A 113382-nucleotide genomic window follows, 5' to 3' on the forward strand; every position below is an offset into this window, starting at 1 on the left:
TCGATTTGCCCGCCCCGTTCGGCCCCATCACTGCCACGGTTTCGCCGGGGCCGACAGTCAGGGCCACATCGAATCCCCGCTCCGCCACGGCTGCCTCGAAGGTGAACGTCACGCGGCGTTCCCGCCCGGCGCCGGAGCCGTCGTCGTGTGCTGCATGGAAGCCCGCCGTGCAGAAGCCCACAGGGCACCTCCGCCGGGCCGCCGGTACGCAAGTGCCACCACGGCAACCGCCACGGCCACCAGCACCAGGGAAAGTGCGACGGCGGCATCCGGGTCCGTTTCACGCTGCAGGTAGATCTCCAGCGGCAGGGTCCGGGTCACCCCCTGAAGGCTGCCCGCGAAGGTCAGGGTGGCGCCGAACTCGCCCAGGCTGCGGGCAAAGGAGAGCACGGCCCCCGAGGCCAGCCCTGGCAGAACCAGCGGCAGCGTCACCCGGCGGAACACCCGCCCGGGAGAGGCGCCGAGGGTGGCCGCCACGGCTTCGTACCGTTCGCCGCCGGTCCGCAGGGCCCCTTCCAGGCTCACCACCAGAAACGGCAGGGCCACGAAAGTCTGTGCCAGGACAACTGCCGTGGTGGAGAAGGCAATCTGGAGGCCGAGGACCTCCAGGGTCCGGCCCAGGAGGCCCTGCCGGCCGAACGTGTAAAGGAGTGCGATGCCGCCCACCACCGGCGGCAGCACAAGTGGGAGCAGCACCAGCGAGCGCAGCAGGCCCTGCAGCGGAAACCTGCCCCGGGCAAGGACCAGCGCCAGCGGCACACCGAGCACGACGCACAGGACAGTGCTGGCAACGGAAGTCCGCAAACTCAGTCCCAAGGCCGACACAGCGGATTCGGAGGTGACCAACGGAAGGAAGTTGGCCCAGTTGACCCTCGCGACCATGGCGAACAACGGCAGGACCACCACCAGGGCGGCAAGGACCGCGACGGCGTAGATCCAGCGCGGAACGCCGCTGTAAGCCTGGCGGCTCACTCCGCCCCGCTCACTGTTGACCACTGCCGAAGCCGGCGGCCGCCAGCACCTGCTGGCCTTCGGGGCTGGACAGCAGTTCGAGGAAAGCGCGCGCGTCTTTGCTGTTCCGGCTGCCGGACAACACGGCGGCGGGGTAGCTGTTGACGGCGCCGGCGGCTTCCGGGAAGGGAACCTCCTCCACCTTGCCCGCCGCGGACTGGACGTCGGTCACGTAGACCAAACCGGCGTCGGCTTCCCCGGAGATAACTTTGCCGAGCACGTCCGTCACGGAGTTTTCCTCGCTGACCGGGTTAAGTTCCGTTCCGGTTTGTTGTTCGATAGCGGCCACGGCGGTCCCGCAAGGCACCTGCTGCGCACACTGGACCAGCCGTATGCCAGATTTAGCGAGGTCGGCGAAGGAGCGGATGCCGGCCGGATTTCCCGGAGGGACTGCGATGGCGAGCGTATTGGTGGCGAAGACCTGGGGTTCGCCGTCCACCAGTCCGGCCTCCTGCAGTTTTCCCATGTTCCTGGTGTCCGCGGAGGCGAAGACGTCCGTGGGTGCGCCTTGGTTGATCTGGGTGGCAAGGTCCGCTGATCCGGCGAAACTCAGGGTGACGGTGGTGCCGGGGTGCCGGGCTTCGAAGGTTCTTGCCAATTCCGTAAAGCTGGCCTTGAGGGAGGCTGCGGCGAACACGGTCAGTGACCGGCCGCCGTTGCCCGCGGCCTGGCCGCTGCCACTGCAGGCTGCCAGCGTGGCCGTCATAAGGACCGCCAGCAGCAGAGCCATCGGCTTTTGGTTCTTCTTCACAGCGCCTTGCCCAACGGCGTTTCGATGATGACGGTGGTGGCTTTGACCACCGCGGTGGCCACGGATCCCGGTTCCAGCCCAAGCTCCCGGACGGCCTCACTGCTCATCAGCGACACCACCCGGAACGGCCCGCACTGCAGCTCCACCTGGGCCATGACCTTGTCCGCCACAATGCCGGTGACCAGCCCTACGAAGCGGTTTCGCGCCGAACTGCCGCTGCGGAGTGGATCGTCCGGGAGCTGCACCAGCTTCTGGGCGTGCCGGGCGAGCTCAAGGCCGTCCACGGCGAGCCGGCCGCCGCCGTCCCTCACGGGGGTGAGGGATCCGTTGTCCATCCAGCGGCGCACCGTATCGTCACTGACACCCAGGAACCGGGCTGCTTCAGCAACGCGAATTATGGTCATTCCGCCAGTGTACGGCGCATTTGCGGTAGTCACAGCAAAACGGCGACGCATCTTCGGAACCGTGGCCTCAGTAGCTGCCACCCCGCACCCGTGGACAGCTCTCCTACTAGACTTCCTCCATGGCCATCTACATTGACCCGCCGCTCTGGCCTGCCCACGGGACGCACTTCTCACACCTGGTGTCGGACTCGTCGCTGGCGGAACTGCATCAGTTCGCCACCGCGGCCGGGATTCCGGAGCGCGCCTTCGACGGCGACCACTACGACGTCGCGGAGCGCCGCTTCGATGACCTGGTGGCGGCCGGGGCCATCCCGGTGGAGGCCAGGGTCCTGGTCCGCAAGCTGATCGCCAGCGGCCTGCGGATCCCTGCCCGGCAGCGGAACAAGTCGCTCAAGGTTCCGCTGTTCAACCGGTGGGACGCCATCATGCCCGGCCACGACGCGCTCTTCCTCGACCTCCTGGACCGGTGGAGCGAGCCGCACCGCCGGTACCACGGCTGCACCCACCTGCTCTCGGTCCTGGAGGCCCTCGATCTGCTGACGGATCCGGCTGACCCTCCCCGCAGCGTTTTGCTGGCCGCATGGTTCCACGACGCCGTCTACCGGGGCGTGGCAGGCCAGGACGAGGAAGAGTCAGCCCGCCTCGCGGAGGACCGGCTGCAGGCTGCCGGACTGCCCGAAGCGGAGGTGGCTGAGGTGGCCCGGCTGGTACGGCTGACGTCGGACCACCGCCCCGGGCCGGGGGACGACGACGGCGCCCTCCTCTGCGACGCTGACCTTTCGGTTCTCGGTGGCGAACCTGACGAGTACGCGCGGTATGTGGCGGACGTCCGCCAGGACTATGCCCACATCGGCGACGCCGACTTCGCTGCCGGGCGGACCGCCGTCGTGCGCCATCTGCTGGAACTTGACCCGCTGTTCCACAGCGGCCGGGCGCGTGAGCTGTGGCTGGACGCGGCACACCGGAACCTGAAAGGCGAACTCGCGTGAACGCACCCGGCTCAAGCCCCCGCCACACACTGACAGCGAGTGCGGCCCACCGCCAACTGCCCTACACGGTGCGGCTGGAATGGGGGCCCGACGGCGCCAGGACCGTCACGTCCGGGGCGGACCTCGCGGTGGTGGTGGACGTCCTGTCCTTCAGCACCTGCGTCACCGTCGCCCTGGACCGGGGTGCCGTGGTTTTTCCATTCCCCTGGAAGGACACCAGCGCAGAGGACTTCGCCGCCCACCACGGTGCCGAACTGGCCGGTCCCCGCGACGGCGGCGGGCTCAGCCTCTCCCCTGCCAGCATGCGGGCTGCGGCGTCGCTTGAGCGGGTGGTCCTGCCGTCCCCGAACGGTTCCGCACTCTGCCATGAGCTGGCAGGCGAGGTCCCGCTCGTAGCCGCCGTGTCCCTGCGCAATGCGGCCGCAACGGCGGACTGGGCGTGGGCCAACCTCGCGGAGGATGCGGTGATTGCAGTGATCGCCGCGGGTGAGCGCTGGCCGGACGGCACCCTCCGCCCGGCCGTGGAGGACCAGATAGGGGCAGGCGCGTTCATTGCCGGCCTGGTGGCCGCAGGCAAGGGCGGCTACGAGCCAGAAGACGGCAGGCACGGTTATTCGCCGGACGCCGTGGCGGCCATGGCGGTCTTCGAGGCTGCGGAACCGAGGCTCCGCGAGATGCTGCACGGTTGTTCCAGCGGCCGCGAACTGGCCGGCGCGGGCTACTCGGACGACGTCGATATCGCCGCGGAACTGGACGACAGCAGCGCTGTGGCCATCCTGGCGGACGGGGCATTCAGCCCACGCTGAAGGTTCGTCCCGCCGACAGATCGTGCGTTTGCCGCTTCAGTGCCTGGCAGCTGACCCTTTACCGGCGTCGTCAACGAATGCAAGACTGCTCGGATGACCCTGCGCATCCAGTCCCTCTGCATCGATTCGACCGATCCGAAAGTGCCTGCGGACTTCTGGGAGAAGGCGCTGGGGTGGCGCCGGACCTACGAGGCGGACGACGAGATTGTGCTCGAGCCGCCGGCCGGCAGCCCCGGGCACGGGGTGTCCCCGGACCTGCTGTTCCTCAAGGTGCCCGAGCGCAAGGAGGTCAAGAACAGGCTTCACCTGGACCTGCGGCCCGCGGACCGGGATGCCGAGGTTGCAAGGCTTGAAGGTCTTGGCGCCACACGCGTTTCTGTCGGCCAGGGCACGGACGTCACCTGGGTGGTGCTGGCGGATCCGGACGGCAACGAGTTCTGCGTCCTGCGGGCACTTCGGCCGGAAGAACAGGCCAGCTGACCGGCAGTTTCCCGCCCGGGCTTCCCGGCCGCTGCATTGTCCCGCGGAACGAAAAAGCCTGCTTACCTGTAGGCGGTGATGAAAGGCGTGTTGGTGGGCACGATCTGCTTGCCCAAGGGCATCAGGGATACCGGGATGAGCTTCAGGTTGGCGATGGCCAGCGGGATGCCGATGATGGTAACCGCCATGGCAAAGGCAGTCACCACGTGGCCGATGGCGATCCAAATGCCCGCCACCAGCAGCCAGATCACGTTGCCCAGCAGCGAAAACACCCCCGTGCCGCCGGGCTTGTCCACCACCGTCCGGCCGAACGGCCACAGGGTGTACTCCGCAATCCTGAACGAGGCGATGCCCCACGGGATGGTGACAATCAGCAGGCAGCAGATAACGCCGGCCACGAAATAGCCCAGCGCAAGCCAGAATCCCCCGAAAACCAGCCAGATGATGTTGAGCAGTGTCTTCATTCATCCATTGTGCCCCGGGGGTCTGACCAAAAGGATGGGGGCTTTCCCTGACCCGCCCCTGAATCGGCTGCTAAACCGGGGAAGCAGTGCTCTTTGCCGCCTGCACGAAGGCGCGCACCTTGGCCAGGTCCTTGACGCCCCGGGATGCCTCTACGCCGGAAGAGACGTCCACGCCCCAGGCATGGGCGGCCGTGGATGCGCCGCTCACATTGTCCGGGGAAAGCCCGCCGGCCAACAGCCAGTGGCGGCCCTGAAGCGCGGGCAGCGCGGCCACGGAGACGTAGTCCCACGCCTCGCCCGAGCCGGGCACCGCGGCGTCGATCAGCAGAAGGTCCTCGCCCCAGTCTTCGAATTCGTCCGGCGAGGCACCCATGGTGACTGCCCTGATCAGGTTCATGCCGGCGTCGTGCACTGTTGTTACGTCCTGGCGCGAGCGCGGGCCGTGCAGCTGGATCCATTCCAAGCCGGCAGCGCGGGCGATAGCCACGGCGTCGGCCACCGGTTCGTGGCGGAAAACGCCGATGGGCGAGACTCCCGCAGGTACCTCCGCCAGCAACGAGGACACCTGGGACGGCGAGACGACGCGGGGACTGGCGGTGAGAACGAAACCAACCGCATCCGCGCCGGCGTTTACCGCCTCACGGACGGATTCGGGCGTACTGAGACCACACACTTTAACAAACATTCCCGGCTCCTTGAGGCTGCTCTTGTGTTATCCCCCCGGAGGAGACTAGCAGGAAGGCTGGGGCCTGGAGGTAAGCGGGCCAATTAGGCTGGACAGATGGAGATCATCCGCTTTGCAGACCTCAAGCCCCAACCCTGGCGCAACGGCGGCGGGGTGACACGCCAAGTCGCCAGCCATCCCAATACCGCTTCGACGCAGGACGGATCCTGGGATTGGCGCGTCAGCATCGCGGACGTCAGCAAGGCCGGAGACTACTCCCCGTTCCCCGGCATGGAACGGGTGCTGACCGTGATCGACGGCGAACTCCTGCTGCTCACCGTGGACGGCGCCGAACATCCACTCGAGAAGTACCGGGCGTTCCGCTTCGCCGGCGGGGCCACCACGCACGCCTCCCTGCCCACCGGCGACATCCGGAACCTCAACGTCATTACGCGGACCGGAAGCTTCAAAGGCTTCACGTCCATCATCGAACTCTCAAAGAAGCGTGCGAAGCCCCTCTTTGACGGGCAGTTGGGGATCCTGCTGCAGGGGCAGGCCACAGCCGCCACCGGGACAAACGACCCCGAAACCCTGGCGCGGTACGACGCAGTGGTGGGCTCCGACGTCGACACCCCCGACATCCTGGGCCGCGGCTTCCTGGCGGTCGTCTCGATCGACCCGGTTGGGGATGGGCCCGGCGCGGGCCAGGAGAGCCTCACCTTTGGATAGCGGAGGCTTTCCACACTGGTGACTCCCGGCGGCCGTCCCTAGACTCGGGCTATGACCACTTCATCCTTCAATGCACTCCTGTCCACCCAGATCGGCAACGAATTCACGGCATCGCAGCAGTACATTGCGGTGGCCACCTGGTTCGCCAACCAGGACCTCCCCCAGCTGGCGCGCTACTTCTACCGCCAGTCTGTGGAGGAACGGAACCACGCCATGATGATGGTGCAGTACATGCTGGACCGGGACATCCCCTTCACCATCCCCGGCGTTCCGGCGGTCCGCAACGACTTCACTTCCGTGACCGAGCCGCTGGCCCTTGCGCTGCAGCAGGAAAAAGAAGTCACCCGCAACATCGAGGACCTGTTCCGGGCTGCCCGCGGCGAGAATGACGCGCTGGGCGAGCAGTTCATGCTCTGGTTCCTGAAGGAGCAGGTGGAGGAAGTCGCGTCCATGACCACGCTCCTGAACATCGCCGAACGTGCGGACAACCTGTTCGACATCGAAAACTTCATCGCCCGGGAAACCATCGGCGACAGCGGCCGCGACGCATCGGCCCCCGAAGCTGCCGGCGGCACCCTCTAGCCTCTACCTGGCCCAACTGGGTAGCGCTAAGTGCCGTTTTGATGGGTCATAACGAAACTTAGCGCTGCCTACTTTGGGTGGTGAGGTTCCGCACCATCGGTGGCCGTCCGGCGTCGAGCGTTGCTACGCTGGAAGTCAAGGCTCCGCGGCGGGGCCTCCGGACGACGGTTCAGTACCCGGCACGCGACAAGACTGGCCAAAGGATCTGTCATGCCGTGGTTAATCCTCATTCTTTCCGGCGCCCTTGAAGCCGTGTGGGCGGCAGCTTTGCACCGCGCCTTCCAGGCGTCCGGCCGGCGCCGCATCGCCCCCACATTGCTGTTCCTGGGCTCGGTGGCTGCCAGCACCGGCGGCCTGGCAATCGCCATGCAGTCCATCCCCACCGGCACCGCCTATGCGGTTTGGGTGGGAGTGGGCGTAGTGCTGACCTCTGCGTACGCCATCGTCACCAAGGTGGAACGCGCGACGGCGGCACGCCTCCTCCTGCTGTCCGGCATCGCCGTGTGCGTGGTGGGCCTGAAGGTGGTGGCGTGATGCTGCGGCGTTCGATTCCCTGGCTGGTACTGCTGGCTTCGGCCGTCCTCGAAGCGGTCTGGGCCACAGCCCTTGGCTTGTCCGACGGCTTCGCCGAGCCGATGCCCACCCTGGTTTTCGCGGTCACCGCGGCCCTCAGCATGCTGGGTCTGGGTGTGGCCATCCGCAGCATCCCCCTGGGCACTGCCTATGCCGTATGGGTGGGAATCGGTGCAGCCCTGACAGTAGGCTGGGCGATGGCCAGCGGCGCGGAACCCTTCAGCGTGCTCAAGGTGCTGTTCATCGCCGGGATCGTCGGCTGTGCGGCCGGGCTTAAGGCGCTGCCCGGCGGCGCCGACTCCCCCGAGCCTGAACCTGCAGCCCCGTCCGCCTCCACCATCCGCTGAGCTGTCCTTCCCGCTGAGTTTCCCGCCGCTGATCTCCTGCCGCCGCGCGGTCTAGGCTTTTGCCATGGACTCCCCCGAGATCACTGAGGCCGTCGCTGCACTGCGCGTCACACTGTACGGCGGCCGACGGACACTGCTCGGCATCGCGGGCGCACCGGGCTCCGGAAAGTCCACCTTCGCTGCATGGCTGCAGCAACAGTTCGGTCCCGGGCAGGCGGTGGTGGTGCCCATGGACGGCTTCCACCTGGGCAACGCCATCATCGACGGCACACCCCTGCGGCAGCGCAAGGGAGCCATCGACACGTTCGACGCCGGCGGTTACCTGTCGCTGCTGCGCCGCCTGGTGCGCCGGGATGAGCCAGTGGTTTACGCCCCCGAGTTCCGGCGCACCCTGGATGAACCCGTGGCAGCCTCCATCAGAATCCCCGCGGAGGTGCCGCTGGTAATCACCGAGGGCAACTACCTGCTGATGGAGCAGGAGCCCTGGAAGGACATCAGGGCGCAGCTGGACGAGGTCTGGTTTGTGGATACACCCCACGCGCTGCGCATGAGCCGCCTGGTGGAAAGGCACGTTGCGTACGGGATGGAACCGGCCGCGGCGAAAGCCTGGGCAACCGGTCCGGACGAGGCCAACGCTGTGCTGATCCACGCGACGCGGCCCGCGGCAGACCGGATTATCCCCTGGCATTAGGACTGGCGGAAAACAGCACCCCGGGGACGGGGTTGTTGGCTTCGATAACTTCAAGGATGGGAGCACTTTCATGACCGCACCAACGGTCCGGCTCGGCGACGGCCTCAATGTCAGCCCGCTCGGCTTCGGCGGAATGGCGCTCACACCGGTCTATGGGGAGGTTGATCCGGTTGATGCGCTCCAGACGCTGCATCACGCCGTCGACTCCGGTGTCAGCTTTATTGACACCGCGGATATCTACGGCGGAGGCAGCAACGAGGAACTGATCGCCCGGCTGCTGAAGGAGCGGCGGGACGAGGTCCAGCTGGCCAGCAAGTTCGGGCTGGTGGGCTCCCCGGCGGGCGGGTACACGGACATCCGGGGCGACGCCGCGAACGTCCGCCAGTCCGTGGACCGCAGCCTGCAGCGGCTGGGCACGGACGTGATCGACCTCTACTACATGCACCGCCGTGACCTCCGCGTTCCGATTGTGGAAACCGTGGAGGCCATGGCAGAGCTTGTGCAGCAGGGCAAGGTCAAGCACCTGGGGCTCTCGGAAGTGACGGCGCAGGAGCTGGAAGAAGCCAGCGCCGTCCACCCCATTGCAGCGGTCCAGAGTGAATGGTCCATCTGGAGCCGCGACGTGGAACGCAACGTTGTTCCTGCCGCGGCAGCCTTGGGAGTGGGTTTTGTGCCGTACTCGCCGCTGGGCCGGGGATTCCTCACCGGCACCGTTGACGCCGCGAGCCTGGGGGACAATGACTTCCGACGCCGGATTCCCCGCTTCGCCCCGGACGCCGCCAGCGCCAACAAGGCAGTGGTAGCCACGGTCCGGTCCGTGGCGGACGAGCTTGATGCGACGCCCGCCCAGGTGGCCCTGGCCTGGCTGCTCGCCCAGGGCAAGCGGCTTGGACTGCCGGTCGTCCCCATCCCCGGAACCCGCAAAAGGCACCGGATCGACGAAAACCTGGGCGCCCTGGTCCTGGAACTGACCCCGGCGCAACTGGAGGCACTCGGCGAAGCATCGGACGCCGTCGTCGGTTCCCGCTCCGCTGATCCCAACTGGGTGTCCCAAGGCCGCGAGTAACGAGGGCTGGGAACAGGCGTCCCTAGACTGAAGCCTATGGACTCACTTCTTTACGACCTGCAGGCCCTGACCATCCGCCGGATTTCTGTCAGCGAGATGGACAACAACGTGTATCTGCTGACCGCCAAAGCCAGCGGCGAGCAGGTACTGATCGATGCTGCGGACGACCCCTCGGCCATCCAGCAGCTGCTGCGGGATTCCGCGGCGGACACGTCCGCCGAACCCCGTCTCGCCCTGATTGCCACCACCCACCAGCACTGGGACCACGTCCGGGCGTTGAAGGAGCTCGCTGAGGTAAGCGGCGCGGCCACTGCTGCGGGAACAGACGACGCCGACGCGTTGCCTGTCGCCGTGGACCGGCACCTCGAGCATGGGGACACGGTGGCGGTGGACGGCTTTGAGCTGACGGCGGTCCACCTGCGTGGCCACACCCCGGGATCCACCGCGTTTGTGTATGCAGCCCCTGAGGGATTCACGCACATCTTCTCCGGCGACTCGCTGTTCCCCGGCGGCGTAGGCAACACCCAGAAGGATCCGGAGCGGTTCAACCAGCTGATCACCGATGTCAGCGAGCGGTTGTTTGATGCCTACCCGGACTCCGCCGTCGTACATCCGGGCCATGGCAAGCCCACCACCCTGGGTGCTGAGCGCCCCCACCTGGAGGAGTGGCGCACCCGCGGCTGGTGAGCGTTCAGGCCGCGCTGCGCTTGGTGGTTCGCGCTGCGCAAAATCCCGGGCGTTATGGATATACCCGTAGCGCCCGGGATTTTGTGTATCGCCAGCTAATCTGCGTGGCGAAAACGCGTGACCCTAGCGGCCGCGGCGCTCGTTGGAAGCCGGAGCGGAAGCGCGCCGGGGACCGCTGCGGGCGGGACGGCCGGAACCGCCGCCATTGCCTGCGGAGTAGGATCCGCCCGAGGTTCCACCGGTGTTGGAGGACCAGACAGCCTTGTTGCCGCCGGTGGCGGCACCTGCACCTGCGGAGCGTGAACCGCCACCGGTCCGTGCACCTGCACCGGCTGCGGCACGCTGGCCTGTTGCCGGGCGACCGCTGCGCTGGCCGCCCGTAGTTGCGGGACGGCCGGTGCCGCCACGCGGAGCGTCACTGCGGGTGATACGGGAGTCGCCCCGGCCCTCTGCTGCGCGTCCGTCCGAACCGCGGCCGGCCGATGAACGGCCACCTGCCGCGGGGACGTCGTTGCGGTGGGTCGATGCAGTGCCGCGGCCACGTGCGTTGCGGCGGGCAGCCGCTGCGGCCACGGCGCGATCCTCGTTCTGCTCGCTGACACGGTCGAATGCTGCCCGGGCTTCGGTGCGGCCTTCGAAAGCTGCTGCCCGGCGCTCGGCACGCGGAACATCGGTACGCGTGGGCTCCGCGGAAACCCGGCCGCGTCCACCGCGGCCGCCGCGTCCACCGGCGGTGGGTGCAGCCTGCCGGCGGGCGCGCTTACGCTCGGCGTTGGCACCGGTGGAGGTGCCGCCGCCCTGCTGCGCAGCTTTCTTGGCCAGCAATGCAGCGCGGGTGCGCGGATCGATCTTCTCGGCCATTGCGCCCACGAGCTCGGCAACGATGGGCGAGCTGGCGGTAACGCGCTCGAAGTTGACCTCGACGCCTGCAGCCTTCATCAGCTTCTTGACGTCGGTCTGCTGCTCCGGGAGGGTCAGCGTGACTACGGTGCCGTCAGAACCTGCACGGGCGGTCCGGCCTGAACGGTGCAGGTATGCCTTGTGCTCGGTGGGCGGGTCAACGTGGATGACCAGTTCGACGTCGTCCACGTGCACGCCGCGGGCCGCGACGTCGGTGGCCACCAGGACGCGCACGTCGCCGGAGGAGAACTCGGCGAGGTTGCGGTCGCGGGCGTTCTGCGACAGGTTGCCGTGCAGGTCGACGGCGGGGATCCCGGCGTCGGTGAGGGTCTTGGCCAGCTTGCGGGCGTGGTGCTTGGTCCGCATGAAGAGGACACGGCGGCCGGCACCGGAAGCGAGTTCCACGATCAGCTGCTTCTTGACGGTCTGGTCATTCACCACCAGGACGTGGTGCTCCATGGTGGTGACCGCTGCCTGCGGATCGTCCACGGAGTGGGTCAGCGGGTTGGACAGGTAGCGCTGGACGATCTTGTCCACGCCGTTGTCCAGGGTGGCGGAGAAGAGCAGGCGCTGGCCCTGGCTGGGGGTCATGTCCATGAGCTTCTTCACCACGGGCAGGAAGCCGAGGTCGGCCATGTGGTCGGCCTCGTCCAGGACGGTGATTTCCACGGCCTCGAGGGTGAGGATGCGCTGGCGGATCAGGTCCTCCAGGCGGCCGGGGCAGGCGATGACGATGTCGACGCCGGCACGCAGGGCCTTTTCCTGGCGTGCCTGGGAGATGCCGCCGTAGATCACGGTGGTGTTCAGGCCGGCAGCCTTGGCCAGCGGCTCAATGGTGGCGTTGATCTGGGTGGCCAGCTCGCGGGTGGGTGCAAGGACCAGTCCCATGGGGCGGCCTGGCTTGCGGAAGTGCTTGGCTTCCCGCTCAGCGAGTCGTGCTACAAGCGGGATGGCGAAGGCAATGGTCTTGCCGGAGCCGGTGCGGCCGCGGCCCAGGACGTCGCGTCCTGCCAGCGTGTCAGGGAGGGTCTTCACCTGGATAGGGAACGGCTCGGTGATTCCCTGTGCGGTGAGGGTTTCGGCAAGGGCTTTGGGCGTGCCGAGGGCAGCAAAAGTAGTCAAAGTCAAAGGTCTTTCAGGCGGTATCCGTGCGGATATCGGCCCCCGACGCCGGTTGGCCAAGGGGGTTCGCCGAAGAAAATTCAGGTGATCAACCAGCCTGCTGCCGCTTATACAAAGCGGCGGCCGGGACCAAATGGAACGCGTTCATCGACGCAGGATGTGCCTCTCACATGAAAAAAGCCCTGCCCCCTAAATGAAGGGGTACATGGGCATCACTGCACATCAAGTTCCACCAGTCTACCATCCCGCGCCCACTTCCCTTTCCAACCCCGATCCTCCCCTCCCCAACTGGGGCGTTGCCATCACCGGCGGCGGGGGGCAAGGTTGAGGCATGGCTGAACACGTGTCCCACCAGCATGAAGCGCACCCGCTCGAATCCCGCCAGGCAACGCACGACGCCGGTCCCGGCCTTTCCGGGGACGCTGACCCCGTGGGCGGTCAGGGGATCAGGGACGCCGCTTCCCTTTGGGACGAGCGGTACCGCAGCAAATCCCAGGTCTGGAGCGGCAAGCCCAACCCCCAGCTGGTCCGGGAAGCCGGAGGCCTGCGGCCGGGACATGCGCTGGACCTGGGTTGCGGCGAAGGGGCTGACGCCATCTGGCTTGCCCAGCACGGCTGGACTGTCACCGCCGTCGACGTTTCCGCCGTCGCACTTGACCGTGCACACGGGCACGAGAAAGCGGCACTGGCGCGGGAGAGCGTGCACGCAGCCGAGGGCGCAATCGCCAGCCGGATCCACTGGCAGCAGGCCGACCTCGAGCAATGGCAGCCCGACGAGTCGTACGACCTGGTCACCTCGCAGTTCCTGCACTCCCAGGAGCTTGACTGGCAAAAGCCTCTGAAAACGGCCGCGGCGGCGGTCAAACCAGGCGGAACCTTGCTGGTGGTGGGTCACCATCCGGAGCGGCTTCCGCCCTGGGGCGGAGGCCACACAACGCACGGGATGTTCTACACCGGGGAGCAATTGGTTCAGGAGCTGGGGCTCAACGGCGCCGAATGGCAGCTGGAAGTGCAGACCAGCAGGGAGCGGCCGGTGACCGGGCCGGAGGGCGAGCATGCCACCATCGCGGATGTGGTGGTCCGCGCCAGCCGGCTCACATAATTTCAGGCGCCCCGCTCCGACTTGGTGGTGACCCGCGGTGCGACTGCGACGCCGGCCACGGCGACCACGGCGGCAAGTGCGAAGACGCCCGCGAAGGATTCCGCCGTCGTCGAGAATGCAGCGAACACAATGCCGGTGGTGGCCAGCGCCAGTGCCCCGCCCAATGAGTCGGAAATGGACATGGCGGCGCTGTTGAAGCCCTCGTTTTCCTTGGTGGACAGCGCCAGGGTCATCACGCTCAGCCGCGGGTAGAGCAGGCCCATGCCGCCGCCGGCGAAGATCCACCCGGCGATTGCGACGGCGGCGGGCCAGTGCAGCGCTGTAGTGGCCAGGGCGAGGACCACTGCGCCAAGGACCATCAAGGAGCCGATGCGGACGGCGCGGCGATGGGTCAAGCGAGCACCGAGCCGGCCCTGGACTGCCGACGCGCCTGCCCAGGCCAGCGCGCCGCCGGTGAGGGTGAGGCCGGCAAAGGTGGGCGAAAAGCCGTACTGCTCGATCAGCAGGTACGGCAGGTAGACCTCGGCGCCGAAGAAGGCGGCAGAGGCGAGCCCGCGGACCAGGATCACGCTGGGCAGGCCGCGCCGGGCGGCCAGCGTGCCCCGCGGCACCAGCGGCCGCACGGCCACCAGGGCAATCACGACGGCGGCCACCCCCAGGAGTGCCGGCGCGGCGGTGAACCCGGGGAGACGGACCTCCCGCGCGAGGTTGAGTCCCAGCACCGCGAGCGCTGCCAGGGTGGCCCAGGCAAGCCGGTCGAGCGCCCATGGAGTTGGTGGCTGCGCGCCGAATGCTTCTTTGGCGCCTTGTTCCTGGGCGCTCTGGTTTCTTGCCGGCGGCATGCCCCGCAGTACCGGCACGATCATCACCAGCGCAGGAATCACCAGGCCCACCACGCCGAGGAATACCCAGTGCCAGCTGAACACCTGCGCCACAATGCCGGCGGCAAACGGCCCCACCAGGGACGGGATCACCCAGGCGGCAGAGAATGCAGCGAAGATCCTGGGGTGCAGCAGCGCTGGATATATCCGGGCCACGAGTACGTACAGCGCCACTGTGAGGGCGCCGCCACCCAATCCCTGCACCAGCCTGCCCGCCACCAGCAGGGGCATGCTCCCCGCAGTGCCCGCGATGAGCAGGCCCACTACAAACAAGGCCACGGATGCGTACAGCGGCACGGTAGGGCCACGGCGGTCGGACCAGTTTCCGGCGGCCACCATGCCGATCACTCCGGTGGCCAGCGGGCCCGCAAAAGCCAGGGCATAAAAGCTGGCACCGTCCAGCTCGCGGCTAACCACCGGCATGATGGTGGTCACCGCGAGGGATTCGAACGCGGCCAGGAACACGAGCGCGCAGGCACCGATGGTCACCCACAGGTACGGCCGCTGCAGGATACCGGAGTGGGGGTTGGTGGCTGAAAGGGTTGTCTCGCGCACGCTTCTGGCCCGATCGGTTGTTATTGAACGTGCTCCACAGCATAGTGGCCACCTGTGCAGGCTTTCCGGCTCGCGTCACCGCCGCGGGGCCGCCGTCCTGTTGTTCCAGCCCGGAAACTAAGGGCAAGGACCTGACGCACGAGCTGGTGTAGCAAAGCAGGTAGCAGCAGGCGCCGTTATGAGCGGAGATAACGACACCTGCTGCTACTTACGTGGGGTCCCCGACGAAACGGTTCCGCCCGGCCCGGTAGCCGAACGCCGCCGCGAGCAGGCCCACGGCGAGGAAGAGGACACCGGCGGCTGTAAATGATCCGGTTGCCTGGTGAAGTTGGCCCACCATGAGCGTTCCCGTTGATCCGAGCCCGTAGCCGACTCCCTGCATCATTCCCGAAAGGTGCGCCGCCGTATGCCCGTCCCGGGTGCGCAGCATGATCATGGTCAATGCCACCGCGGTGAGGCTTCCCTGGCCCAGCCCCAGGAGTCCTGCCCACACCCAAATCAGCTCGAGCGGACCGAAGACGCTGAGTGCGAAGCCGCCGCCGGTCATCAGCGCCACCACCGTGTTGATGGCCCGCTGATCGCGGAATCTCGCAGCCAGCGCGGGCGCGAAGAGCGAACCGAGCATCTGCAGCACGATGCACGCGGACACGATCAGCCCCGCCGTGGCGCCGTCCACACCTCGTTCCCGCAGGATGGGCGCCAGCCAAGCGAATACGCTGAAGGACATCATCGCCTGCAGCACCATAAAGATCGTGACCTGCCATGCGACCGCCGAACGCCAGACGTTCACGCCTTCACTCACCGCCTGGTACCGGACGGGGTGCTGCCGTGCCGCCACCGGCACGAACAGGACAAGCACGACGGCGGCAGGCAGCGCCCAGAACCACAGCGCCAGAGTCCACTCCCCCGTCGCCGCGTAGACGGGGTAGGTGAAGCCGGCTCCCAGGGCGGCCGAGGCACAGATAGCGGTGGTGTACAGCCCGCCCATCAGGCCAAGCCGGTGCGGGAAGTCGCGTTTGACCAGCCCGGGCAGGAGCACGTTGCACAGGGCGATGGCGGAACCGCAGGCAGCTGTGCCGGCCAGCAGAGCGGGCAGGTGTGCTGGTCCCGGTGAACCCGCAACTGCGAGCCATGGGAGCTCAGCCGGCCGGAGGAGGAGTCCCGCAGTGAGAACCGCCATCGCACCGAGGAGGACGCGTTCGGCGCCGAAGCGGCGGGCCAGGACCGGGGCCAGGGGCGCAAAGACGCCCAACAGCGTTACCGGGACAGTGGTCAGCACTACGACCGCCCACCCTGGAAGTGCGGCCTGCGAGGTAACCTCGGGAAGCACCGCTGAGAAACTGGAGAAGACGGTGCGCAGGTTGAGGCCGATCAGGACAAGGCACAGGCCGAGGTAAACCAGGCCCCTCCGGCTTCCCACCCGGGTTGGTTCCGGCGCCGGCACCTCATCGATTTCGGCGTCCACCAGGTTGTCGGGCTGGGCCGGGTTTCCTTGCTGGAGCGTCGCTGAGCGCTCTCGGGGCCGCTGCTTCTTCGCCGCAGCATTCGTCGCTTCCGTCACCTGCCCATTCTTGCAGGAGTTGTTTTCGCCCCAGTTATCCACATGGGGCAGTACACCCTTCTGCTGTCACTGCTGCCTCCCTAGGTTGGAACAGAGGCTGTATTTGGAACAGCGGCCGGGGAGGAAAGGAGAGGGATGGAGTATCTGCCATCGAATGAGCACCCGCCCGAACATGGGACGCCACAGCAGGAGCCACCTGAGAAGACGGCACCTCAAGAACCCCACACAGCCGACACCCGCAAAGCAGTCACCAGCCTGGTACTGGCAGTTCTTTCCCTGGCCAGCATGATCGTCACTGCTCCCTTGACGGCATTTGCCATGCTCGCCACTTATCCATCCGAGGGCCCCTCTCCCATGCCGTGGGTGGCACCTTTGGTGTTCTTCAGCCTGCCCCTCATGTTCGCTTTGCCCTCCCTGGCGCTGGCAATCTCCGTCATCAAAAACTCCCCGGATACCTCGCCGGGCCGGTCGTCCGCCGCGTTCGCTTTATGCATCGCCGGCCTGGTCTTTGCCCTGGCGTTGGGACCTGCACTGGATCTATTGGGGAACCTATGATTCAGGCTGTCCGGCCGCCGGTATTCTGGAAGGGATGAGCGAATCCCCAGAATCCCCCCAGCCGCAGCATGTCCCCAGGCCGGTTACTCCCGGCACGCAAGCTTCCTACGGCACCTACGGCGGCCGGCCCGTCAGCTTCGTCCGCCGCGGAACCCGCCTGCAGGGACGCCGGCAGGCGGCCTGGGAACTGCACGCGGAGCGGTGGGCTGTGAATGTTCCCCGGCACGTCGCCAACACGTCGGTCCACCCGGACTACACCTTCGATGCGGAGGCGGAATTCGGCCGCAACGCACCCCTCATCGTGGAGATCGGCTCCGGCCTGGGTGACGCCATCTGCCATGCCGCGGAGCAAAATCCGGACACCGATTTTCTGGCAGTGGAGGTCTACACTCCCGGACTCGCGAACACCATCATCAAAATCAACAGCCGCGGGCTAAGCAATGTCCGCGTGGTGGAGGCCAACGCGCCGGAGGTGCTGGCCAGCATGCTGCCAGCGGGTTCCGTCAGTGAACTGTGGGTTTTCTTTCCCGACCCGTGGCACAAGTCCCGGCACCACAAGCGGCGCCTCATCCAACCAGAGTTCGCAGACCTTGCCGCGCGTGCGCTCAAAAAAGGCGGCCTGTGGCGGATTGCCACGGACTGGTCCAACTACGCCGTTCACGTTCGCGACGTACTGGCGGATTCGAAGGACTTTGAAAACCTGCACACCGGCGAGCGCCGCGGACCCGAAAGCCCGCTGACCCAGGTGTGGCAGTCCGGCGTGGAATCGGTGGTGGGCGGAGCCCCGGTCCGTGAAGGCCGCGCTCCCGTCAGCACCGAACACACCGGGCCCAACGAGGGCGTGGACGAAACCGGCGGCTGGGCGCCGCGGTTCGAGGGCCGCATCCGGACCAGCTTTGAGGGCAAGGCCCACGAGGCCGGGCGGCTTATTTTCGATCTCTGCTACCGCCGCCGGTAATTCCAGCGGCTCTGTATTTGGCGCTATTTTCAGCGCTGCGGGCCCCGCCCGCCAGCCCCGCCATCACCGTCAGGCCACGCTGATGGATGCCACGATCTCCTTGAGCATGCCGAGCCTGGGCTCTACGTCGGGATTAACGTAGGGCCAGATGACAACAACGCCGATGAACCGGCCGCTCTCCCACACCCCAACGGTGGCTGCCACCTTTGCCGACCCCTCGGCGTCGTTATAGCCCACCAGCACGGCATAGGCTGCTTTGCCGGGCAGGTTCAGCTCACCTTCGGTGAGGAGGGTGCCCGCCCTCTCCTCACGGTAGAAACTGGACATAAGGTGCGCCCAGCCATTGGCTTGGGGCGCACCCAGGATAGAGCTGTCGTCTTTGATGACGGTGACCAGGACATCGCCCAGCAATCCGTACTGTTCAGTGTTGGGCCCGGCCGTGGAGCCTTCCAGGACTTGAGTGTGCTCGGGAAAGTCGGCGGTGAATCCCAACGGGGATTCGATGTGGACTGACATGCTTGCTCCTTTCAGCAGGTGTTCCGTAGCTCGGCTGGACGCGGGGCTGCGTAGTGGCCCCCCCTGTTACAACTGCTCAAGCCTGGTGTCGTTGGGGACCTTGTAGTACGTGGAAACGTTGGTGCTGGCCCGGCTCGCGGTCCTGGCCTCCACCTCGCCCAGTTTGACGTCAAGCCCGGCCTCGTTCGACCCGGTCACCACACTGTTGACCTGGACAGTGGCAGAACCGGCCTCGTACAGTCTGGCGGCATCGCGCGCTGCGCCGTAGTCATTCCCGAGCGCAACGTTCCACAGGTAGCTGTCGATCACGGGCTTATTCTCAGGAGAGTAGCCCACGTCGATCTTCACGGTCCCCTGGGTCCCCACGGAGACTGAGGATTCGAGCTTGGCTGCCTTCACGTCAGTGCCCGCGGTGGCTCCCTGCGCCACCGTTCCGCCCAAGGACACCGACACGGACTCGATGTTGCTGTCCTTGTCCATGTTCACCTGGACTCCGCCCACGCCGGAAGCTTCGAAAACGCGGCCGTCCAGGTTGAGCCTGCCTAGGGCGGAGACCTCTCCGCTGGCTGTTGAGGTGCCGTCGGTCAGGTTCCGCTCGTACGCCAGGTCAAGCGTTGCGGAGCCTGACACAACTCCGGCTTCCCCCTCGGCCTCCAGCGAAATGGTTCCCTTGGCCTTGTCCGTCTGCCCGGTGGAACCGTTGTCGCCTGCGGCGTCATTGATGGTGTCCAGGATATAGCCGGGTGGATTACCGGCGACATCCTTGATCTCTCCAATGGTGTCCGGCGGGAGGTCGCGGTACATCTGCTCGCGGGCCGCCATGGCTTCTTCCACGCTGCCGAAGGTGTACTCCCGGGACACTTGCCCGTTCAGAGTGACGCCGGCGGTTCCAGTGGTGTCATTGACGCCCAGCCCCATGTTTCCGTACACCTTCATGGTGGCGGAGCCATCGGCATCTGCCACCACCTTGGTGCCCACCTCGGCGCCGCCATGCACCCAGGCCACCCGCGCTTCGATCGATGCCTTGCCGGTCTCGGAGTAGACGGGGATGTCCGCCCGGGCGAGGTCCTGGAGATGCTCCTTGGCCTGCTCCTGCGCGGACCTGGGGATGCCGCCGTCCATGCCCATGAGGTCCTCGGCGAACGGGCCGTCGTCGCCTTCACCCTCGGTGAGGTATGTCCGGTCCGCTGCTGACAGGCTGTCCCACCACTTGGCCTGTTCCTCCGGGCTGGCGTCAAGCATTTTTTCCAGGCCGGTTTCCAGCTCACTGCGGTGTTCGGCAGCGGCTGCAGCGGCAGCCGCCTGTTCCGTCAGCCAGTCTTCAGCATGGTCCGCCAACGACTCGATCGCGTCCCAGCCCCCGGTGCCGCCGGCACCACCGCGGCCACCGCCGCCACCGCCGCCCGATGAGGATGTCGCCTTCTCCTGCTCCTGCGCGTGCTGCAACAGGATTTTCGAGTTCTCACGCAGGCTGGAGACGACCTTCTCCAGCCCGGGGCGGTGCCTTCCGCTCCACTCATGCCGGAAATGTTCGCCGTCCATGCCCGTCCATGGAGCCGCCTGAATCTGGCTGTGCAGCGAACTGGCCCGGTTGCACAACAAGGATGCAGCCTGGTCAGCGGCCTTCGCCAGGGCCCGCAACTGGCTGACGTCAGCGCCGTAAAAAGTCATGGTTCGTCCCCCGGAGAAGTCCGCAATGCGTGTTCAGCTGACCATAGAGTTCCACAGCGGTGCAGGCAGGGCGATGGGGATGCCTCCCCATCCAGCAGCAGGACACCTCCTACTCCGCAGGCCGCACCTTCCGCGCGCAATCCACATAGTCCTGCTGGATCACTGGTACCGGGCATCCCGGCGTGGCACTATTGCCCTTGTGCGGGGCCGAAACTCAGCCCACCGGCGCTTGCTTAAAGGGAACAGCCATCAAAAGAGAATTGAGACAGGCCGCTGACGCGGCGGAGAACGTCACCAACTCCCGCACCCTGGAGGTGGTGGCGAGAGCGGGGTTTGCGGCGAGCGGCATCCTGCATCTATTGGTGGGCGTCATCGCCATCCGCCTGGCCATGGGCGGTACTGGCAACGCTGATTTCAGCGGTGCAGTGGCCGAGCTGGCCAGCCAGCCGGCCGGGCCTTTCCTGTTGTGGGCCAGCTTCGCGGCCTGCACCGCCCTTGCGCTGTGGCAGACGAGTGATGCCATCTTCGACTACAACCAGCTGCCCGGCAAGAAAAAGGCCGGGAAGAAGGCCAAGGCAGGGGCACAGGCACTGGTGTTCGCAGGGCTTGCCCTCACGCTGATGTCCTTCGCGCGGGGAACCGGTTCTGGCGGGGACAACCAGCAGGCGGCCAGCGACCTCACCGCTTCCGTCATGAAGGCTCCGGGTGGCGTGGCGCTGCTGGTCCTGCTGGGCGTCGGCATTGCCGTTACCGGGGTGATCTACGGCATCCGCGGCCTGCGGAAATCCTTCGAAAAACATCTGGTGATGCCCGGATCCTCCACCCCAAGGACAGCCGTCACCGTGCTGGGCGTGACAGGGTACGTGGCCAAGGGAATTGTCCTGCTGCTCACCGGGCTGCTGATCGCCATAGCCGCCCTGCAGGCGCATCCTGAGGAGTCCACCGGGCTCGACGGCGGGCTTCGGGCGCTCCGCGACCAGCCGTTCGGGGTGTACCTCCTGGCAGCGGTCGGCGCCGGACTGATCTGCTACGGCGCCTTCATGATCGTCCGCGCACGCCTCGCCAAAATGACACAATGAACCGGCCGCTCCGCGGCAGATAGACAGCTGTCATGGTCGCCAGTTATTTGGACCCGGGTCGGCTGACCGGGTCGGCTAGGCGCGGAGCTAAGGCACGGTGATGACCGCGACGGCCTGCTGCCTGCCGTCGCGCAGCTCCACGCTCGAAATGCTGGTCAGCTGGATGGGTGTGGCTCCGGTGACCTTGACCCGGCCGCTCGGCGTGGCCGTCCATGCACAAGCACGGTCCTCGCCGCCGGCGCGGTCCCGAACCCACAGCGACAATGTCCCGTCGGAGGGGAGGCTGCTGCCGTTCACGGCCAGCTCGGTACCCCAGGTCTTCCGGGCCAGGTCAATACTGAACTGCAGGCCACCTCCGGACTGCACCGAATAAGTGGCGTCCGGCTGCTCGGGCCGGTTCAGGAGCGGACCCACAGCCAGTCCCACGGCGAGGCAGGCTGCGGCGACCGCCCCTGCCAGGGCCGTCCAGCGCCGTCGTGCCTTACGACGGCGGCGCGCCAGTACGGAGAGCAGGTGCACGGGGGCCCCTGCTGCAGGGGCGGGCGGCGCACCGGATCCCGCCGGGACGACGGTGAGCGCCACGGCGTCCGGCACCGGAAGGGCGTCCAGCAACGCAGGCACTTTCTCGAGGCGGGCAAGCTCATCCCGGCATCTCGCGCAACCCTGCAGGTGTGATTCAAAGCCCTTCAAGTCCTCGGCGTCCAGCCCGCCCAAAAGGTAGGCGCCCAGCAACTGGTGCCGCTCAGAAGCATTCACCGTTCCACCCCCATCTCGTCCAGGATGGTCCGCAGCGCCCGCACAGCGTAATAGGCACGGGACTTCACAGTTCCGCTCGGGACGTTCAGCTGCACCGCCGCCTCGTTCACGGTGAAGCGGCGGTAGTGCAGGGCCACCAGCACGTCCCGGTGTTCGGAGCTGAGGCGGAGCAGCGCTTCCTCGATCAGCACCCTGTTCAGCAGCTCATCCACACGTTCCACCGCCTCCGCGGAATGGGCGAGGCCGTCATCCAGCGTCTCGGCCGGGCGGCGCTGCGCCCGGCGGTAGTTGTCGATCATGATGTTCCTGGCCGTTCGGAATAGATAGCTGCGGAGACTTCCGGTAACCTCCGGCGCATGCTGCCATACCCGGAGCACGGTTTCCTGGACCACGTCCTCGGCCAGTTGGGGGTCCCGGGAGGCGCTGAGCACAAAGCGGCGGAGGGCCGGGCCGTGTTCACGGTAAATGGACTCCACAACGTCCTCGTCAAGCGGCATTTCAGGACCTCCCGTCCCGGCCTGCAGCACGGCTGGCCGCCATGCTGCTTCCGGCTGGTACGACGCCCCCAGCCGGAATTTGGTTCATTTGAACCATTCTTCACCCGGCGGCGTCGTACTCGTTAGCGTCCGGTTATCCCAAGCCGGGCCCAACCAAGGAGCAACCCATGGAAAAGCATCTGGTAGCAGGCCTCGCCGTCCTCGCCCTGTCAGCGGCCCTGGCTGGGTGCGCCGGCGGCTCTGAAACGGCTCCTGCCGCCAGCAGTCCGGCTGTCACGGCAGGCTCACCTCCCGCCTCGGCAACCGCCCCCGCCGCCTCAGTTTCCCCGCCCTCCGCAACGTCCTCTTCAACGGCGAGCGCCGGAGTGGACCTCATGACCGCTTCCTCCAGCGTTGGGGACATCGTGGTAGACGGCAAGGGCATGAGTGTTTACTACTACACGAAGGATGTAAAGGATTCCGGCACCAGCACCTGCACGGGGGGATGCCTGACCGCGTGGCCGCCGCTCCTGACCACGTCGGACGAGCCTAAGGTCGAGGGGGTAACCGGGACCGTGGGCACCATCACGACGCCGGAGGATGCAAAGCAGGTGACCCTGAACGGCCTGCCGCTGTACTACTTCGCCAAGGACACCAAGGCCGGTGACATCCTCGGCCAGGGCGTCAACGATGTCTGGTACCTCGCGGATCCTGCCGGCGAGATGATCAAGACAGCTGCTAAATAACGGCCCTACGGGGACGGGGAGCCGGGTGCCGGCACCGTCACGGGAGCGGAACTGCCGGCAGCGTCGCCGGCAAGGGAACCTGTGATGGAACCGGCACCTCGGGTGATCCACCCAGCCCATCGGCGATGGGCCCGGGAACAGCCCCGGGCAGGGTCTTTGAAGCGGGGACTTCCCCGGGCTTACCCGGGGAAGTTGGCTGGCGTGCGGCGGACCCTTCCGCGGCCGAGCGGTCCGACGGCGGAACTGCCGCCGGCTGCGTGGCCGCGGCGGGGTCCGACGGGATTGACGTGGGGTCCCCGGGTGAAGTGTCGGCGGGCGCGGTACCGGCGGGGGCGGGTACTTCCGTGGGCATAGGCGCCGCGGGTTGTTTGGCCTGATCGTCCGCAGGTGCGCCGCCGGAACCGGTGATAAAGGAAGTGACAGCCTGGTTGAGCTGGGTGAACGACTTCCGGATGGCCTCATCTGATGCTGCAGCAACTGCGCCGCCTGCACTCAGGGAAACCGCCACGGACAACGCCGTAAGGGTGATCCGGCGCTTGGCCCTGCGGCGGGCTGCCAGTTCGTCAGCCGGATCTGCTGCAGGCGGTGCGACGGCGGGGGCGGCCGCAGGCTCGACGGTGGGGGCTGCAGGTGTCTCAGCAGCAGTCCAGGCAGCAGGCTCGACGGCGGTCTGCGGGGCGGATGCAGCAACGGCACCTTCAGTTGCTGCGGCATCAGCAGTCACCGAACCCTTGGCTCCAGCCATCAGGGCAAGCAGTTCCGCTGTTGGTTCCGGTGCGACCGAGCCCAGGGCCTTGAGTTCCAGAAGGACGGGGCGGAGCTGGGTGTCGCCGTCCAGGTCCGCCTCCAACAGCAGCTGGTCAACGGACCCGTCGCGGCGGGATCCTGCGGTGTCACTCATTGTTTGCCTGGTTTCTTTTGAGCGTCTGTGCCTTGAGGTTTTGGAGGGCCCTGCGCTGGAGTTGCTTGACGGCCCCTTCGCTTTTGCCCATGATGCCGGCCACCTGTTCTATGGACAGGTCGGCCACCACACGCAGGGCCAGTACTTCCTGGTGTTCGTCGCTGAGCCCGTCCAACAGGGCGGCAGCCGCGCCGCTCAGCTCCACCGCGCAGTGTTCTGCGGAGGGGGTGCTCCGGCTGTCCTCCTGCGGGTCGTAAGGAGTCAGCTGGGGCCTGCGTTCCAGCCGCCGGTAGTGGTCAACCATCCGTGCGTGGGCGATGGAGAACAGCAATGACTTGGCTCCCTGCAAGCCGCCGGTGAGGCTGCCGATCTTCGGGAAAAACGCCAGGAACACGTCCTGGGTTACCGCTTCGGGATCGTCCACGCCCCGTGCCTTGAGGTAACCCAGGACGGGACCAGCGAAGGACCGGTAGGCGACGCCGAACAGCGCAGCCGGGTCGGTTCCGGCTGCGTCGTCGAATATGTCGATCTCTTCTTGGGCCAAAGTGTCTGGCACCGGCGGCTCCTCCATCCCGGAACAAGGCAATGCCCATCCCGGTTTTACGGCGCGGTCTGCGGGTCCTGCGCTTACTTCCCCCCGCTGCCTTTCGGCAGGTGTTTCCGGGCTGCATTCCCGTGCCGGCCTCCCCGCGGGCCGGCGATACTCCTGAAGGGTGATGTGTCCCCGGAGTTCAGGACTGATCTACTGCGGGAAACGGACCCTCTGCCGTTTCCCGCAGTACACACTAGCTAACGCCGCCTAGCGGACCGAAACCGACGGGGCATCCACAGCTGCGCTGCCGCCGTCGACGGAAGCAGCAGGAACCTCGGGAACCGCAGGTACGGCCGGAACTGCCGGCTCGCCGTCGACACCCGGAACAGCGGGGACGGCCGGAACAGCAGGAACAGCGGGAACCTCGGGACGTTCGACGTCAACAGCGGCAGAGCCGGTGGCCGCGGCGCTCGCCTCTGCGGCAGCCTCGGCCTGGGTTGCGACGTCGCCGCAGAAGCTTTCGATGTTCGTTTCACCCTGTGCTGCGATGGCCAGCGACGAGAAACCTTCGGAGGAAGCATTCAGGCCACCGTTGGCGTAAGCGGTGCACAGGCCGAGGGCTGCGGCGCCGGCTGCATCAACGGCCGTGCCGGCAGCAGCGGAGGCAGAGGCCTGGGCAGCGACGTTGCCCTCAGAGATCGCGGCCGTTCCTGCGGCTTCTGCTCCAGCGTCGGCGGAGGCGTTGTTGCTGGCATTAGCAACGGTGTCAGCGATTGCCTGCGAGTCAGCGGCTGCTTCTCCAACGAGCTCCGGAGCCGGTGCGCCGAAGAGATCGTGGGCGGTCTGCTGTGCTTCGACAGGGAGGACACCGGAAACAGCTGCGGCGCCGGTCCCGCCGACGGCGATGGTGCCGGCTGCCAGTACTCCGGCGGCGATTTTGCTGGTGGCGAGGACAGTGAACAACGACATATGACACTCCAAAAAACCTAGACAACACGTTTGATTCAGGTCCGTCGGGCGGACCCATCACCTCCTACATCGCGGGGGACGCCGGAAAGGTTACGGGTGCCGGAATCTTTTTTTGGCACCGCTACGATCGATGCATGCCTGCCATCCCGGAGTCCCTGAAGAAGCCCAGCACCTGGCAATCGATGGTGGATAACAACAAGGCCCTCCTTGTAAGGAAGACCGGCGAAGACACGGCGTACTGGGTTGGAAAGGCGCGGGCCGCCGGTATCCAGAACGACGGCGAGCTCCGCACCTGGATGCGCGACGGCTTCGGCGTGACGGGGTACGCCCAGTACGCCGTGTCCTGGGAGATGTTTGGTTACCCGGAATTTATGCTGCGGGACGCCGACGAGCTGCTCGACGGGCAGTACGCCAACCACCCGCACTTGAGGCCCCTCGCGGATGCCCTCCTGGCATGGGCCTCCGCTACCGAGGGCGTGGAAATCCAGATGCGGAAGGGCTACGTGTCCCTCCACAGCCCGCGGCGGAAATTCGCCCAGGTCACCCGGGCCACCAACACCGCAGTGGACGTGACACTCAGGCTCGACGCCGCTGTGCCGGATTCCCCTGTGGAGGGCAGGATCGACCCGGTCAAAATCCGCGCCGGCGATCCGTTCACCCGCCGGGTCCGGCTCACTTCAGCGGACCAGGTGGACGACGAACTGCTGGAGGTCCTTTCGCTGGCCTTGAAACAGAACAGCTGACGGGGGGCGCCTTTGCGGGCGCCCCCCGTCAGCTGTCTTAGGCCTCGGCCATCTCGGCGTCGGCTTCCTCGAACTCCACCGCAGCGACGATTTCCTGCGTTTCCGGGTTGATCATAAACGCCTCGTCCTCTTCCTCGACCATCAGGAAATCACCGTGGTCAGTGGAGAAGTGCCAGGCCAGGGTCTTCTCGCCATCGTGCAGGTAGTTGGGGTCGCCCATGGTGATCTTGAGCAATTCATAATCCGCGATGCTGCAGAGTTCGCGGATGATGATTTCGAAGTCGGGGGCATCCTCAAGGGCCTCGGCGTCGGCCTGCGCCTGGCGCTCCGGCAAATCCGGAATCTGGGCCACGAGCCCCTCGATGTACGCCCCGATTTCCTCATCGTCCAGCACCAGCAGTTCGGGCCGGCCGCGCAGCCAGGCGGCGTTGAGTGCGGTGATGTTCTCCGTCTCCAGCAGCTCCTCGAACTCTCCGTCGAGCTCCTCCATCCGGAGGACGCCGTCGGGCGTTTCCTGGGAGTCATCCAGGCCGCCGTCGAGGTAATGCTCTTCATCTTCTTCAGACAGGTCATCGAATGCCTCGATAGACCGGTTGAAGAGGTCCAGGTGCGTAGTGGCTCCCATTCCGGCCATGCCTTCGCGGATCAGCGTGTCTGTTTCGGCCCTGTCGACGGCGGTGAACACGTACTGCGCAAAGCCGCCCTCCAGTGCCTGCGTGAGGTAGAAATCCACGTAGTAGCTGCGGACGGCGACGGGCGACATCTCGTCGGTGCGGAGTAAGGCAGTGTGCATGGCATCCACGACGCTGACGTTGGCCTCCACGACGTCCTCGTCGCTGGATTCGATGCTGCTGCTGGTCAAAACGACAGGCTGGTGGCTGGTGATCATGGCAATCCTCACTGCTGTAAGCGGGTGGTGCTCGAACCCTTTTCACGCTACGTGGGGCGGATGCACCCGGCGTCAAGGGGGAAGTGAACGTCCGGCGAAGTTTGTGGAACCGCGCCCTGGACGTACGCCTTTTGCCACGAATGGGCCGCGTCAAAATTCCCGTCAGCAATCTATTGACCCGCTGCCGGCGCCGTGAAACGATAATGAGCAGTTGTGATACCGGTATCAAGACGTATCAACAGCAACTACCACAAAAGACGAAAGGACAGCCCGTGCTCGGCTTCAAAGAAGAGGAATTCCTCGCCCAGACCCGCAGCGCACTTGCGCTGCAGGGGCAAATCGAACAGTTCGTGGACTCCATCCAGGAGCGGGGTTTTGACAACCTCTTCCTCATCGGCGCGGGTGGCACATACGCCGCCATGCTGCCCTACGAACACTTCATCCGCTCACGGTCCACCCTTCCCGTACGCGCAGCAATCGGGAAGGAGTTGATGCTGACCGGCGACCCGGCGTTCGGGCCCGGATCCATCGCCGTTTTTGCTTCTGTCTCCGGAACAACGGAGGACATCATCGAGGCGATCGAATTCGCCAAAGCCAAAGGCGCCTACACCGTTGGCTTTACCGGCTTCGGGGACAGTCCTTTTGCCAAATCCCTGGATGCCGCCCTGATTACCGAACCGAAAACCTGGCCGTTCGACATCCCCCTGCTACTCCTGTCCACCCGGCTTTTGGCGGCTCGGGGAGAGTTTGAGGGGTACGAAGAGTTTGCCACTGAGCTCCAGACCGTTCCGGAAGTCCTCCTTGAGGTGGCACGCCAGGCAGAACCCGTGGCGGAAGCGTTTGCAGAACGAAACAAGGAGGCGGACTACCACTTCCTCGTCGGCGCGGGCAACCTCTGGGGCTTCACCTATTTGTACTCAATGTGCATCCTCGAGGAGATGCAGTGGTTGCGCACCACGCGCGTCCACGGCGCCGAGTTTTTCCACGGCTCCCTCGAACTCATCGAGGAGGACACCAGCCTGGTGCTTTTCCTGGGTGAAGACGAAAGCCGCCCGCTGATGGAACGGGTGGTCAAGTTCGCAGAAAACTACAACAAGAACACCACGATCCTGGACACCAAGGACTACGAGCTGGCGGGCATCAGCGCACGGTTCCGGGGCCTTTTGGCACCTTTGGTTCTGGACACGGTAGTGGACAGGATCAGCAAGCACCTGGAACGGGTCCGCAACCACTCGCTGGACCTGCGCCGGTACTACCGGGTCGTCGAATACTGACAGACTCCGATGGCCGCGCCCCGGCATGGGGCGCGGCAGCTTCACCCGGCCACAGGCCGGGACACCGCCGTCAGGACAGGATGAGCATGAAAGTAATAGGGTTCGGGGACAACATCGTGGACCGCTTCCTGGACCGGGGAGTGATGTACCCGGGTGGAAACTGCGTGAACTTTGCGGTTCTGGCACGCCGCCTGGGCCTGGAGTCCGCCTACATGGGTGTCTTCGGTTCCGATCCGCTGGGCGACTTTGTCCGTTCCGCCATAGAAGCGGAAGGAGTGGATGTCAGCGAGTGCCAGACCCGCCAAGGCCCCAACGGGGTCACCGAAATCAAGGTTATCGACGGCGACCGGGTCTTCCTGGGCTGGAATGAGGGCGGTGTCACCATCAGCCAACCCTTCATGCTTGGGCCTGAACACCAGAGCTACCTGGCCACAGCAGCCCTTGTCCATTCGAGCGTCTACTCCGCCTCCGAAAATCAGCTCCCGTCAGTGCGCGCGGCCGGCCCCTTGGTCAGCTTTGACTATTCGTGGGAACCGGAGCGCAGGACTGACAGCTACCTGCAGCTCACCGCTCCCTTTGTGGACTTGGCGCTGCTGTCGCTGGGGGACGCACCATTGGCAGCCGTTGAACATGAGCTTGCGCGCGTGAAGGAGGCGGGCGCTTCGCTCGCGGTTGCCACCAGGGGGGCCGCCGGTGCGGTACTGTACGACGGCGAGCGGTTCCATCCGCAAGGAGCGGCGCCCACGGAAGCGCAAAGGTTCGCCGATACCATGGGCTGCGGGGACGCGTTCGTCACTGGACTGGTCGTGAGCCTCTTGCGGTCGGGCTGGGCCCGGGACTCCCCGCCAACTGCAGATTCGCTGCGCCCCGCCCTTGCTTTTGCCGCGGAATCGGCAGCGGAACAGTGCTACGTTGAAGCTGCATTCGGGTACGGCCGCCCCGTCGCCGCAGCAACTAGGATCTGAACCAGAGCTTGTCCTCATCGGAACCGCGCCAGGGCGGTTCCAAGACCAGAAGGGAACCGGATGTCGCCGGATCATCAGCACGGGGGCGCTCCGACCATTTCGGAAGTTGCCGCTGCCGCTGGGGTCGGCAGGGCCACCGTCGCCCGAACCCTGGGCAACTATGGGTCCGTCAGCGATGCCACGCGGGCAAAGGTCCTGTTGGCCGCCGAACGGTTGGGCTATCAGGCCAATACGCTGGCGCGAAGCATGAGCACCGGCATCACCAAAACGCTGGGAATTGTTCTCGCGGACGTGGCGAATCCCTTCTTTTCGGGGGTGCTCAGGGGCATCTCGGAAACGGCAAAACAGGCCGGTTACGATGCCATCACCCTGAGCACCGACGAGAAGCTGGACCTGGAGCGGGACGCCATCAGGGTCCTGCTGGCCAAACAAGTTGATGGCCTTGTGGTCGCTTCGGCGGCGGGAAGGAACGACGACGTCTCGCACCTGTCCACAGCGATGGAACGCGGGATACCGGTGGTCCTTATTGACCGCCTGGTGAACGGCCTGGACACCGACTCGGTGGTCATCGACAACCGGGAAGCCGCCCGTTCCGCCGTCGCGTCCTTAATTGCAAACGGCCACCAGCGGATTGCCTTCGCCTGGGGCCCGGTGACCCTCAGCCCCGCAACAGACCTGCAGCAGATGCACAGCATCCTTGACGAGGCACTCTGGAGTGACGGGGAACGCCTTCGCGGTTACCTGGATGCCCTGGAAGAGGCCGGAATACCTTTCGATACCGCTTTGGTAACCCACGTCTTGAAAAATGAACGACAGGCAACCAGGGCCATCGGAGGGATGCTCGCCCTGGCGGATCCGCCCACTGCCATCTTCACGACGGAAACCGAGGCAACGGTGGGCGCCCTCCATGCACTACGGACGCACAACCGCCGGATCCTCAAGGACGTGTCTCTGATCGGCTTCGATGACAGCCCTTGGGCCGCGGTCATGGAACCACCCCTGACCATGATCCAGCAGCCTATGCGCGAACTTGGCGCCGCGGCAGCACAACAGCTCCTCGCTCGGATCGAGGGCGATTCCTCCGCCCCGAGGAAGCACGTCCTGCCCTCCACACTCATGGCACGCTCCTCCGACGGCCCTGCGCCTTCACGTGCAGCCGACTAGACCTCCGGCAACTATTTCTTCCTGAAACCCTTCCCCCCAGGGCCACAATCGTGATTCACTGTGGTACCGGTATCACAATACCCAAAACGCACACCTGGCGCAGGTGCCATCCAATGGAGGGCAGCACTCTTCGTCCTGTGGACCTCGGCTATTCAGCCATCCGAGCGAAAGTAGAAAACGATGCGGAAAAGCACGCACATATTGACAGCCCTGCTGGCGGGAACAGCCCTCGCCCTGACCGGCTGCGCCGGCGGAAGCGAGCCTGTTGCCCAGTTGGATCTGCAGAAAGAACCCGAATATTCCGGGACCCTCAGTATCCTCACCAAATTCGGAGGCGATCCCCTGGAGCCATACTTCGAGGACCTGGCCGAGGAGTACACAAAACTCCACCCTGATGTCTCCTTCGAACTCATCCAGGAGACTGATCAGAGCATCAAGGACAAAACCAAGACCCTCACAGCGTCCCAGGCCCTGCCGGACATCTACTTCACCTGGGCGGGGAACTGGGCAAACAACTTCATCGACGGCGGCCTTGCAGCGGACCTGACACCGGTTATCGCCCCCGGCACTGATTGGGGAAGCACCTTCGGCGAGTCGTCACTCAAAGCCTTTGAACGAGACGGCAAGTTCTTTGCGGTTCCCTTGTACAACAACGGAAAATTCATGGGCTACAACCAAAAGGTTTTCAAGGAGCTGGGCCTTAACCCGCCGTCCACCTTCGAGGAACTGATTTCCTCCTGCTCGGTGCTCAAGGACGCCGGCTACGAGCCTATTGCCTTTGGCAACAAGGACGGCTGGCCGGGCCTGCACTACCTGCAGCAGTTGTTCGCCTATGAGGTGCCTGCCGACGAACTGGAAGCGGACTTCGACCCCAAGACGGCGAAGCTCGAGAACCAGGGCTACCTCCGGGCCATGGAGCAGTTCACCGAGCTGATTAACGAATGCACCGGCAGCGGAAAAGACTCAAACGGCGTCCTCTACACCACGGCACAGCAGGCACTGGCCACGGGTACCGCCGGCATGTACTACCAGGAGGTCCTCGAATTCGACACAACGGCGTCGGAGGGATCCCAGCTCAAGAACGACGGCCTGGGCATCTTCAAGCTGCCTGCCTCAGCGGGGGCGAAAGGCGACACCAAGGCAATCGAGGGTTCTCCGGAGGGATACCTGATCAACCCCAAGTCCGAGAACGCGGCGCTGGCAGTCGACTTCATGAAGTTCGCCACGAGCAAGGAGAATGCCACAAAGCTTTCGTCACCGCCCTATGGCCAGCCCAGTGCGGTCAAGGGCGTGGTCTCGGAACAGAACTCCACCGGACCTGTCGTTGAAGGCATCAAGCAGGTGAATGACGCCTCCGAAGCCATCATCTGGCTTGACTCAGTTACCGTCCCGGATGTGGCCGATGCCTGGCTGGCAGGCGGCGAGGCCCTTGTTGCCGGAACCCAATCCCCGCAACAAGTCCTTGACGGTGTGCGTTCCGCTTCGAGCGCAGCCAAGTAGCAGATCTGCCATGACAGTTTCGAACGCGATCCGGAGGCCCGCGCCTTCGGCCTCCGGATCCGACGCCAAGGGTCTCCCCAAAGGCCGGCCAGCGGACAGGAGCAGGGCCAGCCGGTGGCGCAATATGGTGTGGGTCCTGCCCGCGGTTTTGCTGCTTTGTGTCTTCTGCTACCTGCCCCTCGTGCAGAATTTGGGCTTCAGCCTCCTGAAGTGGGACATCTACAGCGGACGGCAGACCTTCATTGGTGCCGATAACTACCTCAAGATGTTCAATGACCCGATCTTCTGGAAGTCACTCCTCAACAACACCCTTTATGCCGGAATTTCAATCGTCTTCCAGGTGTTCGGAGCGCTGGTTCTGGCAGCCCTCGTGGAAGGGCTGCCCAGTCCGCGCTGGCGTGGTGCCCTGCGGGCGATCTACTTCGTTCCCTCGGCAATATCCCTTACGGTGGCCGGGCTCCTGTTCTATTTCATCTATGAGCCGCGGATGGGCATCCTGAACGCAGCGCTGGAAACCCTGGGGCTGGGAAACTTCGCACAAGCCTGGCTGGGCCAGGAAAACACGGCAATCTTTGGCATCATCGCCATGAGCCAGTGGCAGGGCTTCGGCTACTGCACCCTGCTCTTCGCAGTGGCGCTGCAACGTATTCCCTCCGAACTTTTCGAAGCGGCGTCAATCGACGGCGTTGGTCCCGTCCGCAGGTTCTTCTCCATTTCCCTGCCCCTTGTCCGCGAGATGAGCAGCCTGATGATGATCGTTACAGTCTCGGGGGCGTTCCAGGTTTTCAACGAGGTGATGGTCATGACAACAGGCGGCCCCAACAATTCCAGCCAGGTCCTTGGCACCTGGCTCTACCGCAGCGGTTTTGTCCGCAACGATTTTGGTTATGCCGCGGCCATTGCCACGGCTGTTTTCGTGATCACGCTGGTCCTCGCGGTACTCCAGCTCCGGCTGGCCAAGCGCAGGAGGGTGGAATGGTGACCCGAACTTCAGTACTGATGCTCTTGGCACGGGTTTTTGTCCAGGCCTTCCTGGTGGCCTTGGCCATCGTTGTGATCTACCCCCTGCTGTGGATGCTGCTGAACGGAGTGAAGTCGAATTCGGAACTGTTCGCCAATCCGTTCGCGCTTCCGGAAACGTGGCGGTGGGAAAACTACGCGACCGCCTGGAACCGCGGTGTTGGCGACTACCTCACCACGAGCGTCCTCGTCACCGTCGCGTCCACCGCCGCCACCGTGCTGATCAGTGCCTGGGCAGCCTACGGTCTGACCAGGGTCAAGATTCCGTTCAACCGGACCATCCTGATTCTGATCCTGGCCGGCTTGATGCTGGCGCCGACCGTGGCCCTGATTCCCCTCGTGAAGATGTTCCAGGCGCTGGGTCTCTACAACAGCTTCTGGGCGCTGTTGATTCTTTACACCGCCTTCCGCGTTCCCTTCACCACCTTCCTGATCCGTGCCTACATGCTGGATTTGCCCCACGAGGTAGACGAGGCAGCAGCAGTGGACGGTGCCTCCAAGGCGCGGGCCTTCTGGCAGGTCATCCTGCCGATGTGCCGGCCAATCATCATCTCCACGATCCTGCTGAACGTTCTCTTCACCTGGAACGAATACCTTTTCGCCATGATCTTCACGAGCGGCGGCACGCTGCAGACGCTGCCGGTGGGACTTACCAACCTCATGGCCAAACATGGCACGGACTACCCCGTGGTCTTCGCAGGAATGGCCATCGCCGCCGTTCCGGTGATTGTGCTCTTCTTTGCGGGTCAGCGGTATTTCATCCGCGGCCTTGCTGACGGTGTGGGGAAGTAGCAATGGGCCACTTGGACGTGGACCAGATTTGCGGTTCCAATTTTGCCTACCAGCACCACACTCTTGAGCGCTGCCTTAACGACATGGTGGAACTGGGGCGCCGGAAGGTGGAGTTGTGGGGCATAGCGCCCCACCTGCACATCCCGGACGCAGACAAGCACCAAGTCAGGAATGTCCTGAAGCTGCTCCGTGAGCGTGAACTTTCTGTGGCATGCATAACGCCTGAGCAGGTTGCCTACCCCGTAAACATCGCATCGGCTGCGGACGGGTTGCGGGAGAGCAGTCTGCAGCTCTTCCTCCGCGCAGCTGAAATCAGCAGTGACCTGGAGTCCCCCCTGTTGTTCCTTACCTCCGGCCGCGGCTACGAGGATGAACCGTTGGAGCCAGCGTGGGAACGGAGCGTCCTCGCCCTGCAGGCAATCACTGAACGGGCCTCAAAACTGGGCGTTTCCTGCGTCCTGGAGCCGCTGCAGCGGGTGGAGTCGAACCTGGTCACCGACGTGTCGTCGCTGAAGCGCATGCTGGACGACGTCGGACACCGTGACCTCGGTGTTGTCATCGACACCGTTGCATTGGCAGTGGCAGGAGATACGATCAGCGATTACGGCAGGTCCTTTGGCGGGAAGGTGCGCCACGTACACCTGATAGACGGCTCCCCTGCCGGTCACCTGGCGTGGGGAGACGGCAATCTGGACCTGACAGCAATCCTGCGGGAATTAGGGCAGTTGGAGTACAAGGAATCATTCACCTTCGAACTTTTCGGCGACGGCTCGTACTCCCTCGATCCCCGGGCCGCCTTCCAGAAGTGCCTTAACGCATGGGGGGACAGCATTTCTCAGCCTTTGGACTTTTCCGCCAGTTGAACGCAATGCCACCGCTTCCAGGCTCATCGCAGGCAACCCGAGGCTCAAGCCGGCGTCATGGAAGATCGGCTACAAACCCATTCCGGGCGACGGCGAACCTGTCTTCGGTGAACTCGAAAAAGTCCCCGGCTGCTTTGTCGCCTTCACCCACTCGGGGACAACGCTCGGGCTGATCGCCGGCGAGCTCCTGGCCGGAGAAATCCTCACCGGATCCCGGCACCCGATGCTGGAGACTTTCCGGCCGGAGCGGTTCTCCTAGCATCCCGCAACCGCCACCTGCGTGAAGTTCGTGAAGAACTGGCCGTGGCGTGCTGCTGTTCCCTACCGCGGCGCGCCACGGCCTTTGCTGTTCCACTCTGTTGTTTGTCCGGCCATGACTTCCGCCCGCAAAGAAACGGCGGCACGCCCTCCCCCGCGGGCGAACTAAGATGGATCAGATAACCAACCACCGGCCCCGGCCCCGCCGTGGCCTGCTGAAAGTAGCGCGCACCATGCCATCCCAACCGGACGAGAGTGCGGCACTGGCAATACAGACCCCCGCCATCAACGACCGTTCCCTGGCGGCCGGGCTGGCTTATGCCATGGGAAGCCGCGTCTCGGGAATTTCGTTCGACGCCGCCACCGGACTCATGCTGGGCAAGGTCCGCGGCGGCGCGGACCTTCCGTATTCGACCACCGCCAAGCTGGTCCGCAAGGGTGGTGGCTGGAGCTGCACCGTAGGGGTGTGCAGCTGCCCGGTGCGGAAGGACTGCAAGCACGTGGCGGCGCTGCTCTTCGCGGCGGAGGACAACCCGGCCACCCGCGTGCAGCTCCTCTCACCGGCCACCGCCACTCAGGTCTCGCGCGAACCGTCCACCGCCGTTTCTGATTGGGAACGGGCCCTCAGCCCGCTGATCTCCCAGCCCGGCATTGCACCATCGACCAACGGCGTCCCCCTGGCGCTCCAGTTCGAGATTGAAGAGCCCGCCCCGCACTTCTCCTACACAGGCCGGCGGGACCCGCTGCGCAGTGTCCGCCAGCTCAAGGCCCGCCCGGTGATCATGGGCACGAAGGGCAAATGGATCCGCGGGGACGTCTCCTGGAACACTCTGAGCTACCTGAACTTCCGCCGTGAGTGCAACGAGTCGCACGTCGAGTGGATGCAGGAGTTCCTGGCAGCACACTCCGCCTCGGCCGCCCGGATGCAGAACTCATCAGGCCTCTGGCTGGGCCTGAACACCTACTCCGGGAAGAACCTCTGGAGCCTGCTGGCGGACGCCAAAAAGATCGGCCTGGCACTGGTCCACTCGCGCGGCACCGAACCGGTCCGGCTCGCGGATTCCCCCGCCGCCGTCGGCCTCAACCTCAGCCGTTACGGCTCGCCGCTTCCTGAACCTGCGGCTGCTGGGGACCCAGGCGGCACGGCGGCCACAGCCTCAGCGTCCGACGGCGGGCTGGAGCTTGCGCCCACCGTCACCGTCGAGGGGATTGAGGTTGATCCGGCCTCGGTTGGGACTATTGGCCGCCCGGCACATGGAATTTTTATCACGTCCGACGGCGGCGCCTTGCCGGGGGTGGGCGAGGCGCAGGCAGGCGACGCAGTCATTACGCTTGCGCCGCTGGAAGGCGGCCTGAGCGAGGAGCTGCTGGCATTTGTTACTGCCGGCAGCAACCTCCACATCCCTGCCAAGGACGAGTCGCGCTTCCTCACCGGCTTCTACCCCAAACTGAAGCAAACCGCCCGCGTTACTGCCCGCGACGAGTCTGTTGAGCTCCCCACCCTGGCCCTCCCCACGCTCTCGCTGCTGGCGAACTACGGTGCCGATCACAGGGTGCGGCTGCACTGGGAATGGCACTACAAAACGGGAAACCTGGTCACGGCCCAACCGCTGTGGCGGCACCCCGGCGACCACGGCTACCGTGATGACACCGCCGAGGCCCGCATCCTTGAAGGGATCGGCCAGCCGTGGGACGTGGTGCCCGCACTGGGTGAATCCGCCACCGGCGGCTGGGGCACTCCCCGGCTCGCGGCGTCCGTGGAGCTGAAGGGCCTGGACACGCTGGCGTTCACCGAGGAAGTACTGCCGCGCCTGCGCCAGGCTCCCGACGTCGACGTCGACACCGTGGGCGACATCGCCGACTACCGCGAGGCCGAGGAAGCGCCGGTGGTTTCCATCTCCACCAAAGCCACGGAGCAGCGGGACTGGTTCGACCTCGGCATCCAGATTTCCCTCGAGGGCCAGCCCGTTTCCTTCGCCGCGGTGTTCTCCGCGCTTGCTGCGGGCCAGACCAGGATGCTGCTGCCCAGCGGCGCTTACTTCTCGCTGGACCTCCCCGAACTGCACCAGTTGCGGGCGCTGATCGAGGAGGCCCGCTCCCTGCAGGACAATAAGGACGCGCCGCTGCAGATCAGCCGCTTCCAGGCCGGCCTGTGGGATGAGCTGGCCCAGCTGGGAATCGTGGACGAGCAGGCAGCGGCATGGCGCTCTGCGGTTGGCGGTCTGCTCGAGGGCGGCGTGGACGGCCTGCCGCTGCCCGCCACCCTGAACGCGGAGCTGCGCCCCTACCAGCTGGAGGGTTTCAACTGGCTCACCTTCCTGTACCGGCACAGCCTGGGCGGCATCCTCGCCGATGACATGGGCCTCGGCAAGACGGTGCAGGCACTCGCTTTGATGTGCGCGGCGAAGGAACTGGCACTTTCGGGTGCTGCAGGGTCGGCGTCAGTGCCGCCGTCGGGTGCAGCTTCAGCGGAGGGGTCCGGTGCTGCACCTCCCGCGACCGGTGTTACAGGTTCCGCGTCCGACGTCGGCGCTCCCTTTTTGGTGGTGGCACCCACCAGCGTCGTGGGCAACTGGGCCCTGGAAGCAGCGCGCTTCGCGCCCGGTTTGAAGATTCAGGCCATCAGCGAGACCTTCGCGAAGAGTGGGCAGGACGCGGCTGCGGCGCTGGCCCGTGCCGACATCGTGATCACCTCCTACGCCCTGTTCCGCATCGACTACGATGCGTACGCCTCACGCGAATGGTCCGGCCTGGTGCTGGACGAGGCCCAGTTCGTGAAGAACCACCAGTCCAAGGCGTACCAGTGCGCCCGCAAACTGCCGGCGGCCTTCAAGCTGGCCATCACGGGCACACCGCTGGAAAACAACCTCATGGAGTTCTGGGCGCTTACCTCCATCGTGGCGCCGGGGCTGTTCTCCAGTCCCAAGCGTTTCGCCGAGTACTACCAGAAGCCTGTGGAGAAGAACGGGGACAAGGGGCAGCTGGACAAGCTCCGCCGTCGGGTCCGTCCGCTGATGATGCGCCGCACCAAGGACCAGGTGATCAAGGACCTGCCGCCGAAGCAGGAGCAGATCCTGGAAGTGGTGCTGAACCCGCGCCACCAGAAGGTGTACCAGACGCACCTGCAGCGCGAACGGCAGAAGATCCTGGGGCTGATCGAGGACGTCAATAAGAACCGTTTCACCATCTTCCAGTCGCTGACCCTGCTGCGGCAGCTCAGCCTGGACGCCTCGCTCGTGGACCCGGCGCTGTCGTCGGTCCGGTCCAGCAAGCTGGACGTGCTGTTCGAGCAGCTTGAGGACCTGGTAGCGGAAGGTCACCGGGCCCTGATCTTCAGCCAGTTCACTGGCTTCCTCGGCAAGGTCCGGGAGCGGCTGGACGAGGAGAAGATCGAGTACTGCTACCTCGACGGCGGCACCCGCAACCGTGCCGACGTGGTCAGTGAGTTCAAAAACGGCAGTGCACCCGTATTCCTGATCTCGCTGAAGGCCGGCGGCTTTGGGCTGAACCTCACGGAGGCCGATTACGTGTTCCTGCTGGATCCCTGGTGGAACCCGGCATCTGAAGCGCAGGCGGTGGACCGAACCCACCGCATTGGACAGGAGCGGAACGTCATGGTCTATCGGCTTGTCGCCAAGGACACGATCGAAGAGAAGGTCATGGCGCTGAAGGCCCGCAAGTCACAGCTGTTCGCCGATGTGATGGAAGGCGACGCACTGGCGGGCGGCTCCATCACCGCCGAGGACCTGGCAGGGCTGTTCCAGGAGTAGGTCGGGACAGGGCACTTTCCGGTTTCGACGCACCAACGCAGTTTCGAGGCGCATATTCCCGGGCGCGGCCCGCATACGAGTAGCGCCCGGGAATATGCGCAGCGCAGAAGCCTTTGCGCATCGTCAATCCGCATATGCTGGTATCCACGACAAAACTACAACGTTGGAGAGACCGTGTCCCAGCAGCAGGCCCCCACGCCACCGGCCCATCCTCCCTTGCGCGCGGACGCCTTCAGCGCCCCCTACCGCGACCCGGTCTGGGACGGCCCCACCGACCCGGTCCTGGTTCCGGACCCCCTCACCGGCGAGTGGGTACTCTTCTATACCCAGCGCCGTGCCAAGGCGCCGGGCTTGACCGGCGTTGAGTGGGTGCACGGCACAGCGATCGGTGTCGCGAGGTCCTCCGACGGTGGAGTGAGCTGGAGTTACCAAGGCACTGTGGACGGACTGGTGCCCCCTGGAACGGACCTGCCGGCAACTCTGTGGGCTCCCGACGTCGTAAGAATCGGCGACCAGTGGATCATGTACCTGACGGTCCTGGGCGGGACGCGGACGGACTGGACCGGTAACGCATCCATCGTCCAACTCAGCAGCCGGGACCTGGTCACGTGGGAGTACCTCGGTGCCATCGACCTGGATTCGCCACGGGTCATCGACGCCGCCGTCGCACCGTGTGGGGACGGCCGCTACCGGCTTTGGTACAAGGACGAGGCCCGCGGCTCCAATACCTACAGCGCGGTGAGCGACACACCCCAGGACCCGTCGTCATGGATACGGGAAGGACTCACCATTCCCGGCCGTCCCCACGAAGGGCCCAAGGTCTTCCGGCTCGAGGGTACGTTCTGGATGATCGTTGACGAATGGCGGGGCCAGGCCGTCTACCGCTCGGACGATGCCGCCGGCAACTGGGTCCGGCAGGAACACCTGGGCGGGCTCATCCTGAGGCAACCGGAACAAGTGGACGGAAGGCCCGTCGCCGGACGCCACGCGGATGTGGTTCCCCTCGCAGCCCAGGAGAACGAAGCCCGGGAAGACGTCAAGGAACGTGCCCTGCTGGTCTACTTCACCCACCCGCACTGGGGCGGCGAAGACATCGGAACCATGGCACCCGACCCGAAAACCCATCTCAGCCACGTCAGGGCAGCGGTACTCGAAGTCCGCGACGGCAACCTGGTCTGCACCGAACAATAAACATTGAACAGGCGCGACAAAGGGCCAAACCTTGGAACTATAAGCCAGCTGCTGCTGGCACCGGTCCAAAGCTTGGCCCTCTGCCTGACTCGCGCTCCGGGCGCCTCTACCCGGACTTCTTTAGTACCCGCTAAGACCGCTGCGGCGAACCAAGGTCCACCGGATCTTCATCCGTGAGGTAGGCCAGTTCGGAGTGGGCGGCGAGGTCGATGCCCCGCATTTCGTCCTCCGGCTTGATGCGCAGGCCAACGGTCTTGTCCAGGATCTTCGCCAGGATCCAGGTGATGCCGAATGAGTAGGCCAGCACCGTGACGGTTGCGAGCGACTGGACACCCAGGAGTTCGACGCCGCCGCCATAGAACAAACCGTTGACGGCGTTGGGTGCAGCGTCGGTAGCGAACAGGCCGATCAGCAAGGTGCCGAGGATGCCGCCCACCAGGTGGACGCCTACGACGTCGAGGGAGTCGTCATAGCCCAGGCGGAACTTCAGCTCGATAGCCAGGGAGCAGACGGCGCCGGCGATGGCACCGATGGCCACCGCCCCAAGGGGACTGACAGCACCACAAGCGGGCGTGATGGCCACCAGTGCCGAGATCAGGCCCGACGCCGCGCCCATGCTGGAAGCTGCGCCGCGGCGCAGCCGCTCAACGAGCGCCCAAGCCAGGAGGCCAGCCGAAGCAGCCACGGCGGTGTTCAGGAAAACCACCGACGCCGACTGGCCGGCCGAAAGCGCGGAGCCGGCGTTGAAGCCGAACCAGCCCACCCACAGCAGCCCGGCGCCGATGAGCACCAGTGGCCGGCTGTGCGGCTTGGCATGCTCCACCTTCGGCCAGCCCGAGCTCTTGCCGAGGACCAGCGCGAGGGCCAGGGCGGCGGCACCGGCATTCATGTGAACCGCGGTACCGCCGGCGAAGTCGATTGCCTTGATGCCGCTTGCAATCCAGCCGCCGGTAACGCTGCCGTCGGGCGAGGAGAAAGCGAACACCCAGTGCGCGATGGGGAAGTAGACAATGGTGGCCCAGATGCCCGCGAACAGCATCCAGGCGCCGAACTTCATGCGTCCGGCCGCTGCTCCCGCAACCAGGGCTGTGGTGACGCAGGCGAAGAACAGCTGGAATGCGGCGAAGAGCACCACCGGGATGGAGGCGCCCTCATCGGCAGGGAGCAGCTGGCCCATGCCCGGGAACTCCGTGACGTCCCCGATAAGTCCCAGGCCGCCTACCGAATTTCCGAAGGCCATTGAGTATCCGAAGAGCGCCCACAGTACGGCCACCAGGCTGGCGCCGCCGAAGCACATCATCATCATGTTGAGAATGCGGCGCGACCCCACCATGCCCCCGTAAAACAGGGCCAGGGCGGGGATCATCATGCAGACCAGCGCCGAGCTGGCCAGAATCCAAGCGACATTTCCCGAATCCATGGGAAACCCCTTTCGTGATGCGAAGAGAGAACGGAAATCGCCTGTTGGAGCCACTCCGGAGGAGGGACGCGGAGTCAGTACCACGTTCATCGAAGGGCAGCTATTGCCGTCTGGTTCCCACTGTATGGCGGCAGTTTTGGGCTGGGTTTCCAGCGTGTTAAATGATCGTTTCAGTCATTCACCTGCGAGTTTCACCCGTCACGCTGATGGCTCGCAAAGGCAGAGGAACGGCGGCCGGGGCAAGGCGGCAAAGGCCCAGGACCCGGCAAATTCCGGCAGGGTTACTTGGCGGAGACGGCCAGGAACTTGATGGGCAACTCGAGCAGCTCCAGCGGGCCGTGCGGGCCTTCGCCGTCCAGCAGCAGTGAATCCCCCGGCTCCATGGCGTACTCGTAGGCGCCGTGGCCGTACACCATCTTCCCCGCGAGCATATAGATGAATTCCGTTCCCGGATGCTGGAACAGGGGGAAGACATCGGAGGCATCAGTAAGGGTCACCAAGGTAGGTTCGAGTGCGTCCGTCCTGCCCTTGAGCGTACCCAGGACCCGGTACTCGTGGCCGTGCTGGGTGCCGCTTCGGACGGTCAGGCTCCCTTGGCCGCTTTTGGTGAAAGTGGCGTCCCGGTCCGTGTCTGCGCCCCTGAACAATGCGGTGACAGGGATCGTCAGCCCGTCCGCCAGCCTTTGCAAAGTGGTCAGCGAACAGGAGGTGGTGGCCGTTTCAATCCTCGAAATCATCGCCTTGGACAGACCCGTTCGGGCCGCGAGCTCCGCGGAGGACAGGCTGCTGGCCATGCGGTAATGCCGGACCTGCCTGGCAATGACCTGTTCCAGTTTCCCCGGGACTGCTGCAGCGGCGTCGGTTCCGTCCGGGGCGTGATTGGTCATAGGAGCCATCATAGGAGTGAAAAGGGGGTTCAGTACGGCGCCCACCACCCGTAAGCGGAGGAATCAGTCCCGGGACGTCCTGTCGGGGTAAAGGCCTAACCCGCGCCGGGGATCCAACTGGTGCCGGCCAGCGGTACCCGGGCCATGGCGGAGGCTTCGATGGTCAGCGCCACGAGGTCCTCCGGTTCCAGGTTGCGCAGGTGCGATTTGCCGCAGGCCCGCGCGATGGTTTGGGCTTCCATCGTGAGGACACGGAGGTAGTTGGCCAGCCGCCTGCCTGCAGCTACCGGGTCCAGCCGCGAGGCGAGTTCCGGGTCCTGGGTGGTGATGCCGGCGGGGTCGCGGCCGTCCTGGAAGTCGTCGTAGAAGCCGGCGGCGGACCCAAGGGCAGAGTACTCCGCTGCGTAGCGGGGGTCGTTGTCCCCCAGGGCGATCAGCGCAGCGGTACCGATGGCCACCGCATCCGCGCCGAGGGCCATGGCCTTGGCAACGTCCGCTCCGGTGCGGATCCCGCCGGAGACGATGAGCTGGACCTTCCGGTGCACGCCCAGCTCCTGCAGCGCCTGGACGGCCTGCGGGATGGCTGCGAGGGTGGGGATGCCGACGTTTTCGATAAATACCTGCTGTGTGGCGGCGGTTCCGCCCTGCATGCCGTCCACCACCACCACGTCCGCGCCGGACTTCACCGCCAGAGCGGTGTCGTAATAAGGGCGGGAGGCGCCGATCTTGACGTAGATTGGCGTCTTCCAGTCGGTGATTTCGCGGAGTTCGCCGATCTTGATCTCCAGATCGTCCGGGCCGGTCCAGTCCGGGTGGCGGCTCGCGGAGCGCTGGTCGATGCCCACGGGGAGGGTGCGCATCCCGGCCACGCGTTCGGTGATTTTCTGGCCCAGGAGCATGCCACCGCCGCCGGGTTTGGCGCCCTGGCCCAGCACGATCTCGATGGCGTCAGCCTTGCGCAGGTCGTCCGGGTTCATGCCGTACCGGGACGGCAGGTACTGGTAGACGAGGTGCTTGGACTGGCCGCGCTCCTCCGGCGTCATGCCGCCGTCGCCCGTTGTGGTGGAGGTGCCCACCTCGCTGGCGCCGCGGCCGAGTGCTTCCTTGGCGTTGGCGGACAGGGCGCCGAAGCTCATCCCGGCGATGGTCACCGGGGTCTGCAGGTGCAGCGGGCGGGTGGCGTGGCGGTTGCCGAGGACGACGTCGGTATCGCACTTTTCGCGGTAGCCCTCCAGCGGGTAGCGGGACATGGAGGCGCCGAGGAAGAGCAGGTCGTCGAAGTGCGGGACTTTGCGTTTGGCGCCCCAGCCGCGGATGTCGTAGACGCCGGTGGCGGCGGCGCGCTGGATGTCCGCGATGGTGGCGCGGTCGAACGTGGCGGACTCGCGGAGGCCGAGTTCTGCAATGTCCTGCACGGGAATGTTCTGGGTGGCCAGCGGCACTGAGGTGATGGTCATGGGGGGCTCCTAGTACGACGTCGAGTTGTCGACGTGGAAGTGGTAGAGGTTCCGTGCTGAGCCGTAGCGCTTGAAGTCGGCCGGGTTGTCGGTCAGTCCGGCGGCGGCCAGCAGTTCCGCGAGTTCGGCAAGGTGCTCTTCGCGCAGCGGCTTCTCGATGCAGTCGGCGCCGAGCGAGGCCACGGTTCCTTTGACGTAGATCCTGGCCTCGTAGATGGAGTCACCGAGCGCGTCGCCGGCGTCGCCGCAGACCACCAGCCGGCCGGCCTGGGCCATAAAGGCCGACATGTGGCCGATGTTGCCGCCCACCACAATGTCCACGCCCTTCATGGAAATTCCGCAGCGTGCGCCGGCGTTGCCGTCGATGACAACAAGGCCGCCGTGGCCGGTCGCGGCCGCCGACTGCGAGGCATCACCCGTCACGTGGACCCTGCCGGACATGATGTTCTCCGCTAGCCCGACGCCGGCATTTCCGTTGATGGTCACGTCGCCCTTTTGGTGCATCCCGGCGGCGTAGTAGCCTGCATGGCCTTCGATGGTCACCTCAATGTCCGCGTTGATGCCGACCGCCAGGCTGTGCTTCCCGCCGGGATTGGTGACGGTCCAGGACTGCCCGTCTTCGGCGTCGTGGATGGCCTGGTTGAGTTCCCGGACCGTGCCGGCGGCGAGGTCCACCGTGGTTGTTTCCGCAGGGGCGCCTAGGGTGGGAGCGCCTAGGGTGGGGGCTTCGGGGGCTGTCAGAGTGACCATGTGTAGACCTTTCCGGGTTCCGGTTCGAAGATGCGGGCGTTGTTGATGCCTGGCAGGCCGGCCAGTGCACGGTATTCGGAAGCCATGGCCACGTAGTCGTCCGTTTCGGCGATGATGGCCGGTTTGCAGGCGATCGGGTCGCGTACCACGGCCATGCTGTCGGCGGTGGTAACCACCAGGGTGTAGAAACCGTCCAGGACCTTGCCCAGGTTCACCAGGGCTTCCTCGAGGGTGTCGCCCTGCTTCAGCCGGGAGGCGACGTAGCGGGCGCCCACCTCGGTGTCGTTCTCGGAGTCGAACACCACGCCTTCACGCAAGAGGCCCCGTCGCACGGTGGCGTGGTTGGAGAAGGAGCCGTTGTGGACCAGGCAGAGGTCGTCAGCCACAGAGAAGGGGTGCGAGCCGCCCGCCGTGACAGCGGATTCGGTAGCCATCCGCGTGTGGGACAGCCCCTGGCTGCCGGCCATGGCCTCCAGCCCATGCCCGGCAGCGATTTCCATCGGGTGGCCCACGCTCTTCATCACGGCAACGTGCCCGCCGCGTCCGATGATGGTGGCGTCCGGAACAGTCTCGCTGACGGCCTTCACCAGCAGGTCGGTCCCGACGGCGGCGCTCACCAGAGTGGTGTCACCCACCACCTGGACAGCTGCTGCCGCATCGGAGGGAAGCAGCCCGGCGACGCCTGCGGTGAGGGCCGCCGTCGTTAGTCCCTGGTCCTTGCCCAGCAAACTAAGGGTGGAAAATCCGTCCCTGACGAGGCCGGGGGTGTTGTAGACGGCGAGGCCGGCTGAGTCCGGTCCGCGGTCCACGATCTGGCAGAGCATCGAGGACAGCAGGCTGCCCATCCGGGAGTGCAGCGAGGGGTTGCGCAGCTGCAGCGCGGCGATTCCGCACATGATGGTCCTTTGCTTGGGTGGTGGTCAGATGATGGCCGGGCTAGATGGAAGTTAAGTACGTGCGGATTTCCCAGTCGCTGACCTGGTTGTGCCAGCTCAGGAACTCCTCTTCCTTGGCGTCCGCGTAGTAGCTGCCGATGGCCGGGTCGCCGCTGAGGCTGGCCAGGATGACGGGGTCTTTCCGCAGTGCCTCAACGGCATGGAGCAGGGTGGCCGGCAGGAAGTGCGCGTCGGGCTTGGACTCCCCCGGCCCGGACGGCTGGCCGGGGTCCAGGGACTTCTCCACACCGTCCAGCCCGGCAGCGATGGCAGTGGCAATGGCAAGGTACGGGTTCGCGGAGCCGTCGCCGGAGCGCAGCTCGATCCGCTTGTTGTCCGGCACCCGGATCATGTGGGTACGGTCGTTCCCGCCGAAGGATGCCTTCCGCGGCGACCAGGTGGCGCCGGAGGAGCTGGTGGTGGCGCCGGTCCTTTTGTAGGAGTTCACGGTGGGCGCGAGGAAGGCCTGCAGCGCGGGGGCGTGGTCCAGGATGCCGGCAATGAAGGAGTAGGCGAGGCCGGAAAGCCCAAGGCCGCCGCCGCCGTCGTCCGCTCCCTCGGCGGGGAACAACGCTTCGGCGCCCGACCAGAGGGAGAGGTGGAAGTGCAGGCCGGTGCCGGTGCGGTCGGTGAAGGGCTTGGGCATAAACGTGGCGGTCATGCCGCGCTGCCCGGCCAGGATGTTCAGGATGTAGCGGAGGGACACCACGCGGTCCGCCGTGGTGAGGGCATCCGCGTAGTTGAAGTTCTGCTCGAACTGGCCGGCGGCGTCCTCGTGGTCGTTGGCGTAGTTGCCCCAGCCCAGGCCGTTCATGGCATCGGAGATGGAGGTGAGGTGGTCGTACATCCGGGTGACCCCGCGGGCGTCGTAGCAGGGGCGGGGCGAATCGTCCCGATCGTCGGCGGTACTCAGCGTCCCATCGTCGTTCTTTTTCACCAGGAAGTATTCGACCTCGGCGCCCACCTTGGCCTGCATCCCCTGCCCGGCAAGGCGTGCGAGCGCGTTCTTCAGTATCACGCGCGGGGCGTAGGGCCACGGCCGGCCGTCCACGTGCGGGTCACAGTGGATGATGGCCAGGCCCTCTTTGATGAAGGGAACCGGGGTGAAGGACGCGAGATCCGGAACGGCTATCAGGTCTGAGTCCTGCGGCTTCTGTCCCATCAGGCCAGCGGCATAACCGGCGAAGCCCATGGCACCGCTTTCCAGCTCGTCCGCGGCTTCCACCGGAACCAGCTTGGCGCACGGCTTGCCGGTCATATCCACGAAAGTGGCAAGCAGGAAGCGGACATCATGGGCACGGGCGATGTCCCGCAGGCAGATTGTGGGGGCCTCGGATACGGCTTGTTCTTCGGTAAAGGGCAGTGGGGTTACAGCAGGGGTTGCGACACTCGTCATCGAAACATTCCTGTCGGGATTGTGTTAGCTACTAGTAAACCGTGTTGCATCACAGTATCCAAGTCGACATTTCACGCGTTGCGCGGATCTGTTAAATCCTTGTTTCGGCGAGCGTCGGAATCTTCTACCGGCATGCGCCGATGCTCGCTTCTGGCAGCCAACCCGGCCATGGAGATGTCCCCGACAGCCCAGTGCGCGGCTGCCCGGCGTGTGCCTTCGCGGCCTCATCGAGGGCGGTTATGCTGGGAAAACCCGCAGCAGCACGGCGAATCGATTCCAAGAGCAACCCCGTCCCAGCCGTTAACCGCCCAAGGAAAAGGAAGCATCCGTGAAGAACGAGCAGTCGTCCGGCCAGCAGTCCCCTGCCCCTCTAAGAGCGCCGGCAGAAGAACCCCAGGAAGGTGCCCAAGAACTGCGGGTGGGCGTCGTCGGCATTGGCTGGGCGGGACAGCAGCACCTCAAGGCCTACGCTTCCCTGGAAGGCGTCCGCATCGTGTCGCTGGCAGGGATGGAGGAGGAACTGCGCGCCTCACTGCAGACCGAATACGCAATTCCCAGTGCCTTCGCGGAGTGGGAAGAGATGCTGGAGCGCGGGGGCCTGGACGCGATCAGCGTAGCGGTGCCCACGTTCCTGCACGCACCCATCGCCGTCGCCGCCCTTGAGCGCGGAATACACGTGCTGAGCGAGAAGCCGATCGCACGCAACGCGGTCGAAGGCCAGGCCATGGTTGATGCGGCGCGCAAGGCGGGGCGCGTCCTGGACGTCGCCTTCAACCACCGGCGGCGCGGCGATATCCAGGCCCTTAAAGGTGTCATTGACGACGGCGGGCTGGGGCGGCCGTATTACGCCAAGGCATCGTGGCTGCGCCGTTCCGGAATCCCTACCCTGGGCAGCTGGTTCACCAACCCCGAACTGGCAGGCGGCGGACCACTGGCCGATATCGGCGTGCACGCGCTTGATTACGCCCTGCACCTTCTTGGCGAACCAAAGGTGGTGGCAGTCTCCGCTGCCACCCATTCAGAGCTGGGCCCGCAGGGGCGCGGCGGCGGAAGCGCCTATTCCGCTTTGGCCTCCAGCCATACCTTCGAGGTGGAAGACTTCGCGTCCGCATTCCTCCGCCTTGAGGGCGGCGGGACACTGCTCATCGAAGCGAGTTGGGCCACGTACCGGGAAACGGACGACCTGCTGGACTTCACCGTCTACGGGACCGACGGCGGCGCCGAGCTCAAGGTGCAGGGGGCACCTTTCCCACCCGTCGGCCAGCTTCGGGTGTTCACGGAAAAGGACGGTGAAAGCGCAGATTACGTACCGCCCGTTCTGCCGGGGCGCGCCCATGATGGAGTTGTGGAAGATTTCGTCACGGCAGTGCGTGGCGGAGCGGCGGTCTGGGGCGAGCACGACGGGTCCCAGGCACTCTACCGGGCACAGATCATTGATGCGTGCTATCAGTCGGCGCAGGAGCAAAAGGAGGTTCGTCTCTGATGAACGGCAAACTGAGGATCCGGGTCTGGAACGAGGGCGTCCACGAGGCCATCAACGAGCCGTCCCACATCGGGGAGATCTACCCTGACGGCATCCACGGTGCCATCGCAAACGGGCTGCGCTCCTACTACCCGGAGGCTGAAATCACGACGGCGGTCCTGGCTACCGACGATGAGCACGGCCTGGACGAGGAGGTGCTCGCAGAGACGGACGTCCTGCTTTGGTGGGGACACATGGCCCATCACGAGGTGAGCGACGCCGTCGTCGACCGCGTCCACCGCCACGTCCTGGGCGGGATGGGGCTGATCGTCCTCCACTCGGGGCACTTCGCCAAGGTCTTCACCAGGCTGCTGGGCACCAGCTGCTCGCTGGCATGGCGGAACGACGGCGAGCGCGAACTCGTGTGGACCGTGAAGCCGTCCCACCCCATCGCGGAGGGCGTGGACAGCCCCATCGTTATCCCCGAGCAGGAGATGTACGGCGAGCTGTTCGACATCCCGGACCCGGACGACCTGATCTTCATCAGCTCCTTTGCCGGCGGCGAGGTGTTCCGTTCCGGTGTCACCTTCACCCGGGGCAAGGGGCGCATCTTCTACTTCAGCCCCGGTGACCAGGAGTACCCGGTGTACCACCACCCGCAGATCCAGCGGGTCCTGGCCAATGGTGTGCGCTGGGCAGCCCAGCCGGAGCTGGAGCGTTCCGTGCCGGCAGTGACCAACCCTGCCCGCGGCTGGTTCGAGGAAGCCTAGCTTCCTATTGCCCCGCGGACCGTCAAAACTTTTGCCGCGATTTCTGGACTTAGATCAGCCCCTGCGCCAGCATGGCGTCTGCCACCTTCACAAACCCGCCGATGTTCGCGCCCAGAACATAGTTGCCCGGCTCCCCGTACTCCTCCGCCGTGGACGCGCATCGATCGTGAATCCCGACCATAATCTCCGTTAGCCGCTCTTCCGTATGTTCGAAGGACCAGGAATCGCGGCTCGCGTTCTGCTGCATCTCAAGGGCCGACGTCGCCACCCCGCCTGCATTGGCAGCCTTGCCCGGGCCGAACAGCACACCGGCTTCCTGGAACACGGCGACGGCTTCGCGGGTCGACGGCATATTGGCACCCTCGCCCACGGCGAGGAGCCCATTCCGCACCAGACGGGCGGCAGCATCGCCGTCGAGCTCGTTCTGCGTGGCGCACGGCAGCGCTACGCTCGCATCCACGTCCCACACAGAGCCGTCGCCCACATAGGAGACGCCGGAACGCCGCAGCGCGTAGTCCTTCAGGCGACCGCGTTCCACTTCCTTAATTTCGCGGAGAAGCCCGACGTCGATTCCCGCCTCATCCACGATGTAGCCGGACGAGTCGGAGCAGGCCACCACGGTGGCGCCGAGGGCCTGCGCCTTGGCGATGGCGTTGATGGCCACGTTGCCGGAGCCCGAGACCACTACGCGCTGGCCGGCAAAGGACGCGCCACGGGCCTTGAGCATCTCCTCCGTGAAAATCACGGCCCCGAACCCAGTTGCCTCCGGACGCACGAGGGATCCACCCCAGGAGATGCCCTTGCCGGTGAGCACACCGGATTCGTAGCGGTTGGTGATGCGTTTGTACTGGCCGAACAGGTAGCCGATTTCGCGCCCGCCCACTCCGATATCACCGGCCGGGACGTCGGTGTATTCACCGATGTGGCGGTAAAGCTCGGTCATAAAGGACTGGCAGAACCTCATGACTTCGGCATCGGTGCGGCCGCGGGGATCAAAGTCGGAACCGCCCTTTCCGCCGCCGATAGGCATGCCGGTGAGGGCGTTCTTGAAGATCTGCTCGAAACCGAGGAACTTCACGATGCCAAGGTTGACCGACGGATGGAACCTGAGGCCGCCCTTGTAGGGGCCCAGCGCGGAGTTATATTCCACGCGAAAGCCGCGGTTAATCTGCACGCGGCCGTGGTCGTCGGCCCACGGAACGCGGAAGATGATCTGGCGTTCGGGTTCACAAAGCCGTTCCAGGATGGCGGCTTCGAGGAATTCGGGGTGCCTGTCATGAACGGGACCAAGGCTTTCAAATACTTCAGCCACCGCCTGGTGGAATTCCGCTTCGCCCGGATTCCTGGCCAGGACAGTATCCCTGATGGCCTCAAGCCGTGCATCCATGAAAATCCCCTTGCCTCTGCTTACGAGGGGCGTGCCATAGAAGGCCCGCACCAAAACTTGATCCTTCAACTTTACTCGATTGCGACCAAGGCCTGGTTTGCCGCGGAGTCGCAATCCCTTATCCTCCGTATTGTGACATTCACATTCCGTATTACGAAACTTTGGCCCCTCATGGCCCGCCTCCGGCCAGCAATCTGATGGGCCATGCCTGTCTCCTCCTCTCCGGCGCTGCGCTCCTCCTGAACGGGCTCGCCACGCTTGGGTTCCTGCCCCGGCGGGACGCGGCCGTGTTCAGCCTGGTCATCGGAAGCCTCCAGTTGATGCTCGGCGTTGCATATTTGTCATCAGGTGAGAGTGCGTCCCTGCTAACGGCCGCCGGCATATTCCTCTTCGGCACCACCTACGCCTACTCCGGCCTCGACATCCTTCTGGACCTGGGATCAAAGGGGCTGGGATGGTTCTGCGGCATGGTGGCATTGATTGGCCTGCTACTGGCTGCCACCTGGCTTGCAACAGATCCATTGCTGGCTGTCCTGTGGCTGTGCTGGTCGGCTTTGTGGACCCTGCTTTTCGTCGCTATGGCCCTGGCAGTGGAAGGCCTGGATCCGTTCATAGGCTGGGCCCTCGTACTGACCAGTCAAGTGACGGCCACCATTCCGGCCTTCCTGGGGCTTGCGGGCACGTGGCCGCGGAACCCGGTGGTTGCCGCCGCCGCGGCAGTGCTACTGACGGGGCTGTTGCTTGCTGCCGGCATACTTGCCCGGCGTACGCGGCCCCAGCGCACACAGGCACAGGCCGCGCGGCTGATTTCCAGCTCCTAACGCAGGCAGGAGCGCCTTTATTGGCTCGTGCCCAGCTCTTTGAGTTGCAGGACGAGCCATGGACTGAAGGCCCACGGCGCGGCCTCTGCGGCGGCCGACAGGTTGGACATGGGAACCCATTGGTACTCGCATACCTCTGACTGCCGGGGCGCTACGGGATCATCAGTCATGGCTGTAAACACAGGGCACAGCTCATTTTCGACTATGCCATTCGAGTCGACGGCCCTATACCTGAAATGCGGCAGGCGCTGCTCCACGTTGAAGACCTCGATTCCGAGTTCCCACTGGGCTCTTCGCCGGATCGCGTCAATCATGTTTTCGCCTGGGCCGGGATGTCCGCAGAAGGAGTTGGTCCACACTCCGGGCCAGGCAGCTTTGACGAGGGCGCGCCGGGTGACAAGCAATCGCCCCGTCCGATCAAAGACATAGCAGGAGAAGGCCAGATGAAGCGGCGTGTGGTGGTCATGAATGTCCTGCTTGGGCGCTGTCCCACAGGGCTGGCCACTTGCGTCCAGGAGGACCACTAGCTCTTGATCTGTCATACCCACCTCACAAAAAGAATTCCTTCCCGGCTGGGCCCCCAAGCTTGAGCACGACGAAGCTGATAACTGCAACTATCCCCGCTTTGCGTGCAAATTGGGGGTTCCGGACGACTTCCCGGCCGTGCCGCTGAGGGAATTCAGGGACTGCAGCAGGTGACGAATCCGGGACGGCGAAAGCCGGGCCTGCGCTGCTAGATGGCAGAGAAGCCCGGCTTTCGAAGGTGAACGGATCCCGCTAGAAGCGGAGCGACCGAAGGTAGTTGTAGCCCACTTCGGCCGTCTGCAGCGGCGTGACGTCCGGCTGGTCGTTCTCGACGATGAATTCCTTCGGCGTATGCGCCTGGAAGATGCGTGCGAAGTCAATTTTTCCGGTTCCGAGGTCAGCAAAACCACCAGCGGTGTCGCGGTCCTTCACGTGGTACTGCAAAACCTTCTGCGGAGCCTCGAGGATAGTGTCGATGGCGAATTGGATGGGATCGCCGGCACCAACGCCCACGCCGGCGGTCACAGCCCAGTAGAGGTCCACCTCGAGGTGAACCAATTTCGGGTCGAGGCGTTCGGTGAAGATGTCCCACGGGGTCTTGCCGTAGCCGACGTCGGTGGTGAACTCGTGGGCGTGGTTGTGGTAGCCGTACTTGAGGCCGGCCTGGCGGGCAACAGCGGCCTCCGCGTTCATCTGGTCAGCCCAGCGGCGCCAGTCGTCTCCAGAGCTGGACACCAGATATGGCACGTTGATGTAGGTCTGGCCGAGAGTTACAGCGTTGGCGATCTTCGTTTCCAACGCTGCCGGCGTGGCGCTGATCCCGTCGTGGCTCGAGGACGGGGTGATGCCCAGTGAATCAAGCGTCGAGCGCATCGCCTCAGCGGTGCGGCCGTACAAGCCGGCGAGCTCAACCTTGGTGAAGCCATAGTTGGCGAGGCTCGCCAGCGTGGCGTCCACTCCCTCGCCCCGCATGATTGAACGCAACGTGTACAGCTGGATGCTGATGAGTCCCGGGGGAACCGGCCGGACTGCAGCCTTGGCAGCCGGAGCGGCGATCGCAGCGGTCCCTCCGATACCGGCGAGGCCGACACCCACGCCTGCCGCCATAACTCCCCTCAGGAAGTTGCGCCGATCGACCCCCTTTTCTTCCAGTGAGCGAAGAAGGGCGCCTGGGGCATTGAATCCGAAGCACATATGTTTGCCTTTCCTGGCAGTGAATGCATTCCTCCACCGGCCTTGGTGAGCGGAAGCATGCGAGGCTGCAAAGCAGCGGTTTGTCTAAGGGGCTCGCGAAAGAGACGGACCGTAGCCGAGCGGCTACGCCACCCACAGTTGGTTGCTTCACCCACAGCGTCCTCGCCGTGCGCTCCGCGTTCCACCGTTGCCGTCGATCAGAAGCAGACGCGATGGGCAGGAATTTATGACTGCAGATGTGGTACACGCTTCCACGGACACAAATTCCTTGGTTTCACGCGCTTAATCCGCGCTTGAAACCCAGACCGAAAGTGTTGTCTTTCAGACTGGCCGGTCCTTGGCGCCTCTCATTCGAAGTAGCGTCGCCGTCGACCGGGCTTCTGGGTTTGAGACTAAACCGGGGTTTTGTTGCCTGTCAAGCAAAAGTCGGGGAAATGCCAGAAGAAGCCCTTCGCCTATCCGGCAACCGACCCGGACCCGGACCCGGACAAACCCAGAACCATGGCATCAATGCGCTGCGGAGACATGGCATGGTGAATGGCCAACATGCTGGCGCCAAGCACGCCGGCGTCGAGTCCGGAACTGGACTGGACGATCTGCAGGTGCTGGGTTGCCAGCGGGATGGTGCGCGAGTAAACCACCTCGCGGATGCCAGCGATGAAATGCTCGCCGGTCAGCGCCATGGAGCCGCCAATGACTATGACGGACGGGTTGATGAGGCTGACGCAGGCGGAGAGAACCCCGCCCACGTCCCTGCCGGCCTGACGCACCGCATGCACGGCTTCCGTACTACCGGCGCCGACCAGCCGCACCACGTCTTCGCTGGTGTTTGCCTCCATGCCGAGCGCACGCAACTTCGACGCGACGGCCGGGCCTGACGCGACGGCTTCGAGGCAGTCCTTATTCCCGCAGTGGCAGGGGATTCCTGTGCCGTCATGCACCCTGATATGTCCAATGTCCCCGGCCACGCCGTCCGCGCCCCTCTGCAGCATGCCGCTGGAGACGATGCCCGAGCCGATACCGGTGGCGACTTTAACGAAGATGAGGTTATCCACGTTCGGCCAGGCAACATTGCGCTCGCCCAGCGCCATGATGTTCACGTCGTTATCCACGAGGACCGGAACGTGGAAGTGCGCCTGCAGGTGACCCGGCACGTCAAAGCCGTTCCAGCCCGGCATGATGGGGGGATTAATGGGCCTGCCGGTCCGGTGCTCCACAGGCCCGGGCAGGCCGATTCCGATGGCCAGGAGGTCTGTCATTGCCCGCCCGGAGTCCCGGAGCAACTCGGTGCCAAGTTCAACAACTACCTGCAGTACGGCGTCGGGACCCTGGGTTACTTCAATGGTCCGTGAGGCCTCACGCAGGCGGTGCCCGGTGAGGTCTGTTACGGCAACATGCAGGTGGGATGCACCAATGTCCACACCGAGGACAACTTTGCTGCCGGCCTTCAAGGCTATGCGGGAGGAGGGGCGCCCACCAGTGGAGATCGCATCGTCGACGAAACCGACCAGCCCGAGCTCCATGAGCGCCTCGATACGAAGCGTAATAGTGGAACGCGCCAGCCCCATCTGCTCCGCCAGCTCAGTCCGGGTACGCGGGCGGCCGTCCCGCAGGATCTGGAACAGCTCACTTGCTCCCGAAGAACCTAAGCCGTTGAAACTACTTATGTCACTCATCGACTAATTACAGCACATCTTTCGACAAAACCGCCTGCTGCCTCTTGCCCGAGCCCTCTGGGCGCCACAAGCGGGGCATGTCTTCCAGAAGCCCCTTCACAGAAAGCCTCGGGGCCTCGCGCATGCCCAAATGCTCATAAGTTCTTGTCGTTTCGCTCTAACCAGTGTTATGACAAGTGCAAATACATCGAGTGACAGATCAGATTCGTTGTTTGTCGCCATTAGTCATGTTAGGTTCTTTGTGATCGGCGCCTCAACGAAGCATTACCCGTTGCACTGTGCCGGAAATAATCTGCGCGCGCATGCAGCATCACTTCAAGGAGGAAGATTTGGCTAAAGGACATGCACCCCGGCAGCGCCCGGATCGGCCAAGGCAACGCGAAGAATCCCGCCGGCGACTCAACGGACTTCGATTTCCTCAATCTGCTGCGTCTACGGACTCGCAGCTCTTCTACCGGCTCATAGAGCCCGCCCGCTGAGGGCCTGCAAACACACTTTGAAAGGACATCACATTGGGTAAATCAGCTGAAGGGACACCGGGCGTGACCGCCAAGGCAGCACCGGCCATGCATACCTACGGTAAGACGGGCATCTGGCTGATCGGTGCGCGGGGGTCAGTGGCAACCACAGCGGCAGTGGGCCTGGCCGCCATCTCCGCCGGCCTCGCGAACGCCATCGGCTGTGTCACGGAACACGAAACCTTCGACGATGTCGCCCTTCCTGACTTCACTGACCTGGTGGTGGGCGGCCATGACATCAGCGACGTTTGCATGACCAAGCGCGCCGAGGCGCTCGTGGAAGCGGGGATGCTGCCGCTGCACCTGCTCGAATCCGTCCGATCCCAGCTCATGGAAACCGACCAGCGCGTGCGTCCGGGCTACAACACTGCACAGAAATCGGAATCGCAGGCCCAGGTGGCGCGCAGGCTCGCCCGGGACATCAAGGATTTCGCACGCTCCAATAGCCTGGAGCGCGTCGTTGTTCTTGATGTCGCTTCCACGGAAGCGCCGGTTGAACCGATACCTGAATTCAGTGACGCGGACCTGCTGCTGGCCGCGCTCGAGGATCCGGCACGTACGGTGCTTCCGGCCAGCTCCGTCAGCGCGTACGCTGCCGTGCTGGCTGGTTCTCCCTACATATGTTTCACCCCCTCCACAGCACTCAACCCGCCGGCACTCCAGGAACTGGCTGCCCGGCACCGCGTTCCGACCGCCGGGCAGGACGGCAAAACAGGTCAGACCTGGCTGCGGTCAGTCCTGGCTCCGGCATTTGCTGCACGCGGCCTTCGCGTCCTGTCATGGGCGGGGACGAATCTTCTGGGCGGCGGCGACGGAGCGACGCTCGCCGACCCGCAGGCCGTCGAAGGGAAGCTGCAATCCAAGAACCGAGGGCTTCGGGAGCTGACCGGCGGTGCGGTGACCCCGCTTCACATCGACAACGTCCAGGACCTGGGCGAGACCAAGGTGGCCTGGGACCACATCAACGTGGAGGGTTTCCTCGGTTCCCGCCTCACGCTGCAGACCACCTGGAGCGCTTACGACTCCATGCTGGCCGCACCCATGGTGCTGGATCTCTCGCGGCTGATGGCGCTGGCCCATGCCGCCGGAGAAGAGGGCCACGTGGGCGCCCTGGGATTCTTCTTCAAAGACCCCTGGGGCAGCGACGAACACTCGTTTGCGAACCAGACCAGCAACCTCGTGGCATGGGCCAAGACGGCAAGCACCAAGCTGTCGGCCGGCACCGGGAGCGCCGAACAGCAGTGAGCCGTACTAGCGACTACCTCGAACTGGTCCGTGCGCCGGCCGTCCTCACCGTCCTCGGCGATACGCTCGTGGGCGGTTCGGCCGCCGGGCAAGCGCTCAGCGGCCGCCGGATGCTCCTCCCCCTTGCGAGCGCCTGCCTTTATGCGGGCGGCATGGCGCTGAATGACTACGCAGACCGCGGGATCGATGCCCGCGAACGGCCGGAACGGCCCGTTCCGTCCGGAAGGATCACCGCTCGCAACGCCTTCAGCGCGGCCGCGGCCCTGACCGTGGCCGGACTCGGCTTCAGCGCTGCCGGGGGCGGCAGGAGGGCGTTCGCCGTGGCACTTCCGCTGGCCGCGGCAATCTGGACCTATGACCTGCTGGCCAAGAGCCATGCAGTGCCCGGCGCGCTCACCATGGGGTCCTGCCGTGCCCTGGACGTCCTCATGGGCGCCGGCTCCGGGCACCTTCGCCCCGCACTCGCCGCCGCGGGCATCATGGGCAGTCACACGGTGGCTGTCACCCTCCTTTCCCGCGGTGAAGTCGAGGGAACTACGACGGCGACGGCTGCCGGCGCCGCAGCCGGCACTGGCCTGCTTGCCGGCGCAGTAGTGGCCGGTTCTGCGGTGCCACGCAACCAGGTTGTTGCTGTGCTCGCCGCGGCTGCCGCCTACGCCGTCCGCTGCGCCCCGGCTCAAGTGCGGGCTGCCCGCAATCCGGTGGCGACGAACGCACTGGAGGCCACGAAGGCAGGCATCCGGGCAATGATCCCCTTGCAGATGGCACTCACGCTGCGACAAGGAAACCTGGCCGCCGCAGGAGTGCTTGCATCCGTGGATCTGCTCGGCAAGGTCGTGCGTTCCCGTCCCCTGAGTTCGAGGATTAGCGAGTCATGACAGCAACTGGATCCGCATCAGCGGCGACCACGCCCTTCAGCCTGGGGTACGGTACCAACGGATTTGCCGACCATCCCCTTCCCATAGCCCTCGAACTCCTCGCCGAACAGGGCTACGACGCAGTGGCACTGACCTTGGGTCACCCGCACCTGGACCCGTTTGCTGAGGACCTGGAGCAGCAACTGCAGTCACTGCGAAACCGGCTCGATGAGCTGGGGCTTCGCGTCGTTATTGAAACGGGCACCCGGTTCCTGCTGGACGCGCGGCACAAGCACCGGCCCGCGCTCGTGGATGAAGACGCCGACGCCCGGGTCGCCTTCCTGCACCGCGCCGTGGACATAGCAGCCGCCTTGCAGGCAGAATGCGTCTCCTTCTTCTCCGGCATCCTTCCTTCTGACACCGCCCCCGAGAAGGGATGGCAGCGGCTTACCTCCCGGGTCGCCGGCATTGTTGAGTATGCCCGGGTCAAAGACGTCCTCGTCGCCGTCGAGCCTGAACCCGGCATGCTGGTCGAAACGGTTTCCGACGTACTGCGACTTCGCGGAGAACTGGGCAATCCGGACAACCTGCGGGTGACCGTGGATATCGGCCACTGTGTAGTGGTTGAGCCAGGCGGTGTGCGGGGTGCCCTCCTGGAGGCCGGTCCGTTGCTGGCCAACGTCCAGCTGGACGACATGCCCACGCATACCCACGAGCACCTGCCTTTCGGCGAAGGCGCCGTTGATCTCCCCCTCGCGCTCTCGACCCTGGCCGAACTGGGCTACCGCGGTGTTGCCGCCGTCGAGCTGCCGCGTCACTCCCATGATGCCCCAGGGCTCGCGGCACGCAGTATGGCTGCGCTCCGCGGCGCCTGGCACGAAGCAGGAACCAGAAGGGAATCCGAACGCTGGCTGCGGGAGAGCTTGACTTTGATCACTGCCGACCCCGGCACCCTTAGCAAAACATTCGCCATGGCCGGCCGCCGCCTGAGCCGCAGCCCGCTTCGTCCGGATGCCGATCCTGCCGGTGTCCTGTTCGGCACCATAAGCGACGATGCGCGCGGCCAGCTGATCGGCCAACTCGGAGAGTTTCTTTCGCCGGATGAACTGGCCGAAGCCTTGCTGGCTCTGTACGACGGCGGGGATTCAGCAGAACGCCGGGGCGTGCTCAGGGGGTTGGGAGCACTGGCCGCGAGCTCACCGAAGCTTCCGGTCGTCGTCGTAACGGCAGGACTGCGTCTAACGGCGGAAGCCCTGCGGACCAGCGAAAGCGGCATTGTTGCGGCCGCCGTCGGGCCCTTCGCTGCAACCTACCTGGACCAGCACAGCTGGCGCCATGCCGTGCTGAAGCTGGTTTTTATGGGCATCAGCCTCAGCGCGGTGACTGATCTGCAGGAACGGGCGGATGCCGAGCTCGCAAGGATGGCACGTGACTTCGCTGCGGAACGCAGCGCCGCCGGCCGCCCCGTCCCGGAGGACGTCCACCTGCTCCTGCAGTCCTCATCCAGCTATTCCACCTCTTCTTAAGGGAAGCCAGCCATGCGTATTTTCGACCCGCACATCCACATGACAAGCCGGACCACCAATGATTACGAGGCCCTTTACGCCAACGGAGTGCGCGCCCTCGTGGAACCTGCGTTCTGGATGGGCCAGCCCCGCACCAACGTGGGCTCCTTCATTGACTACTTTGACTCGCTGCTCGGCTGGGAACGGTTCCGCGCCGCCCAATTCGGTATCCGGCACCACGCAACGATCGCCCTCAACCCCAAGGAAGCGAACGACCCGCGGTGCGTTCCCGTACTGGATGAAATCCCCCGGTACCTGGTGAAGGAAGGTGTGGTGGCCATCGGCGAAATTGGCTACGACTCGATGACTCCCGCTGAGGACGAGGCATTCAGCCGCCAGCTGCAACTCGCCCTCGAGTACTCCCTGCCGGCCATGGTGCATACTCCGCACAGGGAGAAGCTCGCCGGCACCCAAAGGACGCTCGACGTCGTCCGCGAGTCAGGCGTCGCACCTGGCATGGTGGTGGTCGACCACCTCAATGAGGCGAACGTAGAGATGGTGAAGGACGCCGGCGCCTGGCTGGGGTTCTCAATCTATCCGGACACCAAAATGGATGAGCAGCGGATGGTCGCGATCCTCAACAGGTATGGAACCGAGAGGGTGCTGGTCAACTCCGCGGCTGACTGGGGAAGGTCGGACCCCTTGAAAACCGTCAGCACTGCCAACGCCATGCTCGCGGCCGGCTTCACGCCCGACGACGTCGACAAAGTGCTCTGGCGCAACCCGGTGGAGTTCTACAGCCAGAGCGGCCAGCTGATCCTTGATCCAATCCCCGGCTTTGATGCGGCCGAACTGCCGGATGCGGCAGCGGGTTTCGAGGGCAACTCCGTCCTGCGGGGGGCCCGGGTCTGATGCTCCTTTCATACTGCACCAACGTCCACCCCGCCGAGGATCTGGACGGCGTCATCCAACAGCTCCGCGAATACGCCGGTCCAATCCGCCGCACCGTTGGCCTGGAGACCCTCGGCGTGGGACTGTGGCTGCCCGCCGGGCTCGCCCGTCAACTGGTCCAAAGTACAAGGGACCGCTCCGCCCTGCGCGACGTCCTCGACGCTGAAGGGCTGCAGCTGCACACCATCAACGCCTTCCCCTATGGCGGCTTCCACAACGAGGTAGTGAAGCTTGACGTCTACAAGCCGACATGGGCGGAGCGTGAGCGGCTGGAATACACGCTGGACTGCGCCGAAGTCCTGGCGGCCCTTTTGCCCGAGGACACAGCCGGCTCAATCTCCACCCTGCCCCTTGCCTGGCGTGAGCCATGGACACAGGACGACGACGATGCCGCCACCTCCGCGTTCGCCGAACTAAGCTCCCGCCTGCGTGAGCTGCGGGAACGTACGGGAAAGACCGTCCGCATCGCCGTCGAACCTGAGCCGGGTTGCGTGCTCGATACAGTGTCTGACGTGGTCGGCTGGCTGGGTGCCCGTATTGAACGCGGCGTGGATCCCGAGTTCGTAGGCTTGTGCGTGGACACCTGCCACCTCGCCGTTTCGTTCGCCGACCCGGCGGGCGCTGTCAAGGAAATTGATGCTGCAGGATTGCGCATAGTGAAGGTGCAGGCCTCGGCGGCCCTGCACGTCACGGATCCCTCCGCCCCGGAGGCCCGGGATGCTTTGGCGGCCTTCGTTGAGCCGCGATATCTCCACCAGGTAAGAGAGTCGCAGCCGGCCGGCGTTGTTGCTGCCGACGATCTCGGTGAAGCCCTCGCTGACCTTCCCGGGGAAAGCCCGTGGCGGGTTCACTTCCACATCCCCCTCCATCACGTCCCCGCCGCCCCTCTGGAGACCACCGTGGACGTATTGAGCCGGACCGTCACCGAAGTTCGGCAGCTGCCGTATGCGCCAGAGGTCCACCTAGACATCGAAACCTATACCTGGAGCGTGCTGCCCGGCGCCTCGGTAGGCATCATCGACGGGATTGCAGCGGAAATTGAGTGGGCGCATTCGAATCTGTGTGCTGCCGCACCCGCTGTTCAAAACTCCTGACGCGGACGCCATGACCAACCGAAGCAAGGAAAAGCCGTGAAACCAGTATTGCTGCTGAACGTCGTTGGCCTGACTGCCAAGGCACTGACCCAGATGCCTCACCTGTCCCGGCTTGCCACGCAGGGATGGTCATCGGAACTGGCTACGGTCCTGCCCGCGGTGACGTGCACCGTCCAGTCCACCATGCTGACGGGCCTGGCGCCCGCGCAGCACGGAATCGTGGGGAACGGGTGGTACTTCCGGGAGCTCGGTGATGTTTTCCTGTGGCGCCAGCACAACAGGCTTGTCAGCGGCGAAAACATCTGGGAGGCGGCACGCCGTCAGCATCCCGGGTACAGCGCGGGCAATATCTGCTGGTGGTACGCCATGGGGATGTCCACAGACCTAACGGTGACACCGCGGCCGATCTACCATGCGGATGGCCGAAAGTCCCCCGACGCCTACGTTAGGCCGGCGGAACTTCACGACGAACTGGTGGCCAGCTATGGTGATTTCCCGCTCTTCCAGTACTGGGGCCCGACGGCGACCATCAAGTCAAGCGAGTGGATCGTGAACTCTACCCGGCATGTCATGCGGAAGCAGACACCGAATCTGCTGATGGCCTACCTGCCGCACCTGGACTACGACCTGCAACGGTTTGGACCCGATTCGCCGCAGGCCGCGCGCGCGGCTTCCGAACTCGACCGCGCCCTTGCGCCGCTGCTGGATGAGGCCGGGGCGTGCGGCTACGCGGTGGTAGCCGTGTCCGAGTACGGGATCGAAGAAGCACGCACACCTGTGGATATTAACCGTGTCCTGCGGAGGGAAGGCCTGCTGGAGGTCTATGTGCAGGATGGCAGGGAGCAGCTCGATCCGTGGACGTCGCGGGCGTTTGCCGTAGCTGACCACCAGGTTGCGCATGTGTACGTCTCCGACCCGTCGGACGTGGCGCGGGTGGCGGAGGTTCTTCGCGGGACTGACGGGGTGGACGAGGTCCTGGACCAGGAAGCGCAGGCCCGCTACGGGCTCGATCATGAAAGATCCGGCGAGCTCGTTGCCATAGCGGAGCCGCGCGCCTGGTTCACCTACTACTTCTGGCTGGACGATGACCGGGCACCCGAGTACGCACGCGGCGTCGATATCCACCGTAAACCCGGCTACGACCCCGCCGAGCTCTTCTTCAATCCCGCGGACAAGCTGGCGAAGGTAAAGGCAGGACTCAATCTGGCCAAAAAGAAGCTGGGCTTGCGGTACGCCATGAGTACCGTGCCACTGGACCCGACGCACGTGCGGGGCACTCACGGACGGCTCCCGGATTCCGCAGCTGGTACGCCCCTCATTATTGGTTCGGAAAACCGCATTCCCTCCTCGATCGAGGCCTTCCTGAACAATGGCCGGCAGGTCCCCGCCGCGGCTGTAAAGGAGCTCGTACTCCAGACGCAGGGGATCACTAGCTAGGGCTTAGCGTTTTAAACAACAAAACCGGAGCTGGCTACTTTTGGCGGTTCATCCCTTTTTGCTGCCCAAAAAACGGCACAAAGCTCAAGATTTACTCAATTTTGTTTTCTGAAACCACTAGCTAAATCAGACGCCCTTCCATTAGCGTTCTAAATGACCTGAGTCCGGCTGGTCCGGGTCCTCAATGACGAGAAGAAAGTGAACGATGACAGTTAATCGACACGGGAAAGCGGAAGCTTCCCGGCATCGAACCGATGCCACCGGCTTTACAAAGAGACGTTCAGTGCGGGCGGGTGCCGGCTTGGCCATGGCGGCCCTGATGGCCACCTCCTTCGCCGTCGGACCGGCCCAGGCCGAGCAGGGCGGCGCTCCGGACGTAGCTCCGCCGGATTCCAGCTTTCAAAAAGTAACGCTCAACGACACCCCGGGTGAGCCTGTTGACTTGGCCGTGCTCCCCAACAACAACGTCCTGCACACCACGCGCGGGGGCGAAGTCTGGCTCAACGACGCAAAGACCGGCTTGAACACGCTGGCCGCCACCCTGGACGTTTACGAGCATGACGAGGAAGGCCTGCAGAGCATCGCACTTGACCCCAAGTTCGGGACCAAGGGCAACAACTGGGTCTACCTGTACTACTCGCCCCCGCAGAACACCCCCGTGGACGATCCCGCAACCACTGGTGTCAATGAGGGCGACGCGCCCTTCAGCGGCACCAAAGCGGATTTCGACAAGTTCAAGGGCTCCCTGGTGCTTTCCCGTTTCCAGTTCGACGGTTCCTCGATCGACCTCGCCACCGAGCAGGAGATCATCGAAGTACCCGTCGACCGCGGCATCTGCTGCCACGTCGGCGGCGACATCGTCTTCGACGCCGAGGGCAACCTGTACCTCTCCACCGGTGACGACACCAACCCCTTCCAGTCGGGCGGCTACACCCCGATCGACGAGCGCCCCAGCAGCAACCCCGCACTTGATGCGCAGCGGACCTCCGGAAACACCAACGACCTGCGCGGCAAAGTCCTGCGCATCACGCCCAAGGATGGCGGCGGCTACACCATCCCCGAAGGCAACCTGTTCCAGCCCGGCACGCCTCAGACCCGGCCTGAAATCTACGTGATGGGCATGCGCAACCCTTTCCGCATCGAAATCAGCCCGAGGACCGGTGAACTGTTCGTCGCAGACTACTCACCGGATGCGCGTACCGCCAACCCCCTCCGCGGCCCTGCGGGCACCGGCAAGTGGGCAGCAATCACCGAACCGTCCAACTACGGCTGGCCCTATTGCGCCACGGCAGAACTGCCGTACGTCGACTACGACTTCGCTACCAGCACCTCCGGTGAACCGTTCAACTGTGCTGCTCCTGTGAACGATTCCCCGAACAACACCGGTCTCCGTGAGCTGCCCCCGGTAGCCCAGCCCGAGGTTTGGTACTCCTACGGCGCCTCAGCCGAGTTCCCCGAGCTCGAGACCGGTGGCATCGGCCCCATGGCCGGCCCTGAGTATGTGTTCGATGAAAAGGCCACCAAGGGCAAGTCCCCTGTTGCCTGGCCGTCCTACTACGACGGCAAGTCCTTCTTCTACGAGTGGACCCGCGACTACATCAAGGGCATGACCATGGCGGACGGTGAACTCGCCTCCATCGAGAACGTCGTTGACTCCCTCGTGGTCGACAACCCCATCGACATGGAGTTCGGGCCCGATGGCGCCCTCTACGTCCTTGAATACGGCGACGGCTACTTTGGCGAGAACCCCGACGCGCAGCTTTCCCGCATCGACTACATCGGCGAGGGCGGCAACCACAGCCCCGCGGCAGTAGCCTCCGGCACACCGACTGCGGGAGCATCGCCGCTGACCGTGCAGTTCTCAAGCGAAGGCACGGCCGACGCCGATGGCGACAAGATCCGCTACGAGTGGGACTTCAACTCCGACGGCGCGGTGGACTCTGAGGAAGCAAACCCCACGTGGACCTACGAGGAAATCGGAACCTACACTGCGAGCCTGAAGGTCACGGACCTGGGCGGCAAGCACCGCGGGCGCCACTCCTCCGCAGAAGTCGCAATCGAGGTAGGCAACCAGGCGCCGGTCGTTGAGTTCATCAGCCCCATTGCAGGCCAGGACTTCCGCTTCGGCGACACTGTCAGCTACGAGGTCCGCGTCACGGACGACCAGCCGGTCGATTGCTCCCTTGTCCAGGTGACCTACATCCTCGGCCACCACACGCACGGACACCCGCAGACCACCACCTCGGGCTGCGTCGGCACCCTCACCACCACCGTCCCCGAGGGCCATGACCCCGCCGTTGACGACCTCTCGGCCGTCTTCAGCGCCAGCTACACCGACGCCGGTGACGCCGCATCTGCGCCGTTGACCGGAACCGCTGAAGTAGTACTTGCCGTAGCCAACTGATGCTCTGCGGAGTACCAGTGGTTGCACTATAGGGCCGCCGGCCCAAGGAACGAACCGGACCCTGTCTCAGCCAGCGCTGGGGCAGGGTCCGCTTTTCGTTGGCGCTTGCCTCGGAAAAGCTACACGGATGGGGCCGGGACGCCGGCGTCGTCGTCCTGGGGGCGCAGGAAGCCTGCGGGATCCCGGATGAGGGGTTCGAATGCGAGCTCCGCGGCACCTACCAGGATGGGATCTTCGCCAAGGGGAGCCAATTCAATGGCCACACTTTCCCGTGGGCCCCGCGTTCCGGGGGTGCGGAGCGCTTCGCTGAGTGCGTCCGGTGCCGCACGAACGAGGATACGCAGGAACCCGCCCAGTACAATCATGGACGGATTCAGCAGGTTGACAACGCTCTTCAGTCCTATGGCCAGCAGCTCAACCTGCCGGTCGATAATCCCCCGCAACTCCTGGGACGCGGACTCGTCCTGCAGTTTCTCCAACACGGCCTCTTCGAGGTTCTCCCTTTCACCGGCCGGCAGGCCGACTGCAGCGATCAGCTCTTCGCGGGTGATCTCGGCTTCAAGGCAGCCGAAGGAACCGCACGTGCATGCCATGCCGCCAGACAGCACGTGTGTGTGCCCGAGCTGCCCGGCGAATCCCGTGGCCCCGCGGATAAGGCGCCCTCCACTGATGACGCCTCCGCCTATGCCGCTCGCTCCCCCATAAAGGTAGACAAGGTCCGGAACGTCACGGCCTGCACCGAAGGTGGCCTGCGCACGCGCACCGGCAACCGCGTCATTGGCGGCGGTAACCGGGAGTTTCAAGGCGTCGGCGAGAAGCGCTGCGAGGCGTTGGTCGTGCCAGCCGAGATGCGGGGCTTCGATCACGGTGCCATCCACAGGATCCACCAGCCCCGGAATAGCGAGCCCCACGCCCATGATCCGGTGCCGGGCCGGAAGGGAGGTGCGCATCCCCGTGTAGATCGCCGTCACGATGTTAACCACTTCCGCTACCGACGGCGCGCGGACGGTATGGAAGCGGACAGGGTTCACTATGTGCCCGCCCAGGGAAACAAGCGCAACGCTGACTACATCAATATCCGGGTTCACGGCCAGCGCGAGCGCACCGGGACTCGGCTCAATCATGATGCTGGGGCGGCCGTGCTGCTGTGCCTGGTCGAGGTCACTTTCCACTACAAGGCCGAGGTGGACGAGTTCCCCGACGAGAGCCGCGATAGTTGATCGGTTGAGCCCCGTGGCCCGCGTAAGTTGCGCACGGGAAACCCCGCCCATGGAGTGAACCAGGCCCAGAACGGTGGAAAGATTGTGCTGCCGGGTGGAATCCCGGTTGTTCCCGAGGTTGGTACCGGCAACCGTGCGCCGAAGGCGTTCATCGTGCGATGAGGATGTCATTCCGCGGCAACTCGTCCGGCTGCGGCTTCAGCAATCCGGTGTGGAAGTGAACAGCCAGGCCAGGGCACCACGACAACCGACGTCTTCCCTTCCACCCCGGATCAGGTCCTTCCTGGCAGAACGCCTCGGTGCCGGCATTGTTCTTACATGATAACGGCAGAACGGGCAGTATCTGCGAGGGGGGAACCACCGAGGTGCAGCTAGTGTGTGCTCACGTCCGAGATGACGGCGAACAGCATGCGTTCAAGGCTCCTGTGCAGGGACGCCGGTACGCCGTCGGACTCCAGGTGCATCACTGCGAGGTGCGCATTCTCGGTGGCCAGGTTAAGGGCGTAGTTCCTTGCTCCGCAGGACACCAGCACGGATCGAACGTATTCTGCGTCGGCAGAAGTCATATCCCGGGATCCTATAAGCGAAGCGATGCTGCTCCATTCCGGCTGTGTGGCGGCAAAGGAAAGCAGTGACGTCCGCTTGCCTTCCCTGAGGTCACCCCAGTTGGTCTTCCCGGTGCGGCTTTCCTTACCGAAAACGCCCAGCACATCGTCTGCGATCTGGTACGCGATTCCGGCGTACCTCCCAAAAGCAGTCAGGGCGGTCACCACCGGTTCCGGCGCCCCGGCCAGCACGGCGCCCGCCTGCAGGGGCGCCTCGAACGAGTACACAGAAGTTTTCTGGTGCGCCGTCTTGGTGATGTCCTCGAGCGAAGGCATCTGCGGGGTACGGCTGGATTCTATGTCAAGCACCTCACCACCGACGGAGGAAAAAATCGCGTCGTCGAGGATGCCGTTCAGCCGCTGGGACACGGCGGCCGGCGCTTGAATAGCCCTTAGCAGGCGATAGGCACTGGACAGGGCAAGATCCCCGGCAAGAACTGCGGCCGAGATCCCGGCGTGGTCTGCTGCCTCCGGGGGCTCACCGGCACGCAGTGCCCTGCTTCGGTAATGGCCTGACACGTTGGGGATGCCGCGCCGAACGAAATCACGGTCAATGACGTCGTCGTGAATGATGAGCGCGCTGTGCAGGAGTTCGTATGAGGCGGCGAGCGCTGAAGCGCTGGAGAAATCAGTGCCGCCAAGCTGCCGGTAGGCGAGCATGACCAACCGCGGGCGGGAGCGCTTGCCGCCCGCGGTTGCTCTTTCGAGTGCTTCCCAGAGGCCCAGGTAGGTGGCGTTCACGGCGACAGCGTGCAGTTTTGCGTCAGCGAAGAATCGCTGGAGCGCGTCTTCAACCAACTCCAGGTCTGCGTTGCCGTTCAGAGCGTAGTCCACATTCAGGAAGTTCACTGCCCGCCCCGCTTCGTTGTCCTGGCTCCCGTGATCGTCTGCCGCCCTCTATGCCCGCCCGCCGGCGGGCCTAACTTTTGACTTTGCGCGGGCCGCGGGCCGCGAAGCGTTGCTGCAGAAGAACTGCAACGACAATGATCAGGCCCTTGACGATCGCCTGGACGGAGGTGTCCAGGTTGTTCTGGGTGAAGACGTTGGTCAGGGTGCTGAAGATCAGCACACCGAGGACCGTGCCGAAGATCGTGCCGCGCCCACCGATGAGCAGCGTCCCGCCCACCACGACGGCGGCAATCGCGTCGAGCTCGTAGAGGAGGCCGTGCGTCGAGGTTCCTGCGGTGGTACGTCCGAGCATCATGATGCCGGCGATACCGGCTGCGAGGCCGGCCAGGACGTACAGGTACACGAGGTGGCGCTTCACCTTGATACCCGCCAGCCGGGATGCTTCAAGGTTTCCGCCGATCGCGATGGTCCGGCGCCCGAAGGTGGTGCGGTTCAGGAGGAACCAGCCGGCAATGGCCACAATGATGAAGATCCAAATCAGGAGGGGAACGCCCAGCAGTTCAGAGCGCATGACCCTCAGGAAGTCGCGGTTGCTGACAATCTGGGTGCTGCGTCCGGAGATAAGCTCGGCCAGGCCGCGGGCGCCAACCAGCATGGCCAGGGTGGCAATGAAGGCCACCACGTTGCCGTACGCGATCACCAGCCCATTGATCAGGCCGGCCCCAACACCAACCGCGAGCGCCACCACCACAATGAGGAGCCAGGACGACTGGGTGGCAGCAAGCTGGACGCTGGCCAGGCTGGCGACCACCGTTGTCAGGCCCAGGACTGAACCGACGGAAAGGTCGATGCCGCCTGCAGTGATGACGAAGGTGACCCCGATGCTGATCACGCCAATGATCGAGGCGTGCCGGAAGATGGTGAGCAGGTTCTCAACGTTAAGGAACCGGTCCCCGCTGGTGATGGCACCTACAACGAAGAGCAGCGCGAGCGCAATGACGAGTCCAAGGCTGCGGCCTGCGGGGCCCTTGAGGAAATTCTGCAGGGGATTTTCCTTCGGTGTGCTGTGGTTGGCCGGCGCGGTGATATGCGCTTCGGCCACCTTGGTATTTTGCTCGCTCACGCGGCACTTCCCTTCATGACGAGGTCGAGCACTCCGTGCTCGTCTATGTCGCTTGCTGTGGTTTGGGTGAGGACTTTGCCGTCGTCGATAACGAGCACGTTGTCGGCGAGACCCAGGACTTCCTCGATTTCGCTGGAGACGACGATGATCGCCGTCCCGGCAGCAGCGAGTCTGCGGATGAGTGCGTAGATCTCGGCGCGGGCGCCGACGTCAACGCCGCGGGTGGGTTCGTCCAGCAGCAGGACCGATGTGCCGTGGAGCAACCAGCGGGCGAGCAGGATCTTCTGCTGATTTCCGCCGGAAAGAGTCCTGGCAGGCCTGTCCGGATCAGCCGGGCGCAGCTCCAGCGCGGCGATCTGCTCACGGGCCGCTTTCCGCTCGGCTGCTTCGTTCAAGTGCCCTGCGCGGGCGAACCGTTCGAAGGTTGAGAGCGTGATGTTCTTGAACAGTGGCTCGTCCAGGATGAGCCCCTGGCTCTTGCGTTCCTCAGGCGAAAGGCCGATTCCAGCGTTGACGGCCGACGTTACCGAACCGGCCCGGATTACCTTGCCGTTGACGGATACCTTCCCGGAGGAGGCCCTGCGGGCACCATAGATGGTTTCGAGGATCTCGGAGCGCTTTGATCCCACCAGCCCTGCGAAGCCCACGATCTCCCCGGCGCGCACGGTGAAGCTGACCTTGTCGAAGTGCCCGGCCAGTTCGAGGTTGTCCACGTCGAGCACCACCGGGGCATCAGCCGGGATGGGCTTCCTGTCCGGGAACACATTCTCGACGTCCCGGCCCGTCATCAGGCGGATCAGCTCCGCCTTCGGCGTCTCCGTCACGCCCAGGCCATTTGCGGTGCTGCGTCCATCCTTGATCACCGAGATGCGGTCACCGATCTGCCGGATCTCTTCGAGCCGGTGTGAGATGTAGACGACGGCGATGCCTTGGGCGGTGAGTTCGCGAACCACACGGAACAGGTTGGAAACCTCACCGGAATCGAGGATTGCACTGGGCTCATCCATGATGATCAGCTTGGTATCCCGCGACAGGGCCCGCGCCATGCTCACGATCTGCTTGTTGGCGGCAGATAACGTGCCTACTTCCGTAGACGGCGACAGGTTTCCGTGCCCGAGCCGCTTCAGGAGGGAACGCGCAACAGCGTTCGCCTTCTTCACGTGGAGGACACCTCCGGTGGCACGTTCGTGGCCGAGAAAGATGTTCTCGGCCACGGAAAGCCCGTCCACGACGTCAAGCTCCTGATACATGGTGGCAATGCCCAGGTCGAGTGCTGCAGTGGGACCGGGGAGGGTGACTTGCTTGCCCTCCCAGTGGATTTCCCCGCTGTCAGGTTGATGGACGCCTGAGAGTGTCTTGATGAGGGTGGATTTGCCTGCCCCGTTTTGGCCCATGACGCAGTGGACTTCCCCCGGAAGTACCTGCAGGTCAACGCCTTTCAGCGCCTGGACGCCAGCAAAGCGCTTGGTAAGTCCCCGAACTTCGAGCAACGGCCGTGGCTGATCTTCTTCGAACATGCGACGAACCTAACACATTATGTCGGCAATCGGTACAAGGTCGTCGAATTGGTGCAATCTTCTGTTACTGTGAGGGCAGTCACGCAGAGTAGCGGGCATGAAAAGAGCATGCTGCACCAGGCGAAGACGCACCTAACTCACTGAGGAGATACACATGCTTGCAGTTCGTACGGGCCGGAAGATGCTCGTCACCACCGCTGCCTTTCTTGCTGTCGGCGCCCTTGTTACCGGGTGCACCGAAGGCGGAAGCGGGACCAACACCCAGCCAACCAACGCGTCTGTTGAAGGCAACCAGGCCGAGGGTGACAGGGTAGTCATCGGTTTCTCCGGCCCCGCCGCAGACCACGGCTGGCTTGGTGCCATCAATTCGGCAGCGATTGCCGAGGCGAAAAAATACGGGGACGTTGACCTGCGTGTGGCTGAGGGAACCAATGACGCGAACCTGCAGATCAGCCAGGTAGAACAGTTCATCAACGACCGCGTCGACGCCATCGTGCTGCTTCCCACAGACGGCGCTGCCCTTACCCCTGTTGCCATCCAGGCCATGGAAGCCGGTATCCCCGTCATCAACGTTGACCGGGAATTCTCCAGCCCCGCGGCGGCTCGCGCCACTATCCTGGGCGACAACTACGGCATGGGGGTCAGCGCCGGCACCTACGTCTGCGAGCAGCTCAAAGACAAGAAGGATGCAGTGGTCGCCGAGATCGCCGGCATCGACTCGTTGCCGCTGACGCAGGACCGAAGCAAGGGCTTTAAGGACGCGCTGGATTCCTGCGGCCTCAATGTGGACAACCGCGTTGCCGCTGACTTCACCGTCCAGGGCGGAGAAGCGGCCACGTCCCAGCTCCTGTCCGCGGCTCCGAAGATCGATGCCCTCTGGAACCACGACGACGACCAGGGCGTAGGCGTCCTCGCGGCTATCGACAACGCCGGCCGCAAGGACTTCTTTATGGTCGGTGGCGCCGGCTCTGCCAACGCCATGCGTGAGATCCAGTCCGGTGAGAGCGTCCTGAAAGCCACCGTCATTTACCCCTCGACCCAGGCCGCAGACGGCGTCCGCCTCGCTCGCCTGATCTCACAGAAGAAGGCCATGAGCGATCTCGTGGAAGTGGAAGTCCCGAAGCGCATCGTTCTGAACGCCCCGGTCGTCACCGGCGAGAACGTCGACCAGTACCTGCCGACGGCTTTCGAATCGTAGGACCGTGTTAGATGGGGCGCCCTGCCGCTGGCAAGGGCGCCCCACCTTGTTCCAACCACTATTTACCGCCGCCGGACAAAGAGGAAACATGCTGAACGACGTACCACCCCTGAAGGTTGCCCTGATCGGACACGGATTTATGGGGGCTGCCCATTCGCAGGGATGGCGGGTTGCGCCGCGGTTCTACGATCTGCCGGCCCGGCCGGAAATGACCCTGCTGGTGGGACGCAATGCCCGCGGAGTGGAGGCATCGGCAAGGAAATGGGGTTGGGAAGAGACTCACACTGACTGGCGCGCTGCCATTGCCCGCGACGATATTGACGTCATCGACATTGTTACTCCGGGCGGCTCTCACGCCGAGATCGCAATTGCTGCATTGGAAGCGGGCAAACACGTCCTGTGTGAAAAGCCGCTGGCAAACACCCTTGAAGAAGCTGAAGCAATGGCCGCCGCCGCTGATCGCGCGGGTAAGGGCGTCTTCGCCATGGTCGGCTTCACCTACCGCCGCGTTCCCGCTACAGCGTTCGCAAGGGACCTGGTCCAGTCGGGCGCGATCGGCGAAGTCCGCCAGGTCCGTGCCGCATACCTGCAGGACTGGCTGATTGACGCCGAGGCCCCGCTGACGTGGCGCCTGCAGAAAGAGCACGCGGGATCCGGAGCACTCGGAGATCTTGGAGCCCACGCGGTGGATCTTTCCCAGTTCATCACAGGCCAGAAGATCACCGGCGTCAGCGGCATTTTGAACACCTTCGTCCCCGAGCGCCCGCTGCCCCGCGGCACATCAGGCACGGCGGACACGACGGCAGAGCGCGGCAACGTCAGCGTGGATGATCTCGCCCTCTTCACCGGGCGTTTCGAGGGCGGCGCAGTGGGTTCGTTCGAAGCGACACGAATGTCTACCGGCCGCAAAAACGCGCTGCGCATTGAAGTTGCCGGTTCCGCCGGCGCCATCTCCTTCGACCTGGAGAATATGAACTCGCTCGGCTTTTACGATGCAACAGCGCCGGACACACGCCAAGGTTTCACCGACATCATGGTCACCGAACCGGGCCACCCCTATTTGTCTGCCTGGTGGCCCGCAGGGCACACCCTTGGCTACGAGCACGGCTTCGCGCACCAAGCCAAGGACTTTGTTGAAGCCATTGCTGAGGGCCGCCGGCCGGAGCCGTCCTTCGCCGACGGTCTGCAGGTGCAAAGGGTACTCAACGCAGTGGAACGCAGCGCGGAAGCCGACAGCATCTGGACCAAAACCATCTAGGCCGGCTGGAGGCAGGGAATAACCCCACGCTTGGGCACCGCCGTTGCACGCTTGCACGGCTGTGTGACGTGGGATACTCCGATAACAAATTCCTGCCGGATCCACCGGCCGGAGATCGGAAGGGGCTTACCCGATGCAGGACTTCGTCACCGTGGGCGAAATGGCGCGGCGGCACGTCGTCGAAGCTATTGCAGAGGCGGACCTCGTTGCCGAGGCCGACTTTCAGCAACGTTTCCAACGGCATTTTCCTGACCTCTGCCGCCTCTTCCACTCGCTGTACGGCACCCGGCCGGACTGGCTGGACCAGCTGACGTCGCTGGTCCTGCAGACCGCCCGCTCCTGGCAGCAGCGCCCGCCCGAACTGAAGGCACTCGACGCCGATCGGGAGGCGAGGAGCGACTGGTTCCTGTCCAACAACATGTTGGGCGGGGTCTGCTACGTGGACCGGTATGCGGAAAGCCTGGAAGGAGTCCGCGCCCGCATCCCGTACTTCAAGGAGCTCGGCCTCACCTACCTGCACCTCATGCCGCTGTTCCTGGCCCCCGAGCCGCACTCTGACGGCGGTTACGCGGTCTCCAGCTACCGGGAGGTGAACCCCAGGCTGGGAACAATGGAACAGCTCCGGGATCTTGCCGCCGAGCTGCGAAGCAATGGCATCAGCCTGGTGGTGGACTTCATCTTCAACCACACCTCCGACGAGCACGAGTGGGCCCGTCGCGCGGCCGAGGGCAATCCCGAGTACAGCGACTACTACTGGATCTTCCCTGACCGGACCATGCCGGATGCCTTCGAACAGAACGTGCGTGAGATCTTTCCGGAGAACCACCCGGGGTCCTTCATCCAGATGGAGGACGGCCGCTGGGTCTGGGCCACGTTTCACACGTACCAGTGGGACTTGAACTACTCCAACCCGGACGTCTTCCGGGCGATGGCCGGCGAAATGCTGTTCCTGGCGAACCAGGGCGTGGACATCCTGCGCATGGATGCCGTGGCCTTTATCTGGAAGCAGCCCGGTACGCCGTGTGAAAACCTTCCCGAAGCGCACACACTGCTGCGGGCCTTCAACGCCGTGTGCCGGCTTGCCGCGCCGTCGCTGCTCTTCAAGTCCGAGGCCATCGTGCACCCGGACGAAGTCGCGCTCTACATCGACCCCGCCGAGTGCCAGATCAGCTACAACCCGCTGCAGATGGCCCTGATCTGGGAGTCCCTGGCCACCCGCGACGTCTCACTGCTGGCGCAGGCACTGAGGCGCCGGCACAACATCCCGGAGGGGACCTCCTGGGTGAACTACGTCCGCAGCCACGACGACATCGGCTGGACGTTCGCGGACGAGGACGCAGCTGAGCTGGGGATCAACGGATTCGAACACCGCCGCTTCCTGAACTCCTTCTACGTCAACCGCTTCCCCGGCAGCTTCGCCCGCGGCGTCCCCTTCCAGGACAATCCCAAGACCGGTGACTGCAGGATTTCAGGCACGACGGCGTCGCTGTGCGGCATGGAGGTTGACCCGGCTGAGGCGGTGGAGCGGATCCTCCTGGCCCACTCGGTTGCCTTCAGTACAGGCGGCATCCCCCTGCTGTATCTGGGCGACGAAGTAGGCCAGGTCAATGATTACGGATTTGACCGGGAGGCGGGCCATGAGACTGACAGCCGCTGGGTCCACCGGCCCCACTTTCCGGAAGAGCAGTACGAGCACCGCCTGGACCCGTCCACCCCTGAAGGTGCCGTCTACGCCGGTCTCCGGCGCATGATCCAGGTCCGCGCCGGCAGCCCTGAGCTGGCCGGAACCCGGCTGATTGACTTTGCCACGAACAATCGCGGCGTTCTGGCTTACCAGCGGCCCGGCGAGGGGGCCTCACCGGGCAAGGGCTCCGTGGTCCTGGCACTGGCCAACTTCAGCGATCAACCGCAGACCCTGCCGGCAGAAACCTTTGCCGGGTACTCAGCGGCCGCCGTCGACCTTCTTTCCGAAGCCGTGCTGCAGCTGGACGAAGGCGTCACGCTCCTGCCACGGCAATACGTCTGGCTGCGGGCCACTCCCGTTTAACCCGTAATTGGGCCTGGAAGCACGGGCCGTGAAACCATACGGATCATGGCCTCGAAGATTGCGTACCAGGGTGAGCCCGGCGCCAACTCCAATATCGCGTGCAAGCAGATGTTCCCTGACATGGAAAGCGTGCCCTGCGCCAGCTTTGAGGACGCGTTCGAACTCGTGTCCAGCGGCGAGGCGGACCTGGCCATGATCCCCATCGAGAACTCGATTGCCGGACGGGTGGCGGACATCCATATCCTGCTGCCCCAGTCCAACCTGCAGATCGTGGGCGAGTTCTTCCTGCCCATCCACTTCGACCTGCTGGGCATCCCCGGCAGCACCATTGAAGGCGCCACTGAGGTCCACAGCCACATCCACGCCCTGGGACAGTGCCGGAAGCTGATCCGCGACCACGGCCTCAAGCCCGTCATCGCCGGTGACACCGCAGGCTCGGCGCGCGAGGTCAGCGAGTGGAACGATCCGCGCAAGCTTTCCCTTGCTCCCCCGCTGGCCGCGCAGATCTACGGCCTGGAAGTGCTGGCCACCCGGGTCGAGGATGATCCTTCCAACACCACCCGTTTTGTGGTCCTGGCCCGGGAGACGGCGCTGCCGGCCCGGGACGAACTGCCCGGACCGGCGGTCACCAGCTTTGTGTTCCGCGTCCGGAACGTCCCGTCCGCGCTGTACAAGGCGCTGGGCGGCTTCGCGACGAACGGCGTGAACATGACCCGCCTGGAAAGCTACATGGTGGGCAACGAATTCGCGGCCACCATGTTTATGGCCGACGTCGAAGGCCACCCCGAGGACCTGCCGCTGAAGCTGGCTCTCGAGGAACTGGACTTCTTCACCACAGAGGTGCGCGTCCTTGGAGTTTATGCCGCCGCGGAGTACAGGACTGCTCAGACCGTCAGCGGCTGACCCGAGGCCTGGCGCGGCGTGAGCAGGCGCGGCTTCAGCAAGGCGGCAAAGAATTCTCCAAGCTCAGCCGTCGCGGTGAGCGGCAGGACGTTCGCCACGTACTGGTCCGGCCGGACCACCACCACCACGCCGCCGCGGTCCAGGCCGCGCAGTTCAAAGATGTCAGCGGAGGGATCGGTGGCATACACCTTCTCATAATCGGTCAGCTTGAACGGTCCCACCTGCGGCTTGAAGACCCCAGGGACCTCGCCGATGTCCACGGCCGTGTGCGGCTGCTGGTAAATCACCTTCACGTCGAACCAGGCGTCAGGATCAGCATCCGACGGCGTTGCGGCCAGCGGCGAGTCCGGCGAGTTGGCGATCCACTCGGCAAAGTCCGCCACGCCTGAGTGCGCACTGGCCGGCGCGGCGTCGGCGAAGACGTAGATGCGCCACCGCCCGTCCGCTGTGGCGTGGTGGCCGAGGTGCAGCGGGTTGGTGTCGCCCACCCTTACCACCGGTGCCGATTTGAAGCGCTTGCCCACCGGGAAGCCGGTGGCCAGGTCCTGGTGCCTGGCAGGGGCCACCAGCATGGACGGCGCGTACTCGGTCATGAATCCGGCCGGGAACTCGGCAGTGCGCACGTAGAAGTCTTCGAGGTCCGAGGGGTTTTCGAACTCCTCGGGCTTTTTGGCCATCATCGTGGACCATTCCTTGTCGAAGTCGATAAGGTTCCTGGCCACCACCTGCCGCTCGGCCGAGTACGTCGACAGCAGGCTTTCGGGGCTGCGGCCCTCGAGCACATGCCCCAGCTTCCAGGCGATGTTGAAGCCGTCCTGCATGGAAACGTTCATTCCCTGGCCCGCCTTCGCACTATGCGTGTGGCAGGCGTCGCCGGTGATAAACACGCGCGGGGTCCGTGTACCGCGGTCCTCCGGCAGGACGTCGTCGAACCTGTCCGTGAGCCGGTGCCCCACCTCGTAGACGCTGTGCCACGCGACGTTCCGGACATCCAAGCTGTAGGGGTGGAGGATTTCGTTGGCCTTGTGGATGATCTGCTCGATGCTGGTGTTCCGGACGGCGTGGTGGGTGGCCGGGTCCACCTCGCCCAGGTCCACGTACATGCGAAACAGGTGTCCGCCTTCACGCGGGATCAGCAGGATGCTGCCCTTTTCACCCTGGATGGCGCACTTGGTGCGGATGTCGGGGAAGTCGGTGACGGCCAAGGTGTCCATCACGCCCCAGGCGTGGTTGGCCTGGTCCCCGGCAAGGCGGCAGCCGATCGCTTCGCGTACCTTGCTCCGCGCTCCGTCTGCACCCACAACATATTTGGTCCGCACTACACGTTCCTTGCCCTCATCCGGCCCCGAGGTGTGCAGGAGTGTCACGGTGACAGGGTAGTCGCCCTCGTCCGCGACGCTGAGGGACTGGAACTCGTAGCCGTAGTCGGGCTTCAGGCGGGTGGGCGAATTGGCGGCGAACTCGGCGAAGTAGTCCAGCACGCGGGCCTGGTTGACGATGAGGTGCGGGAACTCGCTGATGCCCATCTCGTCGTCGACCGCGCGGGCGGTCCGAATGATGTCGGCGCGGTTAGCGGGGTCCGGCTTCCAGAACGCCATCTCCGTGATGCGGTAGGCCTCGGCAATGATGCGTTCAGCGAACCCGAAGGCCTGGAAGGTTTCGACACTGCGCGCCTGGATGCCGTCTGCCTGGCCGATGGCGAGCCGTGCGGGACGCCGTTCGATGATCCGCGTGGTGACATTGGGGAACATGGAAAGCTGAGCCGCAGCGAGCATTCCCGCAGGTCCGGTGCCGACAATCAGGACGTCAACTTCTTCCGGGAGTTCCTCGGGCCGGTTGAGGCCAACGCCGGCTGCCGGTTTTACCCGCGGATCTCCGGATACGTAACCGTGATGGTGAAACTGCACGGGATTCCTCACTTCGTGTGTGGCTTGTCAGCCGGAAGAGTGTTCGATAATAGAATTTACGTTTCCATATGAGAAAACGCTGCTGTTGGAGCAACACTGTACGCCACCTGTGACGTGGACGACAAGGGCGGCACAAGGGCGCGCAAACCAGGGGGTTGACAAGCATCGACAGAAGCGCGAAGGTCATCGTATATTATTTCGTACTTGATGAGGAGACGGTTTTGGAGCAGGTCAATGGAGATACTTTGGCAGCGGCACGAAAAGTGATCGCCGTGCACATCAACTACCCCAGCCGTGCAGCACAGCGGGGGCGCACTCCGGCCCAGCCGTCCTACTTCCTCAAGCCATCGTCATCTCTCTCCCTCGGCGGCAGCGCCGTCGAGCGGCCCGCAGGATGCGAACTCCTCGGCTATGAAGGCGAGGTCGCCCTTATTATCGGCAAGGCTGCCCGCCGTGTGGCGGTTGAGGATGCCTGGAATCACGTAGCTTCAGTGACTGCCGGCAATGACCTCGGCGTTTACGACCTGCGCTGGGCGGACAAGGGCTCGAACCTCCGGTCCAAGGGCGGCGACGGCTTCACCCCGGTGGGCCCGGCGCTGATCCCGGCAGACGCCGTCGACCCCGCCAACCTGCGCATCAGCACCTGGCACAACGGGCAACTTGTCCAGGACGACACCACCGAGAACCTGCTCTTCCCGTTCGCCCGGCTGGTCGCGGACCTCTCCCAGCTGCTCACCCTCGAGGAGGGGGACATCATCCTCACCGGCACCCCCGCCGGCGCCTCCGTCGCCAAGCCCGGGGACGTCCTCGAGGTGGAGGTCAGCACTACCGACGGCAGCCTGTCCACGGGCCGTTTGCTCACCCGGGTAGAGGAAGGCACGACGCCGCTCGCAGACTTTGGTGCCGGACCCAAGGTTGATGACCTGCAGCGTGAGGAGGCGTACGGTTCACGCGAAGCCGCCGGCCTGCCCGCGGCAGCCAGCGCTCTCTCCCCCGAGCTGAAAGCCAAGCTCGAGAGCGTCGCCACGGCAACGTTGTCCTCGCAACTGCGCAAGCGGGGCCTTAATAACGTCAGCATCGACGGGCTGCAGGCCACCCGGCCGGACCGCCGCGTCGTCGGACTGGCCAGGACCCTGCGCTACGTCCCCAACCGCGAGGACCTGTTCAGGACCCACGGCGGCGGGTTCAACGCCCAGAAGAAGGCAATCGACTCGGTCAACGAGGGCGAAATCCTGGTCATGGAAGCCCGCGGCGAAAAGGGCACAGGCACCGTAGGCGACATCCTCGCCCTGCGCGCCCAGGTCCGCGGCGCCGCGGCCATCATCACCGACGGCGGCGTCCGCGACTTCACCGCCGTCGCCGGGCTGGACATGCCCACCTACTTCGCCAACCCGCACCCGGCCGTGCTGGGCCGCCGGCACATCCCGTGGGACACTGACATCACCATCGCCTGCGGCGGCGCCACCGTCCAGCCCGGCGACATTATCGTGGCCGACTCCGACGGCATCCTGGTGATCCCGCCGGCCATCGCCGGGGAACTGGTGGATGACTGCATCCAGCAGGAAAAGGAAGAAGTCTTCATCTTCGAGATGGTCCAGCAGGGCAACAGCGTCGATGGGCTCTACCCGATGAACGCCGAATGGCAGGCCAAATATAAGGAATGGGAAGCAGGCACCTCCGATGACTGAGACAGCCCTTACCGACGACCTTCCGGCCACCGCCGCCGGCAGCAAGTCCCAGCAGGCCTACCAGGCGGTCAAGACCCGAATCATCGAGGGCACCTACACCCCCGGCTACCGCCTGGTTCTCGGCAGCATCGCGAAAGACCTCGGCTTCAGCGTGGTCCCGGTCCGGGAAGCCATCCGCCGGCTCGAGGCCGAAGGCCTGGTGAAGTTCGAACGCAACGTCGGCGCCACCGTGGCCGGCATCGATCCCACCGAATACCTGTACACCATGCAGACCCTCAGCATCGTGGAAGGTGCCGCCACCGCGCTGTCCGCACCGCTGATCGATGCGGTGTCCATTGCCCGGGCCCGCGCCGTGAACGAGGAGATGCGCGAGTGCCTTCACCACTTTGACCCGGTCCGGTTCACCCGGCTCAACCAGGATTTTCACAGCGTTCTGTTTGAACATTGCCCCAATCCGCACATCCTGGACCTGGTGCACCGCGGCTGGAACCGGCTGGCAGCTCTTCGGTCCTCCACCTTCCGCTTTGTCCCCGGCCGCGCCCACGATTCCGTGGACGAGCACGAAGCCCTGCTCCAGCTCATCGAATCCGGAGCCGACGCCGACGAGATCGAAAAAGCCGCCCGCCTGCACCGTTCCGCCACCCTGGACGCTTACCTCGCCCAGGCAAAGACGACTTGAACCGCTCTCCGGAGCAGAGACCCCATCCGAGCAGTAAGGAAACAACAATGACGTCCACTGCAGAACAGACCGCCACGCATTACGTGCCGCAGGACCTTCCCACCCATATCCAGCACTACATCAACGGGCAGTTCGTTGATTCGGTGGGCGGCAAGACCTTCGACGTGCTGGACCCGGTCTCCAACCAGAACTACGCCACCGCCGCGGCAGGCCAGAAGGAAGACATCGACCTGGCCGTCGCCGCCGCCCGCCAAGCGTTCACCAACGGCCCCTGGCCAAAGATGAAGCCCCGCGAACGGGCACGGGTACTGAACAGGATCGCCGACGCCGTCGAGGCCCAGGAAGCCCGGCTCGCCGAGCTCGAGACCTTCGACACCGGCCTGCCCATCACCCAGGCCAAGGGCCAGGCCCTGCGCGCGGCCGAGAACTTCCGCTTCTTCGCGGACCTGATCGTGGCCCAGTTCGACGACGCCATGAAGGTCCCCGGCTCGCAGATCAACTACGTGAACCGCAAGCCGATCGGCGTCGCCGGCCTGATCACCCCGTGGAACACCCCGTTCATGCTGGAGTCCTGGAAGCTCGCCCCTGCCCTGGCCACCGGCAACACCGTGGTCCTCAAGCCCGCCGAGTTCACCCCGCTCTCGGCCTCGCTGTGGGCCGCCATCTTCAAGGAAGCCGGCCTGCCCGACGGCGTGTTCAACCTGGTTAACGGCCTGGGCGAGGAAGCCGGCGACGCTTTGGTCAAGCACCCGGATGTCCCGCTGATCTCCTTCACCGGCGAGACCACCACCGGCCAGACCATCTTCCGGAATGCCGCAGAGAACCTCAAGGGCCTCTCCATGGAGCTCGGCGGCAAGTCGCCCTGCGTGGTGTTTGCCGACGCCGACCTGGACGCCGCGATCGACTCCGCCCTCTTCGGGGTCTTCTCCCTCAACGGCGAACGCTGCACCGCCGGCTCCCGCATCCTTGTCGAACGCGCCATTTACGATGAATTCTGCGAAAAATACGCCGCCCGCGCGAAGAATATCGTGGTCGGTGACCCGCACGATCCCAAGACCCAGGTGGGTGCCCTGGTCCACCCGGAACACTACGAAAAAGTCGCTTCCTACGTGGAGATCGGGAAATCCGAAGGCCGCCTGCTGGTCGGCGGCGGCCGGCCCGAAGGCCTGCCCGAAGGCAACTACATCGCACCCACCGTGTTTGCCGACGTCGCACCGGACGCCCGGATCTTCCAGGAGGAAATCTTCGGTCCCGTCGTGGCCATCACCCCGTTTGAGAATGACGACGAAGCCCTGGCCCTGGCCAACAACACCAAGTACGGCCTGGCCGCCTACATCTGGACCCAGAACCTGACCCGCGCGCACAACTTTTCGCAGAACGTCGAGGCCGGGATGGTGTGGCTGAACAGCCACAACGTCCGCGACCTGCGTACCCCGTTCGGCGGCGTCAAGGCCTCGGGCCTCGGCCACGAGGGCGGCTACCGCTCCATCGACTTCTACACCGACCAGCAGGCCGTGCACATCACCCTCGGCACCGTCCACACGCCTAAATTCGGCAGCATCGAAGCCTCCGCCGCCAACGAAGGCTAAGCTCCGGCACCCAACCCGGCCTGCCGCCGTCGCACTGCCCACAAAACCTTTCAAAGAAGAGAGCACACCATGACCAACTTTGTTCCCACTCCCACCGTCCCGGCACCGGACATTGTCCGCTGCGCATACATGGAGATCGTGGTCACGGACCTCGCCAAGTCGCGCGAGTTCTACGTGGACGTCCTGGGCCTGCACGTCACCGAGGAAGACGAGAACACGATCTACCTGCGCTCCCTGGAGGAGTTCATCCACCACAACCTGGTGCTGCGCAAGGGACCGATCGCCGCCGTGGCAGCCTTCGCCTACCGGGTGAAATCCCCCGCCGAGGTGGATGCCGCCGAGGCCTACTACAAGGAACTGGGCTGCCGCACCGAGCGCCGCATCGGCGGCTTTACCAAGGGCGTGGGCGACTCCGTCCGCGTCGAGGACCCGCTGGGCTTCCCGTACGAGTTCTTCTACGACGTGCAGCACGTGGAGCGCCTCACCCAGCGCTACGACCTCTACTCCGCCGGTGAACTGGTCCGCCTGGACCACTTCAACCAGGTCACCCCGGACGTACCCCGCGGCCGTGCCTACCTGGAGGACCTGGGCTTCCGCGTCTCGGAGGACATCAAGGATTCCGACGGCGTCACGTACGCCGCATGGATGCACCGCAAGCAGACAGTGCACGACACCGCGCTGACCGGCGGCAACGGCCCGCGCATGCACCACATCGCGTTCGCCACGCACGAGAAGCACAACATCATCCAGATCTGCGACAAGATGGGCGCCCTGCGCATCAGCGACCGGATCGAACGCGGCCCCGGCCGGCACGGCGTATCCAACGCGTTCTACCTCTACATCCTGGACCCCGACGGCCACCGCATCGAGATCTACACCCAGGACTACTACACCGGCGACCCCGACAACCCCACCATCACCTGGGACGTCCACGACAACCAGCGCCGCGACTGGTGGGGCAACCCCGTCGTCCCCTCCTGGTACACCGAAGCCTCACTGGTGCTGGACCTGGGCGGCAACCCCCAGCCCGTCATCGTCCGGGAAGAAAAGAGCGAAATGGCCGTCACGGTGGGAGCCGACGGCTTCTCCTACACCCGCAAAGAAGGCGCGGACACCGAGGGTTTCAAGCTCGGGGCGCAGCTGTAGCCATGCTGGATGCCAAGACGATTGAGGCAATAGCCGATGAACTGCTCGAGGCTGGCCGGAACCGGAAACCGGTCCCCCGCCTGACGGCCCGCTACCCGCACATGACGGTGGAGGACTCCTACGCGGTGCAGCAGCTGTGGCGGCGCCGGAATGAGGAAGCCGGCCGGACCCTGGTGGGCCGGAAGATCGGCCTCACGTCCAAGGCCATGCAGGATGCCACGGGCATCACCGAACCGGACTACGGCGCGATCTTCGATGACATGGTGCTGGAGACGGGGTGTTCGGTGGAGTGGGACCAGTACACCCACCCCCGGGTGGAGGTGGAACTGGCCTTTGTGCTGAAGGACGGGCTGAAGGGCCCGGGCTGCACCATCTTCGATGTCCTCAAAGCCACTGACTACGTGGTCCCGGCCCTGGAGATCCTCGATTCCCGGATCGAGATGGAGGGCCGGACCATCGTGGACACCATCTCCGACAATGCCGCCATGGGCGCCATGGTGATCGGCGGCCGCCCGGTCAAGCCGGACGCCGTCGACCTGCGCTGGGTCTCAGCCATCCTCTACAAGAACCAGACCGTAGAGGAAACCGGCGTCGCTGCCGGGGTCCTGGACCACCCCGCCAACGGCGTGCACTGGCTCGCGAACAAGATCGCCGCCCACGGCGATTCGCTGAAGGCCGGCGACATCATCCTCGCCGGGTCCTTCACCCGCCCGCTCTGGGTCTATAAGGGCGACACCGTCCACGCCGACTACGGACCGCTCGGGAGTGTGACATGCCGCTTCGAATAGACGACACCTTCCGCGATGCCCTGGCCGCCAGCAGCCGCCCGCTGGCCGGGATGTGGGTGTGCTCCGGCAGTCCCCTGATTGCTGAGTTGTGCGCGGGGTCCGGCCTGGACTGGCTCTTAGTGGATGCCGAGCACAGCCCCAACGGCCTCGAGTCCATCCTCGCCCAGCTCCAGGCCGTCTCCGGCTACCCGGTCCACACGCTGGTGCGGCCACCGGTCAATGACACTGTGCTCATCAAGCAGTACCTGGACCTCGGCGTGCAGAACCTGCTCATCCCCATGGTCAACTCCGTCGCAGAAGCGGAAGTCGCGGTTGCCGCCACGCGGTACCCGCCAGAGGGCGTCCGCGGGGTGGGTTCCGCCCTGGCCCGCGCCGCCCGCTGGAACCGGGTCCCGGACTACCTCACCCGCGCCGGGGAGACCATCAGCGTCACGGTTCAAATTGAATCGACGGCGGCCGTGGACGCCGTCGCGGACATCTCGAAGGTCGACGGCGTGGACGCCATCTTCCTGGGCCCTTCCGACCTCGCGGCGTCCATGGGCCTGCTTGGCCAGCAGGAACACCCCGAGGTGCGCGCCGCCGTCGAACACTGCCTCGCCGCCGCCAAAAAGGCCGGCAAACCGGCCGGCGTCAACGCGTTCAACCCCGACACCGCCCGCCACTACCTGGGTAACGGCGCCGACTTCATCCTCGTGGGCGCCGACGTCGCGCTCCTGGCCCGCGGCTCAGAAGCCCTGGCTGCGCAGTTCGTCCCCAAAGCCCCGGTGGTTGAGCCCGGCGGGACACCCGCCAGCTACTAAAGGACAGGGTTACCCCATGGCAGGGGCGGCGGTCCGGCCGGCGAACTGGCGGCGGGCCCAACGGGCAAGTTTCTTGCCTTTGCCCTTCCACCAGTTGTCCTCGTCCTTGTCGTGGTGCAGCCGGAAGATGATGGCGCTCAGCACAAACATTCCCATCACCACATCGATCCAGGATGCCAGCACCAAAGCAATGAGGACCGTCAGGGCGTTGGCAATGACGGACGGAATGGCCAGGGTCCGGAAAACAGTGCTGGCTACATACCGCCGGTGCGACCGCGGCACGGACAGAGCCCGCACCATGTCGAAGCAGACGCACACCACCACTATGGCCTGTCCGGTCGCCAGCAGCATCTGGCCCGGAAGCGAGCCGCTGAAAGAGGCAACGGCCTCCATCCCCGGGCTCACGGCCAAACCTTGACTAGAGCACCAAACATGTAAACCCCCAGAAAACGTGGAACCACTGCTGTTGATCCAGCAGTGGTTCCATTCAAGTTTCCGGGGGCGGTACGGTCACGAGTAGTGGGTACTCTAATTTTGGCCAAAATGTCCCAACTACCGCGCTTGCTCATTCCTCAGATGAGCATCGCCTTCCGGACGTCAGCCGCCGAACCGGCGCCGCCGGCGCCCGAGGATGAGACCCTTCCCGCCGACAGAACGTAGTAGCTGTCCGCGGCCTGCAGGGCAAAGCCGATGTGCTGCTCCACCAGGAGGATGCTCATACCGTTGCGCTGCGACAACTCGATGATGGTTGCTTCTATTTCTGCCACGATGTTCGGCTGGATGCCCTCGGTGGGTTCATCCAGGATCAGCAGGCGGGGGTCAGTGATGAGTGCCCGGGCGATGGCCAATTGCTGCCGCTGACCGCCCGAGAGCAGCCCGGCCCGCCGGGCCAGCAACGGCCGGAGCGCCGGGAACATATCCAGGGCTTCCGCCACGCGTTCTGCGCCGTTCCTGCGCCCGTCCGCCACGAGTTGCAGGTTCTCCAGGACGGACAGCTGCCCGAATGACTGCTGTCCCTGAGGTACATATGCCATCCCGCGGTCCACCCGCCGGTGGGGCCTGAGGGCCGAGATGTCCTCCCCGTCAAGGCTGATGCGCCCCGCGGTGGGTTTGAGCAGCCCGACGACGGCGCGCAGCAGCGTAGTCTTTCCGGCGCCGTTGTGCCCCAGGACAGAGACAACGGCTCCGTCCGGGACGGTCACGCTGACGCTGGAGATCACCTGGGTACGGCCGTAACCGGTCTGCAAATTTTCAATGTCAAGCATCAGCTGCCTCCACTCCCGAGGACCCCAGGTACACGTCCTGCACCTTTTGGTCTGCCTGCACCTGCGCCACGCTGCCCTCGCTGAGGACTTTGCCCGCCGCAAGCACGGTGACTGAAGTTGCGAACTCCCGCACGAAATCCATGTCATGTTCAATTACCAGCGTGATGCGGCTTGCAGCTATCCGGCGCAGCAGCTCCCCCGTTTCCCCTCGCTCGTCCTGGCTCATACCCGCGATTGGCTCGTCCAGCAGGAGGACATCCGAATTCTGGACGAGCAGCATGCCGATCTCCAGCCATTGCTTTTGTCCGTGGGCGAGGATTCCCGCCTTTTTGTCCGCCGCGCTTTCCAGCTTGATGATTTCGAGGGCCTCTTCCACCGCCGCATCCACCGTCTTGCGGCGCCGGAGCATTCGAAGGGGGCCGCGGCCGGAACCGGCGGCAATGTCGAGGTTCTGGAGTACGGAAAGATTCTCAAACACGCTGGCAGTCTGGAACGTACGCCCCACTCCCAAACAGGCGATCTGGTGCACTTTGCGTCCGAGGATCTCGGTGCCGGTGTGGTTCACCGACCCGGTGGCCGGCACCAGGCCCGTGATCGCATCGATCACGGTGGTCTTCCCGGCGCCGTTGGGTCCGATCAGGAACCGCAGGTCGCCCTGGATTACGTCGAGATTGACCTTGTCCACGGCAAGGAATCCGTCAAAGGAGACGGACAGGTCGCGGACTTCAAGGTATTTTGGCCGGCCATGACGGAGTCCTCCGGCCCTCGGTTCGCCGTCAGGGAGCAGGGTGGGCGTGGTCATCTGCGGGCCTCCTCAGGCATGGTGGCTTCTTCTTCGGCTTCCGGTGATGTTGCCAGGGACGCTGGGGTAGCTGGCACGGCCGGCTCTGATGCCGGGGCACTGGTTCTGCGCCGCCTGCCCACCAACGCCGGCAAGGAGGCCAGCCCACCCGGCATGAACCCGATCACCAGGACAAACAACAGGCCCTGGAAGTACACCCAAAAGGAGGGAAAGGTGGAGGACAGGCTGGACTGGGCGGCAGCGACGCTGACAGCGCCGAGCACGGGCCCCAGAAGCGTGGCACGGCCGCCAATTGCAACGCCGATGAGGAAGGCGATGGACGGGATCACGCCTACGTCTGCCGGTGAGATGATTCCGACGAGCGGGACGAACAGCGCACCTGCAATGCCTGCCAGGACAGCGGCAACCACGTATATGACAGTTTTGATGGTTGCTGGATCGTAGCCCAGGAAGCGGACGCGCTCCTCCTGGTCCCGGACCGCGACCAGCAGCTCGCCGAGCCGGCTGTGCATCAGCTGACGGGCAAGGGCTATGGACAGCAGGAGGACCGACGCTGCAATTACGTACAACATCACCTTGTTGTTCGGGTCCTGCAGGTCAAAACCGAAGAATGACCGGAACCCGCTCAGCCCGTTCGAGCCGCCGGTGGTGGCCTGCTGGCCGATCAGGAACACCGCGAAGGCAGCAGCCAGCGCCTGGCTAAGGATTGCGAAGTAGGCACCTTTCACGCGGCGCTTGAAGACCGCCAAACCCAGGACAAGTGCCACGAGTCCCGGTATCAGCACCACCGCCAGCAGCGTAACAGCGGGGCTTCGGAATGGCTCCCACCAGCCGGGCACTTCACCGCTGCCGTAAAGGGACATGAAGTCCGGCACGCCCGAGCCCCCGAAAAGCGACGCGTCGGCAAGCTTCATGTGCATGGCCATGATGTACGCGCCAAGCCCGAAGAACACGCCCTGCCCGAGGGTCAGCATGCCGCCGCGTCCCCAGGCCAGGCCGATGCCGACTGCTACGATCGCGAAGCAAAGGAACTTTCCCAGCAGTCCCAGGCTGAACGCTGGAAGAATGGCGGGGGCAACACCCAGGAGCAGGACCGCACCAAGAGTGAACCCGGCCGCGGTACCCAATCGTCCCCGCAACGGGACACTCATGCCAGGCTCCTCGTCTTGAGGCTGAAGATGCCCTGCGGCCGGAGCTGAAGGAACACCACGATCACTATCAGGATCAGGACCTTGCCGATGCTGGCCGTCGTCGAGTACTCGAAGACGGACTGCAGAACGCCAAGGGCAAACGCGGCGATAACTGCCCCCTTGATCTGGCCAATGCCGCCGGCCACCACCACCAGGAAAGCATCCACGATGTAGTTGGTACCGAGGTAGGGGCTGGTCGAACCTATGAGGGTGACGGCCACACCGGCTACACCGGCCAGGCCGGAACCGATGAAGAACGTCAGCTGGTCGCTGCGCCTGGTTGAGACGCCGCTGGTTTCCGCGAGGTCGCGGTTCAGGACAACAGCCCGGATACGGCGCCCGAGCGGCGTGCCCTTCAGGAGGAGGACCAGGCCGGCAAGGCACAGCAGCGAGAGCCCCAGGATGAAGAGCCGCGTCAGCGGGATGGGAGCGCCGAACAACTCGATGTTCCCCTGCAGCCACGACGGCGCACGGACATCCACGCTGGGTGCGCCAAAAATGTCCCGTGCGGCCTGCTGGAGGATGAGCGCCACCCCGAAGGTAACCAGAAGCGTGTCAAGGGGCCGGTGGTACATGCGGCGCAAGAGCACCGCCTCGAGCACCAGCCCCAGGACGCCTCCCACCAGGAAGCCCGCGGGAATGGAAACCAGCAGTGAAACGCCGGCATCGGAGATGGCCTGCTGGACCACGAATGCCGTGTAGGCCCCGGCCATCATGAACTCGCCGTGGGCCATATTGATGACCCCCATCTGGCCGAAAGTCAACGACAATCCGAGTGCCGCAAGGAGCAGCACGGAACCGAGGCTGAGCCCGGCGAACATCTGCCCTATCAGGAGTTCCATTCCAGCAGGCCTTTCTTCGATGTGTCCGCAGCTGCTACTTGGCCAGGTCCTTGGCCCAGTCATAGGTGGCCAGGAACGGATCCGGTTCAACTGCCTTGGGCGAGGACCAGACGGTGTCGATGAGGCCCTCCGAATTGATCTTCCCGATCCGGGGAGTCTTGGTGATGTGGTTGTTTTTCCCGTCAACGGTTACCAGGCCTTCGGGCGCTTCGAAGGTCACCCCGTCCGCTGCGGCCTGCACCTTGTCCACGTCGAATGACCCGGCCTTCTCCACCATGGCTTTCCAGAGGTACAGCGAGGTGTAGGCAGCCTCCATGGGGTCGCTCGTTACCCGCTCCGCGCCGAACTTGGCCTTGAAGGCCGCGACAAACTTCTTATTGGCCGGGGTATCCAGGGTCTGGTAGTAATCCCAGGCGGTCAGCTGTCCTTCCACATTGTCCAGGCCGACGCCGGGAACCTCCTCCTCGGCGATGGAAACCGAGACAACGGGCATGCTGTCCGCTGTCAGGCCAACGCTTTTGTACTGCCGGAAGAAGGCCACATTGCTGTCGCCGTTGAGGGTGTTGAAGACCGCATCGGCCTTGGAGTCCCGGACTTTGTTGACAATGGTGGAAAATTCGGTGGAGCCGAGCGGCGTGTATTCTTCGCCAAGGATTTCAATGCCCTTGGCCGCGGCGTAGGCCTGGATGATCTTGTTGGCCGTCCGCGGGAAGACGTAATCGCTGCCGACCAGGAAAAGGGACTTGGTTCCCTGCTCAGCCAGGTAATCCAGGGCTGGAATAATCTGCTGGTTGGTAGTGGCGCCGGTGTAGAAGATGTTCTTCGAGGACTCCAGGCCTTCATACTGCACCGGATAGAACAGCAGTGCATCGTTGGCTTCGAACACGGGGAGCATGGCCTTGCGGCTTGATGAGGTCCAGCCGCCGAACACTGCGGCAGTGCAATCCTGTTGGATCAGTTTTCCGGCGCGCTCGGCAAACTTGGTCGGTTCGCTGGCACCGTCCTCGCTGACCACCTGGAGCTGCTTGCCCAGCACACCGCCGGAGGCATTAATTTCCTCCGCGGCCAGGGTCAGGGAGTCGAAGACGGTGCTCTCGCTGATGGCCATGGTGCCCGACAGCGAGTTTATGAAGCCCACTTTGATGCTGTTGCCCGCCGTGTCCACACAGGAGGTGCCGGTGCTGGCGGTGGAACCTCCGGACGTCGGATCGGCAATCTGGCTGCCACAGCCTGCCAGGACTGTGGCCACCGCGGCCGCCGCCAGGGGAAGGAAAGCGCGTTTGTTGACCGAAACCCTCATGTATACCTGCTTCTCACTCAGCCGCTGCGCTGGCAGTGGCTCCGCCTCCGAGGTCCTGGGAAGTGACCTCTTGGATGAATGTAGGAGCCAATTGTTTCGGGGCTTGCGAGGTTGGTTTCGAGACAGTTTCGGGACTGTTGCCGGGCTGGCCTGGAGTCGAGGTGCAATAAAGGACGAGCGGAAAAAACCGCTGGAAAGCCGGGGGCTGAGAATTAACCTGCGGGAAACGTGCCTTCACGTAACTTTCGGCTGCCGGCCGGACACATTCCGCCTATGGCGTCGCGGTCCCAGTCTGACTGGAGGTTGTGGGCGCAGATCGGGCACGGGAAGGGCGCTCATGCGCCGGTCCGCAGGAGCGCTTATTGCCCGATGGCGCGTGGACGCCAGAGCACCACGGCCTGCGAGCGGGGACGGGGGCGCTGGCCGCGGGCCAGGCTCACCACGTCGCCCGCGGCACCGGCAGCGAAAATGCGTGAATCGAAAGGCTGCGGCCGGCGGCTCAGTTCATCAGCCAGCTCCGAAACCCGGCGCTGCAGGGCCGCCACCTGGTTCTCGAGCTCCAGAATGCGCTTGATCCCCTCAAGCGAGACCCCTTCCTGGGACAGCCGCTGCACCTCCCGCAGCATGTTGATGTCACGCTGCGAGTAGCGGCGGGACTTGCCGGGCGCGCGGCTCGGCGAGACGATGCCCATCCGGTCGTACTGCCGCAGGGTCTGGGGGTGCATGTCCGCCAGTTCAGCCGCCACCGAGATCACAAAGATCGGCTGGTCTGAGTTGATGTCCACGGCTCACCTGCTGCTAAAGCCGGGCCTTGGCGGCCAGGCCCTCTCGGACGTCGGCTCCGGCAGTGGCGTCGGCAAATGCCTTGACCGCGGCTTCGGCTTCCTTGTTCAGGTTCTTGGGGACGGCGACGTCGATGGTCACCAGAAGGTCGCCGGTACCCTTGGACGTCTTCACGCCTTTGCCCTTCACCCGGAGTGTACGGCCCGACGGCGTACCGGCCGGCACGCGGACCCGCACCTTTTCGCCGTCGATGGTGGGCACTTCGATGTCGGCGCCCAAAGCAGCTTCGGGGAAGGTGACCGGGACGTGCACGCGGAGGTTGTCGCCGTCGCGCGTGTAAAACTCGTGCGGCTTGACCGACACGGAGACCACCAGGTCGCCGTTGCCGGCCGGGCCCGGCTGGCCCTTGCCGCGCACGCGGACCTTCTGGCCGTCCTTGATGCCGGCGGGCACGCGGACGTCGATGACCTCACCGCTGGGTTCCCGCAACCCGATGGTGGTGCCGCGGATGGAACCCGAGAAGGAAATACTCGTGGAGGCAGAACGGTCGGCGCCTTTCTGCGGGGTGCGCTGGAAACCCGACTGCCCGAAGCCGCCGCCGAACAGGTCCGCGAATTCGGGCGGGATGCCGCCGGCCGCCGGGTTGAACCCGCCGGAGTGGCGCCCGGTGTTGCCGGTGAACAGGCCGCCGAACATGTCCTCGAATCCGCCGTTGCCCGCACCGGCGCCGCCGGGAGCGAAGCGGGCCCCGCCGCCCATGGCCCGAATGGCGTCATACTGCTGCCGCTCTTCGGGGTCGGAAAGTACAGAGTAAGCCTCGGAGATGTCCTTGAACTTCTTCTCGGACGCAGTGTTCCCCGAGTTGGTATCAGGGTGGTGCTGCCGTGCGAGCTTCCGGTAAGCCTTCTTGATATCGGCGTCGGAAGCGTCCTTGGCGATACCAAGGATCGCGTAAAAGTCCTTGTCCACCCAATCCTGGCTAGCCAATGGCGTTTCCTTTCAAATCTCAGTGCCGAGATGGCAGTTCGCGGCAATGATCTGTCGAATCATCGCCACGAACTGCCATCTCAATTGGGGTGATGCTAAGCCGGAACAGCAACAATCACTTGAGCTGCGCGAAGGACGCGTTCGCCTGACTTGTAGCCGGAGCGGAGGACCTGGCTGACGGTGTCAACTTCGATGTCCTCGCCGGGCTGCTGGATGAGGGCCTCGTGGATCGTGGGATCGAACTCTACGCCGGTCTCATCGATGCGTGCCAGGCCATAGGTCTTCAGCGCGTTCTCCAGCTTGGTGGCGATCGCGGCAAAGGGTCCATCGGCGAGGTCGCCGTGCTGCCGGGCGGCGTCGACGTCGTCCAGCACCGGAAGCAGGGAGTTCAGGACGCCGATGACGGCCATCTCCCCTGCGACGGCGCGGTCGCGTTCAACGCGCTTGCGGTAGTTGACGTACTCGGCCTGCAGGCGGAGGAGGTCGTTCTTCAGCTCGGCGGCCTCAGCGGAGGTGGACCCCGCCGGGGCACCCTGGGCCACGGATTCCTCGGCCGGCACCTCGATGCCGTTGAGGATTTCCTCGGCCTGGGCCAGCGCGTCGCCGTCGGAATCCGATGCCTCGGAACCGGCAGCCGGGGCGGACTCGCCGCTCTCGGGGTGCCGGGCCTCCCCGGTCACCGGGTCAACCTTGCGGTTGTCCCGGATGACCGGCTCCTGGTGGCCGTTGCCCTGCTGCTCCTGGAGGTGCCCTTCACGGGGTGACGTGTTGTGCTCTTCCTCGTTACCGTGGTGCGGCATGGCTACTTCTTCGCTTCGTCTTCGTCGATGATCTCGGCGTCGACGATGTCTTCGTCAGCAGCCTTGTCGCCGGCAGGAGCTCCGCCTTCAGCACCCGCGGCACCGGTTGCGCCGTTGGGGGAACCGGCCTGGGAGTAGATGGCCTCGCCCAGCTTGCCCTGGGAAGCCTGCAGCTTCTCGAAGGCGGCCTTCACCGCGGCGTCGTCCGTGCCTTCGAGCGCCTTCTTGAGGTCGTCGACGTCGGCCTGGACCTCGGTCTTGACCTCTTCAGGCAGCTTGTCTGCGTTGTCGGCAATGAGCTTGTCCACGGAGTAGGCGAGCTGCTCGGCGGTGTTGCGGGTGTCGGTTGCCTCGCGGCGGGCCTTGTCCTCTGCTGCGTGCTCCTCGGCATCCTTGACCATGCGGTCGATGTCTTCCTTGGAGAGGCTGGAACCACCCGTGATGGTCATGGACTGTTCCTTGCCGGTGCCCTTGTCCTTTGCGGAAACGTGGACGATGCCGTTGGCGTCGATGTCGAAGGTGACCTCAACCTGCGGGACCCCGCGCGGAGCCGGTGCGATGCCGGTCAGCTCGAAGGTGCCCAGCGGCTTGTTGTCGCGGGTGAACTCACGCTCGCCCTGGAAGACCTGGATGGCCACGGAGGGCTGGTTGTCGTCAGCAGTGGTGAAGGTCTCGGACCGCTTGGTGGGGATGGCGGTGTTGCGCTCGATCAGGTGCGTCATCACGCCGCCCTTGGTTTCGATGCCGAGGGACAGCGGGGTGACGTCGATCAGGAGGACGTCCTTGCGCTCACCCTTGAGCACGCCGGCCTGGAGGGCTGCGCCAACGGCCACAACCTCATCCGGGTTTACGCCCTTGTTCGGCTCCTTGCCGCCGGCGAGTTCCTTGACCAGCTCGGAAACGGCGGGCATGCGGGTGGAGCCGCCGACGAGGACGATGTGGTTGATGTCGGAGAGCTTGATGCCGGCTTCCTTGATCACATCGTGGAACGGCTTCTTGGTGCGCTCCAGCAGGTCCTTGGTGAGGTCCTGGAACTTGGCGCGGGTCAGCTGCTCGTCCAGGTGGACCGGGCCGTCGGGGGTGACGGACAGGTACTGGAGGGAGACGTTGGTGCTGGTGGAGGAGGAGAGTTCCTTCTTTGCCTGCTCGGCTGCTTCGCGGAGGCGCTGGAGGGCAATCTTGTCCTTGGAGAGGTCGATGCCCTTGACCTTGAGCTGGTTCAGCAGGTAGTCAACAACACGCTGGTCCCAGTCGTCGCCGCCCAGGCGGTTGTCACCGGCGGTGGCGCGGACCTGGATGGTGGAGAAGTTGTCTTCGTCCTTGCCGACTTCCAGCAGGGAGACGTCGAAGGTTCCGCCGCCGAGGTCGAAGACCAGGATGAGTTCGTCTTCCTTGCCCTTGTCCAGGCCGTAGGCCAGTGCAGCCGCGGTGGGCTCGTTGACGATGCGCAGGACGTTCAGGCCTGCGATCTCGCCGGCTTCCTTGGTGGCCTGGCGCTCGGCGTCGTTGAAGTACGCCGGAACGGTGATCACGGCGTCGGTGACCTTTTCACCCAGGTAGGACTCGGCGTCGTTCTTCAGCTTCATGAGCGTACGAGCGGAGATTTCCTGCGGGGTGTACTTCTTGTCGTCGATGGCGACGGTCCAGTGCGTGCCCATGTGGCGCTTCACGGACGCAATGGTGCGGTCGATGTTGTTGACGGCCTGGCGCTTGGCGATCTCGCCAACCAGGACCTCGCCGGACTTGGAGAATGCAACGACCGACGGCGTGGTGCGGCCACCCTCGGCGTTGGCAATAACGGTGGGCTCGCCACCTTCGAGAACGGAGACGACGGAGTTGGTGGTTCCGAGGTCGATACCTACTGCACGTGACATGTGTTGCTTCCTTCTTTCCTTGGAAACTGCGGGCGCCCAGACAATTGAGCGTTCTGCACTCAACTTTACTCAGGGCGCCAACGATGTCAATCCAAAGTTGAGCGCAGCCCGCTCAACTTTGCGGTCCGGCCGCCCGGAGAGGCCCCAGGTTTCCACGGAATGAAGGGCTTTAAAGCCGACGGCGGCGGCTCTCCGTTTCGCTGCTGGAGAACGCCGCCGCCGGACTTGCCTGCCCTGGGGGTGCTACCTGTCGCTGTCCCGGTCGCCGTGAAGGGGTCCCCGCTCCTCCGCCGTGGTGTTGACCTGCCCGTCGGTAAGCCTCTCGCGGATACTGTCGGTTTCGTGTGCCGTTCCGGCGGTGCCGGCAGAGCCGTAGTCGCCATCCTCATATTCCCCGTCTTCGAGGTTCCCTGCGGGTTCCCCGACGGTGCCGGCATCACCGTAGTCGCCGTCCACGTACTGCCCGCCCTCACCTTCCAGTCCCGGGGCAGTGCTTCCCTTGCGGGGCTCCTCACCAAAGGTTTCCTGGTTCTCGGTCATGGTGCATCTCTCCTTTGAGTTCCGCGTCCATGCGGGCGCATGTGCAGTCTATCCAGCACGCGTTTCCGTCAACAGGGCCATTCCAGCGCGGGGGCCGGGCCAGCCATGCCCGGGGCCCCGGACCTACCGGCGGCCGGCTCCTTCCAGGTCGGTCTCGACGCTCCCGCCGGCCTCGCGCCGCCGCACGGCCGGGTCCAGTTCCGGGCGGCCAGGCCTGCCCGGCCACCAGATCCGCGGACCGATGTCGTAAGCCAGGGCCGGCACCAGCAGCGAGCGCACCAGGACGGTATCCAGCAGCACCCCGAAGGCGACGATGAACGCCAGTTGCACCAGGAACATGATGGGAATGACACCCAGTGCGGCAAAGGTCGCTGCCAGCACCACGCCGGCCGAGGTAATCACACCGCCGGTGACGCTGAGTCCCCGGAGGATGCCGGGCCGGGTGCCGTGCTTAAGGGATTCCTCGCGGACCCGGCTCATCAGGAAGATGTTGTAGTCCACGCCGAGCGCCACCAGGAACACAAAACCGAACAACGGAACCGTGGCATCTGCCCCCGGGAAGCCAAGGAGGTTGTTGAACACCAACGCCGAGACACCCATGGCGGCCGCGTAAGAGAGCACCACCGAGAGCACCAGCAGGACCGGCGCGAGGACGGAGCGGAGCAGCAGCATCAGGATGAAAAGGATGACCACCAGCACAACCGGAATGATGATCACCAGGTCCCGCTGGGCAGTGGTGTTGGTGTCCAGGGCCGTGGCCGTCACGCCGCCCACTAACGCGCCCGCGTCCACGGCCTTGACCTCCGCCCGGAGGGCCTTTACGGCGTCCTCGGCCTCGAGTGAATCCGCAGCGAAGTTCAGGGTGGCGTTGATCAGGACCTTTCCTTCACGGACGTCAGGGGCACTGGGAGCACCGGGGACTCCGGTGATGGGCACCGAACCCTGCGCCAACAGATAAGCCTCGCCCACGCCGTCGGCCGCCTTCACGGTGTCCAGCACCTCCTGCGCCTTGCCCTGATCCGCAACCACGACGGCGGGGCTGCCGCTGCCGGCGTCGAAATGGCGTGCCAGGGCGTCCTGGCCGTCCACGGCATTGGACGCGCTGAGGATGACGTCCGTCTGCGGGACGCCATTGGCCTTGAGCTGCAGAACCCCGGCGGAACCCGCCAACAGAAGCAGTACCGAGGCAACCCAGACAATACGGGGGCGCCGCGAAACCAGTGAGCCGGTGGCCTGCCACAACCCTTTCTGGCCTTCCAGCCCGGTCACGATCTCCAGCTCCTGCTCATCCGCCTGCGCGAGCTTCGGGCGGAAGGGCCAGAATGCCGCGCGGCCCAGGAGTGCCATCAGCGCGGGAAGCAGGGTCAGGGCCGCAAACAGCGAACAGAGGATGCCTGCAGCGGCCACAGGACCCAGGGCTTTGTTCGAGTTCAGGTCCGAGAAGAGCAGGCACAGCAGCGCGATGATCACGGTGGCGCCGGAGGCCAGGATGGGCTCGAAGGAAGCTTTCCAGGCGGTCAGCGTGGCAGCGGTGCGGTTGGCGGTGTGGGTGAGGGCTTCGCGGAACCTTGCTACATACAGCAAGGCGTAGTCCGTGGCGGCTCCGATTACCAGGATGGAGAGGATGCCCTGGCTTTGGCCGTTGAGCTGGATCCAGCCGGCCTTGGCCATGCCAAAGACCAGCAGAATGGCCGCGCACAGCGCGAAAACAGAGGTCAGCAGCACCACGATGGGCAGCAGCAGTGAACGGTAGACAATCAGGAGGATCACGAACACCGCGGCCAGCGCCACCAGCAAGAGGATGCCGTCGATGCCGGCGAAAGCTGCGGTCAGGTCAGCCGCCAGCCCCGCAGGTCCCGTTACGAAGGTGCGCGTGCCTTCGGGTGCTGCCTCGGCCACGGAGTCCCTCAACTCCTGGACGGCCTCCTTGATCCCGGCTGAAGAATCAATGGGAGCGATGTACTGGACCGCCTTGCCGTCCTCAGACGCGATGGGACCGATGACTGCGCTGCCCAGCTCCAGGCGCTCAAGCTCCGTCCGCAGGCCTACCACCTCGCCCAGCTGCGCAGGAGTCAGGGTCTCATCGCTTTCCAGGACTATGACGCCGGGAACCTCATCGGAGTCCCGGAACTTTGCCTGCCAGCCCTGCGCGGCGGTGGCCTCCGCGCTGGCGGGCAGGAAGGATGCCTGGTCGTTGGAGGAGACTTCCTCCAACCGTCCGAAGGTGGGCCCGCCGGCCCCGGCGAGGGCCAGCCAGGTCAGTACCAGGATTACGGGCAGCAGCCAGCGCAGCCAGAACGGGACGCGTTCCTTGGCGTGGGAGTGGGAGTTCATGATGCCTTCCGATGGGCGACGGGAGTAGGATTAACTCCATCCTAGAGTATCTCCATCATAGAGATAAGAGGATGGCTAGCTTTTCTTCGCCAACGCCCGATAAGAAGGGGCTTGCCTCGCTGAAGTAATATCCGTCAGTACGGTTTGCGGCTGTTGCCGCCCGGGCGGGAAACCCGCCCGCACGGAAATAAAATTTTTGGAGGTGGACATGGCAGGCGATACGACAGACGCTGCCACTGGTCCTCCAATGGGTGCGCGGCCACACCCGCTGGTTCGGCTCCTTCAGGAATTCACATTGGAGGCCAACCGCTACGTGGACACCGCAGGCGGGCATAAGGACATGCACAGGACGGACCTGAATGCGCTGGCAGTCATCATGCGCCACACCGCGAACGGCGGCACCGTCACGCCCGGGCTTCTCCGCAAGGAGTTGAACCTCAGCTCGCCTGCCACCACGGCGCTGATTGACAGGCTGGACAGGTCCGGACATGTCGTGCGCGAACGTGACAGCGCGGACCGCCGGCAGGTCCACCTTCGGATGACGCCCAAGGCATTCCAGGACGGCGGCGCCATCTTCGCCCCCCTTTCGCGCCGGATGGGCAGCGCAATGGCGAACTTCAGCCAGGAGGACTTGGAAACAGTCACCCGTTTCATGACGGCCATGGTGGAAGCCACGGTGGCCGCACGGGAAGAATCGTCCAGCGCACCCAGCTCCCCCACCACCCCAAAGTAGGTCGCGCCAGGTGTCGTTTTGCCGGCCTAAACGACACCTGGAGCCACCCAGTTGGGGGTAGCGTTTGGTTATGAGTGCGCAGCAGCCTGAAGACGACGTTTACACGCACGGCCATCATGAGTCGGTGGTCCGCGCCCATGCCGCCAGGACGGCCGAGAATTCCGCGGCGTTTGTCCTGCCGCACCTCACGCCCGGCGCCGAGGTGCTCGACGTCGGCTGCGGCCCGGGCAGCATCACTTGCGATTTCGCCGTTCTGGTAAACGCCGGAAAGGTCACCGGGCTGGATCGATCGCCGGACATCATTGCCCAGGCAAAGGCCCTCGCCGTTGAGCGCGGGGTAGCCAACGTCGAGTTTGCGGCCGGGAACATCTACGACCTCGACTTTGAGGACGAATCGTTCGACGTCGTGCATGCCCACCAGGTGCTGCAGCACCTGACCGATCCCGTGGAGGCACTGCGGGAGATGCGCCGCGTCGCAAAGCCCGGCGGGATCGTAGCCGTACGCGATGCCGACTTCCACGGCATGAGCTGGTACCCCGCCATCCCCGAACTGGACGAGTGGATGGAGTTGTACCAACGCATTGCACGGCGCAACGGAGCAGAGCCCGACGCCGGGCGGCGGCTTGTCAGCTGGGCCCAGTCCGCGGGCTTCACCGACGTCGCGCCCACCAGCAGCAACTGGCTTTACGCCACTGGGCAGCAGCGGCGCTGGCAGGCCCGGGTCTGGGGCGAACGGGTGCTGCACTCCGCTTTCGCCGAGCAGGCGCTGGAATACGGCTTCGCCAACCCTGCGGACCTTTCCAGGATTTCCGCCGGCTGGCACCGCTGGGGATCCACCGACGACGGCTGGTTCCTGATCCCCAACGGCGAGGTCATCGCCCGGGCATAGAGCCCCTGCCTACCCCTTCAGAGCCTGCCGATTTCCACATAGCCATGCTGAGGCTGCCATTGCCTGTCGCCTCGGGAATATCGTCGGCCCATGACCTACTACGGCGAAAATGAATACTGGGCCGAACCTTACACAGTGGAGGTTGACCAACTAGACTTGGTCAACATGGGACAGTACAACGTCCAGGAAGCAAAGACGCGCTTGTCCGAGCTGTTGAACCAGGTGGAAAATGGCGAAGACGTGGTCATCGCCAAGGCCGGCAGACCGGTTGCCAGGCTGGTCAAAATCGAGCGTCCCCACAAGCGGGAACTGGGCTTCCTGGGCCCACTTCACATTCCTGATGAGTTTTACGAGCCCTGGAGTGATGAGGAAATGGGTGCCGCCGAGTGATGCGGCTCCTACTGGATACCCATGTTTTCCTCTGGGCAGTTGCCGAACCGAAGCGGCTCTCCAGTAAAGCCAGGAGCTCCATCACCAAGCTGGAAAACCAGATATACGTTTCGCCGGTGACGGCATACGAACTGTCGTACAAGCACCGCCAGGGGAAGTTGCCGTCCGGCGCTGCAATTGTTGCGAGCTTTGGACGACAGGTAGCCCATCTCTACGCTTCCGAGCTGGCCGTTTCCTCGCCACATACTTTGGCGGCAGGGCAACTGGACTGGGACCACAAGGATCCCTTTGACCGCATGCTCACTGCGCAGGCGATGGTGGAGGGGCTTACGCTCGTCACGGCGGATGAAGACCTTCAGGCTTTCGAACCCGTGGCCACCCTCTGGTGAGGACGGCCCTAAACTTGACTGGTGCAATTCTCCCTTTGGCTCGCCTTGGCTGGTGCCGGCGCCCTGATCAGCTTCACTCCCGGCGCCGGAGCCATCAACACCATGAGCAACTCCCTGAACGCCGGCTTCCGCCGCTCCATCTGGGGCATCCTCGGCCAGCAGGCAGCCCTGGTAATCCACGTGGTGATCGTGGCCCTTGGCGTCGGGGTGCTGGTGGCCAGCTCGCCTGTGGCCTTCAACGTCATCCGCTATGCCGGCGCTGCATATCTGGTCTATCTGGGAATCAGGCAGTTCCTGAGCAAGCCGGATCTCGAGCAGGAGAAAATTGCGGGCCTCCGGAACGAGCCCGCCTGGTCCATCTTCCGCCGCGGGCTTTGGGTGAACCTGCTGAACCCGAAGGCGATCGTCTTCTTCCTGGCTTTTATGCCGCAGTTCATCCGCCCGGAACAACCCCTCCTGGCCCAGTACGCAGTACTTACCGCAACGGTCGTGGCCATCGACATCCTGGTGATGTGGTTCTTTTTTGCGGCCGCAGCGCGGTCCTTCGAGCGGTTCACGCACAGCGCCCGCGGGCAGCTGATCCTCAACCGCGCATTCGGTGTTCTCTTTGTCGCCGTGGGCATCCTGCTGGCCCTTCTCCACTGACCTCCGCGGCCGCTGCCCGCGAGCGCCAAGCGGGAACGAGATGTGACGAAGAAGCAAAGCTTCTTTACAGGCGAGTCAATTTTTATGAAACTCCCGCTAGCCAACAAGGCCCATTAGCACGCATGCTTACTATATGAACTCAATGTCGAGCCCATACCGCGTCATCGCTGTCTGCACCGGAAATATCTGCCGTTCCCCCATGGCCGAGCTGATGCTTGCCGCGGCGCTGGAACGCGAGGGGCTGGACAGCGTGGTAATGGTGGACTCCGCGGGCACCACCGGCTACGAGGCGGGCCGGCCCATAGATCCGCGTGCCGCCCGCCGGCTGTCGGCAACGCAGCTCCTCTCCGATAAGCACTTAGCCCGGGAGTGGCAGCCCGCATGGTTCCGGGAACGCGACCTGGTCCTCGCGCTGGACATTGACCACTACGCCTGGCTGAGCCAATCGGCTCCGGACCAGGAGTCACGGGACAAGATCCGCATGCTGCGCAGCTTTGATCCCCTGCTGGCGGAAAAAGACCTGCTGGACCAGGGCATCGAGGATCCCTGGTACGGCGGGCAGTCCGATTTCGACGCCGTATGGCACCAGATTCGCGCCGCACTGCCCGGGCTCGTGAACTACATCAAAGGTGCCGTCATCAAGGATGCCCAGCTCCTGCGCAGATGAAAGCCCTGCAGGGATAAAGGTACGCTCTAACCCATGAGCCCAGCCCCCGTCATCATTGCAATTGACGGACGCTCGGGCGCAGGGAAAACAACGCTCGCCGTTGAACTGGCAGCACGGCTGCGCGTCCACCACAGGGTCTCGCTGTTCCACCTCGAGGACATCTACCCCGGCTGGAATGGACTGATGGCCGGCGTTGAGCGCTACGTCGCCACCGTCCTCGAACCCCTGAACCATGGTGAGGCGGCAACGTGGACCAGCTGGGACTGGGAGAAACATTACGACGGCGACGCCCGCGTTACGCTGCCGGCCGAGATTGTCATCGTCGAGGGCGTAGGCTCGGCTGCCGCCGCAGCACGCCCCCTCCTCGACGCCATTATTTGGGCGGACTCGCCGGAGGCGGCACGCCGGACCCGCGCCCTGGACCGCGACGGCGGAACCTACGAACCGTACTGGGACCAATGGGCGGCACAGGAAGAGGAGTGGCTGAGCGCCGACGACGTCCCGCGCCACGCTGACGTGCGCGTCCTGAACCGCGCCGACGGCACAGCCGCTGCCGACGTGCTCCGGCTCCTGCCGTACCTCCCCGCGCTGGCCACTGCCCTCTCCCCTGAACTGTCCGCCCGCCGCGGCCTGAGCCTGCGCGCGGATCGCCTGGAGCTGCGCCCGGATGCGGCCATGCTGTTCAACGCGCTCTACGGCGGCTCACCCAACGCCGTCTGGCTGGACTCGTCCAACGCGGTTCCTGCAGCCGGGACATGGGGGCACGAGCCCGGGTCCGCAGCTGCCGAGCGCAGCCGCTTCAGCATCATGGCGGACGACGGCGGCCTGTCCGGCCAGTCGGTGACGCACCGCTCCGGCGAAAGCCTGATCAGCGCAGGCTGCGCCACAGCAACGGTGGAAGGCCCTTTCTTCCGCTGGCTGGACACGGTATGGGGCGGCCCAGCTGTGGGCACCCCGGATGGCTACCCCGGCGAATTCACCCTTGGCTGGCTGGGATGCCTTGGGTACGAACTCAAGCGGGAAACCGGCGGAGCCGACCTTTCCGCCCCCACCCCGGATGCCGCCTTGATCTTCGCCGGCAGGGCAGTGGTCCTTGACCATGCCGCAGGCACTGCCTGGCTCCTGGCCCTGGACGTTCCCGACGTGGATCAGTGGCTCAGCGACGCCCGGGCAGCCGCCGAAGCTGCCTCCCATCCCGCTGCTCCGCCGGCGTTGCCAGCCCCAGCGGGCGGCAGCAACGGCGTCGTACCATCCGTTGGGTCCGTGTTCAGGAGCCGCGACACCAGCGACGCTTACAAGGCGAAAATCGCCGCGGCGCAGCACGAAATCGCCGAAGGAAACACCTACGAGGTGTGCCTGACCACGTCACTCACAGCCAGGGTCCCCGCCGCTGAGCTGGACCCGTGGGAAACATACCTGGCCCTGCGCCGCAAAAACCCCGCCCCCTTTGCCAGCTTTCTTCGGTTCGGCAGCCTCACGGTGGCCAGCACCTCGCCCGAGCGCTTCCTGAAGGTAGCGTCCGACGGCGGCATGCGCGCGGAACCCATCAAGGGAACCCGGCGCCGGGGCTCCGATCCCGCTGAAGATGCCCGGCTGCGCTCGGACCTCGAAACGTCCCTGAAGGACCGCGCAGAAAACATTATGATCGTTGACCTGCTGCGGAACGACCTCAGCCATTTTGCGATCCCCGGTTCCGTAACAGTGGGCCGGCTCTGTGCCATCGAAAGCTACGCCACTGTCCACCAGATGGTCAGCACCATCGACGCGCAGCTGCGGCGCGGATCGTCGCGGGCCGAGGCGGTGGCAGCCTGTTTCCCTGCCGGCTCCATGACCGGTGCGCCAAAGATCAGTACCATGGCCATCCTGGACCGGCTGGAAGTCGAAGGGCGCGGGCTGTACTCCGGCGCCGTCGGCTACTTTTCGCTGAATGGCGCGACGGACCTCGCCGTCGCCATCCGAACGCTGGTGATCCGCGGGGAAGGCGACGGAACGGCGGAACTGTCGCTCGGCGTCGGCGGTGCCATTACTGCCGACTCGGACGCGGACGAGGAGTACGAGGAAATCAGGACCAAGGCCTTCGGCGTCCTCTCGACGCTGGGCGCGGAGTTCCCGGGCGCCTGAACGGCTCCTGAACGCCGCTACTGGACAGTTGCCGTCAACCTCGCCACGTTGTCCACATACCGTGCCGCCAGCGGTCGGCGGAGCCAGTCCGCCAGCTTGAGCTCATGGGAGATGTCCCGGTAGGTGTCTTCCACGGCGCGCATCTTGGTGACAATGTCCGCCCCCAGCAGCATCACCGACACCTCGAGGTTCAGCGAAAAGGAGCGCATGTCCATGTTGCTGGATCCGAGGACCGCCACTTCGTCGTCGATGGTGAAGTGCTTGGCGTGGAGCACAAACGGGGCTTTGTACAGGAAAATCCGGACGCCGGCCTCAAGCAGGGCCTCGTAGTAGGAACGCTGCGCGTGATGGACCAGGAACTGGTCCCCCTTCTCGGAAACGAACAGCTCTACATCCACTCCCCGCTGTGCGGCGGTGGTGATGGCATAGAGCAGAGAATCGTCCGGGACGAAGTACGGGCTGCAGATGGAGATCCGGTGCTGGGCCGAGTAGATGAGGGTGTTGAAGAGCCGCAGGTTGTTTTCGGTGATGAACCCCGGGCCGCTGGGAACCACCTGCGCGGTGACATTGCCGGGGTGCGGGTTCGCCGGGAGCTGCAGCTGGTGTTCCAGGGACTCGTCGGTTTCGCTCAGCCAGTCGGTGGCGAAGACGACGTTCAGGGTGGTGACGATCGGTCCGTGGAGGCGTGCCATGAGCTCCACCCACTCCCGGCCTGCCTTGCGGTGCCTCGGGTTGTTGTAGGAAGGCTCGATCAGGTTCTGGGAGCCGGTGAAAGCGATTTCGCCGTCGATAACCATGATCTTGCGGTGGTTCCGCAGGTCGGGTCGGCGCCACTGGCCGTGTATGGGCAGGAGCGGGAGCATCCGCTTCCACTGGATCTTGCTGGCCCTGAGCCTTTTCAGGAGCTTGTGGTAGCCCTTCACGCGGAGAGTGCCGATGTGGTCAAAGAGCACCCGGACTTCCACGCCGCGTTCGGCCGCTTCTTCAAGGGCGGTCAGGAGGTCGTTGGTGATGTGGTCCGTGCTCATGATGTAGAACTCGGCGTTGACGAACCTCTTCGCCTTCCGCACCGCCTGCGTCATGTGCAGGATCGAATCCGGGTAGCCCGGGATGAGGTCCACGGAATTGCCGTCCACCATGGGCAGCGAGCCCAGCCGCCGGTTCAACTCCGCCGCGGACCTCACCCATTCGGGCCCGGGGTAGTCGCTCTCCACGTCAGCGAGCGATGAAATTCCGGCGCGCACCCGTTCGTTGACTTGCTGCTGCTGCTCACGGCGGCGGCTGGACAGCCTGAAGTTGCCAAACAGCAGGAAAAGGATGATGCCCACGAACGGGACAAAGAAGATGCCCAGCAGCCAGGCCATGGCCGTGGTGGGCCGGCGGTTGCCAGGGATGATGCCCACGGCCAGCACCCTGATCACCAAGTCGGCGACAGCCAGCAGCACCACGATCCAAGTCGGTGCGGAACCGGCAAGCGAAAATGGCCACAACACTGAATAAACCCCCGGAGGATGGGCTCCCGGCGGACGGTTTCCGGCCGGGGCACTTTGCCCAGCTTATCCGCGGGACGCCGCACTAAGCTGGAGCCATGACCTCTCCAGCTTCTGTGGTTCTCGTGTTCCTTGATCCCGCTTTCCCGGATGGCCGGTTGGCCGATGCATCCAAGCCGCAGTTGCTGGTGACGGACCAGGGCGCCACGCGGGGCGACGGGATCTTCGAGACCATGCTGGCGGTGGACGGAAGCGTGCGAAAAATCCAGGCCCATTTGGACCGCCTGGCGGGGTCCGCCGAGGCGCTGGACCTCGCCATTCCCAGTGGGGAGGAGTGGCGCCGCGCCATCGCAACAGCCCTGTCCGAACACCGCAGCCGGCATCTTCCTGGATCCGGAGCCGACGAGCTGGTGGTGAAGCTGGTGGTGACCCGCGGCGCGGAGGGCGCCCCAGCCCCCACCTCCTGGGTCCAGGTTTCCCCTGTCGGGGCAGCCGGGCGCCGCCAGCGCGAGGCCGGCATCGACGTGATCCTCCTTGACCGGGGCTACGACAGCGACGTTGCCGAGCGCGCCCCCTGGCTGCTGCTGGGCGCGAAGACGCTCTCCTACGCCATTAACATGGCCGCCCTGCGGCACGCCAACAGGCAGGGCGCCGACGACGTCATCTTCATCTCCTCTGATGGCCGGGTCCTGGAGGGCCCCACGTCGACCGTGCTGATGGCACACGTGGAGACGTCCGACGGCGGCGCTTCTGTCAAGCGCCTCATCACACCGCAGCTGGACAGCGGCATCCTTCCCGGGACGTCCCAGGGTGCGTTGTTTGCTGCAGCCAAGGCTGCTGGCTGGGAATTGGGCTACGGCCCGCTGGAGCCGCAGGATCTGCTGGACGCCGACGCCGTCTGGTTGATTTCGAGCGTCCGCATGCTCGCGCCGGTGAACCGGATCGACGGCAAGGAGATCGGCACACCGTCGGCGCAGAAGGAGCTGACGGCCGAACTGAACGAGCTGTTCGCCGGTATTCAGTGACGAGGCGGGCGGAGCGCCTCTGCTAAGTCCCGTCGGGGGAATACTCGAACTAGGCGGGTGTAGCGGCCGGGTGCTTTGAGAGCTGCGCTTCAAGTCCGGTTAGCAGGATGGTCAGTCCCTGGTCAAGCTCTGTCGCGCCGTCGTAGTCGGAAAGGTCCGGAGCCAGCGCCCTCAGCCGGGGGAATTCCTTGGCCGGCAGCCGGTGCAGGCCGAGCCGCAGCAGTGCTTCGTTTTCTTCCGGATCGACCACATATTCCTGCAGTTCGTTCAGGATGTGGCCGTAGAGGAAGCCGTAGTAGGCGCGGTAGACATGCAGTGCACCGGCGGGGTTGAACCCTGCCCCGATCAGCAGGGAAAGGATCTGCTCGAGTGGCCGCAAGGTGCCCAGCGGACGCAGGCCCAGCGGTGTGGAGAGCGGCCTGGTCACCAGCAGCGGCACCACATTGGGGTGTTTGAGCGCGAGCAGCCGCAGGTTGTGTGCGATGCCCCGGAGCTGCTTTTTCCAGTCCGGGTCCTCGGGATGGATGGTGAGCTGGTTGAGGACCAGCTCGGACACTCCGTCAAGCAATGCAGCCCGGTTCTCCGCATAACGGTAGAGGCTCATGGGGTCACGGCCCAGCTCCTGGCCCAACCGGCGCATCGTCAGCGCGTCCAGGCCCTCAGCGTCCACCAGTTCGAGGGCTTTGGCCAGCACCAGCTCGCGGCTGAGCCGGGCCTTCCGGCCGCGGTCTTCGGTGCCTGGGGTCTTCCGGGAGGACATGTGTTTTACCGTTCTGGAGCCGTCAGCAAGTGATGCCTGAAGGCAATTCGGGACGCTTGCTGTATTTGTAGTCTACGGCTAAAGTCTACAGTGTAGACGAGGTGTTAGCGCCGCCTTACATCATCGATTCCTAAGGATTCGATCACGCTCGGTGGCCCCGTGCAGGGCATTGAGTATTTCGCTGCTGTAGCCGAACGGCGGTACAAACGCACTTAGCGAAGGGACGCCGTCATGGCACATTCGCAGTTCGATACATTTCTCCAGGAAGCCACCCACCTCGACCAAGCCTCGGACCACACCCTCAACGATGACCGTCTTTACGGCCTATATACCAGCTGGTGCTACGTCAACCAGCAGGCGCCCGGCCAGGAGTCCGTTTTCTGGGCAGCGATGAAACACCGGATTACCCCGGGTTTCAACGGCCTGAGGATGAAGGGCCCTGCGGCCGCCGACTACATCCTGACAAGCTCCCCAGGGCTCGTATAAGCATCGGAATTAAAGAAGGCGTGGAGCGCTGCCCCCAGGGGCAGCGCTCCACGCCTTCTTGTTTTTCCGCTATTTGCCTCCAGAAGCTGGATATGCGGCGTCCACCTCCACCTCCACGAGCCAGCCGTTGACGGGGAGGTTCTCGATCTCGAGGGCGAACCGGGAAGGCCGGGCAGGGTTGGGCACAAACGGGTCGGCCGGAGCGGCTGACCCCAGCGGCACCTTGATTGCGGAACCGTCCGCGAGGCTGGTGTTCGCAAAGTACTGCCGGTATGCACGGTTCCAGCCGTCAAAGTCGGCCTTTTCGGCACCGGCGGGGTTCTGAAGGAAGACGCGCATGCTGATGACGTCGTCGTAATTCAAACCCGCCTGGGCAAGGTTTTCGCCGATCCTGCGGAGGGCATTGATGCCCTGCGCTTCGGTGATGGTGACACCCGCAGGGAGGGCCCCGCCGGGGAAGACTCCGGTGTCCACATAGCGCTGTTCACTGCCGGCAGGGGCAGTGACGTTGAGGGCTGACGGCCCCAGCCCGCTGGTCTTGTAAATGGGCGTATTCGCTCCGATGGCCACGCCGTTGGCGATCATCGGGTTGTCCTGGCCGGCGGGCAGGTTGGAGACCGTGGTGCGTGGCTTCGGATCCGTGAGGTCCTTGAATACGGCGGGCGCAGCGAAAGCTGCAGTGGCTGTGAGGCTGATGCCGGCGATGCCGGCGGCGATCAGGGAAATGCGGCGTCGGAACATGGGCTTCTTTCGGGGCTCGGCTTGGGTGTGTGGGGGAGCAACGGCGGGCATCATCCGGCCACCGTTGCTGCTACCCGGCTGTGCAGGGATGTCACGGCAGCCCGGGCAGAGGTCATGGCGCCGTGCTGCCAGGCGATGGCATGGCTCAAGTGGTCCCCGGCGAAGTAGATATTGCCGGAAGGTTCCAGCAGCTTGGCGTACTTGGCGTCCGTCTGTGACGGCCAGCCCACCCAGGCGCCTTCCGAGAACGCCGTGCTTCCCCAGTCAACGGAGAACGACGACGAGACGTCCTTCCGATAAACGTCACCGTGGATCCTGGCACCCTGGTCCAAGGCCCGGCTGAGGCGCTTTTGTGGACTGAGTTCCTTGTAGACGCGCGCGCTGGGTCCGGTGTTGTAATAGCCGACCATGGTGCCGCGTTGTCCGTGGAAGCCGGTGGATGGGTACCACATGTTGCCGAGGTCGATGTTGGTGTTGGTGATTCCGCCGTAAATACGGTGGTCCTCCTCCCACCAGCGGCGGGAGTACTCAATGCCGATCTTGCCGGCATCTCTGGGGCTGGCGAATTTCAGCGCATCGAGAACGTCGACGGGGAGGTTGCCCGGAACCTTGGCGGCGATGTGCGGCGGCAGGGTGCAGACGGCGAAGTCGGCTTCGATTTTCCTGGCTTGGCCGCCCGGGTTGGTGTATTCCACCGCGACGCCGGCAGCCGTGTTGTTCATGGACAGGACCTGGGCCCCGTAAACGAACTTGTCCTTGCCGATGGCGGCTTCGAAAGCGTAGGGAATGCGGTCCATGCCGCCCACGGGCTGGAACATCATCATGGCCTGGTCCCAGCCGAATTCGAAGGAGAAGTAGTTGCCAACACCACTGGCGAAGACATCTGACAGTGCATCCGGCGCCAAAGGTGTTCCCGCTTCCAAGCCCGCGCCGGGGGCAATTGAGTAGCCCTTGCGGCCCGTGCCGGTGTATTTGAAGCTTGCTGCAGGGTCGCCGGTAACCCTTCCACCGATGGCCCCGAAGTTCTGCAGGAAGGAGATCAGGTTCTCCTTGTCTGCCGTACTCATGTAGCTGTCCAAGGCACCCTGGTCCGTGGCTTTGGCCAGGAGCTCAGATACGTAGCCGTACACGTCGGCTTTGGCGGCACGGTGGCGGACGGGGGTGTTGGAGAGCTTGGTGTTGCCCTCCCGGAACAGGTAGCCGTCGGCGTTCTGGTTGGTGAACGGCTCGATGGCCACTCCCAGTTCCTTGCAGTAGTCCAAGGTGATGTGGTGCTGGGGAATCCGGCCCGGGCCGGCATTCATGTACTGGTCCTTGGAAAAGGTTGCGCGCTGGGTAATCCCGCGCAGGTCCGTTTCCTCCGTACCGCCGCGCACGGTCCAGTTGCGTCCGCCCGGGCGCATCCTTGCCTCCAGGATGGTGACCTTGTAGCCTGCCTTGCCCAACTCGTAAGCCGTCGTCAGGCCGGCTATGCCGCCGCCCAGAATGACAACGCTCTTACCTTTGCCCTGCAGGTCATCTGCGCGGGGTGCGGCAAAAGCCGGAGCGGCCGTGTCCGGCGCCAGCCCCATGGCCGCCATCGTTTGGTACATCACCCCGGCTCCCCCGACCATTCCCACATAGCGGAGGAAGTTCCTGCGAGTAGCATCTGACATATTTTTCCCTTTCACCGGAGTGTTACGAGGTGAGCGTAGGGGCGGAATGTTTCGTCAAAGTCTGTGACAATTTCGGTGTTGTAGCATTCACATTTCTGGAAGGTAAACGCCCACGCAGGACGCGGGATGGTGTTGTGGAAGGAAGAACATGACGGACGGAACCGGTTCTGCGCGCGGGACGGCTGGCCGGATACCGGCTCACTCTCCCCAGCCCCTAATTCCCGGAGTCAGCATCCGCCTGCTGGACGGCGGCGACGCTGAATCCTTGGCGCAGGCGTATGGGCGCAACCGCAGGTTCCTGGCACCGTGGGAGCCGAAGCGGGATGACACTTTTTTCACACCCGCCCACCAACTGGACATCATCCGGGCTAAACGGGGTCACTACGAGCTGGGCACGGAGGTCCCGTGGGTCTTGGTTGCGGAGGACGACGACGGCACTGCCACCAGCGGCCCGGGCGGGGACGGCACCCGCATCGCCGGAACCATCACCCTGACGGGCATCGTCCGCGGGCCTTTCCTCAGCGCCAACCTGGGTTATTGGGTGGACCAGGACCTTAACGGGCGCGGGATCGGGGCGGCAGCGGTGCATTTTGCCGTCGGGTATGCACAGCGGGAACTCGGACTGCACCGCGTCCAGGCCGCCACCCTGCTACATAACACGGCCTCCAGGCGCATCCTGCAGCGTTCCGGGTTTCGGGAAATCGGCGTGGCATCGGAGTACCTGAAAATTGCCGGCACATGGCAGGACCATCTGCTCCATCAGCTCATCCTGCCGCAGGGTTCAGTTACGGAACATGACGACGACGGCGGTGCGGCCCCGCGTGCCAAGTGTTACGTTTTTGGGGAGTAATGAGTACCGGCGCCAAGCCCTGACTGGCCGGTCGGCAACCCTCCTTTCGCGGCGGGGTGCCTCAGGTGAATACTCGGCATATCGACCGATTCGAGTTGCAAGCGTGAGAGAAGGAGATCCGTCATGTCCGACGCACCCGCCCCTGAAGAGAGACTTTCGTACCGGCTTGTCACCGGGCCGGATGACAGGTCTTTCTGTGAACGGATTTCGAGCGCCCTGGCTGAGGGCTACGTGCTTCACGGCAGCCCGGCCGCAACGTTCAACGGCGGTCAGGTGATAGTTGCGCAGGCCCTGGTCCTTCCGGCAGCCATTGCATCCGCCGATGCCGCCGTTGCCACCGCGGTGGATGACCTTGAAGCCGCCGGCGAAGACCTCGAGTTCGACGGCGAGGGCCATGCATGAGATACGCAGGAGACCTGACGCCCCAGGAGGCGTGGGACAAGCTGGAGCAGGGCGCCATCCTGGTGGACGTGCGCACCGAGGGCGAGTGGGCCCACATCGGCATCCCTGACACCAAGGCCACCGACAACGATCCGCTGTTCATCCAATGGACGTTCCCCGGCGGCATCCCCAACCCTGACTTCATCAGCGCCCTCACCCAGCAGGCGCCGGAGGACGCTTCGGCCGAGCTGGTATTCCTGTGCCGCTCCGGCCAGCGCTCCATCGCAGCCGCCATTGCTGCCACCCAGGCCGGCTTCACCTCCTACAACGTGCTGGAGGGCTTCGAGGGCGAGCCGGACCGCTACGGCGAACGCACCGTCAACGGCTGGAAGAACCGCGGCCTGCCAACCAATCTGGGAAAGAATTAAGTGACCTTCAACGAAGACGCCGCCGGCTGGAGCCCCGACACCCAAGCCGTCCGGGGCGGCCTGGACCGCACCAATTTCCAGGAAACCAGCGAGGCGGTGTTCCTGAACTCGGGCTTCGTCTATGAATCCGCCGCCGCGGCTGAACGCGCCTTCACGGGCGAGGACGAGCGCTTCGTGTACTCCCGCTACGGCAACCCCTCCGTGGCCACTTTCCAGGAGCGGCTCCGTCTCCTCGAGGGAACCGAGGCGTGCTTTGCTACGGCGTCCGGCATGTCCGCCGTCTTCACAGCCCTCGGTGCATTGTTGGCGGCCGGCGACCGCGTGGTTGCCGCCCGCTCGCTGTTCGGTTCCTGCTTTGTGATCCTTAACGAGATCCTTCCGCGGTGGGGCGTCGAGACGGTGTTCGTGGACGGCCCGGACCTGGAGCAGTGGCGCGCCGCTCTGTCCCAGCCCACCACCGCGGTGTTCTTCGAGTCGCCCTCCAACCCGATGCAGGAGATCGTGGACATTGCCGCGGTCAGCGAACTCGCGCATGCCGCAGGTGCCACCGTCGTCGTCGACAATGTCTTTGCCACTCCCCTGCTGCAGCGCTGCGGCCAATTCGGCACCGACGTCATTGTCTACTCCGGCACCAAACACATTGACGGCCAGGGCAGGGTACTGGGCGGCGCCATCCTGGGCACCAAGGAATTCATCGAGGGCCCGGTCAAGCAGCTTATGCGGCACACGGGCCCGTCGCTGTCCCCCTTCAACGCCTGGGTCCTCACCAAGGGGCTCGAGACCATGGCCTTGCGCGTCAACCACTCCTCCGCTTCAGCCCTGCAGCTGGCCGAGTGGCTCGAGCAGCAGCCTGCCGTGAGCTGGGTAAAGTACCCGCTCCTGAAATCGCACCCGCAATACGAACTCGCCGCCAGGCAGATGAGTGCCGGCGGCACGGTCCTCACCCTGGAACTTGCGACGACGGGTGGCCGCTCCGGCAAGGAGGCCGCCTTTGCGCTGCTGGATGGGCTGCGCATCATCGATATCTCGAATAACCTGGGAGATTCCAAGTCCCTGATCACCCACCCTGCCACCACCACGCACCGGGCGATGGGACCTGAGGGCCGCGCGGCCATCGGCCTGAGTGATGGCGTTGTTCGGCTCTCGGTGGGGCTTGAGGACGTGGACGATCTGATTCGCGACCTGGAACAGGCACTCAAGCAGATTTAGCTCTGGCTGGCATGAGGTCCCGGTTCCGCTCCGGCACCGCGGCCATTTGCCGCTTGCTGCTCCTTTGTCGCTCTGACGCAAGCTACACAAATGGCCCGGCCCACTCGCTGGGTTCCATTGCGCAACGGAATTCGCTGAGTTCAGCCAGTCCGTGCCCCGCTGCACCAGGACCATCAGTGTTGGATGGAGAGACGCACGGCCACCTCGTCGCCTTCACTGACCCGGGCCTTGTCCCTGATGGCCTTCTTCACGGGCAAGAGGTAGGAAGCGGCTTTCTGGTCGGCAAACAGTGAAGTCTGCCAGGAGTGACCTCCAATCTCCGCTGTCACCCTGACGGATCCAAATGCCTTGCTGGCGCCGGCGCTTTGTTCACGGATATCGTCTGCGACGTCTGCTGGCAATGTGAGGAAATGCCAGCCTGCCTCGCCGGGGTAAAGCCACAGTTCAGCTCTGAAGGAGTACGGGACCGTCACGCGCCGAGTATCGCACTCCTCCCTGCCGGGACACCACCGGTTGCTGGGATCAATCGGGGAGGGCGGAAAAGTTTTCTAAATTCCTTTTCAGCGGAGGACTTTTAGGCCCTGTTTTGTCAGACCCCCTCACGATGATGGAGGTATGGAAACGAACCCGGCAGTGGTGGAGGCGGAGGAAGCGGTTGTGGCTGCTGTCGCTGCGTTCATGGCTGCGTTGGCCGGCCGGGGACCGGCCGTTTCCGGTGCTGTTTCCGGTGCTGCTGGTGGGCTGGATGAGGATCCGTTGCAGTGGGTTGCTGATGCGGCGTTGGACGTCCTGGCCGGGGTGGCCAGGTCGGAAGCAAAGTTGGCGGCGGTGAAGGCACAGGCCGTGGCGGTGTTGGCTGAGTCCACGATGGCGCTGAATCATCCGGCCGGGTCGCCGCAGGAGGCCGGAGCGCAGGACCGGAGCCTCGTGGCCGAGGTCGGGTGTGCCCTGGCGATCGGTGACCGGGCTCGCCGGTGCCCTGCTCGCCGAGGCTCACGCCCTGACCAGTTCCCTGCCCCGGACGCTCGCGGCCCTGCGGTCAGGGACGATCTCGTGGGCGCACGCCCGGACCATGATCGAGCAGACCGCGTGTCTTGATCCTGCCGGTGCGGCGGCGCTGGAGGGACACTTCCTGGACCCGGCGGCGCCGAACCCCGCCCGCGGCTGCCCGGTCGGGGAAATGCCGGCCTACCGGTTCAAGGCCAAGGCCCGGGGCTGGCGGGAACGCCATCACCCGGAGAGCCTGGAGAAACGCCACGCGAAAAGTGTCGCGGACCGTCGGGTGGAGTACTGGCCGGACAGTGACGGGATGGCGTGGGTCGCCGCCCACCTGCCAGCGGACCGGGCGTCGGCGATCCGGAACCGGCTCACCGCTCTTGCCAGGGGCATGCAGGGCCCGGACGAGCCCCGCACCCTGACCCAACTGGTAGCCGGTAGTTTCTCTTCAGGGCTTCTCGGCAGCGATAACACTGCCAGCAGCGGCGACGGTGCAGGCGAGGGTGCAGGAACGGATCCCGGCCCATCTTCGTCGATCCGGGCGCAGGTGTTGGTCACCGTGCCGGTGTTCTCCCTGATGGGCCTGACCGACGAACCCGCGGTACTGGACGGGCACGGCCCGATCCCGGCTCCCATGGCGCGCAAACTCGTCGCCGACGGCGCGCAGTCGTTCCACCGGGTGCTGGTAGACCCGCGCGACGGGGCACCGCTGGAAATCGGCCGCTCCAGCTACCGGGTCACCAATGCCATGCGGAACTGGCTCAGGTTGCGGGACGGCAAATGCCCCTTCCCCGGCTGCAACAACACCTCCCTCGACAACGAAGCGGACCACCTCCTCGCCTGGCACAA

General features: G+C 64.7%; 108 protein-coding genes, 2 pseudogenes and 2 riboswitches (2 of these 112 only partly in view). Of the genes and pseudogenes, 60 read left to right on the forward strand and 50 right to left on the reverse strand.

Translation table 11 applies throughout. The features are described 5' to 3' along the window. The 4 genes in view from M1E07_RS18400 to M1E07_RS18415 are tightly spaced (at most 17 nt apart) and all read right to left on the reverse strand, a layout consistent with a single transcriptional unit that may run on beyond the window. Positions 1-112: the beginning of a sulfate/molybdate ABC transporter ATP-binding protein gene (locus tag M1E07_RS18400; protein WP_461190435.1), read on the reverse strand. The gene continues 947 nt to the left of window position 1, outside the view; only the first 112 of its 1059 coding nucleotides appear in the window; its start codon is at positions 110-112; the stop codon falls past the left edge of the window. Then, positions 109-972 carry an ABC transporter permease gene (locus M1E07_RS18405; protein ID WP_461188060.1) on the reverse strand — a complete coding sequence of 288 codons (864 nt, stop codon included), beginning with the start codon at positions 970-972 and terminating at the stop codon, positions 109-111. Before M1E07_RS18405 ends, M1E07_RS18400 begins: the two co-directional genes overlap by 4 nt. A 10-nt stretch (positions 973-982) precedes the next feature. Then, positions 983-1741: a molybdate ABC transporter substrate-binding protein gene (gene modA / locus M1E07_RS18410; RefSeq protein WP_461190436.1), complete on the reverse strand. Its 759-nt coding sequence runs from the start codon at positions 1739-1741 to the stop codon at positions 983-985. Positions 1742-1758: 17 nt separating this feature from the next. Next, positions 1759-2166: a TOBE domain-containing protein gene (locus M1E07_RS18415; protein WP_461188061.1), complete on the reverse strand. Its 408-nt coding sequence runs from the start codon at positions 2164-2166 to the stop codon at positions 1759-1761. A 119-nt stretch (positions 2167-2285) separates the two neighbouring features. On the opposite strand from M1E07_RS18415, the gene M1E07_RS18420 reads away from it, so the two are divergent. The 3 genes from M1E07_RS18420 (at position 2286) to M1E07_RS18430 (ending at position 4441) form a co-directional block, all read left to right on the forward strand. After that, positions 2286-3155 carry a DUF4031 domain-containing protein gene (locus M1E07_RS18420; RefSeq protein WP_461188062.1) on the forward strand — a complete coding sequence of 290 codons (870 nt, stop codon included), beginning with the start codon at positions 2286-2288 and terminating at the stop codon, positions 3153-3155. Continuing rightward, positions 3152-3961: a 2-phosphosulfolactate phosphatase gene (locus M1E07_RS18425; RefSeq protein ID WP_461188063.1), complete on the forward strand. Its 810-nt coding sequence runs from the start codon at positions 3152-3154 to the stop codon at positions 3959-3961. Before M1E07_RS18420 ends, M1E07_RS18425 begins: the two co-directional genes overlap by 4 nt. A 93-nt stretch (positions 3962-4054) precedes the next feature. Continuing rightward, the gene (locus tag M1E07_RS18430) at positions 4055-4441 is read left to right on the forward strand and encodes a VOC family protein (protein WP_461188064.1); all 387 of its coding nucleotides are present in this window, start codon (positions 4055-4057) and stop codon (positions 4439-4441) included. A gap of 62 nt (positions 4442-4503) precedes the next feature. Here M1E07_RS18430 and M1E07_RS18435 read toward each other — a convergent pair whose 3' ends face one another. Together M1E07_RS18435 and M1E07_RS18440 are read right to left on the reverse strand one after the other, a co-directional pair. Further along, positions 4504-4905 (reverse strand): YccF domain-containing protein, encoded by a 402-nt coding sequence (locus M1E07_RS18435; RefSeq protein ID WP_461188065.1) that lies wholly within the window; start codon positions 4903-4905, stop codon positions 4504-4506. Positions 4906-4975: 70 nt separating this feature from the next. Further along, on the reverse strand, positions 4976-5590 hold the full coding sequence (locus M1E07_RS18440; protein ID WP_461188066.1) for a phosphoribosylanthranilate isomerase: 615 nt from the start codon (positions 5588-5590) through the stop codon (positions 4976-4978). A gap of 96 nt (positions 5591-5686) precedes the next feature. Here M1E07_RS18440 and M1E07_RS18445 point away from each other — a divergent pair, with 96 nt between their 5' ends. The 7 genes from M1E07_RS18445 to M1E07_RS18475 all read left to right on the forward strand — a co-directional run bounded on the left by M1E07_RS18445 (position 5687) and on the right by M1E07_RS18475 (position 10244). Continuing rightward, on the forward strand, positions 5687-6298 hold the full coding sequence (locus M1E07_RS18445; RefSeq protein ID WP_461188067.1) for a HutD/Ves family protein: 612 nt from the start codon (positions 5687-5689) through the stop codon (positions 6296-6298). A 51-nt stretch (positions 6299-6349) separates the two neighbouring features. Further along, positions 6350-6880, forward strand: a complete 531-nt coding sequence (locus M1E07_RS18450) for a ferritin (RefSeq protein WP_461188068.1) — start codon at positions 6350-6352, stop codon at positions 6878-6880. A gap of 135 nt (positions 6881-7015) precedes the next feature. Continuing rightward, positions 7016-7081: riboswitch (guanidine-III (ykkC-III) riboswitch) on the forward strand. A gap of 9 nt (positions 7082-7090) precedes the next feature. Continuing rightward, entirely contained in the window at positions 7091-7414 is a 324-nt protein-coding gene (locus M1E07_RS18455; protein WP_461188069.1) for a DMT family transporter, read from the forward strand. Beyond that, the gene (locus M1E07_RS18460) at positions 7414-7800 is read left to right on the forward strand and encodes a DMT family transporter (protein WP_461190437.1); all 387 of its coding nucleotides are present in this window, start codon (positions 7414-7416) and stop codon (positions 7798-7800) included. The genes M1E07_RS18455 and M1E07_RS18460 overlap by 1 nt, the downstream gene beginning before the upstream one ends. Positions 7801-7864: 64 nt before the next feature. Beyond that, a complete protein-coding gene (locus M1E07_RS18465; protein ID WP_461188070.1) occupies positions 7865-8491 on the forward strand; it encodes a nucleoside/nucleotide kinase family protein in 627 nt (208 codons plus the stop codon). Positions 8492-8561: 70 nt separating this feature from the next. After that, entirely contained in the window at positions 8562-9557 is a 996-nt protein-coding gene (locus M1E07_RS18470) for an aldo/keto reductase (protein ID WP_461188071.1), read from the forward strand. A 36-nt stretch (positions 9558-9593) separates the two neighbouring features. After that, positions 9594-10244 (forward strand): MBL fold metallo-hydrolase, encoded by a 651-nt coding sequence (locus M1E07_RS18475; protein WP_461188072.1) that lies wholly within the window; start codon positions 9594-9596, stop codon positions 10242-10244. A gap of 123 nt (positions 10245-10367) precedes the next feature. Here M1E07_RS18475 and M1E07_RS18480 read toward each other — a convergent pair whose 3' ends face one another. Continuing rightward, positions 10368-12266, reverse strand: coding sequence for a DEAD/DEAH box helicase (locus M1E07_RS18480; RefSeq protein WP_461188073.1), 1899 nt, complete (start codon positions 12264-12266; stop codon positions 10368-10370). 331 nt (positions 12267-12597) lie between these two features. Here M1E07_RS18480 and M1E07_RS18485 point away from each other — a divergent pair, with 331 nt between their 5' ends. After that, positions 12598-13368 carry an SAM-dependent methyltransferase gene (locus M1E07_RS18485; RefSeq protein WP_461188074.1) on the forward strand — a complete coding sequence of 257 codons (771 nt, stop codon included), beginning with the start codon at positions 12598-12600 and terminating at the stop codon, positions 13366-13368. A gap of 2 nt (positions 13369-13370) precedes the next feature. Here the strand turns inward: M1E07_RS18485 and M1E07_RS18490 are convergent, their stop codons facing one another. After that, positions 13371-14804, reverse strand: a complete 1434-nt coding sequence (locus tag M1E07_RS18490) for an MFS transporter (RefSeq protein WP_461188075.1) — start codon at positions 14802-14804, stop codon at positions 13371-13373. 208 nt (positions 14805-15012) lie between these two features. Next, the gene (locus M1E07_RS18495; RefSeq protein ID WP_461188076.1) at positions 15013-16365 is read right to left on the reverse strand and encodes an MFS transporter; all 1353 of its coding nucleotides are present in this window, start codon (positions 16363-16365) and stop codon (positions 15013-15015) included. 135 nt (positions 16366-16500) lie between these two features. Between M1E07_RS18495 and M1E07_RS18500 the strand changes: the two genes are divergently transcribed. Together M1E07_RS18500 and trmB are read left to right on the forward strand one after the other, a co-directional pair. Beyond that, positions 16501-16920 (forward strand): hypothetical protein, encoded by a 420-nt coding sequence (locus M1E07_RS18500; protein ID WP_461188077.1) that lies wholly within the window; start codon positions 16501-16503, stop codon positions 16918-16920. Positions 16921-16954: 34 nt separating this feature from the next. After that, a complete protein-coding gene (trmB, locus tag M1E07_RS18505) occupies positions 16955-17878 on the forward strand; it encodes a tRNA (guanosine(46)-N7)-methyltransferase TrmB (RefSeq protein ID WP_461188078.1) in 924 nt (307 codons plus the stop codon). Between the two features lie 69 nt (positions 17879-17947). On the opposite strand, the gene M1E07_RS18510 is transcribed toward trmB, so the two are convergent. Both M1E07_RS18510 and M1E07_RS18515 read right to left on the reverse strand, forming a co-directional pair. Continuing rightward, positions 17948-18394: a hypothetical protein gene (locus M1E07_RS18510; protein WP_461188079.1), complete on the reverse strand. Its 447-nt coding sequence runs from the start codon at positions 18392-18394 to the stop codon at positions 17948-17950. A gap of 66 nt (positions 18395-18460) precedes the next feature. Then, positions 18461-20065 (reverse strand): fimbrial protein, encoded by a 1605-nt coding sequence (locus M1E07_RS18515; protein WP_461188080.1) that lies wholly within the window; start codon positions 20063-20065, stop codon positions 18461-18463. Between the two features lie 260 nt (positions 20066-20325). Here M1E07_RS18515 and M1E07_RS18520 point away from each other — a divergent pair, with 260 nt between their 5' ends. Then, a complete protein-coding gene (locus tag M1E07_RS18520) occupies positions 20326-21144 on the forward strand; it encodes a DUF1206 domain-containing protein (RefSeq protein WP_461188081.1) in 819 nt (272 codons plus the stop codon). A gap of 87 nt (positions 21145-21231) precedes the next feature. On the opposite strand, the gene M1E07_RS18525 is transcribed toward M1E07_RS18520, so the two are convergent. Continuing rightward, on the reverse strand, positions 21232-21900 hold the full coding sequence (locus M1E07_RS18525; protein ID WP_461188082.1) for an anti-sigma factor family protein: 669 nt from the start codon (positions 21898-21900) through the stop codon (positions 21232-21234). Continuing rightward, entirely contained in the window at positions 21897-22397 is a 501-nt protein-coding gene (locus M1E07_RS18530; protein ID WP_461188083.1) for a sigma-70 family RNA polymerase sigma factor, read from the reverse strand. The genes M1E07_RS18525 and M1E07_RS18530 overlap by 4 nt, the downstream gene beginning before the upstream one ends. A 167-nt stretch (positions 22398-22564) precedes the next feature. On the opposite strand from M1E07_RS18530, the gene M1E07_RS18535 reads away from it, so the two are divergent. Beyond that, positions 22565-23122, forward strand: a complete 558-nt coding sequence (locus M1E07_RS18535) for a COG4315 family predicted lipoprotein (protein ID WP_461188084.1) — start codon at positions 22565-22567, stop codon at positions 23120-23122. A 37-nt stretch (positions 23123-23159) separates the two neighbouring features. Here M1E07_RS18535 and M1E07_RS18540 read toward each other — a convergent pair whose 3' ends face one another. From M1E07_RS18540 to M1E07_RS18550, 3 genes are all read right to left on the reverse strand, one after another. Then, positions 23160-24023, reverse strand: a complete 864-nt coding sequence (locus tag M1E07_RS18540) for a hypothetical protein (protein WP_461188085.1) — start codon at positions 24021-24023, stop codon at positions 23160-23162. Further along, a complete protein-coding gene (locus M1E07_RS18545) occupies positions 24016-24594 on the reverse strand; it encodes an RNA polymerase sigma factor (protein WP_461188086.1) in 579 nt (192 codons plus the stop codon). The genes M1E07_RS18540 and M1E07_RS18545 overlap by 8 nt, the downstream gene beginning before the upstream one ends. Positions 24595-24822: 228 nt before the next feature. Then, complete coding sequence (locus M1E07_RS18550; RefSeq protein WP_461188087.1) at positions 24823-25524, reverse strand: protein tyrosine phosphatase; 702 nt, start codon at positions 25522-25524, stop codon at positions 24823-24825. A 134-nt stretch (positions 25525-25658) separates the two neighbouring features. On the opposite strand from M1E07_RS18550, the gene M1E07_RS18555 reads away from it, so the two are divergent. Beyond that, positions 25659-26267 carry a DUF5655 domain-containing protein gene (locus M1E07_RS18555; protein ID WP_461188088.1) on the forward strand — a complete coding sequence of 203 codons (609 nt, stop codon included), beginning with the start codon at positions 25659-25661 and terminating at the stop codon, positions 26265-26267. Positions 26268-26304: 37 nt separating this feature from the next. On the opposite strand, the gene M1E07_RS18560 is transcribed toward M1E07_RS18555, so the two are convergent. Next, positions 26305-27156: a DMP19 family protein gene (locus tag M1E07_RS18560; RefSeq protein ID WP_461188089.1), complete on the reverse strand. Its 852-nt coding sequence runs from the start codon at positions 27154-27156 to the stop codon at positions 26305-26307. A gap of 272 nt (positions 27157-27428) precedes the next feature. Between M1E07_RS18560 and M1E07_RS18565 the strand changes: the two genes are divergently transcribed. From M1E07_RS18565 to M1E07_RS18610, 10 genes and pseudogenes are all read left to right on the forward strand, one after another. Further along, complete coding sequence (locus M1E07_RS18565) at positions 27429-28430, forward strand: SIS domain-containing protein (protein WP_461188090.1); 1002 nt, start codon at positions 27429-27431, stop codon at positions 28428-28430. 86 nt (positions 28431-28516) lie between these two features. Continuing rightward, on the forward strand, positions 28517-29395 hold the full coding sequence (locus tag M1E07_RS18570) for a PfkB family carbohydrate kinase (protein WP_461188091.1): 879 nt from the start codon (positions 28517-28519) through the stop codon (positions 29393-29395). Positions 29396-29455: 60 nt separating this feature from the next. After that, a complete protein-coding gene (locus M1E07_RS18575) occupies positions 29456-30559 on the forward strand; it encodes a LacI family DNA-binding transcriptional regulator (RefSeq protein ID WP_461188092.1) in 1104 nt (367 codons plus the stop codon). A gap of 180 nt (positions 30560-30739) precedes the next feature. Further along, complete coding sequence (locus M1E07_RS18580) at positions 30740-32059, forward strand: ABC transporter substrate-binding protein (RefSeq protein ID WP_461188093.1); 1320 nt, start codon at positions 30740-30742, stop codon at positions 32057-32059. Positions 32060-32069: 10 nt separating this feature from the next. After that, the gene (locus M1E07_RS18585) at positions 32070-33041 is read left to right on the forward strand and encodes a carbohydrate ABC transporter permease (protein ID WP_461188094.1); all 972 of its coding nucleotides are present in this window, start codon (positions 32070-32072) and stop codon (positions 33039-33041) included. Further along, entirely contained in the window at positions 33035-33871 is an 837-nt protein-coding gene (locus M1E07_RS18590; protein ID WP_461188095.1) for a carbohydrate ABC transporter permease, read from the forward strand. The genes M1E07_RS18585 and M1E07_RS18590 overlap by 7 nt, the downstream gene beginning before the upstream one ends. A gap of 2 nt (positions 33872-33873) precedes the next feature. Beyond that, entirely contained in the window at positions 33874-34734 is an 861-nt protein-coding gene (locus M1E07_RS18595) for a sugar phosphate isomerase/epimerase family protein (RefSeq protein WP_461188096.1), read from the forward strand. A 13-nt stretch (positions 34735-34747) separates the two neighbouring features. Beyond that, positions 34748-34993 (forward strand): annotated as a pseudogene (locus tag M1E07_RS18600) (D-amino-acid oxidase); the annotation flags it as partial. A gap of 232 nt (positions 34994-35225) precedes the next feature. Then, positions 35226-38762, forward strand: a complete 3537-nt coding sequence (locus M1E07_RS18605) for a DEAD/DEAH box helicase (protein ID WP_461188097.1) — start codon at positions 35226-35228, stop codon at positions 38760-38762. A gap of 174 nt (positions 38763-38936) precedes the next feature. Then, positions 38937-39953, forward strand: a complete 1017-nt coding sequence (locus M1E07_RS18610) for a family 43 glycosylhydrolase (protein ID WP_461188098.1) — start codon at positions 38937-38939, stop codon at positions 39951-39953. 130 nt (positions 39954-40083) lie between these two features. Here M1E07_RS18610 and M1E07_RS18615 read toward each other — a convergent pair whose 3' ends face one another. The 6 genes from M1E07_RS18615 to glnT all read right to left on the reverse strand — a co-directional run bounded on the left by M1E07_RS18615 (position 40084) and on the right by glnT (position 46798). Further along, positions 40084-41373, reverse strand: coding sequence for an ammonium transporter (locus M1E07_RS18615; RefSeq protein WP_461188099.1), 1290 nt, complete (start codon positions 41371-41373; stop codon positions 40084-40086). 281 nt (positions 41374-41654) lie between these two features. Beyond that, positions 41655-42260, reverse strand: a complete 606-nt coding sequence (locus M1E07_RS18620) for a helix-turn-helix domain-containing protein (RefSeq protein ID WP_461188100.1) — start codon at positions 42258-42260, stop codon at positions 41655-41657. Positions 42261-42355: 95 nt separating this feature from the next. Then, a complete protein-coding gene (locus tag M1E07_RS18625; protein ID WP_461188101.1) occupies positions 42356-43717 on the reverse strand; it encodes an FMN-binding glutamate synthase family protein in 1362 nt (453 codons plus the stop codon). Between the two features lie 9 nt (positions 43718-43726). Continuing rightward, positions 43727-44467: a GltB/FmdC/FwdC-like GXGXG domain-containing protein gene (locus M1E07_RS18630; protein ID WP_461188102.1), complete on the reverse strand. Its 741-nt coding sequence runs from the start codon at positions 44465-44467 to the stop codon at positions 43727-43729. Next, entirely contained in the window at positions 44455-45363 is a 909-nt protein-coding gene (locus M1E07_RS18635; protein ID WP_461188103.1) for a class II glutamine amidotransferase domain-containing protein, read from the reverse strand. The genes M1E07_RS18630 and M1E07_RS18635 overlap by 13 nt, the downstream gene beginning before the upstream one ends. 40 nt (positions 45364-45403) lie before the next feature. Then, entirely contained in the window at positions 45404-46798 is a 1395-nt protein-coding gene (gene glnT, locus M1E07_RS18640) for a type III glutamate--ammonia ligase (protein ID WP_461188104.1), read from the reverse strand. A gap of 412 nt (positions 46799-47210) precedes the next feature. Between glnT and M1E07_RS18645 the strand changes: the two genes are divergently transcribed. Together M1E07_RS18645 and M1E07_RS18650 are read left to right on the forward strand one after the other, a co-directional pair. After that, the gene (locus M1E07_RS18645) at positions 47211-48281 is read left to right on the forward strand and encodes a Gfo/Idh/MocA family protein (protein ID WP_461190438.1); all 1071 of its coding nucleotides are present in this window, start codon (positions 47211-47213) and stop codon (positions 48279-48281) included. Then, the gene (locus M1E07_RS18650) at positions 48281-49030 is read left to right on the forward strand and encodes a ThuA domain-containing protein (RefSeq protein WP_461188105.1); all 750 of its coding nucleotides are present in this window, start codon (positions 48281-48283) and stop codon (positions 49028-49030) included. The genes M1E07_RS18645 and M1E07_RS18650 overlap by 1 nt, the downstream gene beginning before the upstream one ends. Before the next feature lie 49 nt (positions 49031-49079). On the opposite strand, the gene gdhA is transcribed toward M1E07_RS18650, so the two are convergent. Next, positions 49080-50417: an NADP-specific glutamate dehydrogenase gene (gdhA, locus tag M1E07_RS18655; protein WP_461188106.1), complete on the reverse strand. Its 1338-nt coding sequence runs from the start codon at positions 50415-50417 to the stop codon at positions 49080-49082. A 197-nt stretch (positions 50418-50614) separates the two neighbouring features. Between gdhA and M1E07_RS18660 the strand changes: the two genes are divergently transcribed. Beyond that, positions 50615-51238 carry an AmiS/UreI family transporter gene (locus M1E07_RS18660; protein WP_461188107.1) on the forward strand — a complete coding sequence of 208 codons (624 nt, stop codon included), beginning with the start codon at positions 50615-50617 and terminating at the stop codon, positions 51236-51238. 17 nt (positions 51239-51255) lie between these two features. Here the strand turns inward: M1E07_RS18660 and idi are convergent, their stop codons facing one another. The 3 genes from idi to M1E07_RS18675 all read right to left on the reverse strand — a co-directional run bounded on the left by idi (position 51256) and on the right by M1E07_RS18675 (position 54633). Then, on the reverse strand, positions 51256-51780 hold the full coding sequence (gene idi, locus M1E07_RS18665) for an isopentenyl-diphosphate Delta-isomerase (protein WP_461188108.1): 525 nt from the start codon (positions 51778-51780) through the stop codon (positions 51256-51258). A gap of 235 nt (positions 51781-52015) precedes the next feature. Further along, positions 52016-52870 (reverse strand): sugar phosphate isomerase/epimerase family protein, encoded by an 855-nt coding sequence (locus M1E07_RS18670; protein ID WP_461188109.1) that lies wholly within the window; start codon positions 52868-52870, stop codon positions 52016-52018. A 542-nt stretch (positions 52871-53412) separates the two neighbouring features. After that, on the reverse strand, positions 53413-54633 hold the full coding sequence (locus tag M1E07_RS18675; protein ID WP_461188110.1) for an ROK family transcriptional regulator: 1221 nt from the start codon (positions 54631-54633) through the stop codon (positions 53413-53415). A gap of 512 nt (positions 54634-55145) precedes the next feature. On the opposite strand from M1E07_RS18675, the gene M1E07_RS18680 reads away from it, so the two are divergent. The 7 genes from M1E07_RS18680 (at position 55146) to M1E07_RS18710 (ending at position 64644) form a co-directional block, all read left to right on the forward strand. After that, a complete protein-coding gene (locus M1E07_RS18680) occupies positions 55146-56396 on the forward strand; it encodes an inositol-3-phosphate synthase (RefSeq protein WP_461188111.1) in 1251 nt (416 codons plus the stop codon). Then, positions 56393-57274 carry an SCO3242 family prenyltransferase gene (locus M1E07_RS18685; protein ID WP_461188112.1) on the forward strand — a complete coding sequence of 294 codons (882 nt, stop codon included), beginning with the start codon at positions 56393-56395 and terminating at the stop codon, positions 57272-57274. Before M1E07_RS18680 ends, M1E07_RS18685 begins: the two co-directional genes overlap by 4 nt. Next, positions 57271-58779: an EboA domain-containing protein gene (locus M1E07_RS18690; RefSeq protein ID WP_461188113.1), complete on the forward strand. Its 1509-nt coding sequence runs from the start codon at positions 57271-57273 to the stop codon at positions 58777-58779. The genes M1E07_RS18685 and M1E07_RS18690 overlap by 4 nt, the downstream gene beginning before the upstream one ends. 12 nt (positions 58780-58791) lie before the next feature. Continuing rightward, the gene (locus M1E07_RS18695; RefSeq protein ID WP_461188114.1) at positions 58792-59670 is read left to right on the forward strand and encodes a TatD family hydrolase; all 879 of its coding nucleotides are present in this window, start codon (positions 58792-58794) and stop codon (positions 59668-59670) included. Further along, positions 59670-60803, forward strand: coding sequence for a metabolite traffic protein EboE (eboE, locus tag M1E07_RS18700; protein ID WP_461188115.1), 1134 nt, complete (start codon positions 59670-59672; stop codon positions 60801-60803). Before M1E07_RS18695 ends, eboE begins: the two co-directional genes overlap by 1 nt. Positions 60804-60839: 36 nt before the next feature. After that, positions 60840-62240 carry an alkaline phosphatase family protein gene (locus M1E07_RS18705; protein WP_461188116.1) on the forward strand — a complete coding sequence of 467 codons (1401 nt, stop codon included), beginning with the start codon at positions 60840-60842 and terminating at the stop codon, positions 62238-62240. Between the two features lie 283 nt (positions 62241-62523). Next, positions 62524-64644 carry a PQQ-dependent sugar dehydrogenase gene (locus M1E07_RS18710; protein ID WP_461188117.1) on the forward strand — a complete coding sequence of 707 codons (2121 nt, stop codon included), beginning with the start codon at positions 62524-62526 and terminating at the stop codon, positions 64642-64644. A gap of 119 nt (positions 64645-64763) precedes the next feature. On the opposite strand, the gene M1E07_RS18715 is transcribed toward M1E07_RS18710, so the two are convergent. The 4 genes from M1E07_RS18715 to M1E07_RS18730 form a co-directional block, all read right to left on the reverse strand. After that, the gene (locus M1E07_RS18715) at positions 64764-66035 is read right to left on the reverse strand and encodes an ROK family transcriptional regulator (RefSeq protein ID WP_461188118.1); all 1272 of its coding nucleotides are present in this window, start codon (positions 66033-66035) and stop codon (positions 64764-64766) included. 200 nt (positions 66036-66235) lie between these two features. Next, complete coding sequence (locus M1E07_RS18720; protein ID WP_461188119.1) at positions 66236-67318, reverse strand: polyprenyl synthetase family protein; 1083 nt, start codon at positions 67316-67318, stop codon at positions 66236-66238. A gap of 70 nt (positions 67319-67388) precedes the next feature. Further along, entirely contained in the window at positions 67389-68441 is a 1053-nt protein-coding gene (locus M1E07_RS18725; protein WP_461188120.1) for an ABC transporter permease, read from the reverse strand. Then, entirely contained in the window at positions 68438-69958 is a 1521-nt protein-coding gene (locus tag M1E07_RS18730) for a sugar ABC transporter ATP-binding protein (protein WP_461188121.1), read from the reverse strand. Before M1E07_RS18730 ends, M1E07_RS18725 begins: the two co-directional genes overlap by 4 nt. Before the next feature lie 154 nt (positions 69959-70112). Here M1E07_RS18730 and M1E07_RS18735 point away from each other — a divergent pair, with 154 nt between their 5' ends. The 4 genes from M1E07_RS18735 to M1E07_RS18750 all read left to right on the forward strand — a co-directional run bounded on the left by M1E07_RS18735 (position 70113) and on the right by M1E07_RS18750 (position 75364). Beyond that, entirely contained in the window at positions 70113-71156 is a 1044-nt protein-coding gene (locus M1E07_RS18735) for a substrate-binding domain-containing protein (protein WP_461188122.1), read from the forward strand. Between the two features lie 88 nt (positions 71157-71244). Next, the gene (locus tag M1E07_RS18740) at positions 71245-72414 is read left to right on the forward strand and encodes a Gfo/Idh/MocA family protein (RefSeq protein WP_461188123.1); all 1170 of its coding nucleotides are present in this window, start codon (positions 71245-71247) and stop codon (positions 72412-72414) included. Positions 72415-72547: 133 nt separating this feature from the next. Then, a complete protein-coding gene (locus M1E07_RS18745; protein WP_461188124.1) occupies positions 72548-74461 on the forward strand; it encodes an amylosucrase in 1914 nt (637 codons plus the stop codon). A 45-nt stretch (positions 74462-74506) separates the two neighbouring features. Next, positions 74507-75364 (forward strand): prephenate dehydratase, encoded by an 858-nt coding sequence (locus M1E07_RS18750; protein ID WP_461188125.1) that lies wholly within the window; start codon positions 74507-74509, stop codon positions 75362-75364. On the opposite strand, the gene M1E07_RS18755 is transcribed toward M1E07_RS18750, so the two are convergent. Continuing rightward, positions 75346-77271: an FAD-binding monooxygenase gene (locus tag M1E07_RS18755; RefSeq protein ID WP_461188126.1), complete on the reverse strand. Its 1926-nt coding sequence runs from the start codon at positions 77269-77271 to the stop codon at positions 75346-75348. The two genes, M1E07_RS18750 and M1E07_RS18755, sit on opposite strands and share 19 nt — an antisense overlap. A gap of 221 nt (positions 77272-77492) precedes the next feature. On the opposite strand from M1E07_RS18755, the gene M1E07_RS18760 reads away from it, so the two are divergent. The 6 genes from M1E07_RS18760 (at position 77493) to M1E07_RS18785 (ending at position 83961) form a co-directional block, all read left to right on the forward strand. Next, the gene (locus M1E07_RS18760; protein WP_461188127.1) at positions 77493-78959 is read left to right on the forward strand and encodes a fumarylacetoacetate hydrolase family protein; all 1467 of its coding nucleotides are present in this window, start codon (positions 77493-77495) and stop codon (positions 78957-78959) included. Beyond that, positions 78952-79638, forward strand: a complete 687-nt coding sequence (locus tag M1E07_RS18765) for a GntR family transcriptional regulator (protein ID WP_461188128.1) — start codon at positions 78952-78954, stop codon at positions 79636-79638. The genes M1E07_RS18760 and M1E07_RS18765 overlap by 8 nt, the downstream gene beginning before the upstream one ends. A gap of 47 nt (positions 79639-79685) precedes the next feature. Beyond that, entirely contained in the window at positions 79686-81227 is a 1542-nt protein-coding gene (gene hpaE, locus M1E07_RS18770) for a 5-carboxymethyl-2-hydroxymuconate semialdehyde dehydrogenase (RefSeq protein WP_461188129.1), read from the forward strand. Between the two features lie 69 nt (positions 81228-81296). Further along, positions 81297-82373 (forward strand): 3,4-dihydroxyphenylacetate 2,3-dioxygenase, encoded by a 1077-nt coding sequence (hpaD, locus tag M1E07_RS18775; protein WP_461188130.1) that lies wholly within the window; start codon positions 81297-81299, stop codon positions 82371-82373. 2 nt (positions 82374-82375) lie between these two features. Continuing rightward, positions 82376-83161: a 2-oxo-hept-4-ene-1,7-dioate hydratase gene (hpaH, locus tag M1E07_RS18780; RefSeq protein ID WP_461188131.1), complete on the forward strand. Its 786-nt coding sequence runs from the start codon at positions 82376-82378 to the stop codon at positions 83159-83161. Continuing rightward, entirely contained in the window at positions 83146-83961 is an 816-nt protein-coding gene (locus tag M1E07_RS18785) for an aldolase/citrate lyase family protein (protein ID WP_461188132.1), read from the forward strand. The genes hpaH and M1E07_RS18785 overlap by 16 nt, the downstream gene beginning before the upstream one ends. Before the next feature lie 9 nt (positions 83962-83970). Here the strand turns inward: M1E07_RS18785 and M1E07_RS18790 are convergent, their stop codons facing one another. The 12 genes from M1E07_RS18790 to M1E07_RS18845 form a co-directional block, all read right to left on the reverse strand. Continuing rightward, positions 83971-84354, reverse strand: a complete 384-nt coding sequence (locus tag M1E07_RS18790) for a hypothetical protein (protein ID WP_461190439.1) — start codon at positions 84352-84354, stop codon at positions 83971-83973. Positions 84355-84533: 179 nt separating this feature from the next. After that, entirely contained in the window at positions 84534-85226 is a 693-nt protein-coding gene (gene urtE, locus M1E07_RS18795; protein WP_461188133.1) for an urea ABC transporter ATP-binding subunit UrtE, read from the reverse strand. After that, entirely contained in the window at positions 85219-86028 is an 810-nt protein-coding gene (gene urtD, locus M1E07_RS18800) for an urea ABC transporter ATP-binding protein UrtD (RefSeq protein ID WP_461188134.1), read from the reverse strand. The genes urtE and urtD overlap by 8 nt, the downstream gene beginning before the upstream one ends. Beyond that, the gene (gene urtC, locus M1E07_RS18805) at positions 86025-87179 is read right to left on the reverse strand and encodes an urea ABC transporter permease subunit UrtC (protein WP_461188135.1); all 1155 of its coding nucleotides are present in this window, start codon (positions 87177-87179) and stop codon (positions 86025-86027) included. The genes urtD and urtC overlap by 4 nt, the downstream gene beginning before the upstream one ends. Beyond that, complete coding sequence (gene urtB / locus M1E07_RS18810) at positions 87176-88060, reverse strand: urea ABC transporter permease subunit UrtB (RefSeq protein ID WP_461188136.1); 885 nt, start codon at positions 88058-88060, stop codon at positions 87176-87178. Before urtB ends, urtC begins: the two co-directional genes overlap by 4 nt. 34 nt (positions 88061-88094) lie before the next feature. After that, entirely contained in the window at positions 88095-89360 is a 1266-nt protein-coding gene (gene urtA, locus M1E07_RS18815) for an urea ABC transporter substrate-binding protein (protein ID WP_461188137.1), read from the reverse strand. A 359-nt stretch (positions 89361-89719) separates the two neighbouring features. Then, a complete protein-coding gene (locus M1E07_RS18820; protein ID WP_461188138.1) occupies positions 89720-90145 on the reverse strand; it encodes a heat shock protein transcriptional repressor HspR in 426 nt (141 codons plus the stop codon). A gap of 13 nt (positions 90146-90158) precedes the next feature. Next, positions 90159-91130 (reverse strand): DnaJ C-terminal domain-containing protein, encoded by a 972-nt coding sequence (locus tag M1E07_RS18825; protein ID WP_461188139.1) that lies wholly within the window; start codon positions 91128-91130, stop codon positions 90159-90161. 95 nt (positions 91131-91225) lie between these two features. Continuing rightward, positions 91226-91930, reverse strand: a complete 705-nt coding sequence (locus tag M1E07_RS18830; protein ID WP_461188140.1) for a nucleotide exchange factor GrpE — start codon at positions 91928-91930, stop codon at positions 91226-91228. Between the two features lie 2 nt (positions 91931-91932). Beyond that, a complete protein-coding gene (gene dnaK / locus M1E07_RS18835) occupies positions 91933-93804 on the reverse strand; it encodes a molecular chaperone DnaK (RefSeq protein WP_461188141.1) in 1872 nt (623 codons plus the stop codon). A gap of 243 nt (positions 93805-94047) precedes the next feature. Beyond that, positions 94048-94344, reverse strand: a complete 297-nt coding sequence (locus tag M1E07_RS18840) for a hypothetical protein (protein ID WP_461188142.1) — start codon at positions 94342-94344, stop codon at positions 94048-94050. A gap of 123 nt (positions 94345-94467) precedes the next feature. Next, the gene (locus M1E07_RS18845) at positions 94468-96678 is read right to left on the reverse strand and encodes an MMPL family transporter (protein WP_461188143.1); all 2211 of its coding nucleotides are present in this window, start codon (positions 96676-96678) and stop codon (positions 94468-94470) included. A gap of 208 nt (positions 96679-96886) precedes the next feature. On the opposite strand from M1E07_RS18845, the gene M1E07_RS18850 reads away from it, so the two are divergent. The 7 genes from M1E07_RS18850 to pabB all read left to right on the forward strand — a co-directional run bounded on the left by M1E07_RS18850 (position 96887) and on the right by pabB (position 102512). Further along, positions 96887-97411 carry a MarR family winged helix-turn-helix transcriptional regulator gene (locus M1E07_RS18850; RefSeq protein WP_461188144.1) on the forward strand — a complete coding sequence of 175 codons (525 nt, stop codon included), beginning with the start codon at positions 96887-96889 and terminating at the stop codon, positions 97409-97411. A 70-nt stretch (positions 97412-97481) separates the two neighbouring features. Next, positions 97482-98300, forward strand: coding sequence for a methyltransferase domain-containing protein (locus tag M1E07_RS18855; protein ID WP_461188145.1), 819 nt, complete (start codon positions 97482-97484; stop codon positions 98298-98300). Positions 98301-98390: 90 nt separating this feature from the next. After that, positions 98391-98690 (forward strand): type II toxin-antitoxin system Phd/YefM family antitoxin, encoded by a 300-nt coding sequence (locus M1E07_RS18860; RefSeq protein WP_461188146.1) that lies wholly within the window; start codon positions 98391-98393, stop codon positions 98688-98690. After that, positions 98690-99079, forward strand: coding sequence for a type II toxin-antitoxin system VapC family toxin (locus M1E07_RS18865; protein WP_461190440.1), 390 nt, complete (start codon positions 98690-98692; stop codon positions 99077-99079). The genes M1E07_RS18860 and M1E07_RS18865 overlap by 1 nt, the downstream gene beginning before the upstream one ends. 21 nt (positions 99080-99100) lie before the next feature. Continuing rightward, positions 99101-99724, forward strand: coding sequence for a LysE family transporter (locus tag M1E07_RS18870; protein WP_461188147.1), 624 nt, complete (start codon positions 99101-99103; stop codon positions 99722-99724). A 133-nt stretch (positions 99725-99857) separates the two neighbouring features. After that, positions 99858-100391, forward strand: a complete 534-nt coding sequence (locus tag M1E07_RS18875; protein ID WP_461188148.1) for a low molecular weight protein-tyrosine-phosphatase — start codon at positions 99858-99860, stop codon at positions 100389-100391. Between the two features lie 33 nt (positions 100392-100424). Next, positions 100425-102512, forward strand: a complete 2088-nt coding sequence (gene pabB / locus M1E07_RS18880) for an aminodeoxychorismate synthase component I (RefSeq protein ID WP_461188149.1) — start codon at positions 100425-100427, stop codon at positions 102510-102512. A 17-nt stretch (positions 102513-102529) separates the two neighbouring features. Here the strand turns inward: pabB and cls are convergent, their stop codons facing one another. Next, positions 102530-104002 (reverse strand): cardiolipin synthase, encoded by a 1473-nt coding sequence (cls, locus tag M1E07_RS18885; protein WP_461190441.1) that lies wholly within the window; start codon positions 104000-104002, stop codon positions 102530-102532. A gap of 98 nt (positions 104003-104100) precedes the next feature. Between cls and M1E07_RS18890 the strand changes: the two genes are divergently transcribed. Next, positions 104101-105027 (forward strand): aminodeoxychorismate lyase, encoded by a 927-nt coding sequence (locus tag M1E07_RS18890; RefSeq protein ID WP_461188150.1) that lies wholly within the window; start codon positions 104101-104103, stop codon positions 105025-105027. A 49-nt stretch (positions 105028-105076) separates the two neighbouring features. Here the strand turns inward: M1E07_RS18890 and M1E07_RS18895 are convergent, their stop codons facing one another. Next, the gene (locus M1E07_RS18895) at positions 105077-105787 is read right to left on the reverse strand and encodes a TetR/AcrR family transcriptional regulator C-terminal domain-containing protein (RefSeq protein WP_461188151.1); all 711 of its coding nucleotides are present in this window, start codon (positions 105785-105787) and stop codon (positions 105077-105079) included. A 231-nt stretch (positions 105788-106018) separates the two neighbouring features. Between M1E07_RS18895 and M1E07_RS18900 the strand changes: the two genes are divergently transcribed. Continuing rightward, a complete protein-coding gene (locus M1E07_RS18900; RefSeq protein ID WP_461188152.1) occupies positions 106019-106273 on the forward strand; it encodes a hypothetical protein in 255 nt (84 codons plus the stop codon). A 69-nt stretch (positions 106274-106342) separates the two neighbouring features. Here the strand turns inward: M1E07_RS18900 and M1E07_RS18905 are convergent, their stop codons facing one another. After that, positions 106343-107014: a Rid family hydrolase gene (locus M1E07_RS18905; RefSeq protein WP_461188153.1), complete on the reverse strand. Its 672-nt coding sequence runs from the start codon at positions 107012-107014 to the stop codon at positions 106343-106345. 50 nt (positions 107015-107064) lie between these two features. After that, positions 107065-108669 carry a flavin monoamine oxidase family protein gene (locus M1E07_RS18910; RefSeq protein ID WP_461188154.1) on the reverse strand — a complete coding sequence of 535 codons (1605 nt, stop codon included), beginning with the start codon at positions 108667-108669 and terminating at the stop codon, positions 107065-107067. Between the two features lie 148 nt (positions 108670-108817). Here M1E07_RS18910 and M1E07_RS18915 point away from each other — a divergent pair, with 148 nt between their 5' ends. From M1E07_RS18915 to M1E07_RS18930, 4 genes are all read left to right on the forward strand, one after another. Then, entirely contained in the window at positions 108818-109519 is a 702-nt protein-coding gene (locus M1E07_RS18915) for a GNAT family N-acetyltransferase (protein WP_461188155.1), read from the forward strand. Continuing rightward, positions 109515-109629: riboswitch (SAM riboswitch) on the forward strand. (Overlaps the previous gene by 5 nt.) Before the next feature lie 13 nt (positions 109630-109642). Then, complete coding sequence (locus tag M1E07_RS18920; RefSeq protein ID WP_461188156.1) at positions 109643-109921, forward strand: DUF1737 domain-containing protein; 279 nt, start codon at positions 109643-109645, stop codon at positions 109919-109921. Further along, complete coding sequence (locus M1E07_RS18925; protein ID WP_461188157.1) at positions 109918-110328, forward strand: rhodanese-like domain-containing protein; 411 nt, start codon at positions 109918-109920, stop codon at positions 110326-110328. The genes M1E07_RS18920 and M1E07_RS18925 overlap by 4 nt, the downstream gene beginning before the upstream one ends. Further along, positions 110329-111537: an O-succinylhomoserine sulfhydrylase gene (locus M1E07_RS18930; protein WP_461188158.1), complete on the forward strand. Its 1209-nt coding sequence runs from the start codon at positions 110329-110331 to the stop codon at positions 111535-111537. It abuts the gene before it with no gap. Positions 111538-111710: 173 nt separating this feature from the next. On the opposite strand, the gene M1E07_RS18935 is transcribed toward M1E07_RS18930, so the two are convergent. Continuing rightward, a complete protein-coding gene (locus tag M1E07_RS18935; protein ID WP_461188159.1) occupies positions 111711-112010 on the reverse strand; it encodes a DUF1905 domain-containing protein in 300 nt (99 codons plus the stop codon). A 126-nt stretch (positions 112011-112136) separates the two neighbouring features. Next, positions 112137-112403: a hypothetical protein gene (locus M1E07_RS18940; RefSeq protein ID WP_461190484.1), complete on the reverse strand. Its 267-nt coding sequence runs from the start codon at positions 112401-112403 to the stop codon at positions 112137-112139. Between M1E07_RS18940 and M1E07_RS18945 the strand changes: the two are divergent. Further along, positions 112294-113382: pseudogene (locus M1E07_RS18945) on the forward strand (HNH endonuclease signature motif containing protein) (it continues 418 nt past the right edge of the window). The gene M1E07_RS18940 and the pseudogene M1E07_RS18945 overlap by 110 nt on opposite strands.

Source organism: Arthrobacter sp. Z4-13, from assembly GCF_054792705.1.

Coding starts and splice junctions, on each gene's coding strand:
- M1E07_RS18455 (WP_461188069.1), top strand. CDS start 7,091: ATGCCGTGGTTAATCCTCATTCTTTCCGGCGCCCTTGAAGCCGTGTGG.
- M1E07_RS18560 (WP_461188089.1), bottom strand. CDS start 27,156: ATGATCACCAGCCACCAGCCTGTCGTTTTGACCAGCAGCAGCATCGAA.
- M1E07_RS18540 (WP_461188085.1), bottom strand. CDS start 24,023: ATGAGTGACACCGCAGGATCCCGCCGCGACGGGTCCGTTGACCAGCTG.
- hpaH (WP_461188131.1), top strand. CDS start 82,376: ATGCTGGATGCCAAGACGATTGAGGCAATAGCCGATGAACTGCTCGAG.
- M1E07_RS18430 (WP_461188064.1), top strand. CDS start 4,055: ATGACCCTGCGCATCCAGTCCCTCTGCATCGATTCGACCGATCCGAAA.
- M1E07_RS18445 (WP_461188067.1), top strand. CDS start 5,687: ATGGAGATCATCCGCTTTGCAGACCTCAAGCCCCAACCCTGGCGCAAC.
- urtE (WP_461188133.1), bottom strand. CDS start 85,226: ATGCTTGACATTGAAAATTTGCAGACCGGTTACGGCCGTACCCAGGTG.
- urtC (WP_461188135.1), bottom strand. CDS start 87,179: ATGAGTGTCCCGTTGCGGGGACGATTGGGTACCGCGGCCGGGTTCACT.
- modA (WP_461190436.1), bottom strand. CDS start 1,741: ATGGCTCTGCTGCTGGCGGTCCTTATGACGGCCACGCTGGCAGCCTGC.
- M1E07_RS18875 (WP_461188148.1), top strand. CDS start 99,858: ATGAACTCAATGTCGAGCCCATACCGCGTCATCGCTGTCTGCACCGGA.
- M1E07_RS18535 (WP_461188084.1), top strand. CDS start 22,565: ATGGAAAAGCATCTGGTAGCAGGCCTCGCCGTCCTCGCCCTGTCAGCG.
- M1E07_RS18890 (WP_461188150.1), top strand. CDS start 104,101: ATGACCTCTCCAGCTTCTGTGGTTCTCGTGTTCCTTGATCCCGCTTTC.
- M1E07_RS18530 (WP_461188083.1), bottom strand. CDS start 22,397: ATGCCGCTTGACGAGGACGTTGTGGAGTCCATTTACCGTGAACACGGC.
- M1E07_RS18440 (WP_461188066.1), bottom strand. CDS start 5,590: ATGTTTGTTAAAGTGTGTGGTCTCAGTACGCCCGAATCCGTCCGTGAG.
- eboE (WP_461188115.1), top strand. CDS start 59,670: ATGCTCCTTTCATACTGCACCAACGTCCACCCCGCCGAGGATCTGGAC.
- idi (WP_461188108.1), bottom strand. CDS start 51,780: ATGACAGATCAAGAGCTAGTGGTCCTCCTGGACGCAAGTGGCCAGCCC.
- M1E07_RS18850 (WP_461188144.1), top strand. CDS start 96,887: ATGGCAGGCGATACGACAGACGCTGCCACTGGTCCTCCAATGGGTGCG.
- M1E07_RS18670 (WP_461188109.1), bottom strand. CDS start 52,870: ATGGCGGCAGGCGTGGGTGTCGGCCTCGCCGGTATCGGAGGGACCGCT.
- M1E07_RS18675 (WP_461188110.1), bottom strand. CDS start 54,633: ATGAGTGACATAAGTAGTTTCAACGGCTTAGGTTCTTCGGGAGCAAGT.
- M1E07_RS18595 (WP_461188096.1), top strand. CDS start 33,874: ATGGGCCACTTGGACGTGGACCAGATTTGCGGTTCCAATTTTGCCTAC.
- M1E07_RS18660 (WP_461188107.1), top strand. CDS start 50,615: ATGGGCCATGCCTGTCTCCTCCTCTCCGGCGCTGCGCTCCTCCTGAAC.
- M1E07_RS18910 (WP_461188154.1), bottom strand. CDS start 108,669: ATGTCAGATGCTACTCGCAGGAACTTCCTCCGCTATGTGGGAATGGTC.
- dnaK (WP_461188141.1), bottom strand. CDS start 93,804: ATGTCACGTGCAGTAGGTATCGACCTCGGAACCACCAACTCCGTCGTC.
- M1E07_RS18460 (WP_461190437.1), top strand. CDS start 7,414: ATGCTGCGGCGTTCGATTCCCTGGCTGGTACTGCTGGCTTCGGCCGTC.
- M1E07_RS18900 (WP_461188152.1), top strand. CDS start 106,019: ATGGCACATTCGCAGTTCGATACATTTCTCCAGGAAGCCACCCACCTC.
- M1E07_RS18765 (WP_461188128.1), top strand. CDS start 78,952: ATGACTGAGACAGCCCTTACCGACGACCTTCCGGCCACCGCCGCCGGC.
- M1E07_RS18585 (WP_461188094.1), top strand. CDS start 32,070: ATGACAGTTTCGAACGCGATCCGGAGGCCCGCGCCTTCGGCCTCCGGA.
- M1E07_RS18515 (WP_461188080.1), bottom strand. CDS start 20,065: ATGACTTTTTACGGCGCTGACGTCAGCCAGTTGCGGGCCCTGGCGAAG.
- M1E07_RS18840 (WP_461188142.1), bottom strand. CDS start 94,344: ATGACCGAGAACCAGGAAACCTTTGGTGAGGAGCCCCGCAAGGGAAGC.
- urtA (WP_461188137.1), bottom strand. CDS start 89,360: ATGAGGGTTTCGGTCAACAAACGCGCTTTCCTTCCCCTGGCGGCGGCC.
- M1E07_RS18895 (WP_461188151.1), bottom strand. CDS start 105,787: ATGTCCTCCCGGAAGACCCCAGGCACCGAAGACCGCGGCCGGAAGGCC.
- M1E07_RS18545 (WP_461188086.1), bottom strand. CDS start 24,594: ATGGAGGAGCCGCCGGTGCCAGACACTTTGGCCCAAGAAGAGATCGAC.
- M1E07_RS18790 (WP_461190439.1), bottom strand. CDS start 84,354: ATGGAGGCCGTTGCCTCTTTCAGCGGCTCGCTTCCGGGCCAGATGCTG.
- trmB (WP_461188078.1), top strand. CDS start 16,955: ATGAGCGAATCCCCAGAATCCCCCCAGCCGCAGCATGTCCCCAGGCCG.
- M1E07_RS18420 (WP_461188062.1), top strand. CDS start 2,286: ATGGCCATCTACATTGACCCGCCGCTCTGGCCTGCCCACGGGACGCAC.
- M1E07_RS18860 (WP_461188146.1), top strand. CDS start 98,391: ATGACCTACTACGGCGAAAATGAATACTGGGCCGAACCTTACACAGTG.
- M1E07_RS18605 (WP_461188097.1), top strand. CDS start 35,226: ATGCCATCCCAACCGGACGAGAGTGCGGCACTGGCAATACAGACCCCC.
- M1E07_RS18475 (WP_461188072.1), top strand. CDS start 9,594: ATGGACTCACTTCTTTACGACCTGCAGGCCCTGACCATCCGCCGGATT.
- M1E07_RS18735 (WP_461188122.1), top strand. CDS start 70,113: ATGCTTGCAGTTCGTACGGGCCGGAAGATGCTCGTCACCACCGCTGCC.
- gdhA (WP_461188106.1), bottom strand. CDS start 50,417: ATGGATGCACGGCTTGAGGCCATCAGGGATACTGTCCTGGCCAGGAAT.
- M1E07_RS18625 (WP_461188101.1), bottom strand. CDS start 43,717: ATGACCATCACCTCAGTGCCGCTGGCCACCCAGAACATTCCCGTGCAG.
- M1E07_RS18750 (WP_461188125.1), top strand. CDS start 74,507: ATGGCCTCGAAGATTGCGTACCAGGGTGAGCCCGGCGCCAACTCCAAT.
- glnT (WP_461188104.1), bottom strand. CDS start 46,798: ATGACGAGTGTCGCAACCCCTGCTGTAACCCCACTGCCCTTTACCGAA.
- M1E07_RS18785 (WP_461188132.1), top strand. CDS start 83,146: ATGCCGCTTCGAATAGACGACACCTTCCGCGATGCCCTGGCCGCCAGC.
- M1E07_RS18745 (WP_461188124.1), top strand. CDS start 72,548: ATGCAGGACTTCGTCACCGTGGGCGAAATGGCGCGGCGGCACGTCGTC.
- M1E07_RS18550 (WP_461188087.1), bottom strand. CDS start 25,524: ATGTCGTTGTTCACTGTCCTCGCCACCAGCAAAATCGCCGCCGGAGTA.
- hpaE (WP_461188129.1), top strand. CDS start 79,686: ATGACGTCCACTGCAGAACAGACCGCCACGCATTACGTGCCGCAGGAC.
- M1E07_RS18435 (WP_461188065.1), bottom strand. CDS start 4,905: ATGAAGACACTGCTCAACATCATCTGGCTGGTTTTCGGGGGATTCTGG.
- M1E07_RS18920 (WP_461188156.1), top strand. CDS start 109,643: ATGTCCGACGCACCCGCCCCTGAAGAGAGACTTTCGTACCGGCTTGTC.
- M1E07_RS18730 (WP_461188121.1), bottom strand. CDS start 69,958: ATGTTCGAAGAAGATCAGCCACGGCCGTTGCTCGAAGTTCGGGGACTT.
- M1E07_RS18740 (WP_461188123.1), top strand. CDS start 71,245: ATGCTGAACGACGTACCACCCCTGAAGGTTGCCCTGATCGGACACGGA.
- M1E07_RS18715 (WP_461188118.1), bottom strand. CDS start 66,035: ATGACATCCTCATCGCACGATGAACGCCTTCGGCGCACGGTTGCCGGT.
- M1E07_RS18915 (WP_461188155.1), top strand. CDS start 108,818: ATGACGGACGGAACCGGTTCTGCGCGCGGGACGGCTGGCCGGATACCG.
- M1E07_RS18650 (WP_461188105.1), top strand. CDS start 48,281: ATGAACGGCAAACTGAGGATCCGGGTCTGGAACGAGGGCGTCCACGAG.
- M1E07_RS18485 (WP_461188074.1), top strand. CDS start 12,598: ATGGCTGAACACGTGTCCCACCAGCATGAAGCGCACCCGCTCGAATCC.
- M1E07_RS18855 (WP_461188145.1), top strand. CDS start 97,482: ATGAGTGCGCAGCAGCCTGAAGACGACGTTTACACGCACGGCCATCAT.
- M1E07_RS18695 (WP_461188114.1), top strand. CDS start 58,792: ATGCGTATTTTCGACCCGCACATCCACATGACAAGCCGGACCACCAAT.
- M1E07_RS18905 (WP_461188153.1), bottom strand. CDS start 107,014: ATGTTCCGACGCCGCATTTCCCTGATCGCCGCCGGCATCGCCGGCATC.
- M1E07_RS18690 (WP_461188113.1), top strand. CDS start 57,271: ATGACAGCAACTGGATCCGCATCAGCGGCGACCACGCCCTTCAGCCTG.
- M1E07_RS18415 (WP_461188061.1), bottom strand. CDS start 2,166: ATGACCATAATTCGCGTTGCTGAAGCAGCCCGGTTCCTGGGTGTCAGT.
- M1E07_RS18620 (WP_461188100.1), bottom strand. CDS start 42,260: ATGACCAATCACGCCCCGGACGGAACCGACGCCGCTGCAGCAGTCCCG.
- urtD (WP_461188134.1), bottom strand. CDS start 86,028: ATGACCACGCCCACCCTGCTCCCTGACGGCGAACCGAGGGCCGGAGGA.
- M1E07_RS18830 (WP_461188140.1), bottom strand. CDS start 91,930: ATGCCGCACCACGGTAACGAGGAAGAGCACAACACGTCACCCCGTGAA.
- M1E07_RS18635 (WP_461188103.1), bottom strand. CDS start 45,363: ATGTGCGGAATCGCCGCGCTGCAGCTGCGCAACCCCTCGCTGCACTCC.
- M1E07_RS18630 (WP_461188102.1), bottom strand. CDS start 44,467: ATGGTCACTCTGACAGCCCCCGAAGCCCCCACCCTAGGCGCTCCCACC.
- M1E07_RS18575 (WP_461188092.1), top strand. CDS start 29,456: ATGTCGCCGGATCATCAGCACGGGGGCGCTCCGACCATTTCGGAAGTT.
- M1E07_RS18580 (WP_461188093.1), top strand. CDS start 30,740: ATGCGGAAAAGCACGCACATATTGACAGCCCTGCTGGCGGGAACAGCC.
- M1E07_RS18470 (WP_461188071.1), top strand. CDS start 8,562: ATGACCGCACCAACGGTCCGGCTCGGCGACGGCCTCAATGTCAGCCCG.
- M1E07_RS18925 (WP_461188157.1), top strand. CDS start 109,918: ATGAGATACGCAGGAGACCTGACGCCCCAGGAGGCGTGGGACAAGCTG.
- M1E07_RS18570 (WP_461188091.1), top strand. CDS start 28,517: ATGAAAGTAATAGGGTTCGGGGACAACATCGTGGACCGCTTCCTGGAC.
- M1E07_RS18845 (WP_461188143.1), bottom strand. CDS start 96,678: ATGAACTCCCACTCCCACGCCAAGGAACGCGTCCCGTTCTGGCTGCGC.
- M1E07_RS18865 (WP_461190440.1), top strand. CDS start 98,690: ATGCGGCTCCTACTGGATACCCATGTTTTCCTCTGGGCAGTTGCCGAA.
- pabB (WP_461188149.1), top strand. CDS start 100,425: ATGAGCCCAGCCCCCGTCATCATTGCAATTGACGGACGCTCGGGCGCA.
- M1E07_RS18555 (WP_461188088.1), top strand. CDS start 25,659: ATGCCTGCCATCCCGGAGTCCCTGAAGAAGCCCAGCACCTGGCAATCG.
- hpaD (WP_461188130.1), top strand. CDS start 81,297: ATGACCAACTTTGTTCCCACTCCCACCGTCCCGGCACCGGACATTGTC.
- M1E07_RS18465 (WP_461188070.1), top strand. CDS start 7,865: ATGGACTCCCCCGAGATCACTGAGGCCGTCGCTGCACTGCGCGTCACA.
- M1E07_RS18590 (WP_461188095.1), top strand. CDS start 33,035: ATGGTGACCCGAACTTCAGTACTGATGCTCTTGGCACGGGTTTTTGTC.
- M1E07_RS18500 (WP_461188077.1), top strand. CDS start 16,501: ATGGAGTATCTGCCATCGAATGAGCACCCGCCCGAACATGGGACGCCA.
- M1E07_RS18615 (WP_461188099.1), bottom strand. CDS start 41,373: ATGGATTCGGGAAATGTCGCTTGGATTCTGGCCAGCTCGGCGCTGGTC.
- M1E07_RS18510 (WP_461188079.1), bottom strand. CDS start 18,394: ATGTCAGTCCACATCGAATCCCCGTTGGGATTCACCGCCGACTTTCCC.
- urtB (WP_461188136.1), bottom strand. CDS start 88,060: ATGGAACTCCTGATAGGGCAGATGTTCGCCGGGCTCAGCCTCGGTTCC.
- M1E07_RS18450 (WP_461188068.1), top strand. CDS start 6,350: ATGACCACTTCATCCTTCAATGCACTCCTGTCCACCCAGATCGGCAAC.